This is a genomic window from Lutimonas halocynthiae, from assembly GCF_030409835.1.
Classification (GTDB): Bacteria; Bacteroidota; Bacteroidia; order Flavobacteriales; family Flavobacteriaceae; genus Lutimonas; species Lutimonas halocynthiae.
Map to the genome: position 1 here is coordinate 634386 of NZ_JAUFQO010000016.1, position 83867 is coordinate 718252.

At 35.1% G+C, this 83867-nt stretch carries 82 protein-coding genes, 1 tRNA gene and 1 pseudogene (1 of these 84 only partly in view); 43 read left to right on the forward strand and 41 right to left on the reverse strand.

Annotated elements, in window-relative coordinates; all coding sequences use genetic code 11:
* The 3 genes from QWY87_RS15870 to glyA form a co-directional block, all read right to left on the reverse strand.
* Positions 1-896, reverse strand: partial view of a succinylglutamate desuccinylase/aspartoacylase family protein gene (locus QWY87_RS15870; protein WP_290293054.1) — the 5' portion only. 274 nt of this gene lie to the left of the window's left edge; only the first 896 of its 1170 coding nucleotides appear in the window; its start codon is at positions 894-896; its stop codon lies beyond the left edge, outside the window.
* Positions 897-899: 3 nt separating this feature from the next.
* Positions 900-2774 (reverse strand): glutamate-cysteine ligase family protein, encoded by a 1875-nt coding sequence (locus QWY87_RS15875; protein WP_290293056.1) that lies wholly within the window; start codon positions 2772-2774, stop codon positions 900-902.
* A gap of 76 nt (positions 2775-2850) precedes the next feature.
* Positions 2851-4128: a serine hydroxymethyltransferase gene (gene glyA, locus QWY87_RS15880; RefSeq protein ID WP_290293058.1), complete on the reverse strand. Its 1278-nt coding sequence runs from the start codon at positions 4126-4128 to the stop codon at positions 2851-2853.
* Between the two features lie 141 nt (positions 4129-4269).
* Here glyA and fahA point away from each other — a divergent pair, with 141 nt between their 5' ends.
* Entirely contained in the window at positions 4270-5565 is a 1296-nt protein-coding gene (gene fahA, locus QWY87_RS15885) for a fumarylacetoacetase (protein ID WP_290293059.1), read from the forward strand.
* 5 nt (positions 5566-5570) lie between these two features.
* Here the strand turns inward: fahA and ytxJ are convergent, their stop codons facing one another.
* Genes ytxJ through QWY87_RS15900 form a run of 3 tightly spaced genes read right to left on the reverse strand, consistent with a single transcriptional unit; the run spans position 5571 to position 8371 of the window.
* Complete coding sequence (gene ytxJ / locus QWY87_RS15890; RefSeq protein ID WP_290293060.1) at positions 5571-5936, reverse strand: bacillithiol system redox-active protein YtxJ; 366 nt, start codon at positions 5934-5936, stop codon at positions 5571-5573.
* 5 nt (positions 5937-5941) lie between these two features.
* Entirely contained in the window at positions 5942-7204 is a 1263-nt protein-coding gene (locus QWY87_RS15895) for a metallophosphoesterase (protein ID WP_290293062.1), read from the reverse strand.
* The gene (locus tag QWY87_RS15900) at positions 7205-8371 is read right to left on the reverse strand and encodes a proline dehydrogenase family protein (RefSeq protein WP_290293064.1); all 1167 of its coding nucleotides are present in this window, start codon (positions 8369-8371) and stop codon (positions 7205-7207) included. It abuts the gene before it with no gap.
* An 85-nt stretch (positions 8372-8456) separates the two neighbouring features.
* Here QWY87_RS15900 and aroB point away from each other — a divergent pair, with 85 nt between their 5' ends.
* Positions 8457-9527 carry a 3-dehydroquinate synthase gene (gene aroB / locus QWY87_RS15905; protein ID WP_290293067.1) on the forward strand — a complete coding sequence of 357 codons (1071 nt, stop codon included), beginning with the start codon at positions 8457-8459 and terminating at the stop codon, positions 9525-9527.
* Positions 9528-9540: 13 nt separating this feature from the next.
* On the opposite strand, the gene bshA is transcribed toward aroB, so the two are convergent.
* Complete coding sequence (bshA, locus tag QWY87_RS15910) at positions 9541-10674, reverse strand: N-acetyl-alpha-D-glucosaminyl L-malate synthase BshA (protein WP_290293069.1); 1134 nt, start codon at positions 10672-10674, stop codon at positions 9541-9543.
* Positions 10675-10841: 167 nt separating this feature from the next.
* Here bshA and QWY87_RS15915 point away from each other — a divergent pair, with 167 nt between their 5' ends.
* Positions 10842-11480 carry an NUDIX hydrolase gene (locus QWY87_RS15915; protein WP_290293072.1) on the forward strand — a complete coding sequence of 213 codons (639 nt, stop codon included), beginning with the start codon at positions 10842-10844 and terminating at the stop codon, positions 11478-11480.
* Between the two features lie 32 nt (positions 11481-11512).
* A complete protein-coding gene (locus QWY87_RS15920) occupies positions 11513-12325 on the forward strand; it encodes a lysophospholipid acyltransferase family protein (RefSeq protein ID WP_290293074.1) in 813 nt (270 codons plus the stop codon).
* A gap of 40 nt (positions 12326-12365) precedes the next feature.
* Here QWY87_RS15920 and QWY87_RS15925 read toward each other — a convergent pair whose 3' ends face one another.
* Positions 12366-12836, reverse strand: coding sequence for a Dps family protein (locus QWY87_RS15925; protein ID WP_290293076.1), 471 nt, complete (start codon positions 12834-12836; stop codon positions 12366-12368).
* A 103-nt stretch (positions 12837-12939) separates the two neighbouring features.
* Between QWY87_RS15925 and QWY87_RS15930 the strand changes: the two genes are divergently transcribed.
* Positions 12940-13893: a LysR family transcriptional regulator gene (locus QWY87_RS15930; RefSeq protein WP_290293078.1), complete on the forward strand. Its 954-nt coding sequence runs from the start codon at positions 12940-12942 to the stop codon at positions 13891-13893.
* On the opposite strand, the gene QWY87_RS15935 is transcribed toward QWY87_RS15930, so the two are convergent.
* The 5 genes from QWY87_RS15935 to QWY87_RS15955 form a co-directional block, all read right to left on the reverse strand.
* Positions 13890-14093: a hypothetical protein gene (locus tag QWY87_RS15935; RefSeq protein WP_290293080.1), complete on the reverse strand. Its 204-nt coding sequence runs from the start codon at positions 14091-14093 to the stop codon at positions 13890-13892. The two genes, QWY87_RS15930 and QWY87_RS15935, sit on opposite strands and share 4 nt — an antisense overlap.
* 100 nt (positions 14094-14193) lie before the next feature.
* Positions 14194-14466, reverse strand: coding sequence for a hypothetical protein (locus QWY87_RS15940; RefSeq protein WP_290293082.1), 273 nt, complete (start codon positions 14464-14466; stop codon positions 14194-14196).
* Between the two features lie 54 nt (positions 14467-14520).
* On the reverse strand, positions 14521-15603 hold the full coding sequence (locus tag QWY87_RS15945) for an iron-containing alcohol dehydrogenase family protein (RefSeq protein WP_290293085.1): 1083 nt from the start codon (positions 15601-15603) through the stop codon (positions 14521-14523).
* Positions 15604-15621: 18 nt separating this feature from the next.
* Positions 15622-16353 (reverse strand): 3-deoxy-manno-octulosonate cytidylyltransferase, encoded by a 732-nt coding sequence (kdsB, locus tag QWY87_RS15950; RefSeq protein WP_290293089.1) that lies wholly within the window; start codon positions 16351-16353, stop codon positions 15622-15624.
* 5 nt (positions 16354-16358) lie between these two features.
* The gene (locus QWY87_RS15955; protein ID WP_290293093.1) at positions 16359-17552 is read right to left on the reverse strand and encodes a DegT/DnrJ/EryC1/StrS family aminotransferase; all 1194 of its coding nucleotides are present in this window, start codon (positions 17550-17552) and stop codon (positions 16359-16361) included.
* A 224-nt stretch (positions 17553-17776) separates the two neighbouring features.
* Here QWY87_RS15955 and QWY87_RS15960 point away from each other — a divergent pair, with 224 nt between their 5' ends.
* Complete coding sequence (locus QWY87_RS15960) at positions 17777-18784, forward strand: adenosine deaminase (RefSeq protein ID WP_290293095.1); 1008 nt, start codon at positions 17777-17779, stop codon at positions 18782-18784.
* A gap of 8 nt (positions 18785-18792) precedes the next feature.
* Here QWY87_RS15960 and QWY87_RS15965 read toward each other — a convergent pair whose 3' ends face one another.
* The 3 genes from QWY87_RS15965 to idi are packed head-to-tail and all read right to left on the reverse strand — an operon-like array spanning position 18793 to position 20263.
* Positions 18793-19335 (reverse strand): peroxiredoxin, encoded by a 543-nt coding sequence (locus QWY87_RS15965; RefSeq protein WP_290293096.1) that lies wholly within the window; start codon positions 19333-19335, stop codon positions 18793-18795.
* Positions 19335-19745 carry a 6-pyruvoyl trahydropterin synthase family protein gene (locus QWY87_RS15970; RefSeq protein ID WP_290293097.1) on the reverse strand — a complete coding sequence of 137 codons (411 nt, stop codon included), beginning with the start codon at positions 19743-19745 and terminating at the stop codon, positions 19335-19337. The genes QWY87_RS15965 and QWY87_RS15970 overlap by 1 nt, the downstream gene beginning before the upstream one ends.
* The gene (gene idi, locus QWY87_RS15975; protein WP_290293731.1) at positions 19742-20263 is read right to left on the reverse strand and encodes an isopentenyl-diphosphate Delta-isomerase; all 522 of its coding nucleotides are present in this window, start codon (positions 20261-20263) and stop codon (positions 19742-19744) included. The genes QWY87_RS15970 and idi overlap by 4 nt, the downstream gene beginning before the upstream one ends.
* 203 nt (positions 20264-20466) lie before the next feature.
* Between idi and QWY87_RS15980 the strand changes: the two genes are divergently transcribed.
* From QWY87_RS15980 to fdhF, 7 genes are all read left to right on the forward strand, one after another.
* Positions 20467-21168, forward strand: a complete 702-nt coding sequence (locus QWY87_RS15980) for a peptidylprolyl isomerase (protein WP_290293099.1) — start codon at positions 20467-20469, stop codon at positions 21166-21168.
* 236 nt (positions 21169-21404) lie between these two features.
* Complete coding sequence (locus QWY87_RS15985) at positions 21405-22994, forward strand: peptide chain release factor 3 (protein WP_290293102.1); 1590 nt, start codon at positions 21405-21407, stop codon at positions 22992-22994.
* Positions 22995-23101: 107 nt separating this feature from the next.
* Positions 23102-24295 (forward strand): META domain-containing protein, encoded by a 1194-nt coding sequence (locus tag QWY87_RS15990; protein WP_290293104.1) that lies wholly within the window; start codon positions 23102-23104, stop codon positions 24293-24295.
* Between the two features lie 74 nt (positions 24296-24369).
* Positions 24370-25455 (forward strand): AI-2E family transporter, encoded by a 1086-nt coding sequence (locus QWY87_RS15995; RefSeq protein WP_290293105.1) that lies wholly within the window; start codon positions 24370-24372, stop codon positions 25453-25455.
* Between the two features lies 1 nt (position 25456).
* Complete coding sequence (locus QWY87_RS16000; RefSeq protein ID WP_290293106.1) at positions 25457-26632, forward strand: THUMP-like domain-containing protein; 1176 nt, start codon at positions 25457-25459, stop codon at positions 26630-26632.
* 65 nt (positions 26633-26697) lie between these two features.
* The gene (locus QWY87_RS16005; RefSeq protein ID WP_290293108.1) at positions 26698-28329 is read left to right on the forward strand and encodes an NADH-ubiquinone oxidoreductase-F iron-sulfur binding region domain-containing protein; all 1632 of its coding nucleotides are present in this window, start codon (positions 26698-26700) and stop codon (positions 28327-28329) included.
* Between the two features lie 10 nt (positions 28330-28339).
* Complete coding sequence (gene fdhF / locus QWY87_RS16010) at positions 28340-31051, forward strand: formate dehydrogenase subunit alpha (protein ID WP_290293122.1); 2712 nt, start codon at positions 28340-28342, stop codon at positions 31049-31051.
* A 7-nt stretch (positions 31052-31058) separates the two neighbouring features.
* Here the strand turns inward: fdhF and QWY87_RS16015 are convergent, their stop codons facing one another.
* Positions 31059-31820, reverse strand: a complete 762-nt coding sequence (locus QWY87_RS16015) for an MBL fold metallo-hydrolase (RefSeq protein ID WP_290293123.1) — start codon at positions 31818-31820, stop codon at positions 31059-31061.
* A gap of 225 nt (positions 31821-32045) precedes the next feature.
* Between QWY87_RS16015 and QWY87_RS16020 the strand changes: the two genes are divergently transcribed.
* From QWY87_RS16020 to QWY87_RS16035, 4 genes are all read left to right on the forward strand, one after another.
* The gene (locus tag QWY87_RS16020; protein ID WP_290293126.1) at positions 32046-33146 is read left to right on the forward strand and encodes a Re/Si-specific NAD(P)(+) transhydrogenase subunit alpha; all 1101 of its coding nucleotides are present in this window, start codon (positions 32046-32048) and stop codon (positions 33144-33146) included.
* 14 nt (positions 33147-33160) lie between these two features.
* Positions 33161-33469, forward strand: a complete 309-nt coding sequence (locus QWY87_RS16025) for an NAD(P) transhydrogenase subunit alpha part 2 (RefSeq protein ID WP_290293130.1) — start codon at positions 33161-33163, stop codon at positions 33467-33469.
* On the forward strand, positions 33469-34860 hold the full coding sequence (locus QWY87_RS16030) for an NAD(P)(+) transhydrogenase (Re/Si-specific) subunit beta (RefSeq protein WP_290293132.1): 1392 nt from the start codon (positions 33469-33471) through the stop codon (positions 34858-34860). The genes QWY87_RS16025 and QWY87_RS16030 overlap by 1 nt, the downstream gene beginning before the upstream one ends.
* A gap of 106 nt (positions 34861-34966) precedes the next feature.
* Positions 34967-36427 (forward strand): TonB-dependent receptor, encoded by a 1461-nt coding sequence (locus QWY87_RS16035; RefSeq protein WP_290293133.1) that lies wholly within the window; start codon positions 34967-34969, stop codon positions 36425-36427.
* A gap of 77 nt (positions 36428-36504) precedes the next feature.
* Here QWY87_RS16035 and bcp read toward each other — a convergent pair whose 3' ends face one another.
* On the reverse strand, positions 36505-36954 hold the full coding sequence (gene bcp / locus QWY87_RS16040; protein WP_290293134.1) for a thioredoxin-dependent thiol peroxidase: 450 nt from the start codon (positions 36952-36954) through the stop codon (positions 36505-36507).
* 30 nt (positions 36955-36984) lie between these two features.
* Between bcp and QWY87_RS16045 the strand changes: the two genes are divergently transcribed.
* On the forward strand, positions 36985-37617 hold the full coding sequence (locus QWY87_RS16045) for an endonuclease III domain-containing protein (protein ID WP_290293136.1): 633 nt from the start codon (positions 36985-36987) through the stop codon (positions 37615-37617).
* A gap of 257 nt (positions 37618-37874) precedes the next feature.
* On the opposite strand, the gene QWY87_RS16050 is transcribed toward QWY87_RS16045, so the two are convergent.
* Positions 37875-38459, reverse strand: coding sequence for an RNA polymerase sigma factor (locus tag QWY87_RS16050; RefSeq protein ID WP_290293137.1), 585 nt, complete (start codon positions 38457-38459; stop codon positions 37875-37877).
* Between the two features lie 281 nt (positions 38460-38740).
* On the opposite strand from QWY87_RS16050, the gene uvrA reads away from it, so the two are divergent.
* Positions 38741-41515: an excinuclease ABC subunit UvrA gene (gene uvrA / locus QWY87_RS16055; protein WP_290293139.1), complete on the forward strand. Its 2775-nt coding sequence runs from the start codon at positions 38741-38743 to the stop codon at positions 41513-41515.
* On the opposite strand, the gene QWY87_RS16060 is transcribed toward uvrA, so the two are convergent.
* From QWY87_RS16060 to QWY87_RS16090, 7 genes are all read right to left on the reverse strand, one after another.
* On the reverse strand, positions 41512-42189 hold the full coding sequence (locus QWY87_RS16060; protein ID WP_290293141.1) for a tetratricopeptide repeat protein: 678 nt from the start codon (positions 42187-42189) through the stop codon (positions 41512-41514). The two genes, uvrA and QWY87_RS16060, sit on opposite strands and share 4 nt — an antisense overlap.
* Before the next feature lie 127 nt (positions 42190-42316).
* A tRNA-His gene (locus QWY87_RS16065) sits at positions 42317-42392 on the reverse strand.
* Between the two features lie 186 nt (positions 42393-42578).
* Positions 42579-43295: a bacillithiol biosynthesis deacetylase BshB1 gene (gene bshB1, locus QWY87_RS16070; protein ID WP_290293732.1), complete on the reverse strand. Its 717-nt coding sequence runs from the start codon at positions 43293-43295 to the stop codon at positions 42579-42581.
* 5 nt (positions 43296-43300) lie between these two features.
* Complete coding sequence (locus tag QWY87_RS16075; protein ID WP_290293142.1) at positions 43301-44443, reverse strand: trans-sulfuration enzyme family protein; 1143 nt, start codon at positions 44441-44443, stop codon at positions 43301-43303.
* A 14-nt stretch (positions 44444-44457) separates the two neighbouring features.
* The gene (locus QWY87_RS16080; protein ID WP_290293145.1) at positions 44458-45228 is read right to left on the reverse strand and encodes a hypothetical protein; all 771 of its coding nucleotides are present in this window, start codon (positions 45226-45228) and stop codon (positions 44458-44460) included.
* Between the two features lie 10 nt (positions 45229-45238).
* Positions 45239-46954 carry a gamma-glutamyltransferase gene (gene ggt, locus QWY87_RS16085; protein WP_290293147.1) on the reverse strand — a complete coding sequence of 572 codons (1716 nt, stop codon included), beginning with the start codon at positions 46952-46954 and terminating at the stop codon, positions 45239-45241.
* Positions 46947-47546: an acyl carrier protein phosphodiesterase gene (locus QWY87_RS16090; RefSeq protein WP_290293149.1), complete on the reverse strand. Its 600-nt coding sequence runs from the start codon at positions 47544-47546 to the stop codon at positions 46947-46949. The genes ggt and QWY87_RS16090 overlap by 8 nt, the downstream gene beginning before the upstream one ends.
* A gap of 210 nt (positions 47547-47756) precedes the next feature.
* Here QWY87_RS16090 and rocD point away from each other — a divergent pair, with 210 nt between their 5' ends.
* A complete protein-coding gene (gene rocD, locus QWY87_RS16095; protein ID WP_290293152.1) occupies positions 47757-49031 on the forward strand; it encodes an ornithine--oxo-acid transaminase in 1275 nt (424 codons plus the stop codon).
* Between the two features lie 71 nt (positions 49032-49102).
* Here rocD and QWY87_RS16100 read toward each other — a convergent pair whose 3' ends face one another.
* Complete coding sequence (locus tag QWY87_RS16100; RefSeq protein ID WP_290293153.1) at positions 49103-49792, reverse strand: Crp/Fnr family transcriptional regulator; 690 nt, start codon at positions 49790-49792, stop codon at positions 49103-49105.
* Positions 49793-49893: 101 nt separating this feature from the next.
* Here QWY87_RS16100 and QWY87_RS16105 point away from each other — a divergent pair, with 101 nt between their 5' ends.
* From QWY87_RS16105 to ppk2 (QWY87_RS16150), 9 genes are all read left to right on the forward strand, one after another.
* Entirely contained in the window at positions 49894-52269 is a 2376-nt protein-coding gene (locus tag QWY87_RS16105) for a heavy metal translocating P-type ATPase (protein ID WP_290293155.1), read from the forward strand.
* A gap of 98 nt (positions 52270-52367) precedes the next feature.
* Positions 52368-52556, forward strand: coding sequence for a cbb3-type cytochrome oxidase assembly protein CcoS (gene ccoS / locus QWY87_RS16110; protein WP_290293157.1), 189 nt, complete (start codon positions 52368-52370; stop codon positions 52554-52556).
* Positions 52557-52576: 20 nt separating this feature from the next.
* Positions 52577-54724 carry a cytochrome-c oxidase, cbb3-type subunit I gene (gene ccoN, locus QWY87_RS16115; RefSeq protein WP_290293160.1) on the forward strand — a complete coding sequence of 716 codons (2148 nt, stop codon included), beginning with the start codon at positions 52577-52579 and terminating at the stop codon, positions 54722-54724.
* A 188-nt stretch (positions 54725-54912) separates the two neighbouring features.
* A complete protein-coding gene (locus tag QWY87_RS16125; protein ID WP_290293164.1) occupies positions 54913-55551 on the forward strand; it encodes a cbb3-type cytochrome c oxidase N-terminal domain-containing protein in 639 nt (212 codons plus the stop codon).
* A gap of 118 nt (positions 55552-55669) precedes the next feature.
* A complete protein-coding gene (ccoG, locus tag QWY87_RS16130; RefSeq protein WP_290293165.1) occupies positions 55670-57076 on the forward strand; it encodes a cytochrome c oxidase accessory protein CcoG in 1407 nt (468 codons plus the stop codon).
* 22 nt (positions 57077-57098) lie between these two features.
* Positions 57099-57551, forward strand: coding sequence for a FixH family protein (locus tag QWY87_RS16135; protein ID WP_290293167.1), 453 nt, complete (start codon positions 57099-57101; stop codon positions 57549-57551).
* A gap of 65 nt (positions 57552-57616) precedes the next feature.
* Positions 57617-58273 (forward strand): sulfite exporter TauE/SafE family protein, encoded by a 657-nt coding sequence (locus QWY87_RS16140; RefSeq protein WP_435389571.1) that lies wholly within the window; start codon positions 57617-57619, stop codon positions 58271-58273.
* Positions 58274-58276: 3 nt separating this feature from the next.
* Complete coding sequence (gene ppk2, locus QWY87_RS16145) at positions 58277-59140, forward strand: polyphosphate kinase 2 (protein WP_290293169.1); 864 nt, start codon at positions 58277-58279, stop codon at positions 59138-59140.
* Positions 59141-59146: 6 nt separating this feature from the next.
* The gene (gene ppk2 / locus QWY87_RS16150) at positions 59147-59929 is read left to right on the forward strand and encodes a polyphosphate kinase 2 (protein WP_290293170.1); all 783 of its coding nucleotides are present in this window, start codon (positions 59147-59149) and stop codon (positions 59927-59929) included.
* Here ppk2 (QWY87_RS16150) and lgt read toward each other — a convergent pair.
* From lgt to QWY87_RS16195, 9 genes are all read right to left on the reverse strand, one after another.
* Positions 59926-60744 (reverse strand): prolipoprotein diacylglyceryl transferase, encoded by an 819-nt coding sequence (gene lgt / locus QWY87_RS16155; RefSeq protein ID WP_290293173.1) that lies wholly within the window; start codon positions 60742-60744, stop codon positions 59926-59928. The genes ppk2 (QWY87_RS16150) and lgt overlap by 4 nt on opposite strands.
* A gap of 57 nt (positions 60745-60801) precedes the next feature.
* Entirely contained in the window at positions 60802-61050 is a 249-nt protein-coding gene (gene yidD / locus QWY87_RS16160; protein ID WP_290293175.1) for a membrane protein insertion efficiency factor YidD, read from the reverse strand.
* 12 nt (positions 61051-61062) lie between these two features.
* Entirely contained in the window at positions 61063-62538 is a 1476-nt protein-coding gene (gene cysS, locus QWY87_RS16165; protein ID WP_290293734.1) for a cysteine--tRNA ligase, read from the reverse strand.
* Between the two features lie 111 nt (positions 62539-62649).
* Complete coding sequence (locus QWY87_RS16170; RefSeq protein WP_290293177.1) at positions 62650-63552, reverse strand: cell envelope integrity TolA family protein; 903 nt, start codon at positions 63550-63552, stop codon at positions 62650-62652.
* Complete coding sequence (locus QWY87_RS16175) at positions 63533-64078, reverse strand: hypothetical protein (protein WP_290293178.1); 546 nt, start codon at positions 64076-64078, stop codon at positions 63533-63535. Before QWY87_RS16175 ends, QWY87_RS16170 begins: the two co-directional genes overlap by 20 nt.
* Positions 64068-64613, reverse strand: coding sequence for an RNA polymerase sigma factor (locus QWY87_RS16180; RefSeq protein ID WP_290293180.1), 546 nt, complete (start codon positions 64611-64613; stop codon positions 64068-64070). Before QWY87_RS16180 ends, QWY87_RS16175 begins: the two co-directional genes overlap by 11 nt.
* A gap of 170 nt (positions 64614-64783) precedes the next feature.
* On the reverse strand, positions 64784-65887 hold the full coding sequence (locus tag QWY87_RS16185; RefSeq protein WP_290293182.1) for a peptidylprolyl isomerase: 1104 nt from the start codon (positions 65885-65887) through the stop codon (positions 64784-64786).
* Complete coding sequence (gene gldI / locus QWY87_RS16190) at positions 65874-66425, reverse strand: gliding motility-associated peptidyl-prolyl isomerase GldI (RefSeq protein WP_290293185.1); 552 nt, start codon at positions 66423-66425, stop codon at positions 65874-65876. The genes QWY87_RS16185 and gldI overlap by 14 nt, the downstream gene beginning before the upstream one ends.
* On the reverse strand, positions 66425-67447 hold the full coding sequence (locus QWY87_RS16195) for a DHH family phosphoesterase (protein WP_290293188.1): 1023 nt from the start codon (positions 67445-67447) through the stop codon (positions 66425-66427). The genes gldI and QWY87_RS16195 overlap by 1 nt, the downstream gene beginning before the upstream one ends.
* Before the next feature lie 115 nt (positions 67448-67562).
* On the opposite strand from QWY87_RS16195, the gene QWY87_RS16200 reads away from it, so the two are divergent.
* Both QWY87_RS16200 and QWY87_RS16205 read left to right on the forward strand, forming a co-directional pair.
* Positions 67563-68561: an alkaline phosphatase D family protein gene (locus QWY87_RS16200; RefSeq protein ID WP_290293189.1), complete on the forward strand. Its 999-nt coding sequence runs from the start codon at positions 67563-67565 to the stop codon at positions 68559-68561.
* A 73-nt stretch (positions 68562-68634) separates the two neighbouring features.
* Entirely contained in the window at positions 68635-69054 is a 420-nt protein-coding gene (locus tag QWY87_RS16205; RefSeq protein WP_290293192.1) for a nucleoside-diphosphate kinase, read from the forward strand.
* A gap of 74 nt (positions 69055-69128) precedes the next feature.
* Here the strand turns inward: QWY87_RS16205 and QWY87_RS16210 are convergent, their stop codons facing one another.
* Positions 69129-69425, reverse strand: coding sequence for a DciA family protein (locus QWY87_RS16210; protein WP_290293195.1), 297 nt, complete (start codon positions 69423-69425; stop codon positions 69129-69131).
* A 13-nt stretch (positions 69426-69438) separates the two neighbouring features.
* Positions 69439-70536 carry a DNA replication/repair protein RecF gene (recF, locus tag QWY87_RS16215; RefSeq protein ID WP_290293199.1) on the reverse strand — a complete coding sequence of 366 codons (1098 nt, stop codon included), beginning with the start codon at positions 70534-70536 and terminating at the stop codon, positions 69439-69441.
* Positions 70537-70749: 213 nt separating this feature from the next.
* Between recF and QWY87_RS16220 the strand changes: the two genes are divergently transcribed.
* The 11 genes from QWY87_RS16220 (at position 70750) to QWY87_RS16270 (ending at position 80534) form a co-directional block, all read left to right on the forward strand.
* Positions 70750-71514 carry a tetratricopeptide repeat protein gene (locus QWY87_RS16220; RefSeq protein ID WP_290293201.1) on the forward strand — a complete coding sequence of 255 codons (765 nt, stop codon included), beginning with the start codon at positions 70750-70752 and terminating at the stop codon, positions 71512-71514.
* Positions 71515-71520: 6 nt separating this feature from the next.
* Positions 71521-72003 (forward strand): 6,7-dimethyl-8-ribityllumazine synthase, encoded by a 483-nt coding sequence (gene ribH, locus QWY87_RS16225; protein ID WP_290293204.1) that lies wholly within the window; start codon positions 71521-71523, stop codon positions 72001-72003.
* A 97-nt stretch (positions 72004-72100) separates the two neighbouring features.
* On the forward strand, positions 72101-72391 hold the full coding sequence (locus tag QWY87_RS16230) for a hypothetical protein (protein WP_290293206.1): 291 nt from the start codon (positions 72101-72103) through the stop codon (positions 72389-72391).
* Complete coding sequence (mutL, locus tag QWY87_RS16235) at positions 72391-74247, forward strand: DNA mismatch repair endonuclease MutL (RefSeq protein WP_290293208.1); 1857 nt, start codon at positions 72391-72393, stop codon at positions 74245-74247. The genes QWY87_RS16230 and mutL overlap by 1 nt, the downstream gene beginning before the upstream one ends.
* Before the next feature lie 5 nt (positions 74248-74252).
* The gene (locus QWY87_RS16240; protein ID WP_290293209.1) at positions 74253-74990 is read left to right on the forward strand and encodes a rhomboid family intramembrane serine protease; all 738 of its coding nucleotides are present in this window, start codon (positions 74253-74255) and stop codon (positions 74988-74990) included.
* 13 nt (positions 74991-75003) lie between these two features.
* A complete protein-coding gene (locus QWY87_RS16245) occupies positions 75004-75870 on the forward strand; it encodes a rhomboid family intramembrane serine protease (protein WP_290293210.1) in 867 nt (288 codons plus the stop codon).
* An 18-nt stretch (positions 75871-75888) separates the two neighbouring features.
* The gene (locus QWY87_RS16250; protein ID WP_290293211.1) at positions 75889-76911 is read left to right on the forward strand and encodes an endonuclease/exonuclease/phosphatase family protein; all 1023 of its coding nucleotides are present in this window, start codon (positions 75889-75891) and stop codon (positions 76909-76911) included.
* 92 nt (positions 76912-77003) lie between these two features.
* Complete coding sequence (mtaB, locus tag QWY87_RS16255) at positions 77004-78338, forward strand: tRNA (N(6)-L-threonylcarbamoyladenosine(37)-C(2))-methylthiotransferase MtaB (protein ID WP_290293735.1); 1335 nt, start codon at positions 77004-77006, stop codon at positions 78336-78338.
* 52 nt (positions 78339-78390) lie between these two features.
* Complete coding sequence (locus tag QWY87_RS16260; RefSeq protein WP_290293212.1) at positions 78391-79047, forward strand: alpha/beta hydrolase; 657 nt, start codon at positions 78391-78393, stop codon at positions 79045-79047.
* A gap of 2 nt (positions 79048-79049) precedes the next feature.
* Positions 79050-79589 carry a dTDP-4-dehydrorhamnose 3,5-epimerase gene (gene rfbC, locus QWY87_RS16265; RefSeq protein ID WP_290293213.1) on the forward strand — a complete coding sequence of 180 codons (540 nt, stop codon included), beginning with the start codon at positions 79050-79052 and terminating at the stop codon, positions 79587-79589.
* Positions 79590-79607: 18 nt separating this feature from the next.
* The gene (locus QWY87_RS16270) at positions 79608-80534 is read left to right on the forward strand and encodes a lytic transglycosylase domain-containing protein (RefSeq protein WP_290293214.1); all 927 of its coding nucleotides are present in this window, start codon (positions 79608-79610) and stop codon (positions 80532-80534) included.
* A 45-nt stretch (positions 80535-80579) separates the two neighbouring features.
* On the opposite strand, the gene QWY87_RS16275 is transcribed toward QWY87_RS16270, so the two are convergent.
* Positions 80580-81536: an NAD(P)H-dependent flavin oxidoreductase gene (locus tag QWY87_RS16275; RefSeq protein WP_290293215.1), complete on the reverse strand. Its 957-nt coding sequence runs from the start codon at positions 81534-81536 to the stop codon at positions 80580-80582.
* Positions 81537-81618: 82 nt separating this feature from the next.
* Between QWY87_RS16275 and QWY87_RS16280 the strand changes: the two genes are divergently transcribed.
* Positions 81619-82500, forward strand: coding sequence for a DMT family transporter (locus QWY87_RS16280; RefSeq protein ID WP_290293216.1), 882 nt, complete (start codon positions 81619-81621; stop codon positions 82498-82500).
* Positions 82501-82517: 17 nt separating this feature from the next.
* Here the strand turns inward: QWY87_RS16280 and QWY87_RS16285 are convergent, their stop codons facing one another.
* Together QWY87_RS16285 and QWY87_RS16290 are read right to left on the reverse strand one after the other, a co-directional pair.
* On the reverse strand, positions 82518-83447 hold the full coding sequence (locus QWY87_RS16285) for a hypothetical protein (RefSeq protein ID WP_290293218.1): 930 nt from the start codon (positions 83445-83447) through the stop codon (positions 82518-82520).
* Between the two features lie 3 nt (positions 83448-83450).
* Positions 83451-83867 (reverse strand): annotated as a pseudogene (locus QWY87_RS16290) (MBOAT family O-acyltransferase); the annotation flags it as partial.

Genomic DNA, 83867 nt, shown 5'->3' on the forward strand with positions numbered 1-83867 from the left:
TTTTGATAAAGAGGCATAAATATCCTCCCTCCATCGGGTGCATATATCTCTACTCCGTCCGAAAGGGCAAGGGTTTGATTTTTGCTAATGGGCTCAAAATTTTCAAACCCTTTCAACATTTCAAAATGCTCCTTCTCAGAAACCTGATACCTATATTTAATTTCGAAAAACTGGTATTCACAGCCTAGATTTTTTAATACGTTTTCATAATGAAGGTAACCAGGAATGTTTGACGCCGCTACACATTTAGAATGAACCAAAGCCTTCCAAATAAAAGCTTCGCTACTAACAATCGAACTTTCGTCATGATGAGCCCCACCTTCAAAACCTAAAGCAATATGACCATACTCGTTGATAAATGTTAATAATGGTCCATCCAGATATTCCTCTATCCCCAAAACCACTGGAATAGGGAAATTTGCAGAGAATTTTCTGTTATTCAAAGAATCACTTATGGTAATAAATGGTACCGAAGAAGCAGAAGTAGTATGCAGATCCAAAAAATAAAATGGTCCTGGTTCTTTTAGTATTTCTTGGATTATCAGAAAAATATCTTTTTGTTCTCTTGACTCCAAATTCTTATGAGTCGTTTCATTTCTTAAATTATCTATGTCGCTGTTTCGCCAAACTCTATTAAGATCTTTATCTTCAAATCGAATTCCTTTATTCAAAGCATTGATATTGCCAAGTATGATGTGAAGGTTTCCAATAAACCTTACATTATCTCTTTTAATTTTATCAATTACCAATTGGGCGGCATGTACGCCTGCCTTTTCATTTCCATGAATTCCAGAAAAAATGACAACTGTTGGGCCATTATCTGTACCATAAAAACTTCCCAACACCCTGTTATCATGAGAAAAATGCAATACGTTTTTACTAATCGTTTTACTCATAATTTATGATGGGAGTAATTTAGAAAGATCATTTTTGGTCAAAATACCCACCAGATCTTCAAGTTCTATAATTGGTAAACACCCGATTTTGTTATCAATCATAATTTTGTTCGCCTTTTCAATTGATGTTTCAGAATCAACCGTGATGATGTTCTTCACCATAATGTCTTTGGCAACAATTATATTGGTATCCTGACCTTTTATTTCCAAAATATTTGTTTTGGTGATCAAACCTGTGAGCCTATTATTATCATCCACTACAGGGATATGATGAATGTTTCTCCATTCCATAATTTTAGCAACGAGTTCAACTAAGTCATTTTCTTTAACCACAAATACTTCAGTGGTCATGAATTTTTCCAGTTTGCTTATTCCAACATCTAAATTCAATACATGATTATCTTTGGCTATTTCCCATTCATGAACTGGTTTACCTGATTTTTGATTCTTGTATAGATGAGCTGTCAACGTAGCATTAGCAATGTCTTTGGTCATCTTGGTTTTCAAAATTCGGTTGCTGTATTTAAGCCATTGGGCTCCTGTATGTCTTGAAGAGGCTCTTTTTTCAATTATAGTAAGGTATTTATCAATATCTGCTTTATCTATTTTAGATTTTAACAAGCCATCACGAGCAATAGGAAGTAATTCTTCCAAGATTAGTCTGCGCGCTGAAATCCCTCTCCCAAACCAATTAAAATAAGTATTAATCCCTGTTCTTGCTGCATTTATAAAATTCCCTTTAACCTCATTAAACGGAGTTGACGCATCCAGTTTTTTATATTTATCCGGCATCCCCTGCATAACGCCTATCCAGAACAATGCATTAGCCACTTCATCTTTGACAGTCGGACCAGCCGGAATATACCTGTTTTCTATACGCATATGAGGAACACCATTGTTCTGACCATAACACATTCTATTCCATCTATAAATGGTTCCATTATGAATGCCAATTGCCTCCAGTTTCGGGATTTCCCCTCTATTGAGTTTGGCTACTGCATCTTCTTTTAAATCGGTCGTTAATAAGGGTGTATACCTAACAATATCATCCTGGTAAAGTTCAATTATTGAATTTTTGATCCAGCTACTACCAAAGGAGACTCTTGGTTTTTGTTCGCGAAGCAAGTACGATTTATTCCTTAAATCGACACTTTGCTGAAAAAGGGCAATTCTCGTTTCACTCCATAATTCTCTTCCTAATAATAATGGTGAATTGGCAGATATTGACAACACCGGTCCGGCGATAGCCTGTGCCCAGTTATACTTGTCAACCATTTCATTAACAGGTATTTGAAGATGAACTTGAAAACTTGTATTGCAGGCTTCAAACAATATAGATTTATGATTAAGAATCAGTTCATCTACCCCTTTTATTTTGAGCATAAAATCATCTCCTCTAATATCTTTCAATATTTTGTTCAGCACTTTATACCTTGGATAAGGCGTGATATTCTTGAATACCATATCACGCTTTCTTAGAGTGGGTAGAATTCCAGTAAGAATTATTTTAGTCTCGTCTATTTCATTGGCAATAGTATCTCCATGAGAAATAAGCTTGGTGAGATCTTTATCTATTTGAGAAAAACAATCATTTTTAAGCTCGAGAGGATCAAGGTTGATTTCTAAATTGAAAAGTGCCAGTTCTGTAGTAAAATGCCTGTCATTAATTTGTTCAAGAACCTTAATTGCGTTACAAGAAGGTCTGAAGTTTTTATCAACGAGACATAATTCCTGCTCGGCTCCAACTCTTTGGATGCCTTTTTCAAACATATCCTGCTCAAGCATCATTTCAAGTGCCTTTACATCATTTAACAAATGATATAAAAATTCTTTTCGTTCCCTTAAGCTTTCAATGGCTTTTACTGATTGCGAACCCATTCCTGGCATATTTACCTATAAAAATATGGTAAATCTCTTCAGGATTCAATGATTAATATCATGTATGAATTAGGCGCTAAGCTCTTGAAAAAAGCGGCTTATCTTTCATTAGGTCATTCACTTTTAATGCCACCGCTTCTAAAACAGCTTCATCTTCAAAGTTATTAATCACCTCATCAATGAGATCAACAATTAAGGCCATGTCATTTTCTAAAAGACCTCTGGTCGTAATGGCTGCAGTTCCAATACGTATTCCAGAAGTGATAAAAGGCGATTTATCGTCAAATGGAACCATGTTTTTATTCACAGTAATATCCGCTTTAACCAATGCGTTCTCTGCCTCTTTCCCAGTAATATTTTTATTCCTTAGATCGATAAGCATCATATGGTTATCCGTTCCACCTGAAATGATATGATAATCCTTGGCCACTAGCGCTTCTGCCATGGCAGCAGCATTTTTCTTTACTTGTATCTGATAATTAAGAAATTCATCAGTCAATGCCTCTCCAAAAGCTATGGCTTTTGCAGCAATAATATGCTCCAATGGTCCGCCTTGTGTTCCAGGGAAAACAGCTGAATTCAATAATGTACTCATCATTTTAACCTTTCCCTTAGGAGTCTTTTCACCAAAAGGATTTTCAAAATCTTTACCTAACATAATAATACCACCCCTTGGTCCTCTTAAGGTTTTATGGGTAGTAGTAGTCACAATATGACAATGAGGTATCGGATCGTTCAAAATACCTTTGGCTATCAATCCAGCCGGATGTGATATATCAGCAAGCAAAATTGCTCCAACACTGTCAGCTATTTCTCTAAATCTTTTAAAATCAATATCTCTTGAATAAGCAGATGCCCCTGCAATGATCAATTGCGGTTTAACTTCATTAGCTTTCTCTTGAATCTTATCATAATCCAAAACTCCGGTTTCTCTTTCAACTCCGTAAAAAGAAGGCTTGTATAATTTTCCAGAAAAATTTACTGTAGAACCATGTGTTAAGTGTCCACCATGTGACAGGTCAAAACCGAGTATTCTATCGCCTGGTTTCAAAACGGCCTGAAATGCAGCGGTATTGGCTTGTGAACCTGAATGAGGTTGCACATTAACATATTCAGCATTGAATAAAGTCTTCGCCCTATCAATGGCAATTTGTTCAATTTGATCAACCACTTCACAACCTCCGTAATATCTTTTCCCAGGATATCCTTCAGCATATTTGTTGGTCAAAATGGAGCCTGCAGCTTCCATTACTTGTTCACTAACAAAGTTTTCTGAAGCAATTAATTCCAAACCATTGGTTTGTCTTTCTTTTTCCTCAGATATCAGGTCAAAAATTATTTCATCACGGCTCATGAATACAGTTTTTATTATTTAGTTAAAATCCTTCACAAAAGTAATAAATTCATCCTTCATATATCAAGAAACTTCTATATTTGAAATGAAATAATTGTATTCTTAAATTCTGGATATTTTTTTATTAAATTCTCAAAAATCATGAAGATAACTGCTAACAATCCAAAGAGAAAATCCTGGTTACTTGTTGAAAAAAAATCAGACTTTCCTATTCAAAACTTACCTTTTGGGGTTTTTCTAACTAAAGATGACGTCATCACTATTGGAACAAGAATTGGAGACTATGCCATTGATCTTGCTGCACTGCAGCAGTTGGGATATTTCGAAGGAATTCCTCTAGCTGCTGATATTTTCATGCAAGACACCTTAAATGATTTTATTGCAGATGGTTTAACAACATGGCGCCTGGTCAGAAACAGAATTGCAGACATCTTTGATCTTGAGAATAAAAAATTACAAAACAACAAAAAGCATAGGCAGGTTGTTATTTTTAGTATTGATGAAATTGAAATGATCCTACCTGTTGAAATAGGTGATTATACTGATTTTTATTCGAGTAAGGATCACGCTACAAATGTGGGTACCATGTTTAGAGACCCTGAAAATGCCCTTTTGCCAAACTGGGTTCATATTCCGGTAGGTTATCATGGAAGGTCTTCATCTATAGTAGTTTCGGGTACAAAAATACGCAGACCTTTGGGGCAGACGATTCCTCAAGGGGCTTCAAACCCTGTTTTTGGACCTTCTAAATTATTGGATTTTGAAGTGGAAATGGGCTTCATCACCACTGATGCAAATAAACTTGGAAAGGCTATTGAAGTAGATGATGCCAGAAATCACATTTTTGGAATGGTCTTGCTCAATGATTGGAGCGCCAGAGATATTCAAAAATGGGAGTATGTTCCACTGGGTCCTTTTCTTGCCAAAAATTTTGCTTCTACAATATCACCATGGGTTGTCACCCTTGATGCCCTTGAGCCATTTAAAACAGCTGGTCCGGTTCAAGACCCTAAGCCACTTCCCTATTTAGTGGATGAGGGCCAAACAAGTTTTGACATTGAAATTCAAACTTATATCAAACCTAAAAAACAAAAAGAAACACTGGTCAGTAATACAAATTTCAAAAATTTATATTGGAGTATTGCCCAACAATTGGCCCATCAGACTGTTAATGGTTGTAATGTTAGAGCCGGAGACCTTTATGGAAGTGGCACCATTTCAGGAAAAGAAAAAACAAGTTTTGGGTCTATGCTTGAATTGACATGGAAAGGCACTGAGCCGCTTATCATGTCAGATGGTTCTGAAAGAAAATTTATTAACGACGGTGACACGGTAATAATGAAGGCTTCTTGCAAAAATGAAGACCTCAAAATAGGTTTTGGGGAGTGTATTGGTAAAATCAAAAAAGCAAGAACTTATCCTAAAGAAAAGCCTTAATGCTATTATAATTTGGGGATGATATCGAGTAAGGCGTGATGCGAATCATGAGCGATAACCTCTGCGTCTTTAACTACGATAAGCTGAGGAGATTCATGACGTATGGCCAAAGATTCAGCCAACCAATTTGACAATTCCCGCTCTCCCTGAATGTGTAAAAAGTAGTAGGATTCATCCCGTTCTTTTATTTGTTTTTCAAAACGGCTTAACACCATTGAACTGATTCCGCAGCGACTGCTATGTTTAAATATAAATACCGGCTTTTCAAGGGATAATTCAAGGATTTCTGACCATTGTTCCTTTTGCTCCAATCCAATTCTATTAGGTTGACCTTGGGTATCATCTTTTCCTGACTTAAAAAATTCAAACATAATTTTTAACCATTTTTAGTTAATTCAATAAGGGTAATCTCTGGCCATATCCCTACTCTTCCGGGAAAACCTAAAAAACCAAACCCTCTATTCACATATAAAAGTTGTTTCTTTTTCTTGTAAAGCCCCGCCCATTGAGGGTAAATATATTTGATTGGACTCCACTTAAAACCGGGTATATCAACCCCAAATTGCATCCCATGGGTATGACCAGACAAAGTCAAATCAATATGGACAGGATAATCTATGACTTTCTTATCCCAATGAGTCGGATCATGACTCAAAAGAACCTTAAAACCAACTTCTTCCTTACCTGATAATGCCTTGTCAAGATCACCTTTTTGAGGAAATGGCGGATTGCCCCAATTTTCAACTCCGTAAATACCAATAACATCCTCCCCTTTGGTAAGGATACTGTTCTCGTTATTCAACAATTGAAAACCCATTTCTTTCTGGTACCGATAAAGCAATTCCATATTCTCTTGCTTATCCTGAGCAGAATCCCATTTTTTATAATCTCCATAGTCATGATTTCCCAAAACTGAATACACACCATAAGGCGCTTTCAATGTCTTAAAATCTTCTATAAAAGGTAAAATCTCACGAGAATCATTATTGACCAGATCACCTGTAAAGAGTATAACATCTGCCTTTTGCTGATTGATCAATGCAATGCCATCCATAATAGCTTCTCTGCTATCAAAACTACCCGAATGAATATCTGAAATCTGAACAATTTTAAAACCTTCAAAAGCTTTAGGCAGATTATCAAAGGCTAACTTTACTTTTTTAACCCTGAAATCATACTTTCCTTTGGTAATGCCATATAACATGGATGTAAAAGGGATTCCGGCAAAAATCAACCCTGCCTGCCTTATAAATCCTCTCCTACCTGGTCTGCTGATCGTTTTTTTATCTGCTTTTATAAAGCTTCTGAGTATGTTAAATACATGTTCCAGAAATCTGAAAACATCTTCAAATAAAAAGAAAAGAAGCAATAAAATTTTAACAACTATAAGCGAAAAAAAGAAACCAATGGCTAGATTCGGTGCTAGCTCAACCTGTAAGGGTTTAACCGTAAAATAAAAGTATAAATAATAAAACCCGATATAGCTTAACAAGACAGATACGCCATAAGCAACATTTAAAAAAGTCTTCCATTTACTTTTCTGTATACTTTTACGCAGTGCTGAATAAACATAAGCATCCATCACCAGTAACACTATAAGTGTCCAGATAATGTTAATCGAAATATTCCTTGTCGACATCTATACTTTTCTTCTTTTCTTTTCGATTGAGATCAAATCAAGTTCTCTGTTGGTTTGTCCTGCAACTGAGGTGTTTTCCTCTGCTCTTCTGATCAAATAAGGCATCACATCTTTAACCGGACCAAAAGGAAGGTATTTCGCTACATTAAAACCTTGATCGGCCAAATTATAAGAAATATTATCGCTCATCCCGTATAATTGACCAAACCACAATCGGTTATCAGTTTTTTTATAGTTGGAGTTATTGATAAGATCCATTAATAAATACGAACTGTTTTCATTATGGGTTCCACAAAAAATTGACATGTCATCCAAATTTTCAAACATATAGGTAAGCACTGCATTAAAATTCTCATCAGTTTCAGCCTTTGTGGCACAAATCGGATCTGTGTATTTTTTTTCTTCTGCACGTTCTCTTTCCTTTTCCATATAAGCTCCTCTGACAAGCTTCATGCCAATTTTAAATCCTTTTTCCTTAGCACGTTGATGAAGTCCTTTCAAATATTCAAGTCTATCGTGTCTATACAGTTGTAATGTGCTGAAAATGATCACTTTTTCTTTATTGTATTTCTCCATCAATGATTCCATCAGCTCATCCACTGCATCTTGCATCCAGCTTTCTTCAGCATCTACCAGCAAGCATTCATCTTTATCATAACAAGCTTTGGCAACTTTTTCAAATCTATCAACTACTTTAGACCATTCTATTTTTTCCTCTTCACTTAAGGCAACATTTTCAGTAAGCTTTCTATATAATTCAAATCGGCCGAATCCACTCGGTTTAAAAACCGCGAAAGGCATTGCTTCCTTTTCATTAACAAAATTGATTAAGGAAAGTATTTTTTTCAGTACAAGGTCAAATTGGGCTTCCTCTTCTTTTCCTTCAACAGAGTAGTCCAAAACCGAATATACTTTCTTACTGTACATCCTTTCTATAATTGTCATACAGTCATCTTCACTTACTCCTCCACAGAAATGATCAAAAACAGTAGATCTGATCAATCCTTCAACAGGGAGTGACGATTTTAAGGCAAACTTTGTTACAGCCGTACCTATTTTTACCAAAGGTTCACTTTTAATCAGTTTGAATAAAAAATAAGCTCTTTCAAGTTCAGAATCAGATTTTAAACTAAAAGCAACTTCCGTATTATTAAAAAGTTTCTTCATGCTAATTTGTTTTTCGCAAAGATACCGAGAGTGATTTATTTTTTTCAATTATTTGACCGTTATTTGCATGATAAAATTTATTTTTATGCAGTCAATCTTATCTACGAATTACTATGTGCATTTTGAAGAAAGTGCCTACACTAATTTGGGTCAATATCTCAATGAAAATTTTCATTCAAAAATTTTTATTCTCGTAGATACAAACACTAAAAAGCATTGCCTTCCTTTATTTCTCAAAAAATCTGAACTACAGGCTAAAGCTGAAATTATTGAAGTTTCTGCGGGAGAGATTCATAAGAATATTACGACATGTAACTTGTTGTGGAACAAATTTTCTGAACTTGGTGCTGACCGCAAATCTATAATTATAAATTTGGGTGGAGGCGTTATTACAGACATGGGAGGTTTTGTAGCCTCAACATTTAAGCGTGGTGTGAAATTCATCAACATTCCGACTACCCTATTGAGTATGGTTGATGCATCAGTTGGTGGGAAAACTGGAGTTGACCTAGGGGCCTTAAAAAATCAAATTGGTCTTTTTAGCAATCCCGAAATGGTCCTTATTGATATGGATTTTTTAAATACCGTTTCAACGCGTGAAATGAAATCTGGTCTGGCAGAAATCATTAAATATGGTTTTACTTTTGACCAAGCGCTGTGGCAAACGATCAAAACATTCAAAGACCTTGACATGAGTGTTATTAAAAAATTGGTTCATAGATCAGTTGAAATAAAAAATGATGTTGTTCTTCAGGATCTCTTAGAAAATAGTTTAAGAAAATCATTGAATTTTGGCCATACAATCGGTCATGCCATTGAGTCGTATTTTTTAGAATCTCCGGATAAAAAAAGTTTGACTCATGGAGAGGCTATAGCCGTTGGGATGGTGATCGAATTGTATTATTCTTCAGTTGAGTTCAATTTCCCTTTACAATACACAAATGAACTCAAGTCTTTTGTTAATGAGTTTTATGGCACCGTAGCTATTGAAGTTGATGACATGCCTGACATTATCGATCTGATGAAGTACGATAAAAAGAACGTTAATGGAAAGGTGAATTTTGTGTTGCTCGACACCTTAGAACACTGTCAGTTAGATGTGCAATTAAGCACCGAAACAATACTTGAAGGATTGAATTATTATATGAAAAACTAAGTGGTTATCCTTATTAGAACCCATTCTTAATTACCCTTTCATACATACTAACATATTTGGGCAAAATCGATTCAATTGAAAATTGATGTGCACTTTCAAAGGCCTGCTTTTTGAACTTCTCAAGCCTTTCTGCATCTCTCAAAAGAAAAATAGCATTTTTAGCCATATCATCCACATCGCCAACATCGCTCAAGAACCCGGTTACTCCATGTTCATTAACTTCAGATAAACCACCCGTGTTACTTGAAATTACAGGAGTATGTGCTGCCATAGCTTCCAAGGCAGCCAACCCAAAACTTTCAGTCTCAGATGGCAAAAGAAACAAATCGGTCAAACATAAAATTTTTCTTATTTCATCACTTTTCCCCAGGAATAATACCTTATCCTTTACGCCTAGTTCTTTAGCTAACAAATCTGCTTTTTCTTTATCAGGGCCATCTCCAACCAATATAAGTTTAGATGGAATTTCCTTTTGAACTTTATGAAAAATACGAATAACGTCAAGTACTCTTTTAACAGGTCTTAAATTACTCACATGTGCCAATATTTTTTCATCTGAACTAGCTAAGGTATCTCTCATACACTGTTCATCACTCCATGAAGCCTGCTTTTCAAAATCTATAAAATTATAAATGACTTCAACATTCTTTCTGATATTAAACAAACGCAAAGTATCTTCTTTTAAACTATTTGAAACCGTCGTTACTGCGTCAGAATGATTAATGCTGAATTCAACTGCAGGCTTGTATACAGGATGGCTTCCCACTAATGTGATATCAGTACCGTGTAAGGTTGTTACAATAGGAATATCAATCCCGATATCTTTCAACATTTGTTTGGCCATATAGGCAGCATAGGCATGAGGAATTGCATAATGCACATGCAACACATCCAAATCATACTTTTCAACAGATTCTACTAATTTACTCGACAGCGCCAAATTATAAGGTTGATAATGAAATAGAGGATAATTTTCTACAAAAACTTCATGAAAATGTAGGTTATGAGTCAGAAAATTTAGCTTTACCGGTTGATGAGATGTAATAAAATGCACCTGATGTCCCTTTTGAGCTAGAGCAATTCCCAACTCAGTCGCTACAACACCACTTCCGCCATATGTCGGATAACAAACTATTCCTATATTCATATAATAAATTTTATGCTTCTAACAGACGTAAGAATCCATTTTACTTACGAATAAAAGCAATTTTATGATTTAACTATATCTTATTAACTCTCGCATTCACATCTAAAATCGGCAATTTGGATTGCAAGAATAATTGTAAATTCGTATTTGTAAAAATATGCTTTTATATGGAGTTTGACTATTTTTTATCATTGATTTCTAAGATCGAAGACACGCAATTAGGTGGTTTCTCCTCACATCAGAAAATGATTCCTAAAGAACGAAGACTTTTAAAAAAAATAGAATTAGAATCAGCTAACCCAAGAAAAGCCGCTGTGCTTGCCTTATTTTATCCTGATGAAAATAATTTGACAAATTTTTTACTCATAATAAGAGCATCATATGACGGAACCCATTCTTCTCAAATATCCTTTCCCGGAGGAAAATATGAACTAACTGATCGTCATCTTGAATTTACGGCCCTAAGAGAAACATCAGAAGAGGTTGGAATTAATATGGCAGCTATATCAATAAAAAGACAACTTACAGACACGTATATTCCTCCAAGCAATTTTCTTGTAAGCCCGTTCATTGGTTTCACAGATTCAAGACCTGACTTTGAAACAAACCATGAGGTTGAAGACCTTCTTGAAGTAAAACTGACTGATTTACTAAATGAAGATTCTGTAAATACTGAAAATTTATCGACCAGTTATATGAAAAACATTGATGTTCCTTGCTTCAATTTAAACAAAAAAGTGGTTTGGGGAGCAACTGCCATGATGTTAAGTGAAATTAAAGACCTAATCAAAGCAAATCTTCATTAATTTTTTTAAGTTTGTTGTGCAAAATGTAAAGAATGGCATTATTTAAGAAGGATGTATTTGGAAATAGTCTTTTTCTAAAAAAATCATTGATTCGTATTATGGGATTATTTTCTCATAGAAGGTATCGAGGGTTTAATGAACTGCATATTGAGGGGTCCGAAATAATTCGAGATCTCCCTGATAATAATGTTCTTTTTGTAGCAAATCATCAAACTTATTTTGCTGACGTAGCAGCCATGTTGCATGTTTTTAATGCTGCATTAAGCGGAAGAGTTGATACTATCAAAGATGTTGGTTATTTATGGCAGCCAAAATTGAATATTTATTTTGTGGCCGCTAAAGAGACAATGCGATCTGGAATATTACCAAAAATAATGGCCTATGGAGGGTCTATTTCAATCGAAAGGACCTGGAGAGAAAAGGGCAAAGACGTCAATAAAAAGGTGAAGTTATCAGATGTTTCAAGTATAACTACTGCTTTAAAGGACGGATGGGTCATTACATTTCCGCAAGGAACTACAACACCCTTTAAGCCAATTAGAAGAGGTACTGCTCATATTATTAGACAAAACAAACCGATTGTTATTCCTATCGTCATCGATGGTTTCAGACGGTCTTTTGATAAAAAAGGATTGATGATTAAAAAAAGAGGTATTCTTCAATCAATGGTGATCAAAAAACCAATGGATATCGATTATGAAAATGATTCAGTTGAAGACATAGTGGAAAAATTACAATATGCTATTGAACAACACCCTTCGTTTTTGAAGGTTCATAAAGTTGACGATTACCATAAAAGCGAAAAAGAACTCAATAAGAAGAGAGAGTTCTGGGATATGTATTAAAAAAAAACATCCACCATTGGTGGATGTTTTCTTTTATAATTTATGCCAACCAGGCCTTCAGCATCCATACTGTCTTCTCCTGCTCAGATATAAAATCACTCATCATTGAATTTGTTCCTTCATCATCAGCTTCATCTGACTGATTCAAGATCCCTCGTTCAATTTCTATCAAAGTTGTCAATGCTGTAACAATAAGTTGAAGTGATTCCGAATCATTACTAACATTTTTCCCAACTGGCACTTTAGCCAAACTTGAATAATCTTCAAATGTGTGCAATGGTGTACCTTCAAGCGTCAATATTCGCTCAGCGATCATGTCTATTTTCTCTTGAGAATCGGTATACAATTCCTCAAATTTGACATGTAATTCGAAAAATGATTTACCTTTAATATTCCAATGCAATCCTCTTAAATTCTGGTAGTATACCTGAAAATTAGCCAATAATTCATTCAAGTTTACTGTCAAGTCTTGTACTTTTACTCTATCTAATCCTAATATTGTAGTGCTCATAATATATACATTTAAATTTCTCACAAATTTCGATTAAAATTGATGTCGTTTTTAATCAATTTCATTGATTGTTTATATATATTTATCAAAAAAATTTATACTAATGACCATCACGCAATTAAAATATGTACTAGCGGTAGCAGAATACAAAAATTTTACTTTAGCTGCTGAGCATAGTTTTGTGACCCAACCCACTTTATCAATGCAGATTCAGAAATTGGAAGATGAATTGGATGTCACTATTTTCAACCGAAAAAAGAAACCCATTGAATTGACCTCTATAGGGGAAAAAATTATTCAACAAGCAAAACTCATCGTTGATGAAAGTGGTAGGATAAACGATATTGTAGATCAACAAAAAGGATTTATTGGAGGAGAATTCAAATTAGGAATTATACCAACAATAATGCCGACACTACTCCCTATATTTCTTAAAAATTTCATCAATAAATATCCAAAAGTAAAGTTGATCATTGAAGAATTGACAACTGATGAAATAATCAGGAAATTATCCGATGGATATTTGGATGTAGGTATTGCTGCAACACCTCTGGAAAATGAAGCTATAAAAGAAAGACCCATCTATTATGAACCTTTCGTAGGTTTTGTATCGAATGAGCATCGTTTGTTTAATCAGACGAATATTACTGAAGAAGACCTGGATATAGATGATGTATTATTACTTGAAGATGGGCATTGTTTTAAAAATAGTGTGATCAACATATGCAAAAACAAAAACAATCTGGATCATCATCCTTTCCAACTCGAAAGTGGAAATATCAGTACATTAATCAAACTCAGTAAAGAAGGACTTGGTATGACTTTAATCCCTTACCTGCATACGCTTGAACTTCCTGATCAGGATAAAAAATACCTGAGGGAATTTTCAAATTCAGTACCTGCAAGGGAGGTAAGCATCATCTACCATAAGTCACAGTTGAAAATGCAGCTTATAGAAGCGTTGAAAAACACCATAGATGGTGTAATTAGAGGTGCAATTAGTTTTCACGATGTGAAAATAATCAGCCCTCTTAACAAAAAACCTTTAGAAATTTAGTTTTGATTTTTGATTAGTGCCAAACTTGGATAAAGCTCCGGTCTATCTACGGTAAATTGTAACAACCAGATTCTTAATTCCTCGATTTCAAATGGTAATAATCTTTTCACAGCTTTTTCTAATTCCTTGCTAAACAATTCTACATCAAAACTAACTTTTTTCAAAACTGTTTTGCTGTAATCTAATATTGCTCTTGCCATAAATATCGTTTTATTAAATACAACGCATTCTTAGGAACACTTATTACAAATTAAGTAAAAAAAATCAATAAAATAAAAAAAATTTACTTTATGCTGAATATCAGCTACTTAACTTTTCTATTTTTGCTGATAAAGCAGCCGATTTATCAATTAAAGACACTTTAAGATTTTTTAAATGTGCCTTTTGATCAGCAACATCTTTCTGATGCAATTGAGCGATTAATTCATCAAAAGTAGTGATGGCTTCATCTATCACTTTTTCAGCCTTTAGCGAAACCTTATCATCTCCTTCTAACTGGCATACATAACAATCTTCAATGATTCCAGATAAAACATCATTTATTTCTTTTTTAAACTTTCTAATACTAGCCATGTTTTGTTTTTTTATAAATATAAATTAAATAAATGCATAATTCAAAACTTTGAACTACATCATTTCATACATCGATCTTAATTTTTCACGAGTTATCGTTTTCTGCCAATCTTTACCCAGCGCATTTTCCCAAAGCGGAACCAAACTCAAGGCTACGTCAATCATTGTGTTAAACTGATCATCCGTCAGGTCTTTACAAAGTCCTTTTGGAATATCGATTCCGTGTTTTTGAACCATCTGTTTAAATTCCTTTACCCCTTCAGGATAGAACTCCTCCAATTGATCAAACACAATACAGTTTCCTATTCCGTGTTTTGTACCCAAAAGATATGACAAGCCATAACTCATTGCATGTGCAACACCAACCTGTGAATAAGCGATACTCATCCCACCATGCCATGATGCCATCATCAATTTATCCTGAGAATCTTCATCGATACTATCTTTTTCTAAATATACTTCTCTACAAAGCTCTAAGGATTTTTCACCATAACTCTGACTAAAAGCATTCAAATAAGTTCCTGTTAAAGATTCAATACAATGTATATAACAATCCATACCTGTATAAAACCATTGATTCTTAGGAATTCCATCCAATAAAGAAGGATCAAGAACAACCTGATCAAATGGTGTATAATCAGAATTCATTCCCAGCTTTCTTTCAGGACCGGTTAGAACCGTAGTTCGAGATACTTCTGCCCCTGTACCAGAAATGGTAGGAATACCAACGTGATAAACACCTTGTTCTTTAACAAGATCCCATCCTTGATAGTCTGCTGAAGAACCGGGATTAGTTAACATTAAAGCCACTGCCTTTGCATAATCCAGAAGTGTTCCGCCGCCAATTCCTATAATACCTGAAGGAATTTCTTTAAATTCATTTCTAATATCATCCCTTATACCATCAACATAAATCGTTTTAGGCTCCTCATCGGCACTTATATAAATGATCTTATCATTAGCTTTCAACGGGATTCTTGATACAACACTATCCTGTCCTTTGAATACATCATCTACCAAAAAAATAAATGGTGCATGTTCTCCTTTTCTTATTGGCTCTAAAATTTCACCAAGTTGATTAAAACTGCCTCTTCCAAAAACAACTCTTGGAACCATAGGAAAGTTTCTAAAACTCATAGTATATTATTTTAATGGTTAATCCTTAATAAATTTGGCGGCCTTTATGAGGTCCTCCGGAGTATCAATTTCAATACCCATATAACTTGTTTCTACCATTTTAATCTTTTTCCCATACTCTAAATACCGAATACATTCTACTTTTTCTGTAGCTTCTAAAGCTCTCATCGGCAAATGGTAAAAATCAATGATTGCTTGCTTTCTAAAGGCATATACTCCTATATGTTCAAAATATCTTGCGCCAGCATCCTTATCTCTTGGATACGGAATAGGTGACCTAGAAAAATACAAAGCAAAATCATTATTATCAACGATCACTTTTACATAATTCGGATCTGTAATATCTTTCCAATCTGTAATCTCTTGCATTAAGGAGGCCAAATCAATTTCAGACGCATCCTCCTCTTTAAAGACATCAATAACCGCCTTTAAAGGTTCTTTTTTAACAAAGGGCTCATCGCCTTGAACATTCACAACAATATCAATAGCTAGGTTTTCAACAGCTTCAGCAATTCTATCAGAACCACATTCGTGCTCCTTTATGCTCATAATTGCCTTACCTCCTTCTTTTTCAATTACATCTTTGATTACCTCACTATCAGTAACAACATAAACTTCATCAAAAAGCTCAGTTGCTTTTGTTGCCAAGTAAGTTCTGACGATAACAGGTTTACCGCCCAGGTCTGCCATCAGTTTACCTGGAAATCTTGTAGCTCCGTAACGAGCTGGTATCATTGCGATTACCTTCATTTGAATTAGAGTATTGATTTTATAGCAGTAACCATTCTTTCTGCTCTATCCTTCACCTCATCTTCTGTCCACGACAGCTTGATAAGACAGGATATATTTCTTGACATGAAATCGTCTGATTGAGGAAATTCTTGATTTCTAATATTTTTCAAGCCTTCTTTTAATTGATCAGATAATGGAAATAAACTTTTCATATCTTTCAAATGATCCCATCTTCTGATATAATGCCAGTTATTATTATAATAATTCCAATACGCATCAATACCATGTTCCTTAAAAGCATCAACTACTTTATTCGAAAGTTCTGCGGTGGGCATGAAAAAACTCAAAAAACCACAACTATCGCCTTCCGGATCCGGAACTCTTCTGAAAGTAACTTCTGGAATTGAACTCAAAGCCTGCTTTAAAACACCGTGATTCCTTCTTTGTATCGCTATGAAGTCATCCATTTTGCTAATCTGACCTAAGCCTACAGCGGCGTGTAATTCAGATATTCTGTAGTTATAACCAAGTATTGGATGGGTTTCTGCTCCTCTATCACTTCCTAAATGATCATGCCCATGATCAGAGTATTGATCGGCATGTACGGCATAATCACTATTATTTGTGATTACCACCCCACCTTCACCACATGTAATGGTTTTTACAAAGTCAAAAGAAAAAGTACCAGCATCACCAATTGATCCTAGCATTTCTCCTTTATAGGAACCTCCAAAAGCCTGGCATGCATCTTCAAGTAAAAGCAGGTTATGCTTTTTACAAATCGCTTTTAAAGCATCTAGATCAGCCATAGAACCGCACATATGTACCGGCATAACGACCTTTGTATTTTCTGTTATAGCAGCTTCAACTGCTGCGGGATCCAAAGTTAAAGTATCATCTATTTCAACCAAAACTGGTGTTGCTCCTGAGGCCATAATCGACTCAAAACTTGCCACAAAAGTAAAACTTGGCATAATCACTTCATCTCCTGCTCCAACGCCCATAACGGCCAAAGCCACATTAAGGGCTGCTGTTCCACTACTCGTAAGTTGAGCGTGCTTTACACCAAAGCGTCGTTCCAGTTCTCTTTCTAATTCTTTGGCTTTCCAATGCCCATTTCTCATTCCATCAAATCCGTAGCGCATTAACACTCCATTCTCAAGAACATCATTTAATTCCTTTCTTTCGGCATCGCCAAATAACTCAAATCCAGGCATATTTTAATTATTTAAAATTGATTGTTTTAAAGGAAGCAAAGATAATTATTTCAAATGAATAAAACCGCTTTCCTAAGTATTCAAAAGCGAATTGGGAATTTTATAACATATCTAATAAAGACTTGACTTTTAGCTTTAGTTTTTAATACTCAAATAATAAAATTTTAAGTCGTATTCTCACATAAAAAAAAGATTTCTCCATCATTAATTATTATTTTTGTGGAATGGAAGCATTTATTCAAGGAATACCAAAAGCAGAATTACACTTACATATCGAGGGAACATTTGAACCCCAGCTTATGTTTGATATTGCAAAGAGAAATAGGATTTCAATTCCCTTTAACTCAGTAAAGGAAATCGAATTAGCTTATAACTTTGATTGTCTGCAAGACTTTCTTGACATCTATTATCAAGGAGCTGGCGTTTTAATCCATGAACAAGATTTTTATGACCTCACCTATAGCTATTTAGAAAAGTGTGCCAAGCAAAATATTCGACATGCTGAAATAATGTTTGACCCTCAAACCCATACAGATAGGGGTATTGAATTTAAAACGGTTATCAACGGGATTCATAATGCCTGTGTAGATGCCATGAAAAACCTTCAGGTATCTTCTCTATTGATCATGAGTTATCTAAGACATTTACCACAAGAGGCGGCTTTTAAGACCTTGGAGCAATCACTCCCATTCAAAAAACACATCGCTGCGATTGGATTAGACTCAAGTGAAAAGGGAAATCCTCCTTCAAAATTCAAAGATGTTTTTCAAGCCTCTGTCAAAGCAGGATATATTCCATTAGCACATGCCGGTGAAGAAGGAGATGCCGATTATGTTTGGGAAGCGCTAGACATTCTCGAGATAAAAAGAATAGATCACGGCAACAATTCTTTACAAGACGATGCACTTGTTCAAGAAATAATCAAAAGAAATATAGCCTTGACCGTATGCCCATTGTCAAATAAGGCTTTACAAGTAGTGCCTGAATTGCGAAACCATCCTTTGAAAAAAATGATGGATCTTGGAATGAAAGTAACCGTTAACTCTGATGATCCAGCGTATTTTGGAGGGCAACTAAATCAAAATTTTATTGAAATTCAAAAAGCTTTGAGCCTCACTAAAAAAGATATTTATGAGCTTGCCAAAAATTCTTTTGAATATGCCCTGTTAGATAAAAACACCAAGTTAAAATACCTAAACGAATTAGATGCATTTTATGCTAAAAACAAGTGAATTGAATTTTAGTTCAGTGAATTATTGATAGCATTAATAGATTCTTCAATATGTCTTTCGGCTTTTAGTTGGCTTTCGTACATAAAAACTACCGTTCCCTTTTTATCAATAACATAGGTAACTCTTCCTGGAATTAATCCTAAAACATTGGCTTTAACACCAAATAAGTTTCTGACTTCATTGTTTACATCTGCCAGCAATGTAAAGGGCAAATTGTACTTTTCTGCAAAATTCTTATGACTCTCCACATCATCTGAGCTAATGCCTATGACTTTAATATCTTTATCCGTAAATTCCTGATAAGAATCTCTAAAACTACAGGCTTCTTTTGTGCAACCCGGCGTATCATCTTTAGGATAAAAATAAACCACCATTGCTGTCTTTCCAATATAATCATCCATATTAAAAGAAGCTCCAAATTGATCCTGCAACACAAATGATGGCGCCTGATCCCCTACTTTTACCGGAGATTTAGGGCCAGGTCTGAAAGCAGCGAAAAGGGCAACACATGAAATCAAAACCAGTACCATATAAATAACTTTTTTCTTCATTATTCTCCTTTATAACTTACATAATTCCTAGGCGTTTCGTAAAGAATCACCTCCAATTCAAGCTCTTTATCAATTTTAGGGCGCAATTTATTCCAAATCACAACTGAAATGTTTTCAGCTGTAGGATTTAAGTTTTTGAAAACTTCAACTTCTTCATTTAGATTTTTATGATCAAATTGTTCTTCAATCTCATCCTTTATCAGGTCTTTTAAAACTTTCATGTCCATAACAAATCCGGTTTCAGGATGAATTGGTCCATTTACAGAAACAATTAACTCATAATTATGACCGTGATAATTTGGGTTGGCACATTTCCCAAAAACAGCCGCGTTTCTCGCATCTGACCATTCATTATTATACAAACGATGAGCGGCATTAAAATGGGCTTTCCTACTTACAGTTACTCTCATAATTTTACAAGTCTTTGATCATATTCATTAAAAATAATTTTAAACCACTCCGTATACAACTCAGGCTGTAATTGCATATCTTTTTTTACATCCTCCAAAGTCATCCATTTAAACGCGGCTGCTTCTTCAAGATTAACAATTGGGTCATCTTCATAATGGCCAATCATTACGTGATCTAATTCATGTTCGGTTAAACCATTGTCAAAAGATGCTTTATATACGAACCAAAACAATTCTTTTAATTCACAATTAAATCCCATTTCTTCTTGCAGTCTTCTCTTACCCGCTTGGATATTCGACTCACCATCCCTTTGATGACTACAACAGGTATTGGTCCATAAACCAGGTGAATGATACTTATCTAATGCTCTTTGTTGAAGCAACAATTCACCATTTTTATTAAAAACAAAAACAGAAAACGCCCGATGCAAAATGCCTTTTTCATGAGCCTCCATTTTAGCCATCAAACCTAATTGCTCATCAACTTCACTCACCAGTATTACTTTTTCTTCCAAAATTTTCTTTTTTTACAAAGTTAATTATTTACAACGTTCCATGAAAGTCTTCTTACAGCGATGTTTTATACATACCATTAAATTTTTTAAGAAAGCATTTTTTAATTCATAAACTAGCTAATTCTTAAATAAAATCAAACCCAGAATATTCGAATCATTTGACACATTGCTCTATATTTGTATACTGTGAAAATCGCATAACAAAAATGAAATTCGCCTTACAGTTATTCTTCCTATCCTTTCTCCTTCTTTTTTTAAACTGCAAAAAAGAAGCTTCGTCTGATGACAAATCAACTGTTGAAGAACCGGCTAATAATAATAGTGTTATAGAGCATGAAATTGCTGAGGAGAGACCTAAAGACTCTATAAATAGTAAAAATGTAGTTCAGTTCTTAACTTTATATGGAAATGAGAACAAACAGAATAGAGTTTTGATCAAAACGAGACTTGGCAATATAAAAATTCAATTATACAACGATACGCCGCTTCATCGAGCCAGTTTTATATTCCTAACAAAAATGGGCTACTTTGATACGACTTGTTTCTATAGGGTTGTTCCTGATTTTGTAATCCAGGGTGGTGAATCAGAACGATTGGACACACAAAGATATAAGGCGCGCTATGAGCGCTACAAGATTAAACCTGAATTCAGAGAAAATAGAAAACATAAATACGGAGCAGTAGCATTAGCCAGAGACTGGAAAGATAATCCGGGTAAAAAATCTACCGCATTTGAGTTTTATATAGTTCAAAACCGCAAGGGTGCGCATCACCTTGACGGAGAGCACACCGTTTTCGGAGAAGTTATCACAGGTTTTGAAACCATTGACAAGATCGTAAACCTAGAAGCTGGAAATGACGAATGGCCTTTACATGACGTTTTCATGAAAATAGAAGTAATAAATTAAATTACGCTTTCTGGTTCATTATTCAAGTTATCGAAAATCATTAGCTTGAATGTATTCTATAATTTACCCATTTCAAGTTTACTTCATGGCCTAAAAGCCGTCCTGTTTGGAATTATCCACACAAGACAATTCAAAACGAAAGAAAAAGATACCACTACCATTGAAAAATTCAAAAAATCGAATTCCTAATGGTCAATTTAAGGAGTTGGCTTATATTTGCGCACTAATTTTAATAGATGGATTTACTTCAGGAGATAGAAAAAAGACGCACTTTTGGTATTATTTCTCACCCAGATGCGGGTAAAACTACTTTGACAGAAAAACTTTTGCTGTATGGAGGCGCTATTCAGGAGGCCGGTGCAGTAAAAAGTAATAAAATCAAAAAAGGTGCGACTTCCGATTTCATGGAAATTGAAAGACAAAGAGGAATATCCGTTGCGACATCGGTTCTGGCTTTTGTTTATAAAGACAAGAAAATCAATATTCTTGATACACCTGGTCACAAAGATTTTGCTGAAGACACCTATCGTACACTAACTGCTGTAGATAGTGTTATTGTGGTCATTGACGTTGCAAAAGGTGTTGAAGCCCAGACTGAAAAACTTGTTGAAGTTTGTAGAATGAGAAATATCCCTATGATTGTTTTTATCAACAAACTTGACAGGGAAGGTAAAGATGCTTTTGATCTTTTAGATGAAGTTGAGCAAAAATTAGGTTTAAAAGTGGTGCCGCTGAGTTTCCCAATTGGGATGGGATACGACTTTAAAGGCATCTACAATATTTGGGGCAAAAAATTAAATCTCTTTTCAGGAGACACCAAACAAACGGTGTCAGAAGGAATTGAATTTACTGATTTAGACGATCCTCAACTAGATGAAATTATTGGGGAAACTGCCGCAGATACCCTAAGGGAGGAACTCGAATTGGTACGTGAAGTCTACCCTGATTTTGACAAGAAGGCTTATTTAGACGGCGCATTGCAGCCAGTCTTCTTTGGTTCTGCTTTAAATAATTTTGGAGTGAAGGAATTATTAGATTGTTTTATTGATATTGCTCCTTCTCCTCAGCCAAAAATGTCTAGTACAAGATTAGTCGATTCTAAAGAAAAGAAATTTACGGGCTTTGTATTTAAGATTCATGCAAATATGGATCCAAAACACCGTGATAGGCTGGCCTTTGTTAAAATTGTCTCAGGTGTGTTCAAAAGAAATACAAACTACTTACATGTTAAACTCGGTAAAAAATTAAAATTTTCTAGCCCCAATGCATTTTTTGCAGAGAAAAAGGAAATTGTTGAAGAATCTTTTCCAGGAGACATAGTCGGCTTGCACGACACAGGAAATTTTAAAATTGGTGATACACTTACAGAAGGTGAAATATTGGAATTTAAAGGAGTTCCTAGTTTCTCTCCTGAGCATTTCAGGTATGTCAACAATGCTGACCCGATGAAATCCAAGCAATTAGCTAAAGGATTGGACCAGTTAATGGACGAAGGTGTTGCACAATTATTCACCTTAGATCTAAATGGAAGGAAAGTCATTGGTACCGTTGGAGCGCTTCAATTTGAAGTGATACAGTATAGACTTGAACATGAATATGGAGCAAAATGTTCTTATGAGAATGTTAATGTTCACAAGGCTTGTTGGGTGGAACCTGAAAGTGAGAGTAGTGATGAATTTAAAGAGTTTAAGAGAGTTAAGCAACGCTATTTGGCCAAAGACAAAAAGGGTCAGCTCGTATTTTTAGCAGATTCTGCCTTTACAGTTCAAATGACTCAGGAGAAATATCCAAGCGTTAAATTGCACTTTGTAAGCGAATACAAGTAAAATTTCTGAACGTAATAACTTCTTCAAACTTGTTTGGCACAGGAATTGAATTATGAAATTCAGATTTTTTAGTTTTATACAGTTTACTAATTTTTAAACTTTTTACTATGAGGGCATTCGTTTTATCATCGATCATATTTTCAATGTTCATTAGTTCCTGTGGTTCCTCTTCGAGTAGCTCCACTTATCAAGATCCACATTCGAGGATGCATAGTAAAATGCACAACGAATTGTATCAAGAGGAAATAGAGAAAGAATTCAATAAACAAATCAATAATTTCATTGGCCAGTATGAAGGTACCCTTCCTTGTACGGATTGTGATGGAATCGAAATTCAACTTGAACTGTTCCAGGATTTCACCTTTCAGGGAACTGTAAAACAGGTTGGAAGCGATGCCAGTGAAAAGTTAAATGGAAGTTTCTCCTTAAAGGCAAATGGTATTGTTGAGTTAGACAAGGCTGTTGCAGGAACCACTTTCTTTCAGAAAATCAATGCTGATTTGATTGTCCTTGATCAAAATGCAAAGGAAATTATTTCAGTAGGCAACGATGCATATATCTTGAAACCTATTGAAAAAATAAAAGTAAAACCTTTTGAATCTGCGCATCCAAAAGCAGATTTTTTAAAGAAGAAATGGGATCAGGGTATTGTTTTTTATGCTATTGGCAATGAACCATCATGGTCATTAGACATTAAACGCAATGATTCCTTGATTTTTAAAGACCCTAATGGGATGGAACATAAATTTCCATTCACTAAAGCGCTTCCCAGTATTGATCCAAAAATTATAGATTACAGATCTTCGACCAAGGAGATGGAAATCGTCATTCAAATGGCTCAGAAATCATGTAATGATGGGATGTCTGATGATTGGTTTTCTTATCAAGTCAATATTAGCATTAAAGGTTCCAAGGAGAAAGAAAGCAAAAATCACCAAGGCTGTGGAGACTATGTTCCAGACTACAACTTAAACGGAAATTGGGGCGTTATAGAAGCCGAGGGGCTTCAGATAAATAAAAATAGTTTCTCGAACAAGGAGGCATCTTTATCACTAGATATGTTTAATCAAAAAGTTTCTGGAAATGACGGTTGCAATAACTTTCACGGACAAGTTAATTTTAAAACGGATCAGATTTCTTTTGGACCAACAGCAGGAACACTTATGGCCTGCCCCAACATGGAATTAAGCAGTAAAATATTAGGTTCAATTTCAGGAAGATCATTGAATTATACCCTTGAAAATGATCTTATTTTATATGAAGGGGATAAAAAAATTATGATCTTAAGACGCAAGGATTAATCTAACATCAGCTTGTATAATTCTTAGTTTTATTTCTATATTTACAACAAGTATCTCAAGACCAAATTACAAGCATGCAATCAAAAATCATTGCCAATGGAATTTTAAGAGCCTTATGGGTGATCGTATCGATATTGTTACTACTCTTTTTCCTCTATAAAATTCAAAGTGTTCTCATTTATTTGGTGATTGCCACAGTCCTTTCTCTTGTCGCCAGGCCAATGCTGAGCTTTTTAAAGGACCGGCTAAAATTACCAAACATTCTGGCGGTTGTCATTACCATGTCATTCTTTTTAATGGTTATCATGGGAGTGATTTCAATGTTTATTCCTTTGATTAAGGAACAAGGGCATAATATATCATTACTTAATACAGAAGAATTAAGAAGAAGAATTTTTAATTTGTTTCATGAGATCGATATTTTCTTTTCAGCAAGAAGAATTAATTTGTTTGGAGAATTAAAAAATATTGACCTTACTTCTAATATCTCCTCGATTCCGAGTCTTTTAAACTCTTTAGTTGGTGTAGTAGGAACCTTTAGCATGGGGCTTTTCTCAGTATTATTTATCACGTTTTTCTTCTTAAAAGACAACAAACTTTTACATAATGTTTTTGTATTAGTAACTCCAGACAGAAATGAGGATAAGATTTTAAATTCCTTGAAAAAGATCAATGATTTGTTATCGAGGTATTTTATTGGTCTGATTATCCAAATCTCTATACTTTTTGCTATCTATTCAATTACACTGCTGGTTTTCAATATAAAAAGTGCCGTAGTTATTGCTTTTCTTTGCGCTCTTTTAAATTTAATCCCCTATATCGGACCATTGATTGGAGGAATTTTAATGTTACTTTTAACCATGACAAGCAGTCTTGAATATGATTTTCAAACCCACATTCTGCCCGTTACGAGTTATGTTCTCTTTGGCTATATCATTGCACAGCTTATAGATAATTTTTTCAGTCAACCGATTATTTTTTCGAAAAGTGTGAAATCTCATCCGCTTGAGATCTTTTTAATCATTGTTATTGGTGGCCTTTTATTCGGCATTACCGGAATGATTTTTGCCGTACCGTCATATACCGTGCTTAAAGTGATTTTAAAAGAATTTTTATCAGACAATGAAATTGTCAAATCATTGACTAAAGGCTTAGACTAGTATGAATAATAAGTTGTTACATAAAGATGTGCAGCAATTTATTGACGATCATTTAAAAACTGACTTGCCTCAATTGATATTTAAGGGATCTCCCTTTGCGGATATCACAATACAAGAACTTGCTGAGCAGATCCTTGCAAAATCGAAGAGCCGCAGCAAACTTCCAACATGGTTTGCGACAGACAATATTTATTACCCGAAATCATTGAGTATTGAGCAGACATCCTCTGAACTTACTGCTGAATATAAATCTTCTTTGATCGCTGGAGATACCCTTATTGACCTTACCGGTGGCTTTGGAGTTGACAGCTATTGTTTTTCAAAAAAAATCAAACAGGTCACCCACTGTGAATTAGATGCTGAATTATCTAAAATAGCTGCTGATAATTTCAAAGTACTAGCGCAAAACAATGTTACTTGTCTAAATAAAAATGGTATTGAAGAATTAGCAGAGAATGAAACAGTCTATGATTGGATCTATGCTGATCCATCAAGAAGAAATGAATTAAATTCAAAAGTTTTCAAACTTGAAGATTGCCTGCCTGACATTGGCCAACACCTAGGCCTTTTGTTAAAACGTTCAGATCAGATAATGATCAAATTATCACCTTTACTTGACATTTCTTTAACCATAAAGAGTCTGAATTTTGTAAAAGAAATTCACATTATAGCGGTTAAAAATGAAGTCAAAGAACTTCTTATTTTGATTGAAAATAAGTACATAGGGCCCTCCAAATTAAAAACGATCAACATAGTTAAAAATAGTCTTCAAACCTTTGAAGGTTATTTTCCTTCAAATACCACTGCTACCCTAGCAGCCCCGAAAAAATATCTTTACGAGCCAAATGCCGCCATATTAAAATCCGGATTATTTAATGAAGTATCCAGTGAACTAGCTATTGATAAGTTGAATTTTAACAGTCACTTATACACTTCCGAAAGACTTATCGAATTCCCAGGCAGGAGGTTTCATATTGAATCGATATCGAAATACAATAAAAAACTCCTAAAGAAGAAATACCAGTTTAAAAGCGCCAATATTACAACAAGGAACTTTCATGATTCAGTAGCTCAAATTAGAAAGAAAACAGGATTTAAGGACGGAGGAAATGACTTTTTGTTTTTCACAACTGATCACCAAGACAATGCCATTGTAATTCATTGTAGAAAAGTTTAACAGTCGTCTACTCTAGTTAGAAGATTAATTTCTTATTTTTAATTCAGAATTTTCAAATCAAAACCATGGCCAACAATAATATTCGAGCACTTTCATCAAGAAAGGGGCTAGAAAATAACTTGTTTGAAAAAATAGCTGAATTGTCAAAGAGCGATTCAACAGCTGAATCATTTCAGGAACTTTCAAAACAGTTTATGATAGATGATTCAGTAGTCTTTGGGACTGCCTCATTCTATGACTTCATAAAAGAAGATGAAAGGAATAAAAGTATTCGGGTATGCAATGGTACAGCATGTATGGTTGCCGGAACCCAATCAAAAATTCAATCTTTACTGGAAAGTAATTTTGATCAGGATAAAATCGGTCATGTAGCCTGTATTGGTCACTGTCATTCAAATGGTGCCGTCATGTATAAAGACCATACTTATACGGTAAAATCAGATGCGCATTTTAAGGGAATTATCGCCCTGAACGACGCAGATAGACAGCTTGAAAATGTCTATCATATTGAGTCAAATACAGAGCCTGTTCTTATTGGAAAGATCAATGACATCAGCGCGTTCTTTAAGCTTGCTGATCAATTTAAAGCCGATAAAGAGACGATCATAGCAGAATTAAAAGATTCTAAACTTAGAGGAAGAGGTGGCGCAGGCTTTCCTTTCTGGTTTAAACTTGACGCAGTTGCAAAGGAAGTCAATAATCAAAAATATATCGTTTGTAATGCCGATGAAGGAGATCCGGGTGCTTATAGTGACATGTACCTTATGGAGCATCAACCTTATAAAGTGCTATTTGGAATGCTACTTGCCGGAATTAGTGTAGGAGCTGACACCGGAGTCATTTATATCAGGGGCGAATATCCTAATTCAATTCGGATTATGGAAAAAGCCATCACTTTTTTAAATGATCAAAACCTAATCGAAGGCTTTAAATTTAAAATCATAAAAGGCCAGGGCAGTTATGTATGCGGCGAAGAAACAGCTTTGTTAAACTCTATTGAAGGTCTTAGACCTGAGGTAAGAGTCAGACCTCCTTATCCCGCACAATACGGTCTTTATGGCAAGCCCACTGTATTGAGTAATGTAGAGACTTTTGCAAACATTCATTGGATATTGAACAAAGGCGGTAAAGCATTTGCTTCATTAGGTACAGCACAATCGTCTGGCACAAAACTGGTGTCGCTTGACAGTTTTTTTAAGCGCCCTGGAATTTATGAAGTTGAGATGGGTACACCACTGAAGGTCGTATTTGAGGAATATGGTAAAGGTCTAAAAGATGATATAAAAGCTTTTCAAATTGGTGGCCCGTTGGGAGGCATCGTGCCCTTGACAAAAATAAATGAACTGAACTTAGATTTCGAGTCATTGAATGATGCTGGTTTTTTACTTGGACATGCGAGCGTAGTTTCTATTCCTGAAAGTTTTCCGATGGTAAAATTTATCACACACCTGCTTAAGTTCACTGCAGAAGAAAGTTGTGGAAAATGTTATCCTTGCAGGATAGGATCGTATCGTGGCTTTGAAATGCTCGAAAAAGCACAAAATGAAGACTATAAGATTGATAGACAATTATTTGACGATCTTATTGAAACGCTTGAAATTGGTTCTTTATGCGCACTTGGAGGCGGTGTACCCCTACCGGTAAAGAATGCGCTACAATATTTCCAAACAGAGTTGAAAACTTATTTTCAATCCTAAACTTAAACGTATGAATGTATTTTTGAACGACATATCTCATATAGCAATTGAAAATGAAACCATTCTAGACTTTGTAAGAAGGATAGAAAGTCATAACGCCATCCCTACAATGTGTCAGGATGATAGACTTGATAACTTTGGTTCCTGTCGGGTATGTTCAGTTGAAGTTGCCCGCGAAAAAGGAGGCTTAACCAAAACAATGGCCTCATGTCATACGCCTGTTTTTGAAGGCGCCTATATCTACCATCAAACCGAGAAAATAAAAAGGCTGAGAAAGAACATTCTCGAACTTGTTTTGACAGATTATCCAACAGATAAGGTTTTTCCGGAAAAAGGAAAGAAAGCCACTGAGTTCCAAAAGACAATTGCTGAAATTGGCATACCCAATGTTCGGTACCCAAAAGGGAAGAACTCTTTTGATTTAGGCAAAGACAATTCCCATCCTTATATCAAGTCTGATTTAGCACAATGCATTAATTGCTACCGCTGCGTCAGAGCCTGTGAAGAAATTCAAGGAGAAATGGTCCTAGGAATGAGCGGCCGAGGATTTGCCACGCAGATTATTAAAGGTTTTGACACGAATTTTGATCTTTCAGCCTGCGTCTCTTGTGGCGCTTGTGTTCAAACCTGCCCTACAGAAGCACTTTCTGATAAGTTTTCTACCAAAACGCTTATTCCTGATGAAACCATCAGAACTACTTGCACCTATTGCGGCGTAGGATGTCAGCTTGACGTATCCGTAATTGACGGAGAAATCAGAGGAATACAAGCCCCTGAAACGGCAGAAGTCAACCAAGGGCACACTTGTCTAAAAGGGCGTTTTGCGTTTCAATTTTATAACCATCCTGACCGTTTACGCGAGCCATTGATCAAAAAAAATGGTGAATTTGAGGTAGTCACTTGGGAAGAAGCCTATGATTTTATGGCTGAAAAATTACTCAAAGTCAGAGATACTTATGGAAAGGATGCCATCGGTTGTATTTCATCTTCCAGGGCAACAAACGAAGAGAACTACCTGATGCAAAAAATGACCAGGGTAGCTTTAAATACGAATAATATTGATGGCTGTGCCAGAGTGTGCCATGCTCCGACAGCCTATGGAATGCAAAAAGCTTTTGGAACAGGTGCCGCAACAAATTCGATTGTAGACCTCGATTTAACAGACTGCATCCTTTTATTTGGTGCTAATCCTACTGAAGCGCATCCGGTAACCGGAGCAAAAATAAAACAATTATTCATGCATGGCGTGACCAGTATTGTAGTTGATCCTGTAAAAACAAGTTTAGCTAAACTGGCTATGTACCATCTCCAATTAAGACCTGGAACCAATGTTGCACTGCTTAACATGATGGGGCATTATATCGTTAAGGAAGGAAGGGTTCGAAATGAATTCATTAAAAAGTTCACTGAACAATACCAAGAATTCTACGACCACGTGATGACTTTAGACATGGATGAATTAGAAGAAATAACAAGCGTATCGAAAGAGCTTGTTCGCAAAGCTGCTCTTGCTTATGCGAATGCAGATAATGCGATGGAATTTCATGGACTCGGAGTAACTGAACATTTTCAAGGGAGTAAAACAGTAATGCTGCTATCAAATATTGCCATGATGACTGGTAATATTGGTCGACCTGGAGTAGGCCTTAACCCACTTAGAGGACAGAACAATGTTCAGGGAGCCGCTGACATGGGCGTTCAACCCCATCAGGGCGCAGGATATATGGATGTCAACGATCCGGATGTTAATAAATATTATGCTGAAAAATACGGTGTGGCCAGTATGCCCGAAAAAGAAGGTTTAAAAATTCCGGAAATGCTCGAAGCCGCTATTGCCGGAAAATTCAAGGCCTTATGGATTATGGGTGAAGACACCTTGATGACCGATCCCAATACCATGCATATTAGGAAGGCCATGGAACAACTTGACATCATGATTGTACAAGAATTATTCATGTCTGCAACTGCTGAAATGGCAGATGTAGTACTGCCTGCCAGCTCTTATTTTGAAAAGAACGGGACCTTCACAAACGGTGAAAGAAGGGTGCAACGTGTGAATAAAGTCATAGAACCAATAGGAAATACCAAACCCGACGGTCAGATGATCATTGACATGATGTTTAAATTAGGATATGAACAACCAACCGGAAAAATTTACGATGCTGAATTATTATTAGAAGAAATTTCAGAGGTTATCCCATTTATGAAAGGGATAAGTTGGAACAGATTAGGTACAAACGGGCTTCAATGGCCTGTCTTAGAGAATGGTTCCGACACTAAAATCATCCATAAAAATGGAAACTTTAAAAGAGGTAAAGGTAAATTTCACCATTTTGATTTTGAAGAGACGCCCGAATTGGTTGAACACCGAAGTAAATACCCATTCATATTGACCACAGCCAGACAGTTAGAACACTATAACGCAGGTACTATGACCAGAAGAACTGATAACCAGCAATTATCACCTATGGATTATTTAGAGATCAACCCATTAGATGCGGCTGATAAAGATATCTCTGCAGATGACAAGGTGCGCATATTCTCTGACAGAGGGAGTGTCAATATACCAGTCAAACTAACCTATTTAGTGAAACCGGGGGTTGTAAGAACAACCTTTCACCAACCTGATATTTTTATCAATATGATTACAGGAAATGTTGGAGATGAATACACCATGACGCCAGAATACAAGGTAGTGGCTGTTGATTTTGAAAAAATATAGTGTAAGCTTATAGGTCAATCATAAGGCCATCGTATGCTAAAAATACATTCGGAGGTAATTCATTTGAAACAACTTTATGAAAACCCAAAAGGCTGCTTATATGGGTTAAATACGCTTTTTTTGGCTTTATTTCATTTATAAAACTCAAGGCTTCGTCTACATTAAAATGTGTAGGGTGAGGATGTTTTCTCAGTGCATTCACTACCAGCACATCAAGGCCTCTTAATTTCTCTTTTTCTTGCTGACTAATTGTCTTCGCATCAGTGATATAAGCAAATTTCTCAATTCTAAATCCAAATATTTTTAAATTTCCGTGCATTACTTCTATCGGCTGAATAAATTTGTTTTTTAATTCGAAACCTTGGTTATCAATAATATTTAATGAAACTTTTGGCGCACCTGCATACCTGTTTTCTGTTGCAAAAATATAAGCAAACCGCTCCTTAAGGTTTTCAGCAACGGCAGTGTCACAATGAAAATCAACATGTCCGTTACGTTGTGAAAATGGTCTGACATCATCAAGCCCAGCTGTATGATCAGCGTGATAATGAGTAAATAAAATACCATCTAACTTATCAACTTCAGCTCTTAGCAATTGTTGCCTAAAATCCGGACCACAGTCAATGACATAAGAAGCATTCTCCCACTCTACTAAGATTGACGATCTTAATCTCTTATCTTTTAAATCTGATGACAGACAGACTTCGTGCTTTGATCCAATAATCGGAATACCTTGTGAAGTTCCAGTACCTAAAAAGGTAATTTTCATAAAAATATTATTTCCTGCTAATTTAACATTTAATGACAATAATTCTTAGCTAAAATAACCGAATAACCAAGATTTATTAATCTTTATTTCCTTTCTATGCGACTCTTCAAAATTTTTTAATAGATTCAATAATTATTCGACCGTATTGCAAGTAACAAAGTGATTTATATCAGTATTTAAGCTTATATTATGTTCTAAATTTATTGTGAAATCAAAACTTTAAAGATGAAATTAGGTATTCTAAAAGAAACTGAATCTAGTGAGAAAAGAGTTTCTATATCACCAAAAATAGCCAAGCAGTTAATAGAAAATGGATTTGAAGTTCTGGTTGAAGATGACGCCGGCTCTTCTTCCAAATTCAAAAACGCTTATTATGAAAAAGCCGGAGCTATAATTGAAAAAAGAGGTGCTGTTTACAAGAATAGCGATGTATTGATTAAAATAAATCCTTTTGATCAGGATGGATTAAAACTGGTTGATAAGCATCATATTCTGATTTGCCAGCTTTTTCACAAGTCTCATCCGGGAATCGTAAAACAAATAGCTGAAATAGGAGCCACTGTATTTTCAATGGATGCTTTACCCAGAATATCTCGTGCTCAAGACATGGATGTCTTAAGCTCGCAAAGTAATCTGGCCGGTTATAAAGCCGTTATCAAAGGGGCCTATGAAATGACAAAAATATTTCCATTAATGATGACAGCCGCCGGCACCATTACACCGTCAAGAGTGCTTATATACGGCGTTGGTGTTGCTGGCCTTCAGGCCATTGCAACCGCTAAAAGATTGGGGGCCATCGTTGAAGCCACTGATATCAGAATGGAAACAAAGGAACAAGCAGAATCACTTGGAGCAAAATTTATTTCAGTTGACAGTAATGATGACGCTTCTGAAAATGGTTATGCAAAAGCCGCCTCAGAAGATTATGCCAGACGGCAAAAAGAAGCGGTAAATGAATCTTTGTACAAAGCAGACTTAGTGATAACCACCGCCATGGTCCCTGGGAGAAAATCACCAGTTTTAATAACTGAAGAACAGGTTTTGGAAATGAAAAATGGTGCTGTCATTATTGATCTTGCCGCTGCACAAGGTGGTAATTGCGAGCTGAGTAAAATGAATAAACCAGTCGTTAAAAATGGTGTAAAAATTATTGGAACAACGATCGCTCCTGAAAGTGTATCCACAAATGCCAGTGACCTTTATGCCAAAAACATGTATAACTTTATCATGCTCTTAACTGAAAATAATGAATTTAAATTTGATTTGGAAGATGAAATTACGGATGAAACATTAATCGTTAAAGACGGCGTCATCAGAAAAACATAAATAAATAATTAAATATGAATGAGTTAATAGAATTAATTAGTGATAATCTTCAAATGATCTACATCGTCATTCTTATGATTTTTGTGGGTGTTGAAGTGATAGGACACGTTCCTGCTGTGTTACATACACCGCTTATGTCTGGGGCAAATGCCATTCATGGGGTTGTAATCATCGGAGCAATCTTAGTGATGTTGGGGGCTGAACCAGATAATATTTTGGCTTTATCCCTTGGTTTTGTAGCTGTATTGCTAGGAACTTTAAACGTGGTTGGTGGTTTTGTTGTGACCGATCGCATGTTAGAAATGTTTAAAAAGAAAAAGTAATGGAATATATATTCAGCCTTGAAATTATTTATTTGATCGCTTCGGTGACTTATATTTTTGGACTTAAAATGCTTGGGCACCCTGAGACGGCCCGCAAAGGAAATTTAATTGCTGCTTTTGGTATGACTTTAGCCATATTAGGCACTATTTTCCTGCATCAGGGTGAAGTAGCAAGTATTATTTATGTCCTTATTGTGATTGCCATTCTCATCGGAACTATAGTTGGATGGGGAGTCGCGAAAAAAGTTGGTATGACAAAAATGCCTGAGTTGGTCTCTTTGTTCAACGGGATGGGTGGTGCCAGTGCGGCGCTTATCGGTTTAATTGAATTTCACCATTATGCAGGTGACCAAATATCCATCCTTACAATTATTGCTGGGGTAATTATTGGTAGTATTTCATTTTCAGGAAGTATGATTGCCTGGGCCAAGCTTAATGGGACCTTAAATAAACCTTTACGGTTACCAGCCTATAATATTGTGAACAATACCATGCTAATTGCCATACTTGCGTTCGGCGCCTATATTGTTTACTCAGGTATTGATAGTCAGTTGTATTTATATATTATTTTCTTTGCTGCTTTAGCTTATGGTATTCTATTTGTAATGCCTATTGGAGGTGCAGACATGCCCGTGGTTATTTCATTATTGAATTCATTTACCGGACTTGCCGCTGCATTTGGCGGGTTCCTTTATGGAAATATGGTGATGCTAACCGGTGGTATTTTGGTAGGCTCTGCAGGTACTATTCTTACATTTGCCATGTGTGACGCCATGAACAGGTCACTGGCCAGCGTCATATTTGGCGCCTTTGGGGAAGGAACTGTAAACGCAGACCCATCTCAAAAATCGGCTCAGGGAACTGTTAAGAAAACCACACCTAGTGATGCTGCTATACTTATGAATTATGCGAATCGGGTAATCATAGTTCCTGGCTACGGATTAGCTGTTGCACAGGCACAGCATGTAATACATGAATTGGAGCTACTTCTAGAGAAAAAAGGAGTTGAAGTAAAATACGCCATTCATCCTGTTGCTGGTAGAATGCCAGGGCATATGAATGTATTGCTAGCCGAAACTAATGTAGACTATGATAAACTAATTGAAATGGATGACATCAATCCAGAGTTTCAAAATACCGATGCTGTTTTAGTTGTAGGAGCGAATGATGTGGTGAATCCAGCCGCTTATAATGATCCATCCAGTCCGATATATGGAATGCCAATTTTGGATGTGGAAAAATCAAAAAGTATCATAATCAATAAAAGGAGTATGAATCCAGGCTATGCCGGAATTGAAAACGAGCTATTCTTTAATCAAAAGACGTCTATGCTATTTGGTGATGCTAAGGACGTACTTACTAAACTTGTTCAGGAGTTAAAAAACATGTAACGCTCTTTTGAGGTAAAATACAACATGGTCAACTCCCTATAATTTTTGGAGCAAAATCTTTTTACTCATTAAATCTTGAGTATATTTGTTCAAAAAATAAGTAGGGATGAGATTTATCAAAGGTGATAAAGAACTTGAACATGTTCTTTCGGTTAAACAAAAGTCACTTCGTGTTAACTTGAATGAGCATATTTATGGGACCTTCGCAGAGATTGGTGCAGGCCAGGAAACTGTAAGGCATTTTTTCAGAGCCGGTGGCGCTTCAGGTACAATTGCAAAGGCAATGTCTGCCTATGATAAAGATTTTTCTGATGCCATTTACGGCATTGAAACAGATCGTAGGTATGTTACCGAATCACGTCTGAGAAAAATGCTGCATCATGAGGTTGAGTTGATTGAGGATCGATTAAACCGGGACAAACATCCCAACAAAATATTTTTCTCCTACGCCAATACGGTTACAACCATTGATTTTGCTAAAAATTTCAAAGGACATGGTTGGGTTGGAATACGTTTTCAAATGGATGCCTTAGAGGATTATAATGAAATAGTGCTCCATGTTCGTTTTAAGCAATCAGATTCGAAATTACAACAGGAAACACTTGGTACATTAGGGGCTAACCTAATTTATGGCGCTTTTTATCTCAACGATAGTCCAAAAGATCTTTTAAAGTCTTTTTACGATAATATTGATAGTGATACCATTGAAATCGATATGGTTGACTTTTCAGGACCAAGATTTATGTATGTTGACAATCGATTGATGAGTTTGCATTTACTTAAAAATGGCATGACCAATGCTGTGATGTTCGGCCCCGATGGAAATAACCTATTACCTGCTCAACAACTTTATAAGAAAAATATCTTGGCTTTAAGAGGCAGTTACAGACCGGTAACCAGGGTCAACATGGAAATTTATGAGGAATCGAAAAAAATGTTTTTCTCTGACAAAAGGGTGAATGAAAAGAATACCCATGTAATATTTGAAATCACGCTTGCCAATTTAAGATCAGAAGGAAAAATCAACGAAAGAGACTTTTTGGATAGGGCCGAATTATTGTGCTCCCTGGGTCAAACCGTAATGATCACGAATTTCCAGGAATATTACAAACTAGTGGATTACTTCTCAGAATTCACCAAAGCAAGAATGGGCTTGGCTATGGGTGTTTACAATCTGATTCAGATATTTGATGAAAAATACTACAGAGACTTAAGTGGTGGTGTTCTTGAAGCCTTCGGAAAATTATTTTACAAGGATCTCAAGATATACCTATATCCATTAAAAGACCTCGAATCTGGAGAAATCATTACAAGTAAGAACCTGAAGGTACATCCTAGAATGAAGGAATTATACAAATATTTCAAATTCAATGGAAGGATCGCAGATATTACAAAATTCGACCCTGAATTACTGGAAATATTTTCTCGTAAAGCATTTAAAATGATTGTTGATGGTAAAAGCGGATGGGAAGAAATGTTGCCAGAAGGAGTTGGAAAAATAATAAAGGATAAAAGATTATTTGGTTATAGTCGAAGGAAACACGAAAAAAAAAGTAAAACTAATTAAAAAAAGGGCGGTTATAACCGCCCTTTTTTTATGTTTATAACCTGAGTTCGAATTAAAATTTTAAATCGAACTCAGGTCTACAATATTTGTGACGTATGTTCCTTTGTTTTGACTTTCGTAATAATATCTTCTATGATACCATCTCCGTCAATTACAAAAGTAGTTCTGTGAATACCATCATATTCCTTTCCCATAAACTTTTTAGGTCCCCACACGCCATAAGCCATGATAACCGACTTATCTTCATCCGCTAACAAACTATATGGCAGCTCTTGCTTATTGCTAAAATTTAATTGCCTTTTTTCAGAATCGGCACTTACCCCTAAAATTTCATAGCCCTTACTTTGAAAGCTTTGATAGTTATCTCTCAAATTACAAGCTTCAACAGTACATCCAGGAGTACTTGCTTTCGGATAAAAAAACAGTACAACTTTTTTTCCTTTAAAATCATTTAACTCAATGGTTTTACCGTATTGATCAGTGGCTTTGAACTGAGGTGCCTTGTCCCCTATCTTTAATGTTGTCATTATTTGTATTTTTACCAAAAATACTGAAAAATGACTAAAAAAGAAAAGGTGCAATTTGTTATTGATACACTTGAATCACTTTATCCCCAACCACCTATTCCTTTAAAACATAAAGACCCATATACTTTGCTCATTGCCGTATTGTTATCAGCTCAAAGTACAGATGCTAGAGTCAATATAATCACCCCACTCCTATTCGAACGAGCTGATAATCCATTCGACATGGTAAAACTTAGCGTAGAGGAAATTAGAGACATCATTAAACCCGTAGGACTATCACCAATGAAGTCTAAAGGAATTTATGGACTATCACATATATTGATCGACAAATATGCTGGTGAAGTACCCGATCAAATTGAACTTTTAGAAGAATTACCGGCTGTTGGCCACAAAACAGCTTCTGTTGTAATGAGTCAGGCCTTTGGCGTTCCAAGCTTTCCTGTGGATACGCATATTCACAGATTGATGTATCGTTGGAATTTAAGTACCGGAAAGAATGTGGTTCAAACCGAAAAGGATGCAAGAAGATTGTTTCCAGAAGAACTTTGGAACAAATTACATTTACAAATAATATACTATGGGCGTGAATATTCGCCTGCTAGAGGCTGGGATAAGGATAAGGACCTTATCACGAATACAATTGGAAGGAAACATTTAAAATAAAAAAAGCTCTTAATATCATATTAAGAGCTTTTTCCGATTAATTCAAATGAAACATTAAGCTTTCTTTTTCCGTCTTGACTGACTTAATTGATTTCGAATAATTTAGTAAAAATGAAATCGATTCTGTACTTGGGTCAAGTTTTTCTTTGAAAAATCTTTCAGTGTAAAGTTTTGCCATAAATCTTATAATTTTTTAGGGATTAATAAGATAACGAACAAAAATAAATATTATTGCACAAAGAACAAAAAACTTTAAATTAGTTTGTTAAAATAATATTATTGTTGTCGATCATTTTCCGTAAGTTGATCAAGGCATACCTCATTCTACCTAAAGCTGTATTAATACTTACGTTGGTTTGCTCAGAAATTTCCTTAAAGCTCATGTCTTTGAAAATTCTCATCATAAGCACTTCTCTTTGGTCTTCTGGTAGTTCCTCAACTAGTTTCTTGACATCTTCATGAATCTGATCCTTGATTAATTTTCCTTCAGCACTTAATGAGTTGTCACTCAATACTGAAAAAATATCAAATTCATCTGTGTTTTGAAAAGTAGGCATTCTGTTTCCTTTTCTGAAGAAATCAATGATAAGGTTGTGAGCGATTCTCATCGTCCAAGGTAAAAATTTACCTTCTTCATTGTATTTACCCATTTTTAAAGTGTTGATCACTTTAATAAAAGTATCCTGAAAAATATCGTCAGCGACATCTCTATCTTGTACTTTAGAATAAATAAAACTGAAAATTCTTTGTTTGTGGCGTAGGATTAAGATTTCTAAACATCTTTCATTCCCAGCAATGTAGTTACTAACTAAGACGCTATCGTCTAATTTTTGATTGTGCATAATTCCCCTTTTTTAAGTGAAGCCTTTATACTATTCAGCTTCGTATTATTATTGTTATGAAAAGTAGAACTATACTATATGCAAAAATTTTAAATTAATAAATCGTTAGGGGAGACTAGTCTAAGTTTTCAAAAGTCTCTGGACAAATATAAACACATTTATTTCTTATAAACAAATTTTTTTGCAAAATATTTTATTTATTTTAACATTTAACCTGTTTTTTTTAACAAAAAAACCTCAGTATATTTGTAATCCATTCAATTAAAAACACTCGCAACCCCTTGAAAAATAACGATTTTAAAGATTTTATCACCATCACAGGAGCCTCTTTACATAACTTAAAGAATTTAGATGTAAAAATTCCTCGAAATAAGCTGGTTGTGCTCACAGGATTGTCAGGATCAGGTAAATCTAGCCTTGCTTTTGATACCTTATATGCCGAAGGTCAACGCAGATATGTGGAAAGTTTATCCTCATATGCAAGACAATTTCTCGGTAAATTGAATAAACCAAAGGTTACTTCCATTAAAGGTATCTCCCCTGCCATTGCCATAGAGCAGAAAGTAAATAGTACCAATCCTAGGTCAACTGTAGGGACATCAACAGAGATTTATGACTATTTGAAGCTTTTATATGCCAGGATTGGTAAAACCTATTCACCCATATCTGGAGAAGAAGTTAAGAAAGATTCAGTAAGAGACGTATTGAATTATATCAAGAATTTAGAAATAGGAAGCAAACTTTTACTTTTATCACCCATACATATAGATAAGGATAAAGACATTGACACCATAATTAATATATTGAGACAACAAGGGTTTTCAAGATTGATGGTAAATGATCAAATGATCCGTATTGACGATTTCAAATCAGCTCCTAAGCAAGATATCTGGCTAATCGTAGACAGAATTGTGGTGCAAGACGATGAAGATTTTTTTAATCGTGTAGCTGATTCTATTCAGACGGCTTTTTATGAAGGTAAAGGCGAATGCCTGATTGAAAGTGTTCAAAGTAAGAAAAGAACTCCTTTTAGTAACAAGTTTGAAAGGGATGGTATGACTTTCCTTGAACCGAATGTTCATTTTTTCAGTTTTAATAATCCTTATGGGGCCTGTAAGAAATGCGAAGGCTATGGGAATATAATAGGTATAGATAAGGATCTGGTAATTCCAAATACATCTCTTTCTATATATGATGATGCCATTCTGCCATGGAAAAGTGAATCATTTCAAGCCTGGAAAGATGATCTTGTATTGAATGCATACAAATTCGATTTTCCAATACACAAACCTGTATTTGAATATACGGAGGCACAGCATGAACTCCTTTGGAATGGCAATAAATACTTTAGTGGGCTAAACAACTTTTTTAAACACCTGGAAGAAAAAAGCTATAAAATTCAGTATAGGGTAATGCTTTCAAGATACAGAGGAAAGACTAAATGTTCTAGTTGTGAAGGGAAAAGACTTAGAACCGAGGCTAACTATGTAAAAGTACATGGTAAAGATTTGACGCAACTTGTTGACCTGCCAATTGATGAAGTAATTGAATTTTTTGCATCACTGCAACTTAATGAGTCAGAAAAATCAATAGCAAAACGATTATTAATAGAAATCAGGAATCGCCTGGATTTCCTAAATGAAGTTGGCCTTAATTACCTGACTTTGAACAGAAACTCCAATACACTTTCTGGTGGAGAAAGTCAAAGAATAAACCTTGCCACTTCATTGGGAAGCAGTCTTGTAGGTTCAATGTATATTCTCGACGAACCAAGTATTGGCTTGCATTCGAGGGATACTGAAAAATTGATAAATGTATTATTCAAATTAAGGGACCTTGGCAACACGGTGATCGTTGTAGAGCATGATGAAGATATTATGAAAGTGGCTGATCACATTATTGACATTGGTCCTGAAGCGGGTAGCTTTGGTGGAGAGTTAGTTGCCGAAGGAACGTTTAAGCAAATTATAAAAGCCGACACACTTACTGCGAATTATTTGAACGGTAAGCTAAGTATAGAGATTCCATCGAAGAGAAGGGTGTCAAAAAAGTCTATTCAGATCATTGGTGCAAGAGCTAACAATCTGAAAAACATCGATGTATCCATACCGCTGAATTCGCTAACCATGATCACTGGAGTATCTGGAAGTGGTAAAAGCACCTTGATCAGAAACATTTTATATCCGGCCCTCCAGAAAATTATTCATAAATATGGTGAGAAACCCGGGCAATACTCTGAAGTAAAGGGAGACATAGACTCGTTGCAAAATATTGAATTTATCAACCAAAACCCGATTGGGAGATCTAGCCGCTCTAATCCAGTAACTTACATTAAAGCTTATGACGATATAAGAGGCTTGTTTACAGATCAAAAACTGGCAAAAGCAAGGGGCTATAAAGCGAAATTCTTTTCTTTTAATGTTGATGGAGGAAGATGTGATACGTGCAAAGGAGAGGGCGAGGTGACCATTGAAATGCAATTTATGGCAGATGTGCATTTGGAATGTGAAACCTGTAAAGGGAAGCGCTTTAAAAAAGAAGTCCTTGAGATCATGTATGAAGGGAAGAATATTAATGACATTTTGCAAACAACAGTTGACGAAGCCATACTATTCTTTTCCGAACATGAACAAAATAAAATAGTGAACAAACTAATGCCACTGCAGGATGTCGGTTTAGGCTATGTGCAATTAGGACAGGCCTCCTCTACCCTGTCAGGTGGTGAAGCACAAAGAATTAAGCTTGCTTCATTTTTAGTTAAAGGCAGCAGTAAAGAAAAGACCTTATTCATTTTTGATGAACCTTCTACGGGACTACACTTTCACGATATCAAAAAATTGCTAAAATCTTTTAATGCATTAATAGACAAAGGCCATTCAATTATCGTTATAGAACATAATCTTGACTTGATCAAATGTGCTGACTATATTATCGATCTAGGACTTGAAGGTGGTAAAAACGGAGGAAACCTAATTGCTCAAGGTGTACCTGAGGAACTAATTAAAAACAAACAGTCATATACTGCAAGTTATTTAAAATCAAAATTGAACCTTTAATTTAACAAATCAAGTTTCTCCTTAGCTAAGACAAAATCTGGTTGGATTTTTAAGGCTTTGTTATAACTCAATTTGGCATCTGTAGGCTTCTCAAGTCCTTGTTCAATCAAACCTTTTAAATATGGAATAGCTGCAAGTAATTCTACTTGTTGCGTATGATTCTGATTGATATTAAAAGTCACTTTATAGTTTCCGGAATCATTTAGTCCTTCAACTTTTTTGATTGTAGTGTAGGCTTCAGGATATTGTTTCATTGCCAGTTGAAGTTTCGCTGTAGTATAACCATGGTAATTATTTTCTGACAGCTCAAATAACTCAGCATATGTTTCCAAACTTTTATCAATTGCTCCTAACGATTCTAATGATATTGCTTTTATTTCAAGAATCGGTTCATTTTTTGGATCTCTTTTTAGCACCTCATTAGCCATTAAAAAACATGATCCATATTTTCTGGATGAAAAATAAATGAATGCTAAACTATCTTTATAAGTACTATTGGCTCCTTCAAGAGCAATTAATTTATACATACTATAGGTTGCAACAGATGCATCTCCCATAGCTTTCGCATTACTTATGATTTCCTTTTCAATCTTTATCGTTTCCGCATTACCAGATTGAGCAAGCACAGAAAATCCTATCAAACTCACAAAAATAAAATTATATAACTTCTTCATTTTTCCTTAATTAAGACGGCAAAAATATTCAAAAAATTGGAATAATGATTCCTTATTCAAAAGATTAACAAACCATTAAGTTTAAATCAAAAAAAAACGTCCAATCAAATTGAACGTTTTTCACTCTGGGTGGAAGACCGGGCTCGAACCGGCGACCCTCGGTACCACAAACCGATGCTCTAACCAACTGAGCTACAACCACCGTGATAAATTGAATTTGCTTCACACAAATTCGGGTGCAAATATAATCTATTTCGCCACTTCTTCAAACAAAAAATAAATTTTTATTATTGATTTTATAATGATGAAAAAACGGCTGTATTATTTCTACAAATTGCATCTTAAGATTAAATTGAAAAAACATGATTTAGTCATACTTTTCATCAATTTCAGATAAGTTTATCCAGATGATCAACTGCCACAAATCTTTCTACTGTAAAGCCTTCAGCACTTTCTTTCCCAATAATTCTTCCTAAATCACTAGCGCGATAACCAATACTATCAAGAAAATTCTTACTGGAAATTGGTGAAACTGGCTCCTTGGAATCTGGATCATAAAACTGTGAAGAATAAGCTTTAACTGCTTTTATTTTAATGTCCATAAAACCTGTAACATCTACCACAAAATCAGGTTTCAGGTTTTCCCATTGTATATAATGATAAACCTGTTTTGGTCTCCATGCTTCCTGTGTCTTTTGATCAGAACTGGTTTCAATTTTTCTTAAGCCTGACAAAAAACAAGCATCTGACACTAATCTACTTCCTTTACCATGATCTATATGTCTGTCTTGGATCGCATTACAAAGCACAACCTCCGGTTGGTACTTACGTATTATTTCAATCACAGCTTTCTGGTGAATTTCATCATTTATAAAGAACCCATCCTTAAAGCCCAGATTTTCTCTAATTGTCAAACCCAATATTTGAGCGGCAGATGCCGCTTCTTTATCTCTAATTTCAGCAGAACCTCTGGTACCCAACTCCCCTCTTGTCAAATCTAAAACTCCTACTTTTTTGCCTCTTGAGATTTCCTTTGCAATAGTTGCTGAACAACCCAATTCGACATCGTCAGGATGTGCTCCAATAGCTAATATATCTAACTTTATCATATTCAATTATTTAATGCTTGTAAAATATCCTCAAGGATATCTTCCTTATTCTCTAAACCCACAGACAATCTCAATAAATTATCAGAAATACCTTGTACTAGTCTTTCTTCAGCAGACAATAAGGCGTGTGAAGTTAAACTTGGTTGAATTATTGTTGATTCAACTCCTGCCAAACTCATAGATGGCCTGATCATCTTTAATTTTTTCTGAAACGTTTTAGCTTCAAGACTATCATTGAGATCGAATGACAACATACCTCCAAAACCATGCATTTGTTCTTTTGCCAGTTGATGATTCTTATGTGACGTAAGCCCTGGGTAATATACTTTCTTGATCAAGCTATTTGTTGCTAATTTTTCTGCTATAAATTGGGCATTTTCGTTGTGTTTTTCAATTCTTACACCCAAAGTCTTGATACTTCTTTCCAAAAGAAAACACATAAAATCACTCAAATTACCCCCAAAACTTCTACCCGTATGCATCACTTTATCAACCACTTCTTTATTACCCGCCACAATTCCAGCGCTGATATCACTATGCCCGCTTAAATATTTAGTGGCACTGTGAATAGACAGGTCTATTCCAAAATCAAGAGGAGTTTGATTCAATGGAGATGCAAAAGTATTATCGATCATACTGACTATACCATGCTTCTTTGCAATAGTTGCGATGGCTTTAATGTCAGTAATATTCAGTAACGGATTAGATGGTGTCTCAATATAAATCACCTTGGTATTCTTTTTAATTTCCTTTTCAAAATCATTTACAGACAATCCTTTTGTAAAGGAATATTCTATCCCATATTTTGAGAATTCTTCAACAATCATGTGGTGACTTCCTCCATAGATTTCATTTTGAAAAACCACATGGTCTCCGCTCTCTAAAAAAGCAAACAAACTCGTGGTGATAGCAGCCATACCACTTGAAAACGGTAACGCACTTTCTGCATTTTCAAGCGCCGCAACTTTACTCGCTACAACTTCTTGATTTGGTGTATTAAAATATCTTGGATATCGTTTTTCTTCTACCTCCAAAAAAGGATAAGAAGTGGCCATATAGATCGGTGATATAGCCCCACCAAATTGTGTATCCTCGAGTTGTCCCTCATGAATGCATTGGGTATGCTTTCCTTTTAATTCTTTCATTCGTCAAATTTAATTTATTTTAATCTCCCCGTCAAATACAAATTGACTCCTGGACCTGATTTCATCCTTCCTATGTTCCATTCATAGCGATCTTGTTGAATTAAATCAGCTACCAATTCTTTCATTTCATCGACAGAGTAGGTCCGCAAGGAAGATACAATGCCATCCCATAAAACAAAAATAGGAACTAAAGGAATCAAATATGTAAAAAAGATTCTGCCAAGTTTAAAAGGTCTGATAAAAGGTGTAACCAACAAAACACTTATCGGCGAAAAGACCATAGCCAATATACTCGCTACACTCCTCTCCTGCCCTTCAAAAATTGCAATATTGCTTTCACTGTCAATTGCATTTTGCAAAATTGCTTTGGCCTCTTCAGGCTTAAAATGATGCAGTGAAAGAAATTGAGTCCTAAGTCCTTTCAATTCAGCTGGTACATTCCGGGCATCAATTGACACTGATTTGTATGAAAAAATATCGTTTTGTGTCTTGGTATATTCAAAAGCTGAGATATTTGGATATAAATCAGTCATCAAAATCTTCAAATCAGGATGTCTTTTAACCAATTCCTCACCTATATAGAGAAGGCCACCACCGCCTCCAGAACCAAGATCTACAATATTGTTTTCTTTACCAGCTCGGAGCATTTCATCTAAAATGCCAATTGATGGCTTGAATAATTTCGATTTGTTGGTTAGAAATTGCAAAAAATCAGTCATGTAATTTCTCAAAAAACCAGGAAACCAAGACTGATCTTCAAATTCAATAAGATGAATTCTTTTCATAAATACTAAATTAGAAACCTTCAGCGGCATCATCCCCTCTTTGATCAGCTCCTCCTTCTAACTTGCCATCAGACAAAACTAAAATAGCATCAACCTTGCCAATTATAAGAGATTCTCCTGACCTTGGGTTATAACCTTTAGCCCGAAGGTTTTGAAATGCTAAAGTATCAAAAGTTCTTTCAAATACAATCTCATCAGGCAACCATTGATGATGAAATCTACTAGAAGAAACTGCTTCACTCATTCCCATATCAAATTCAATCACGTTTAAAATCGTTTGAAATACAGTTGTAATGATGGTTGATCCTCCAGGGGAACCTACCACCATTAATAATTCACCGTCTTTTTCAACTATTGTTGGTGTCATTGAACTCAGCATTCTTTTTTCAGGTTCAATTGCATTAGCTTCTGCTCCGATAAGCCCAAACATGTTAGGAATACCAGCCTTAGCACTTAAATCATCCATCTCATTGTTCAGAAAAAAACCACCTTCTTCAACATATACTTTAGATCCGTAAGCCCCATTTAATGTCGTGGTTACGGCTACAGCGTTTCCATAAGAATCAACAATAGAATAATGTGTGGTTTGATCACTTTCTATGATTTCTATGTCTCCATGTGAAACTTCTGAGGAAGGCGTTGCATTATCCCATGAGAAACTACTCATCCTGCGTTCATTATAGGTTTTAGACCTTAAGGTATCTAAAGGAATTGTAACAAAATCAGGATCTCCAAGGAAGAAAGCCCTGTCAGCATAAACCCTTCTTTCTGTCTCTGTTAGCAATTGCACATATTTTTCTGAATTATGGCCTAAGCCTTTGATTTCAAATGGCTCAATACTTTTAAACAATTGTTCCAAACAAATTCCTCCGCTTGAAGGCGGTGGCATGGAAATCATCGTATACGATTTATAGTTGAATTCTATTGGATTTCTCCATACAGCACTGTATTTATTAAGGTCTTGCAAGCTTATGATTCCCCCTAATTTGTTAATGTGATTGACAATCATATTGGCAGTAGTGCCCGAATAAAACTCATCGCGACCATTATCTCTTATTCTTTCAAAGGTACTGGCCAAATTAGGATTTTTCAAGGTATCTCCTTCAAACCATTCTTTATCTAAGTATATTTTATCCCCATTTGCCTTTCTAAAATCATCTCTATAATAATTCAACCTTCTAGCCTGACCTGATGTCAATACAAAGCCGTTTTTTGCAAGCTCAATAGCAGGGTTGATCAAATCAGCGAATGGCAATGAGCCATACTTTTCATGTACTTTAAATAGTCCAGCAACCGTTCCTGGAACACCTATTGCCAATGCACCAAACCTGCTTTTATTCGGAATTATCTCTCCGTTTTCATCTAAATACATATCCCTGTGAGCCTTCAAGGGAGCTTTCTCACGAAAATCTAAAGAACCTGTCTTACCCTTATGATCTCTAAAAACCATAAATCCGCCACCACCAATATTTCCGGCAACAGGATAAGAAACTGTCAAAGAAAGGTCTGTCGCGATCATCGCATCAAAGGCATTACCGCCCTTTTTAAGAATAGATGCACCAATGGCCGATGCTTCTTGGCGAGCACTCACTACCATAGCGCTATCTGCAAGTTTTCCGCGCTTCACAGCATCCTCTATTTTAACATCTTTACATTGCGTAAAAAGCATTAAAAAACAGCTCAAGGCTGTTACTAATAGCAGGCTTCGTTTTGTATTTCTATTCATATTTTTTATCAATTTCCACTAGTTTATTATCGGTAAAAAGCACTAATTCGTCAAAAAACTCCCGAAAATCATTTTCAAAATCTATATAATGATCTTCCAAATCCTTTATAGCCAAATCCATGTGAACCCGATCCAAGGTGCGCCGATTCATTCCCTCCAGTACTTTTTGAATTCCTTCAAGCTTTGCATAACTCAATAACCAGTTATCTCTTATAAGGTATTTAGACATGTATTGTATCTTATCAGGCAATACTTCAAAATTCCGCGTAAGATTCGTATAAAAATTTTGTGTATACGTATCCAAAGGGAGCTCAGAATAATCTTTCCAATTCTTAGCTAAGAAATGATCGTAAAAAATATCAATAATAACACCTCGATAAAGACCATAACTATCATCCAGTCTTCTTTTACTTTTTCTGACAATTTCATGTGCATCCGTATATGAATCTATTTGCCTGTGTAATAATATTCCTTTTTGTAAGTCAGTTGGATACGTTTTATATTTATTACCCTTTATATGGTCAGCCATAAAATTGCCAATCGTAATCAATTCATGATCCCTCGATAAATATATATGCGCCAAATAGTTCATTCAGTAATTTCTGTTAAAAATAACCTTTTAAATATAATCTTTAAAATAAAGCGTGGTTTTGTTGATTGTAAGATTTTAAAATCGCTGATTCTTCAAAATTTTAATTATTTTTGTCAGGTCTAGGATGATTTCTCTCCTGAAGAAGGAATTGTACATGTATAATTCAACCTTATTTAGATCTTCTTAATAAGGTGTTCAATTCTAATTTTTATGTTAATAACAGATAATCAATCTTCAAAAGCTGCGATAGCTTTAGAAGACAAGTACGGAGCCCACAATTACCATCCACTTCCAGTAGTTTTACAAAAAGGGGAAGGCGTATATGTTTGGGATGTTGAAGGAAAAAAATATTACGACTTTCTCTCAGCCTATTCAGCGGTAAACCAAGGGCATTGCCATCCAAGAATTGTAAATCGTTTACAAGAACAAGCGGCAAAATTAACCTTAACTTCCAGGGCTTTTTATAATGACCAACTAGGGATTTATGAAAAATACATGAGTGAGTATTTCGGATTTGATAAAGTCTTGCCTATGAATACAGGTGCAGAGGCAGTAGAAACGGCCATTAAATTATGTCGTAAATACGCCTATGAAAAATGTGGTATTCCTGAGGAAAAAGCAACAATAATTGTTTGTGAAAATAATTTTCATGGTCGAACCACTACTATTATCTCTTTTTCAAATGATGAAACAGCAAGAAAAAACTTTGGCCCATATACACCTGGTTTTATTAAAATACCTTACAACGACGTTGATGCCTTAGAAAAGGCCATTAAAGAAAATGATCATATTGCTGGTTTTCTTGTTGAGCCCATTCAAGGTGAGGCCGGTGTATTTGTTCCTGACGAAGGTTATTTAGAAAAAGCTCATAAAATTTGTAAGGATAACAACGTTCTTTTTATTGCGGATGAAGTGCAAACTGGTATTGCAAGAACCGGAAGGTTGTTAGCTACATGCGGCAATTGTGATTGCGCAGATAAGAATTGCTCTGGAACTCCAGATGTAAAACCTGATATGCTGATTTTAGGAAAAGCCCTAAGTGGAGGAGCTTATCCAGTATCTGCAGTGCTTGCAGATGACCATATCATGGAAGTAATCAAGCCCGGAGTTCACGGTTCAACATTTGGAGGAAATCCTATCGCTGCAGCAGTTGCTATGGAGGCATTAGAAGTTGTGAGAGATGAAAACCTTGCCGAAAATGCGTTTAGATTAGGTGAATTATTCAGAAGTGAATTGAATGATTTTATAGCTGAAAATGAACTTGTCACTTTGGTGCGTGGGAAAGGACTTCTAAATGCAATTGTTATAGATGAAACCGAGGATAGTGATCTTGCCTGGGACATTTGTGTAAAACTAAAAGATAATGGCTTATTAGCGAAACCAACTCATGGTAATATTATTCGATTTGCACCTCCTTTAGTAATTAACGAGGAGCAATTAATGGATTGTGTCCGTATTATTAAGGAAACTATCTCTTCAATGTGATAGACTCATCTCTTTAAATAAAAAAAGCCCTTATCAATTAGATAAGGGCTTTTTTTATATCAAAAGAATATTTAATACCCTTCTGTAAGATGCTGTAATTTGACTTTATTTTCAATGCGAATCCTTTTTCCAGCTAAAGATATATAGCCTTCTTTTTTAAATTCAGATAATAATCTGATAGTAGATTCCGTTGCGGTACCAATTGCATTGGCAATTTCTTCTCTAGTAAGCGTCACAGATATATAACCATCATTATCAACTCCAAAGATTCTTTCAAAAAACAAAAGAGATTCTGCCAATCTCTCTCTTACATTTTTTTGTGCCATATTGGCGATAGAAGAATTTGCCTCATCGAGATCTTCAGCCAATGACTTGGTGATCTCCATGGAGAACTCAGAATTGTTTTTAAACAATTCAATAATCTCGTTTTTTGGAATAAAACATACATCCATCTCCTCAAGAGCGGTAACTGTAAGATGGGCTACAGAGTTACTAATCACTGACCTATGCCCTACCAACTCACCTCTTCTAATGAATCTTACAATCTGTTCCTTACCATTTGGAGCCAGCTTTGTGAGTTTACATTTACCATTTCTAAGGCAATAAACCCCTCTCAATGAAGTACCTTCACTGAATATGACTTCCCCTTTTTGAATGTGTAGTGTCGATTTCTTTTTAGCAATTGCCTGAAGTTCAACTGCAGAAACAGAATTCAATGAATTCAGATCTCTGATAACACATTTTTCGCATTCTTCTCTCATAAAAAAGGATTTATTTGTTGCAAATTTATATAAATTCTGACAGCATTCATTTTTTTATGTAATTTTTTTATAAGAAATTTACACACATTTCCTAAGCATATATGTCTAAAGCGAACTGCTTTCACTGCGGTCTTGATTGTAAAGCAGATAAAATCGAATTTGATCAAAAACCATTCTGTTGTAACGGATGCAAAACGGTTTATGAAATTTTAAACCAACATGAGCTGTCTTGTTATTACGATCTGGAATCTTCGCCAGGCTCAGTACCCATTGACATAAAGGGCAAGTTTGACTATCTAGACAATGATGATATTGCATCAAAATTGGTTGAATTTGATGACCTTGAAACCGCTGTTGCTAATTTCTTTATTCCGACGATTCACTGCAGTTCTTGCATTTGGGTTCTTGAAAATCTTCATAAAATAAATTCTGGAATAAAAGTTGCTCTGGTTAATTTTCCGAAAAAAGAAGTGAGGGTAACCTTTAGAAAGAGTGAAATTTCAATTAAAGAAGTTGTTGAATTGATCTCTTCAATTGGATATGAACCCTATATTAGTTTAGATAATGCAGAAATTAATGAGAAAAAGATAGATAGAAAGTTAATTTATCAGGTAGCGGTGGCCGGTTTTGCTTTTGGGAATATCATGATGCTTTCTTTTCCGGAATATTTTCAGATGGATGAGTATTGGCTCAATAGATTCAAGCCTTTTTTTAGAGGTCTAATGTTTCTATTATCATTGCCAGCCCTTCTGTTTTCTGGGCGAGACTATTTAATTTCAGCCTACAAAGGTCTTAGGCATGGTATTCTAAATATTGATGTGCCCATATCGCTCGGGATGCTTGTATTATTTTTCAGAAGTACCTATGAAATAGTGAGCAATACTGGGCAAGGCTATTTTGACAGCCTCACTGGTTTGATTTTCTTTTTGCTTCTAGGGAAAATTTTTCAACACAAAACCTATAGTTTCTTATCGTTTGAAAGAGACTACAAATCTTATTTCCCTATTGCCGTCACGCGCATTACCAAAGATCAAAAAGAAGAGAATATCAGCGTAAGCGAAATTGATAAAGGAAATAGAATTTTGATTCGAAATGAAGAGATTATTCCTGTTGACAGTATCCTTATTAATGGAGATGCTATGATTGACTATAGTTTCGTCACCGGAGAATCAGTGCCGGTTGCTAAAGTCTCTGGAGAAAAATTATTTGCTGGAGGGAAACAAACCAATGGCGCCATTGAACTCGAAGCCATTCAATCTGTTAAACAAAGTTATTTAACACAACTGTGGAGTAACGATATTTTTAAGAAAAATGACAGTAAAGACATCAAGACACTTACTGATACCATATCAAAACAGTTCACGATCATTATTCTTAGCATATCTGTTATTGCAGGAACGTACTGGTATTTTATAGATAAACACGCTGCCTTTCAGGTAGTTTCAGCCATTTTGATCATTGCATGTCCATGTGCCTTAGCCCTATCAGCTCCTTTTGCTTTAGGAAATATGATTAGAATTTTTGGGAAGCATAAATTTTATTTAAAAAACACTCATGTGATTGAAGCCATGTCAAAAATTGACAGTTTGGTATTTGATAAAACGGGTACTATCACTTCTAACAAACAAGCCCTAATCAATTATGTTGGAGAAGCTCTGACAGCAAATGAAATGGGGATGATCAGACATTTACTCAGATCATCAAATCATCCTCTAAGCAGAATGTTATATGAGCATATCCAAGAAAAAGAAACAGGGACAGTTTCTTTATTCGAAGAAATTGTCTCAAAAGGGCTCCATGGCAAAATTGATGATAAAGATGTGTTTCTAGGTTCTGCTGCGTTTGTAGGTCAGCATGCAGATCAGGGCCTTGACACGGTGATTCACGTGAAAATTGAAGAACAAATCAAAGGAAAATTCATTTTTAAAAATGCTTATCGAACAGGATTGAAAAATACGATTGATTCTTTAGAGAGAAATTTTGAGATTGCCCTGCTTTCTGGTGATAATGAAGGTGAAAAATTAAGCTTGGGCGAAATCTTGCCGCCTGGTAGCCATACACTTTTCAATCAAAAGCCTGAGGATAAATTGGAGTTTATCAAATCAAAACAGTTAGAAGGCCAGCAAATCATGATGTTTGGTGACGGATTAAATGATGCGGGAGCCCTTGCCCAAAGTAATGTTGGGATTGCCATTTCTGAAAATATTAATGTTTTTTCTCCAGCCTGTGATGGTATCCTTGATGCAGAAAACTTTAGACTTTTACCGAAATTTATTGAACTCACGCACAAGACAATGAATATTATCAAAGTGAGCTTTGCTATCTCATTCTTATATAATATTGTAGGACTTCTTTTCGCTGTGAGCGGAAACCTCTCCCCTATAGTTGCTGCTATCTTGATGCCAATTAGTTCAATATCAGTAGTTTTATTTGCAACGATTAGTACCAATTTTTTAGCAAAAAAAATACTATATTAGCGTAGCTTAAACCTGAGGTAAAATTTCAAAAACATGACATTTATCATGTTTCGACTTTTTATCTTTTTGTTAATTTGTTACAACTAAAAAAATCAGTAATGAATATTATATTCATGCTCATCATTGCAAGTCTTTTCATTGCAATCCTATTTTTTATTCTTTTCGTGAAATCGGTGAAAACCGGTCAATACGATGATGTATATACCCCATCAGTTAGAATGTTATTTGATGATGAATTGGTTAAGGACAAATCATCAGATAAAAAAAATAAAAAATCAATCAACTAATTATTAACTAAATTTTTCAAATGGAAAAAGAACAATTTTATTACGACAACAAAATAGTAAAAATGTTTCTTATTGCTACCATACTTTGGGGTGTGGTAGGGATGTTGGTAGGGCTTCTGGTAGCCTTTCTCTTTATTTTCCCTAATTACATGGAAGGTATTTCATGGCTAAGTTTTGGTAGGTTAAGACCTTTACATACAAATGCCGTGATTTTTGCTTTTGTTGGGAATAGCATTTTTATGGGGATTTATTATTCCATGCAGCGCCTTTTAAAAACAAGGATGTTCAGTGACACCTTAAGTAAAATTCACTTTTGGGGTTGGCAGCTCATTATTGTAGCTGCGGCGATTACACTTCCCTTAGGATTAACAAGTTCAAAAGAATATGCTGAATTAGAATGGCCTATTGATATTGCAATTACCGTTATATGGGTTGTGATGGGAATCAATATGATCGGAACAATTCTCAAAAGAAGACAACGACATATCTATGTTGCGATATGGTTTTATCTGGCTACCCTCATAACCGTAGCCGTATTACATATATTTAATAACTTAGAATTACCGGTATCTGCATTTAAAAGTTATTCCATTTATGCTGGTGTACAGGATGCCTTGGTACAATGGTGGTACGGACATAATGCCGTCGCCTTTTTCTTGACCACACCTGTTTTAGGTCTTATGTACTACTTTGTTCCTAAGGTGGCAAACAGACCTGTTTATTCTTATAGGTTATCAATCATTCACTTTTGGTCATTGATCTTCATTTATATCTGGGCAGGACCACACCATTTATTATATACTGCCTTACCAGAATGGGCGCAAAATCTTGGTACTGTATTTTCCATAATGCTTATTTTCCCATCTTGGGGTGGTATGATAAACGGATTATTAACCTTGAGAGGTGCCTGGGATAAGGTTAGAGAAAACCCGGTTCTTAAGTTTTTCGTCGTAGCCATTACTGGTTATGGTATGTCAACTTTTGAAGGACCAATGTTATCCTTCAAATCTTTAAATGCCATAGGGCATTACACTGACTGGATCATTGGGCATGTTCATATTGGTGCATTAGCCTGGAACGGGTTTATGGCAGCTGGTATTATCTATTGGCTTGTAGAGAAACTTTGGAAAACAGAGTTATTTTCGAAAAAGCTGGCCAATGTTCATTTTTGGCTGGGTACACTAGGTATCTTGTTTTATGCCCTACCCTTATATGTGGCTGGATTTACACAAGCTGCCATGTGGAAACAATTTAATCCTGACGGTACGTTAGTATACGGAAACTTCCTTGAAACGGTAACGCAAATCATGCCTATGTACATGATGCGTGCTTTTGGTGGAACCTTATATCTTGCAGGATTCTTATTACTTGCCTATAATGTTATAAGAACTGCTCAAGCCGGGTCAACAGTAGAAGATGAATTGGCAGAAGCAGCTCCATTGAAAAAAATTACTGCCAGACGTGTTGCTGGTGAAGGATTTCATACTTGGCTGGAAAGAAGAACTATCTTATTTAGTTTCTTAGTCGTCTTAGCTGTTGCCATAGGTGGTGCTGTTGAGATCATTCCTTTGCTTACGGTTGACTCAAATATTCCAAAAATCACTTCTGTAAAGCCTTATACTCCTCTTGAATTGGAAGGGCGTGATATCTATATCCGAGAAGGTTGTAACAACTGTCATTCACAAATGATAAGACCTTTCAGATCAGAAGTTGAACGTTACGGTGAATATTCTAAAGCTGGTGAATTTGTTTATGATTTCCCATTCCTATGGGGATCTAAAAGAACAGGTCCTGATGTACATCGTATTGGAGGCAAATACAATGACAACTGGCATTTCAACCATATGCTAGATCCCAGATCTACATCTCCAGGGTCAATCATGCCGCAATACCCTTGGTTAATAACCGATGATCTTGACATTTCAAATACAGCAAATAAGATAAATGCGATGGTGATGCTTGGCGTTCCTTATTCTCAATTTGAATTAGACAAATCAGTGTACTTATTGAAGAATCAGGCACTTGCAATTGAAAAGAATTTAAGACAAGATCCTGAGTATGTCAAAAACTATGGCAATGCTCATATAGAAAATAAAGAAATTGTGGCATTAATTGCTTATTTACAGAGATTAGGAACGGATATTAAAGCTGAAACAGCAGAAAATTAAACTTATGTTAAAGTATATAAAACATCACGTAGATACTATTTCAGGAGTTGAAATATATCCAATAATCTCGCTACTACTATTTTTTATGGTATTTACTACAATGCTAATCATTGTGCTGAACATGCCGAAAAAAAATATTGAAGAATTAAGTAATTTACCTTTAGATAATGATTTAAAAACTAACGATCATGAGTGATAAAAAACAACTAAGCGGTTGGAAAAAATTTCTCCAGTCTATGACCAAAGCCCATGATTTAGGGTCGGAGGAAGAAATTATGACCGACCATGATTATGACGGAATCAAAGAATTAGACAACGTACTGCCACCTTGGTGGAAATATGGATTTTATATTACAATTGCCATAGGTATATTCTATTATATCCAGGTGTTCACAAATGCTGAAGAATACAGCCAGGAAAAAGAATATGCTGCTGAAGTTGAAAAAGGTAAACAAGAGGTTGAAGCCTATAAGGCAGCTAACCCTGATTTATTCAAGCTTGACATTACCTTATTGACAGATGAAGTAAGTCTTGCGGCAGGAAAGGCAAATTTTGACACCTATTGTGTGGCATGCCACATGGCAGATGGTGGTGGTGGAATCGGCCCGAATCTTACTGATGACCATTGGATTCTTGGCGGTGATATGGAAAATATACTTAAAACCCTTAATGAAGGTGGAAGAGCCGGTAAGGGAATGATTTCTTGGAAAAATACATTTGATAATGATCAACTTCAACAACTTGCCAGTTACGTTATTTCGTTAAATGGCACGACAGCTGCAAATCCTAAAGCAGCAGAAGGTGATATCATTTGGAGCAAACAGTAGTCTCACGTTTAGTTCTCGCTTAGGTGAGCTACTGTGTTTTTGATTTTTTTAGTTAGTAGTAGAAAAGGCTACGCTTGTCCTGAACAGACATTGTAGCCTTTTCAAATACCCCCAACCTATGAATAATGACGAAGTAGAAAACTTTAGAGACAGCATTGCGACTATTGATAAGGAGGGTAAGAGAAATTTTATCCACCCAAAAAAGCCAAAAGGCCGGTATACCAATTACAGGAACTATGTGAGTTGGTTTTTGCTCGCCATATTATTCGGTTCGCCATTTGTTAAAATCAATGGTAATCAATTCTTATTATTTAATATTATTGACCGTAAATTCAATATTTTTGGTCAACCATTCTGGCCACAAGACTTCTATTTACTGGTCTTATCGCTTTTGGTCTCAGTAGTTTTCATCATACTTTTTACAGTTATTTTTGGACGTATTTTTTGTGGTTGGATGTGCCCCCAAACTATTTTTATGGAAATGGTTTTTCGTAAAATTGAGTATTGGATTGAAGGGGATCGAACCAAACAAATCAAACTGGATAAACAAGCATGGAATGCTGAAAAAATTGGTAAAAAAATAATAAAATGGACACTTTTTGCCATAGTCTCTTTTATGATTGCCAATGCATTTCTAGCCTACTTTATAGGTGGTGATGTACTTATTCAACATATTCAAGACGGGCCGGTAGCACATGTCGATACATTTGTAAAGCTTTTGGTCTTTACTTCTGTATTCTATTTTGTATTTGCCTGGTTTAGAGAACAGGTATGTATCATAGCTTGTCCTTATGGACGTCTGCAAAGTGTTTTACTGGATAATAAATCAATTGTAGTGGCATATGACCACAAAAGAGGTGAAAGCCGTCAAAAACTAAGAAAAAATGAAGATCGTGAAGAAAAAGAATACGGAGATTGTATCGATTGCAAACAATGTGTTCTAGTTTGCCCTACAGGGATAGACATTCGAAATGGAACTCAATTGGAATGCGTCAACTGCACGGCTTGTATCGACGCATGTGATTCAATAATGGACACCGTTGGTTTTGATAGAGGTTTGATAAGATACGCTTCTGAAAACAATATAGTTAAAGGAGAAAAATTTGAATACAATTCTCGAATTATAAGTTATATTGTTGTGCTCACACTTCTGTTTACGTTCTTTGTGACTTTATTGTTTCTAAGAAACGATGTACAGGCCAATTTTTTACATCTACCTGGTCAGTTATATTCAACTGAAGGAGAACAGGTAAGCAATGTATATACCTTTAAAATCATAAATAAGACGAATAATCCTTATCAGGATGTCAAAATTAAATTATTATCACATGACGGAGCTATGGAAGTTGTGGGTGGTCAAGTAAATATTCCGGAAGGAGGACTATATGAGGGAACTGTTTTTGTCAAAATAGACAAGGATAAATTGTCAGCATCTAAAGAGAAAATTAAAATAGGCATCTATTCAAAGGGTGAGTTAATAGAAGAAACCCATACCAATTTTTCTTCTCCATTACAGATTAAATAAGTTAAACCATTAATTAGAACGCATGAAGTTGAAATTTAGCTGGGGTACTGGAATATTTATTGCAATGCTTTCTTTTATGATTTTTATATTGTCTTTTGTATATAAAGCTGTTGCTGTAGATAAGTACCAACATGAATTGGTTTCAGAAGATTATTACAAAGATGAATTGCATTATCAGGAAGAAATAGATAAATTAAATAATGCAGGCAAACTCAATCAGGATATATTGATCAGAAATTCGAATCAAGGCGTTCATATCAGTTTTCCTAAAGACATAGATGAATCGAGTATAGAGGGTGACATTACATTTCAGCGATTATCAAATGAAAAACTGGACTTTACAGAGACTATTAAATTAGTGGATCATGAGCAACTTATCCCAGCAGAGAAAATGGTTTCTGGAAAATGGATTATCAAAATTGACTGGAAAACTGGTAACAATGAATATCTTTTTAAAGATTCCTGGTTTTATTAATAGCGACAATTATTTTATACACTGCACTCATATTTGGTCTTTTAGGTAGTTTCCACTGCATTGGAATGTGTGGGCCTATTGCATTTGTTTTGCCTATCCCTAAGGGTAACAAGTTCAAATCTATCTTTGGCACCGCTTTATATCATACCGGACGTATATTAAGCTATAGTCTGATTGGCTTGCTATTCGGTTTGCTCGGCAGAGGACTTTATCTCGCTGGGTTTCAACAGCGGCTTTCTATTTTGATCGGTGTTGTGATGATACTAATCATACTGGTTCCAACACGTATTTTGAATAAGTTTCATTTTACCAGACCTTTATACCTGGTTATTGGAAAAGTAAAAACCAAACTAGGACTTTATTTAAATAAAAGTTCCTTCAAATCTCTTTTTTTAATAGGATTCTTCAATGGGTTTTTACCATGTGGACTTGTTTATATGGCGCTGCTTGGTGCGATTTCAACGGGCGAATTACTTGACGGTGCAATTTACATGACCGTATTTGGGCTTGGAACCGTTCCACTTATGACCGCAGCCGTATTCTTAGGGAATTTTTTAAAAGTATCCGTTCGAAATAAAATTCAAAAAGCAATTCCTATATTTGTGGTAATAATCGGCTTGTTGTTTATTTTAAGAGGATTGGGCTTAGGAATTCCATACGTTTCTCCTACCGACAATCAATTACTTATTTCTAACAATCCAAATTCATGCGTAACTGAATAATTTATGAGTAAAAATCCTGACAAAAACATTACTGAAGCAGAGTTTAATACGGTTCATTCACATGCAGATCTATTAAAAATACTGGAAGATAAAGATAGCAATATCAGTTCCGTCTTGTCTAAAATTCAATATGAACAAGAGAAGGAAGACCTTCAGGTAGAATTGGTAAAATTGCAACAATGGATTAAAAAGAATAACAAGCGTGTCGCTATTATTTTTGAAGGCAGAGATGCTGCCGGAAAAGGTGGTAATATCAGAAGGTTTACTGAACATCTTAATCCTAGATCAATGAGACTGGTAGCCCTTAACAAACCTACCAAAGTAGAAAAAGGACAATGGTATTTCAGGCGATATATTCAACAATTACCCAATCCAGGTGAACTCGTTTTTTTTGACAGATCCTGGTACAATAGGGCTGTAGTAGAACCTGTTATGGGGTTTTGTACGCAGCAGCAATATGAACAATTCATGGTGCAATTACCTGAATTTGAGCATATGCTTTATGAGGATGGTGTAATCATCATAAAATTCTGGCTCTCTATCACAAAGGAAGAACAACTCGCCCGTTTTAATGCCAGAGAGGACAATCCACTAAAGCGCTGGAAATTTAGCCCGGTTGATAAAAAAGGGCAGGAATATTGGGATGACTATACCAAGTATAAAGAGCAAATGTTCAGTAAGACACATACTTCGTTCAGCCCTTGGATAATTGTCAAAACTAATGACAAAGAAAAGGCCCGATTAGAATGTATGCGATATGTACTGTCTCAATTTGATTATGACAAAAAGGATGAGGCTGAAGTCTCTTTATTACCCGATCCAAACGTAATTATGCGTTATTTCAGATCTTTACACAAATACGATTAATTTATTATGAATAATTTCTCTGAAAAAGAATTGAAAAAACTCAATTCAAAAAAAGGTCTATTGTCAATTTTAAGTAATGACGTAATCAATCTGCCTAAAACTATCAGGTATATTGATTATGAAAGACAATTAAAGTCACTTCAAACTGAGTTGATCAGGCAGCAAGCATGCATTATCGATAATAACATGCGTGTTATTGTTATATTTGAGGGTAGAGACTCTGCCGGAAAAGGTGGTGCTATCAGAAGAATTACAGAAAGAATTAATCCAAGGCATTTTAGAATTGTAGCCTTACCAAAACCAACTGAAGTTGAGCAAACGCAGTGGTATTTTCAAAGGTATATCCAACAATTTCCTAAGGCCGGTGAAATCGTGTTTTTCGACAGAAGCTGGTATAACCGCGCCGTGGTTGAACCCGTCAATGGTTTTTGTACCGATGAAGAGTATAAAATTTTCATGAAACAAGTCAACGACTTTGAAAGAATGATTACTGAATCTGGTATCTTATTGGTAAAGATCTATATGTCTATATCTAAAAAGGAGCAAGCCAAGCGCTTCGAAGACATTAGAAACAATCCGTTAAAGCAATGGAAAATGAGTAAAGTAGATGAGAAAGCCCAGGAATTATGGGATTCTTACACTTATTATAAAAACAAAATGTTTGAAAACACTAAAAACAATGGCATTCCATTTAAGGTGATTAAAGCAAACAGAAAGACCGATGCCAGAACTGAAGCTGTCGAGCATATTTTAGAAAGCATTCCTTATAATAAGGATAGAGAAATCTAAGATTTCTTCTTCGTTTTTCTGAACATAAAATAAAACCCAACCAAGATCATTGGAATACTCAATAATTGCCCGGTATTAAGGTCCCATTCACCTCTTTGGTCTACTTGCGCTTCTTTGAAGAATTCAACGATGAGCCTAACTGACCATAAAAACACCATAAACATACCAAAAAGATAGCCCAGTTTTTCTCTTTTATCTGTTTTCCAATAAACATACCACAATACAATAAAAGTAATCACGTAACCCAAAGATTCATACAATTGTGTTGGATGTCTAGGGAAATCTTCCCCTAGTTTTTTGAACACAAAACCATAGTCAGTTCCTGTTGGCTTTCCAATAATTTCAGAATTCATCAAATTTCCTATTCTAACAAAAACGGCCCCACTAGCTACAGGTATTACGATGCGGTCTAATATCCACAGCATCGGTTTTTGAATCACTTTTTTTGAATAAAAATACATTGCAATGATAATCCCAATGGCGGCTCCATGACTTGCTAAACCCTGGTATCCGGTAAACTGAAAAGGATTAAACTTAACAGGCAATAGTACTTCTAAAGGATTTGAAATTAGGAAAGCAGTATCATAAAATAAGAAATGTCCAATTCTCGCACCTAACAAAGTGGCTACTACAGTATAAATAAATAACGAATCCAGTTTTTCAACCGAAATTCCTTCTCTTTTATAAATCCTTTTCATGATCTGAAGACCTAGAACAAAGGCAATAACAAACATCAAACTGTAATACCTGATTGCAAATGAACCAATTTTAAACAACTCAATGCTCGGGTCCCAATCAATACTTAAAAACAACATGGAAATCTATTTTATCGGGTAAATATAATTGAAAGTAGTTAATAATAACTCCCCTCTTCACTTTTTATTCTTTGGCTTTTTATCAGGAACCGGATCATATCCATTTCCGCCCCAGGGATGGCATTTAGAGATTCTTTTAATGGCCAACCAGCTTCCTTTAAAAAGACCATGAATCTCCAGTGCTTCAATCGCATAATGCGAACACGTTGGAGAATACCTGCAACTCGCGGGTGTATACGGCGAAATCGCAACTTGATAAAACCTGATCAATAATAGAAAAGGAAATGTCAATATCCGTTTGATCATTTATTAAGCGTCTTAATTAAGGGAATAAGAAGTCCCTTCTTTTCCGTCTTTTAATTGAACTCCAAGAGCCAATAACTCATCTCTGATTTTATCAGATAATGCCCAGTCTCTATCGTCTCTGGCGGTCTTCCTCATCTCGATCAATAATTGGACCAAACCGTCTACTCTATCAGAACTATCGTTACTCTTCTGAGCATTTTCCAATCCCAGTATATCATAAACAAAAATACTTAAAGTGCTTTTCAACAAGTCAAGGTCTTCACTAATTAATGATTCCTTACCATCATTGATTAGATTGATCCATTTTACAGCTTCAAACAATTGGGCAATCAAAATAGGTGAATTGAAATCATCATTCATCGCCTTGTAACAACTATCTCTCCAAACCGAGACATCAAGCGTCGAGCTAGAACCAGCTTGAATTTTATTTGATAAATCAAGGGCTTCCATCAATCTGTAATAGCCCTTTTCAGAAGCTAAAATTGCATCATCAGAAAAATCAAGTATGCTTCTATAATGTGCTTGCATCATAAAGAACCTGGCAACACTTGGAGCATACGCTTTTGAAATATTGCTGTTCTCTCCTGTAAATATCTCCTCAGGAAGTATGTTATTTCCAGTTGATTTAGCCATCTTTTTCCCATTCATAGTCAGCATGTTACCATGTAACCAATACTTAACCGGATTGACATGATTGCATGCCTGCGCCTGTGCAATTTCACATTCGTGATGTGGAAACTTCAGATCCATCCCTCCTCCATGAATATCAAATTCTTCACCAAGGTATTTTGTACTCATAACGGTACATTCTAAATGCCAGCCAGGAAATCCAATTCCCCATGGAGAATTCCATCTTTGAATATGCTCAGGCTCTGCTTTTTTCCAAAGCGCAAAATCCTGAGGGTTCTTTTTATCAGACTGCCCATCCAATACCCTTGTATTTTCAATAGCATCATCAATATTTCTTTTTGACAGGATACCGTAATGTTCCTTTTCATTATACTTCAAAACATCAAAATATACAGATCCGTTTATTTCATAGGCCAAACCATTTTCAAGTATAGTCTCTATGGCTTCAATCTGTTCTACAATATGACCTGTGGCTGTTGGTTCAATACTTGGCGGAAGGAAATTGAATTTTTGCAATATTTCATGAAAATCTGTCGTATATCTTTGTACAATTTCCATAGGTTCCAATTGCTCTAATCGCGCCTTTTTTGATATTTTATCTTCCTGAGAATCGTCAGTTAAATGCCCTGCATCCGTAATATTTCTGACATAGCGTACTTTATATCCTAAATGCAAGAAATAACGGTAAATCATATCAAAAGACATAAAAGTCCTTACATTTCCAAGATGTACATTACTGTAAACAGTAGGGCCACAAACATACATGCCTACATAGCCTTCTTTTACAGGTTCAAACAGCTCTTTCTTATTTGTAAGTGAATTATAGAGGTACACATTTTGCATTGTATGGAATCTTATTTTAATTTGTTTTTTAACACTTCAAATATAAGAACTATTACAACAATGGAGGTCAAAAAAAAACACCTGAGATTTCGTCTCAGATGTTTCATTTTTGCTTGCTGTATCTTCTTATTTAATAGTGCTGATTTTACAATAATCAACATCCATTTCTAACTTGGCATTTCTTGGGACTTTTATCCGTAAAGTCTTTTTGATTTTTACTTTTTGCCTGTTTTCAAGAATTCGCTTCACTTCATACTCTCTTTCTCTTGCACTTTCAGCAACTACCCTAGTCCGTTCTTCTCTTACCTGATTTTGTGCTTCCCTCATCTCCACTTGCGCCTCTCTTGCATGAAGCCTGGCCTCTTCCATTGCTTCTCTCTGTATCTCTTTTATCTCTTTCTGCATTTTTTTCTGCTCTCTTGCAACCTCTGCCTGACTTTCTTTCAATTCCTTTTTAATAATTTTCATCTGCTCCTTATTCTCTTCCTGCCATTCTACAAGGTATTCGGTATTTTTTTGAAATTCGTCATAATCAAATGCTATAGAATCTCCGGTGAATTGGAAATTTTGATCCATTTCAAAATTAATATCAGGAAAGTTTTCAAATTCAGGTAAGACAAAATGAATAGAATCAATCATATCAATCACTCTGGCACTGATTTCAGGCACATCAACTATGACATTTCCTACATACTTATCACTGTTAATAAAAAAGTATTCATTGCCAAAATTACTCGAACTAGATCTTATGCTTATCTTATCTGAATTAGCTTGCGCGCTGATATCCCAATTATCAAATATGTCTTGAGCTTCATCCTCTGAAAGACCTTGAATGCTCATGATTCCTTCAATTTCCACTTTATTCTTGTTCCATTCAATAATTTCTATTTCCGCATAAGACGCCTCTATTGACACCTCTGTGTTACTACCCACTTTAAACTCCTGTAAGGGTTTCGTAAATTGTTGGGCATAAGAACTTAAACTGAACGAGAATAACAGTATTAAAATTTTAAAGTGTTTGCGTTTCATTTTCTTTGGTTTTTAATTTTTTTAATTCGTTTTTTAACTCGATCATCAATTGTAGTCTCATTTGTAAATTATCAATCAAATTATTGATAAGCTCTTCATCAATTTTATCAATTTGTAATTCTTCGCTTTGCAGTTTATATTCATTTGTCAGACTATTCATCTTTCTAAAATATTCCTGCAGGACAAGCTTATTGGCGTCTGTTACTTCGAGGTTTGCCAATTCCATATTTATGGCTGTCAAATAATAATTTTCTATTTTTTTTAACTCTGGTGAAAACTCTTCTAATGTTATGGAAGCACTAGGTTTTTGGAGTTTCTCATGAGGCTGATCTTGAGTCAAAGTTATCATGTATCCCATGGTGAAGAGGAGTATTACTGATGCTGCAATCATTAAATACTGTCTACTCCCAGGTGATTTCTTATGCAATTCTTTTTGCAATTTCTTTTCAAAATCCGATCGATGATTATGTGATAATTCTCTCAACATTTCTTTTTCTTTTAATTTCTCTTTAATATCAACTTTCATAGTTCGCGTGAATTAATAGTTCTTTCAATTTACTCTTTCCTCTTGATAATTGTGACCTTGAAGCCACCTCTGAAATTTCCAATATTTGTGCTACCTCCTGATGGTCATACCCTTCTAACAAATAGAGCTTTACTACGTTTTTGCATTTATGAGGTAACTCTTCGATGCATTTATAAATAACTGCCAGGCTAATCTCGCTATCTACTTCCAAACTTTCTTCATTTGGCAAATAAGCAACTTCTTCATTCAATTCTACTGTTGCAATTTTTTGTTTCTTCAAATAATCAAGACTCTGATTAATCACTATTCTTTTTAACCAGGCTCCGAATGATGCTTCTCCTGTAAAAGAGTCTATTTTTTTAAAAGCTTTTATAAAAGCTTCCTGCATCACATCCTGCGCAATAGCATCGTCTTTGATGAAATTATAAGCTGTATTAAACATTGCCTTACAATATAAATCGTAGAGTTGCATCTGGGCTCTACTATCATTCTGTATACATTTTTCAATTAAATGCTCTTGAAGTTTTCCGGTCATCTGAGTTTTTGTTCTACACTAAATACGAGCAATCACTTGTACTGTTGCAGTTTTAATAAATTAATTTTGATAAAGAATAAAATTACGTAAAATTAGAATGAGAATATCCTGTTATGAAGCGCATAAAAAAAGGGCCCAAAGGGCCCTTCATATTCATCTGTTCTCGATAATTATTTTTTCTCCAGTATCTCTAATTGAAACAAAAGATCAGAATTAGGTGGTATTACGCCTTTGGCACCTTGTTCACCATAAGCTAAATGAGATGGAATAATAAGTAAAACCTTATCTCCATAATTCATGGCTTGAAGCCCTTCCTTAAAGCCAGGGATTAAAGCCGCATCAGGGCTGTAGTCCATAGCGATGGCATTATATCCCTTAGCTTGCTCTCTTCTTGGATCGAATTTCCCGTAAACTTCTGCAATTTCCTTCACATTAGAATCGAATAAATCTCCAGTCATAAAATACCCTGCATAAAAGACATCTACCTTGCTTCCAATTACCGGTTTTTCACCAGTTCCTTCTTTCATTGTAATTACTTTTAAACCAGAAGAGAAAATTTTCGCATCAGGCTCGTTTTTCATCACAAATTGAATCAAATCTTCCTTTTGCTTTTCACGAGCCTCTTGAACTAATTTTTGTCTTTCTTCAATTTTTCCAAAATAAGTTGCAAATTCAGCCGTTGCATCAAATTCTTTGGCTTTCTTACCTATCCTTATAATTTCAATCTTTTTAATTAAATCATCCTGAGCCATAGAATCAACTACTTCCTGCCCTTGTACTACATATCCAAATACAGTATGACGCCCGTCTAAAAACTTAGTTTCCTTATGTGTAATAAAAAATTGACATCCATTTGAGTCAGGACCAGAATTAGCCATAGATAAAATTCCAGGTGCGTCATGTGAAAGCACAAGATTGCCATTATCATCCATTGTGAATTCATCTTCAAATTTATACCCCGGATCACCTGAGCCATTGCCTCTAGGATCACCTCCTTGAACCATAAAGTCATCTACAATTCTATGAAATTTTAACCCATCATAAAAAGGTTTTTCTTTGAATGATTCATCAACATAAGGGTTAGTACCTTCTGCCAAAGACACAAAATTAGCCACCGTTATTGGTGTAACTTCATATTCTAATTTTAATAAAATATCTCCTTTATCAGTTTGAAGATCTGCGTAAACTCCGTCATCAAGGTCAGCATATTTAGCACTCTTACAAGCAACAATACTTATTAATAAAATGATTAGGAACGAATTAATTATTTTCATTTTCACTTAATTTATTGATTTTTAATAATTGTATAGTATAAATTAAAGGTTGGTTTGGTTGCACTCTATCATATCCTGTATAGCCATAAGCCTTATACGAAGGGAATAAAAAGGTAACCGTTTCTCCTTCTTTCATAATTTTCAAAGCATCTTGCAGTCCTGTTATCAATTCTTCCTTATCTATAAGATAACTTTTGGTACCTAATTCTTCTTCTGAATAAATTATGGCATTATTTAATCCGCTAATTTCATGCTTATAAAAAACTTCATCTCCGCTGACAGGTGTATAATTCTCATCTGAAACACTTATATCATAATAATACCAATATCCATTCTCCGAATTGATATAACTATGTAAAGTATCTGATTTTATTCTTTGCAAAAGAATAGCATTCTCTGCTTTATTAAGCATTTTATTTCTTTCAATAGACTCGTTCATAAATGAGCTGGTCTTTCTAACAATAGGCTTTCGAGCCTCAGGATTCGAACAAGAAATTATCAGTGTAAATAGGGCCAGAATGACCAAAGAATACTTCATTAGGATAGGCTTAATTCATTAGTTAAAGAAGGTAAAATTTCCACAAATTTTTTCACGGTTTCGCTTAATGACAGGTCACTTTTTCCACCTGCAGCATTTACATGCCCTCCTCCGCCAAAATGATTTCGGGAAAACTCATTCACCGAAAATTCTCCAACAGATCTAAACGATATTTTTATGATTTTTTGCTTCTTATCTTCTATAAAAATAGCTGCAAACATAACATTCTTCAAAGACAATGCATAATTTACAAAGCCTTCTGTGTCGCCTCGTTGAAAATTATATCGATTCAGTTCACTTTGAGAAAGGGTTATATAGGCCGTATGAAATCTTTCTAATACGACCATATTGTCTAAAGCACGTCCTAGAAGTTGCATACGATTATACGTATTTACGTCATGAATTTTATTATATATAGATGAATTATTGGCTCCCTTTTCCAAAAGATCGGCCACAACTCTATGCGTATGACTCGTCGTAGCAGGAAATCTAAATGACCCGGTATCTGTTAAAATACCTGCGTATAAACAACTTGCAATGTCTTGGTCAATCAAATCTAATTGCCCCATTTTATCGATAAACTGATACACCATTTCAGATGTCGAACTCATTGTGGCGTCAACATACTGGAAATCAGCAAAATCATCGGGTTGCTGATGGTGGTCAATCATTACGAATACCGGACTGATCTCTTTCATTGCTACTTCCATCACTTCTCCTAATCTGTGGAAAGCATTAAAGTCTAGGGTGAAAACAATATCGGCTTCGCCAAGAATCTCTTTTCCTTTATCAGGTGCTGGTTCGAATAATACTATTTGATCTTCTCCCGGTAACCATTTTAAAAATTCCGGGCAATCATTTGGTGAAACAACAGTGACTTGATGTCCTGATTTCTTTAAAAACAAGTAAAGCCCCAGACTAGAACCATATGCATCTCCGTCAGGATTCCTATGGGTGGTAATTACTATTTTTTTTGGATCAGAAAGTACTTGTTGTAATCGTCGAAAATCTGCTTCATTCATAGTCTGCGAATATACAATAAAAATAATATTATCATTCAAATTTCAAATTCTTTAAGATACTTTCCCTTACTTTGTACAGAACCCATTTACCTCCAAATAATCACAGAAAACAGTCATGAAATACTTCTCTTTTTTATTGCTTTGTGCCTTTACCCTACTTGGATGCGCTGAAAAGAACGAATTTGTTCTATCATTTGCTTCCTGCAATAATCAAAATGTCCAAAACAACTTATGGGAGCCTATTTTAAGTCACCATCCCGACCTTTTTATCTGGGGAGGAGACATCATTTATTCTGACACAGAAGACATGAAGTATATGACTAAAAATTACGCTAAAATGAAAAGTGATTCTTCATATATCAATTTTACTAAAAAGGTTCCAATACTCGGCACATGGGATGATCATGACTATGGACTGAATGATGGAGGCGCTAACTATAAACAAAAAGATAGCGTACAGCAGATTTTCCTTGATTTTTTTGATATTCCATTAGATGATCCAAGAAGAATTCAAAAAGGGATCTATTTCGCCAAAGAAATTGAAGTGAAAGACGCATCTATCAAAATAATCATACTCGATACGCGATTTTTCAGAAGTGATTTATCAAAGGATCCTACTGGAATAAAAAGATATATACCAAATGACAGTGATAGTATCACAATGTTGGGCGCATCACAGTGGCAATGGCTTGAAAAAGAACTTTCCGATTCAAAGGCTCAATTTAATGTGATTATGAGCAGCATCCAACTTCTTTCATATGAACATGGTTTTGAGAGCTGGGGAACCATGCCTCAAGAAGTTAAAAAAATGGAAGACATACTTTCAAAAAGCAAAGCAAGAGGAATTATTTTCTTGTCAGGAGACAGACATATTGCAGAAATCTCGAGTAAAAATGTTGAAGGCTTGGATTTCCCGTTGATTGATATGACTTCAAGTGGCATGACGCATAGCTATGATTCATTCAAAGGAGAACCGAATCCATACCGTGTAACCGAAGTAGTTCCTTATAAAAACTTTGGAATCCTCAAATTTGATTTTGATAAGAATCAGGTAACAATGGAAATCAGGGGTGAAGAAAATGTGCTTTATCAATCTATTGAACAAAAATATTAAAAATTCAGCTTGAATACTTGGACGATAAACTGTAAATAAAGTATTTTTGCAAAAAAATTGAAATAAAATTACGATGGTAACAAATAGAACATTTACAATGTTAAAGCCTGATTCTCTTGAAAAAGGTAATACAGGAGCGATTTTGGAAAAAATTAATACAGCAGGATTTAGACTCGTTGCTATGAAGCAAACACAATTGAGCAAGAGAGATGCTGAAGCTTTCTATGCGGTTCACAACGAAAGACCATTTTTCAACGATTTAGTTGAATACATGACCAGAGGTCCTATTGTTGCGGCTATTTTAGAGAAAGACAATGCAGTAGAAGATTTCAGAACGCTTATTGGAGCAACCAACCCTGAAGAGGCCGCTGAAGGCACTATAAGAAAAATATTTGCCACATCGATCAGTGAAAATGCTGTACATGGATCAGATAGTGATGAAAATGCGCAGATTGAAGGTGCTTTTCATTTTTCTGGAAGGGAGATATTCTAGAACATATATAAATCAAAAAAAATACCGCTCTGATGAGCGGTATTTTTTTTTCTTTAATCTTAAAGTTGCTGATTCTACATCAATTTAATCGATTTTATTGACAAATTGGGTAAACTATTGTTTAACATTTTAACAATTTTATCCTTACCATATTCTAATTCTTCACGTAAAGCCGAAGACGCCAATTTCACAAAAATGGTGTGATTTTTTAAGGTAACTGACTCAGTGTAATTCATCACGCCTTTTCCCATAACTTCTCCCCAAGCTTCCTTGACATAAATCTGGTCCATTCCTTTTTGAAGTTTATTCTGCTCCAACATTTGAGGAATCAGGTCCTTTAATTTATTTGTGTTGTTTTCTCTTTTACTCATAAGTTCAACTCCCTTAAAGTCTAAACATTTTATATGATTGACCCGTTTCTTTAATTAGCGCCTCAGTTCGCGCATCATGCGTATCTGTAATGAACAATTGCCCAAAACTATCATCATTTACCAGATGCAGTAATTGCCCTACTCTTTGATCATCTAGTTTGTCAAAAATATCATCTAACAAAAGAATAGGTTTTATATGAGACTTATTCGTGATAAAATCAAATTGCGCTAGTTTCAAAGCGATTAAAAATGATTTTTGTTGTCCTTGAGAGCCTATTTTTTTTATCGGATGTTCATTGATTTGAAACAGGAGATCATCTTTGTGAATTCCCGCGGATGAATATTGTAGCATCCTGTCTTTTTCCAGGCTCTGCTTCAAAATGGACTTAAAATCCGATTGTTCCAACTGTGTTTTATACGAAAACGAAACATGCTCTATCGTTTCATTCGATTTTGATGTTGCTATAATATGATTATACCGCTTATTAAATATGGGCTCGAACTCTGTGATAAACAATTTCCTCTTTGCAAAGATTCTTTCACCAAAGAGTGTTAATTGATCATCATAAATTTCAATATTATCTCGATCAAAAGTAAAATTTGCCGCAAAATATTTCAGTAATGAATTTCGCTGGCTTATGGTTTTATTATATTGTATGAGGTCTTGGAAGTATTCCTTGTCACTCATAGAGATAATCATATCCATGAATTTCCGTCTAAACTCACTTCCTTCACTTATAAGATTGGTATCAGACGGTGAAATAATTACCAATGGAATCAATCCAAAATGATCAGAAAGTTTTTCATATTCCTTGCCATTTCTTTTGATTAACTTTTTATGGCCCTTCTTTAAGCTACAATGAATATGTTCGTCTCGCTGCTCCTTTTTATAAATACCATCTAACACAAAAAAATCATTCCCATGCTTAATATTCTGTGAAGCAACTGAATTAAAATAACCCTTTGTATTGGATAAATAATAGATAGCGTCTAATACATTCGTTTTACCTACGCCGTTATTTCCTACAAGACAATTTATTTTCTCATCAAAAACAAATGATTTTTCTGAGAAATTCTTAAAATTGATAAGTGCAATACTTTCTAAAAACATAGATAAAATACTTGTAAACGCTATAACTAGTGAATGAAGTCATGCTTTTTTAATTGGAATATAAAAAAGATGCTACTAACTTATTAATTTTTAGCCGTTTAAACCCTGTGATTCTTAAAAGAAGGTCACCTTGCAAAAAAACAAAAATTAAGTTTAAATTAAGTCAATAATTTGAATAAAAATTTTAATTTTGCGCAATTAATAAAAATACTGATGGCGACTTATAAAAAAAGAGGAAATAAAGTAAAGAAAGGTAATCAAGTAAGCATTGAGGATCAAAGTACAACTGCAGAAGTGTTTAACACTTTAGACGAAACGGCTTCTAGATCTGAGCAATGGGTTGAAAAAAATCAAAAGATCATTTTCACCGGACTAATTGCAGTTGCTGCGATAATTCTTGCATTTTTAGCCTATAACAAATATGTCATAGAACCAAATGAGAAGGAAGCAGCAGATGAGCTTGCTTTTCCTAAAAGATATTTTGAAGAAGCACAAAATACAACAGCAGCGGTTGATTCATTATACAACTTAAGCTTGAATGGTGCGGATGGAAAATACGGACTTATTGATATCGTTGATAACTACGGAAGTACTAAAGCTGGTAATTTGGCAAAATACATGAGTGGTATTGCTTATTTAAAAACTGGGGATTACGAAAGTGCTATCCAGTATTTAAGTGATTTCTCTTCAGAGGATGAAATGCTTGCGGCTCTTGCCAAAGGTAATATAGCTGATGCATTTATTGAAATCGAACAACCAGAAGATGCGCTTCAATATTATTTAGATGCTGCAAAAGTAAAAGACAATAACTTCACTTCTCCATTATACTTATTCAGAGCAGGTAATGTGGCTATGGATTTAGGTAAATATGCAGAGGCTGAAGGTTACTATACAACTATTAAAGATGACTATTCTAAGTCTGAAGAGGCTAAGAATATCAATATTTTTATCCAGAGAGCTCGTATAGCGCAAAACTAATTATTTATGGCAACTACAAACCTTTCCGTTTACGATAGTGATAGCATACCAAATGCTTCAACAATGCGGTTTGGCTTGGTTGTTTCTGAGTGGAACCCTGACATCACTCAAAATTTACACGACGGAGCTGTTGCTGCGCTGCTAGAACATGGAGCTTTAGTTGAAAACATAACAGCTATAAAAGTGCCTGGTAGTTTTGAACTGATCTATGGCTGTAAACATTTATTAAACAATAATGAGCTTGACGCTGTTATTGCTATAGGAAATGTTATCAGAGGCGAAACGGAACATTTCACTTTTGTTTGCGAAGGGGTTACTCAGGGTATTGTCGAGCTTAATTTAGCCTATAACACACCTACTGTTTTTTGTGTATTAACTGACAACAACAAGCAACAATCTTTAGACAGATCAGGTGGTAAACATGGAAACAAAGGTGTTGAATGTGCTGTTGCTGCCATTAAAATGGCCGCTTTGAAGCAAGGTCTTTAGATTCAGGCACCTAATTTTCGATTGGCTTTTAACACAACTTTATTTGACAAGCTGATCTAATTTCATTAATTTTGTAATAACCGCAAAATGAAGTGCTATGTTCGGGAAAGCTTTTAAACCAAGAGCTCATTACGTATTCAATTACCAGCCTCGTTATTATGACGAGCGCAAAGAGCGATTGGAAATGTTAAAAGAAAAATACAAGAATGGCGATAGTACTTTAACTGATATTCCAAAAATATCACTTTCAAAAGATCAATTAAAATCAAGTTGGCAAAGGCACAAGAAAATGTCATCCAACAGAGCCGTAAACAAACGACTTGCTATTATAATAACTATCTTAGTTGGAATTTTAGCTTATTTATTTGAAATTCATAAACTTTTTTAATGTCTGATTTCATTCGATTACTTCCCGATAATGTGGCGAATCAAATTGCCGCAGGAGAGGTAGTACAACGTCCTGCTTCAGTTGTAAAAGAATTATTAGAAAACGCTGTTGATGCTGATGCTACGGATATTCAGTTAATCGTAAAAGATGCTGGGAGAACTTTAATTCAGGTCATCGATAATGGCAAAGGAATGAGTCCTAAAGATGCAAGAATGGCTTTCGAAAGGCACGCCACGTCTAAGATTGAAACAGCAGATGATTTATTCAATTTACACACCAATGGTTTTAGAGGTGAAGCTTTGGCTTCTATTGCGGCTATTGCGCACGTAGTGTTAAAATCGAAGACAAAAGAAGATGAGCTGGGAACTGAAATCAAGATTAATGGAGGTGAATTCTTAACCCAACAAGAAACGGCAACAGCTGTTGGGTCAAATTTTGTAGTGAAGAACCTTTTTTATAATATTCCTGCCAGAAGAAACTTTTTGAAATCAAATGCCATTGAGACACGGCATATTATCGATGCCTTTCAAAGGGTTGCCTTTACATACCCTGAGATTGCTTTTTCATTAATCCATAACGATAATGAAATATTTAGCCTTCCTGCAGGCACGTCTTCCCAATGGAGTAGCAACACAAGACAAAGAGTTGTGAATATCATGGGGAAAAACACGAATGAAAAATTGGTGCCCATTTCTGAAGAAACTGATATTTTAAAAATTAATGGTTTTATTTCAAAACCTTCATACGCCAAGAAAAAGAAAGGGGAACAATTCTTTTTTGTAAATAACCGATTCATTAAAAGTCATTATTTACATCATGCTGTAATGAATGCCTTTGATGGTTTGTTAAATCATGGATACCATCCCTCCTACTTTTTATACCTTGATGTGCCACCTGAAAGTGTTGATATCAATATACATCCAACCAAAACAGAAATTAAATTTGATAATGAACGTGATCTGTACGCAATTATAAGGTCTACTATTAAACATAGTCTTGGGCAATACAATGTTGCTCCGTCTCTTGACTTTGAACGAGATGCCAGTCTAGACACACCCTATTCATATAAGAATAAAGCATATGTCTCAACGCCTGCTATTGAGATCGATCAGGATTTTAATCCTTTTAAAACGGAAGGTTATTCTAAAACAAGCCAGCAAAGAGCCCCAAAAAGTTCTGAATGGGAAGCACTTTATCTAAGTGATCATCCTGAAAAGGAACTCATAGACAATATTACGGTTGACTTAGATAATGTGAGTCAGGAATTATTTGACGAAACTCAGGAAGATACTGCTCATAAAACATTTCAGGTTCAGCTAAAATATATCGCCAGTTCTATTAAATCTGGTATGGTATTAATAGATCAACATGCTGCTCATCAAAGAATTTTGTATGAAGAATATTTGGCAAAAGTAACCATGGAAGGCCTGGGTCATCAGCAATTACTTTTTCCTTTAAAAATCAATATCAGTAAAAATGATATCGCTGTGGTTAAACAAATTGAACAGGACCTTCAAAGTGCTGGTTTTCATATTTCCGAGGTGCAGGATGAAGCCGTGATTCTCGATGCCATTCCAACTACTATATCAGAAAAAGAAGTTGTAGGTATTCTTGAGTCACTGATCGATAATTTTAAAAATGAAGTTCCTGAATCAAGTTTTAGTCAGATCGACCTCATAACTAAAAGCTTGGCAAAAAGCCTGGCGATTAAACCTGGAACACCATTAAATAACAAGGAGCAAGAGCGTATATTAAATAAATTATTCTCCTGCAAAGAACCTAATTATTCGCCATTTGGCCGCAAAACATATATAACCATGTCATTGGATGACCTGGAAGAAAAATTTAATTCCTAAGAAGTATGGGCAAATTAACAGACGCCATCAAACATTTAATCATATTAAATGTTATATTTTTTGCAGCTACCTCATTTATTGGCCCTAGTCTAAGCAACTGGTTTGCCTTATATTTTCCTGAAAATGAAAATTTTGGATTTTGGCAATTCGTAACGCATATGTTTATGCATGGCGGGTTTATGCATATTTTATTTAACATGTATGCTCTATGGGCCTTTGGCTCACCGTTGGAACAAATGTGGGGACGAAATAAGTTTTTATTCTTTTATTTTTCAGCTGGTATTGGTGCCGGATTAATTTACACTGCTGTAAATTATTTTCAATTCAACAGTGTTTACAATGAATTGATAAGTGCAGGAATGCAGGCGTCTGATATACAGACTTTACTAGAAACAAGGAGTTACAATTCTAGGATTTTAGATGTAATACCTGAAAAGAAACTTGCTGAAATATACCAGATTTATAATACCCCCGCAGTAGGCGCATCAGGAGCCATTTATGGAGTTTTGGTCGCTTTTGGGATGAGTTTCCCCAATGCAAAATTGGCACTGATTTTTTTACCAGTTCCTATTGCAGCAAAATACTTTATTCCTGTCTTGATAGGTTTGGATTTATTTTCAGGGGTAACTGGTTTTTCTATTTTTGGCGGGGGAATCGCTCATTTCGCCCATGTCGGGGGAGCAATCATCGGTTTTATTATGATGAAATATTGGCAAAAAAATCAATTCAGTAGATGGAATTAATACGTTTTTAATTATGAATTGGTTTTCGAATATATACCAGAATTACCTACAAAGATCTATTGTTGAGAAAATAATTATTCTCAACGTGGTTATTTTTGTAATGACTTATTTGTTCAACACATTATCCTTCTTATTCAATGTAGACGGTAATTTTATCATGACTTGGTTTTCTTTAAAACCTGATTTTGAACTATTACTTTACAGACCCTGGACAATAATAACTTATGGATTTCTCCATGCCGGTTTTTTTCATATCCTTTTTAACATGATGGTGCTTTACTATTTTGGAAATCTTTTTCTTGATTTCTTTAACTCAAAGCAGTTTCTGACTTATCTGATTTTGGGAATTATTTCTGGAGGACTTATTTATATTTTATCCTATAATTTCCTTCCCGGACTTCAAACCCAGCAATCGTTATTAGTTGGTGCATCAGCTGGAGTCATGGCAGTTGTAATTGGTATTGCAAGTCATATCCCCCATTACTCACTTCGATTTAGATTTATAGGAAACATCAAATTGTTGTATATTGCTGTTGCGCTGGTTGTATTAGATGTTGTTCAAATCCCGGCAGGTAATGCAGGTGGGCATTTAGCTCATTTAGGAGGTTCACTATTGGGTTTTTTAATGACCAGATATTTTGGTCAGGGTAAAAATTTCGTCGATTGGTTTGAAGGCTTATTCATAAAAAACAAGAAGCAACCGCTTAAAACAGTCTATAAAAATAGTAAGCAAAGTAAACAGACCAAGTATCAAAGTAAAGAAACAAAGTCTGAAGAACAAATGAGAATAGATAGTATCCTTGATAAGATTAGCAAGTCAGGTTATGATACACTCACAAAAGAAGAAAAAGATTATCTGTTTAAGGCAGGTAAAAAATAATTTAAAACGATTCCCCTCTTGAAAAATTTATCGTTTTTAAATAAACTATTGTTTTTTATAAACAACATCCTGGCATTGTTATTCTTTGCCTCATTGACTATTCCATACATTGCTCCAAAATCATTTCCCTTACTTTCAATATTGAGTTTAGCAGTACCTCTTTTACTTTTTGCTCATGTTATCTTTATTGTTTATTGGTTGTTAGCGGGTCTCAAAAAACAATTTCTGCTTTCTTTCTTATGTCTTCTTCTCGCTGTTGGTTTGTCATTCTTTCCTTATAAATTCAAAGAAAAAAAAGTAGTTAGTGGCAGTAGTTTTGCCGTTATGAATTATAATGTTCGGCTATTTAACAAATACCAATGGATTGAATCTGAAGAAATTCCTGTGAATATCTCTAAATTTATTGAGAAGCAGGATCCAGACATTATTACTTTTCAGGAATATTACCCAAACAAAGAGATGCCTTTAGCATATGATTTTTCATTTGAAAAACTAAATGGAGGAAAAAGAGGCAGTGGTTTGGCCATTTTTTCCAAATATCGAATTGTCAATAAAGGCAGTCTTGATTTTGAAAACTCAAATAACAATGCCATTTTTATCGATATCATCAGAAACAATGATACGATCAGAATCTATAATATTCATTTGGAATCGTTTGGTATAAAACCTGATAGTGTTGATTTGAACCTAGACGAAAAAAGATCTAAAAAACTGATATACAGGCTAAAAAAATCATTTACAAAACAACAGGAACAAGTGGAGAAATTTATGGAACACAGAAAGGCGTGCCCACATAAAATTATCATCAGCGGTGATTTTAACAATACTGCTTTTTCCTGGGCATACTTCAAATTAAAATCTGACCTGAATGATACTTTTATAGAAGCTGGAAAAGGGTTTGGTAAAACTTATTCCTTTAATAATTATCCCCTGCGTATCGATTTCATTTTATCCGACTCCTATTTCAAGGTCAACGAACATATCAATTATGAAGTTGAATTATCAGATCATGAACCCGTCATGGCTCGATTTACAAACTGATTAAACACACTTAGTCAAGCTATTATTTAACTTCTGGCAACATTTTGTTTCGGTGAAAAAATTGTACTTTTGTCGGCGCTAAAGACTTGAGCATCATGACTGATAAAAAAGTAGCTTTTTATACCTTAGGCTGTAAATTAAATTTTTCAGAAACCTCTACAATTGCCAGAGATTTTCAAACTGAAGGATTTGAAAGAGTCGAATTTGATCAATTTGCTGACATTTATGTTATCAACACGTGTTCAGTTACCGATAACGCAGATAAACGTTTTAAAACCATCGTTAAATCTGCTCTCAAGCAAAACGAAAATGCTTTCCTTATCGGTATTGGTTGTTATGCACAATTAAAACCTGAAGAATTGGCAAATACAGAAGGTGTTGACCTGGTATTAGGCGCTACAGAAAAATTCAAGGTATTAGATTATATAGAAGATTTGTCAAAAAATGAAATTGGTGAGGTTCACTCATGTGAAATTGATGAAGCTGATTTTTATGTTGGTTCCTATTCAATTGGAGACCGAACTAGGGCCTTTTTAAAAGTACAAGATGGTTGCGATTACAAGTGCACCTATTGTACCATACCCCTTGCAAGAGGTATCTCTCGTAGTGACACTTTACAAAACGTGTTGTCAAACGCAAAGGAAATTTCAGAGAAAGGAATTAAAGAAATTGTGTTAACCGGAGTCAATATTGGTGACTATGGGAAAGGTGAATTTGGCAATAAAAAACATGAACACACTTTCCTTGACCTTGTTCAGGAGTTGGATAAAGTAGAAGGAATTCATCGCATTAGAATATCCTCTATTGAACCAAACCTACTTAAAAATGAAACCATTAAATTTGTGGCGCAATCAAATAGTTTTGTACCCCATTTTCATATTCCGCTGCAAAGCGGCAGCGATACTTTACTCAAGTCAATGAAGCGCAGGTACCAATCCAGCCTTTATGATGACCGGGTTAAAACCATTAAAACGGCAATGCCACATGCCTGCATTGGTGTGGATGTGATTGTTGGCTTTCCGGGAGAATCAGATGAACTGTTTCTTGAAACTTATCAAATGCTATCTGAACTTGACATCTCTTATCTTCACGTTTTCACCTATTCAGAACGCCCAAATACAGAGGCCGTCGACATGCCGGATGTTGTGCCATTAAATGTAAGAAACAAGAGAAGTAAAATGCTAAGGGGTTTGTCTGTTAAAAAGCGTAGGGCTTTTTATGAGTCTCAAATCGGAGCTACTTTTAATGTCTTATTTGAAGGAGAAAACAAAAAAGGGTATATCCATGGATTCACTCAGAATTATGTCAAAGTTAAGACGCCTTGGAATCCAGATCTTGTCAATACCCTGCATCCTGTTAAACTGTCAAGCATTGATGAAGATGGTCTTGTCAGATTTGAGTGGATCAAAGAAAAAGTATTCGATTAAAAACAATTTTTATAGTTCAAAGTTTTACTATTTTTGAGGCCATAGCATCATTATGGAAGATAAAATACATATTTACTTTATGCCTGGCCTGGCAGCCAGTTCAATGATATTTGAACACATTAAGTTGCCTGAAAAAAAATATGTGCTGCATTATCTTGAATGGATCGCTCCCGATTCTGTAAAAGAATCACTAGCTGATTATGCTTCAAAATACGTAGCGCTGATTAAACATAAACAACCCATTTTAGTAGGTGTATCATTTGGAGGAATTTTGGTTCAGGAATTAAGTCGCTTGCTGAAAACAAGGAAAGTGATTATCATTTCAAGTATAAAATCTCGGTCAGAAATGCCTAAAAGACTTCGCTTTTTAAAGAACTCAAAGGCCTATAAATTTTTCCCAAGTAGAAAATTATCTCAGATTGATGACTTTTCAAAATATGATTTTCATCCACATCTTAAAAAAAAGACAGAATTATATAACAAATATATGAGTGTAAGAGATGAAAAATATTTAAATTGGGCCATCCACAATGTTTTACATTGGAACAACACCTTACCTCAAGATAATATAATACATATACACGGCAACAAGGACGAAATATTCCCGATTAAATATATTAAGAACTGTATTCCAGTTGAGGGAGGTACCCACGCCATGATTATTGTCAAAGCCAAAAAAATAAGTGCAATCATAGAGGAGCTATTGTAAATATGATACTTGAAAAAACAAATATTGAAGATATTATCTTGTTAACTCCAAGAGTATATGAAGATGACAGAGGTTATTTTATGGAGTCCTATAACCAGAAAAAAGTTGAAATTCTTATTAAGGATAAATTTGTACAGGATAATGAATCTGAGTCTCATAAAAATGTATTAAGAGGCCTGCATTTCCAGCTTCCCCCCCATGCCCAATCCAAACTAATCAGGGTTATTAAAGGAAGTATTTTAGACATTGCCGTGGATTTGAGAAAAGACTCAAGCACCTATGGCAAACATTTTAAACATATCTTAAGTGGAGAAAACAAAAAGCAACTTTATATTCCTATTGGCTTTGCACATGGGTTTTTAAGTCTTGAAGATAATACCATTTTAAATTACAAATGCTCAGACTATTACAATGCTAATGCTGAGGCATCTATCTTATGGAATGATCCTGATCTTGCTATTGATTGGGGTGTTGAAAATCCAATTTTAGCAGAAAAAGATCAATTAGCTGAAAATTTTGTTACATTTGAAAATCCCTTTTAATTTTATAAAACACAAAGTATGAACAGATCGTATCGCTTCATCGTATTGGCAAGTATTGTTATTCTTGCTGTATTCTTTATCAATGCAGAAAAAAATGAAAACAAATCGGTTACCGAAGCAAAGGTGCGTGTTGATTCATCTGCAAATGGTCAATACAACTATAAAATTAAGGCACTTAAAATTCCAGATGATCTCAGTTTTTGTGGAGAAAAAGTACAACTTGATAAGACGGATATCCGAGAAAGAATTGACAGGGAACTACTAGTTAATACCTATTGGCAATCAAATGCTTTATTGTGGTTTAAAAGAACTCATAAATATTTTCCTGTCATAGAACCTATACTTAAAGAGAAGGGTGTTCCGGATGATTTTAAATATTTAGCAGTAATTGAAAGTGATCTAAGAAATGTTACTTCTCCTGCCGGTGCAAAAGGAATGTGGCAAATGCTGAAAGATGCGGGTAGAGAAAATGGTCTGGAGATTAATGATAATGTAGATGAAAGATATCATTTAGAGAAAGCCACACGAGCTGCCTGTGACTATTTGATAAAAGCTAAAGAAAGACTTGGAAGTTGGACATTAGCTGCAGCGGCCTATCATGCGGGCAATTATGGTATTGAAAAAAGATTGACAGAACAGATGGTGGATAGTTATTATGACGTTTTAGCCGGAGAAAATACAGAGCGTTATATTCCAAGAATAGTTGCGGCTAAAGAAATTCTGAGCAACCCGGAAAAATACGGTTTCGCCTTTGACAATGATGACCTTTATGAAATTGGCCCAAGTCACTCAGTTAAAGTAGATACAGCCATTACTAATATTGCCAATTTTGCCAAAAAATATGAAACGAATTACAAGGAGTTAAAAATGCTAAATCCCTGGTTACGAGAGAATAAACTCAATAACAAATCAGGTAAATTATATGAAATTAAAATCCCTGAATAGGGTTTCCTGCAGCTCTATATCCTTGGCACTAAATAGTGCCAAGACTCAAATTATAATAGTAGAAATAGATTCCTGAGACAATTTGAATTCATTTACAATCTCATTCACGATATCTGCTGCAGGTTTGATCTCGTGAATAAGGCCTGCAATTTGACCAATTTCAAGTTCTCCTTCTTCTAAATCGCCTTCAAACATTCCTTTTTTAGCCCTTCCTCTGCCTAATAATTTCTCCAACTGATCAGCTTCAACCTGCTGACTATAAAGGTCTTGTACCTTTTTATAGAAATCGTTCTTTATCAATCTTACAGGAGTTAGTTCTTTTAAGGTCAAATGTGTACCACCATCTTCAGTTCTTAAAACTTCCTGTTTAAAATTTATGTGTGCTGATGATTCTTCACTCGCAACAAACCGACTGCCAATTTGAACAGCATCAGCTCCTAAAGCCATTGCTGCAAGCATGCCCTTTCCTGTAGCAATGCCACCGGCTGCAATCAAGGGTATCTTAATTTTTTCTTTTACCATTGGAATCAGTGTCAGGGTAGTTGTCTCTTCTCTCCCATTATGCCCACCAGCCTCAAAACCTTCGGCTACTATAGCATCAACTCCAGCCTCTTGAGATTTTAGAGCAAATTTTACACTGCTTACTACATGTACAACGGTAATTCCATGTTCTTTGAAAAACGAAGTATACAATTTTGGGTTTCCGGCAGAAGTAAATACGATCTGTACTTTCTCCTCAATAATAATCTCTAGTATCTTATCCATTTCAGGATAGAACAAAGGAATATTGACGCCAAATGGTTTATCAGTGGCTTTCTTGCATTTCTGGATATGTTCCTTGAGCGTCTCCGGATGCATAGAGCCTGCTCCAATTAAACCTAATCCCCCAGCATTACTAACGGCTGATGCCAGCTTATAACCACTCACCCAAACCATACCAGCCTGAATAATAGGATACTTTATATTTAATAAATCGCAAATTCTATTTGTAACTATTTTCATTTAAACAACCAATTTAATAGTATAAAATTAAGACTTTCATTCAATTTATGATTGTCTATATTCGTAAAATATAATCTCTTATATGCCTTCGAGCAAAAATCAAAACTCGGTTACTACCTTTAAAACTGTCATTTTTACCTTGTTGGCACTTATTGCTTTTGCCGCTAATTCTGTTATTTGCCGTGCTGCCCTCAAAGAAAAACTTATCGATCCAGGTGCATTTACAGTAATTCGTTTGGTATCTGGCGCAGCCGTCTTATTGCTATTAGTCTATTTTAGACATTTTAAGAAGAATACAAAAAGGTCAAAAGGTTCTTGGCTTTCTGCCTTTATGCTTTTTATGTATGCTACAGCCTTCTCTTTTGCATATGTCTCTATAGACACTGCAACAGGCGCATTGATTGTCTTTGGCGCTGTTCAAATTACAATGATCACCTATGCGCTTTTCAAAGGGTACAAAATGCAAGTTTTGGAATGGATAGGCATGTTTCTTGCTTTTCTAGGGTTTGCTTACTTGATGCTACCAGGAGTTCAGGCACCACCGATTTTAGGCGCTATGATCATGACTATTTCAGGAATAGGCTGGGGTATGTACAGTATCTTAGGGAAAAAATCTAAAAATCCTCTCGAAGATACCGCCTATAATTTTTTAAGAAGTATTCCTTTTTTACTGTTCATTTTATATTTTTTGATAAATGAACAAAACTATGCTGCCGAAGGCATATTATTAGCACTTTTATCAGGAATATTCACATCTGGCCTGGGTTATACTATTTGGTATATAGCTTTAAGGGGACTTAATTCGATGCAGGCTTCTGTTGTTCAACTACTTGTTCCAGTGCTCGCAGCAATAGGTGGAATAGTTTTTATAGGAGAAAGCATCTCTTTGGAATTAATCATATCAGGGACCTTAATACTAGGTGGAATCCTTATCATGACTTTAGTGAAAAAGTCTGAAAAATAATAAAATAGGAGGATTTACTAATTTAGTACTTCTTTTTTTGAGACAATATCTAAAACGTCATTATTAAAAATATCTATCCCATTTCTATTCAAATGATGAAAATCAAAAAAATGAATAGAGTCATTTAATTGTAACGATTCATTAAAATTATAATACTCTTCATAGCTTTCCATCAATTTATCAAATTCTGAATTATTATCATATGAATTGTATAAATCGGTCGTAACGGGCGCCTGTATTAAAATGGTCTTGATATTTCTTGCTTTAAGCATACTTAAAACATTTTCAAAAGAAGCAAACTGTTTAGGGTCCTTGACCCAATGTGCATTTTCAAAATGCTCTTTGCTATAATGCATCATCTTAATATCCACAAAGCCTCCTGGAATATAAGTATCATTGTTATTTTTGATTCCTTCTTTTGTATTTTCTAAATCATTGAAAAACAATCTTCTGTAAGTAGCGAAAATCATTGCATTATAAACCTTTAAATGATTCTGTTTTAATGTCATTCCTAAAGAATTATCTTGGATCTCATCGTTGGCAATAATTTCTAAAGAAGATTCTACCCCGTCCAATGAAAAAACAAAAGGACATACTTCATATACTACCAATTTAGGCCTTAAAGAGTCTAGATAGTTTTCAAGCAAATATTCTGTTTGTATAGGTGTTTGAGAATTTGATCCCATATTAAAACTACTGAAACCTGCTTTTTTATAAATTCTATTGTCAAAACCTCGATAGGTATGGGATGATCCTAAAAAAAGAAGGTCAATATCTTGTGTTGAACGAAGTTCTTTTAATCGAGAAAAAGTATGACCATCAGGTTTTATACGGTATCTTAAATTCTTCTTTATTGGTGAAAATTCTCCCCAAAGTATGATCATCAATATATAAAACACACCTGCGAAAAGAACAAACTTAAAAAAGGATATAAAAAAATTTCTCATGTTCTAAAATTGAAAATAGATAAAAGGTGTTTCCTCAGTTTGAGCAAGAATTCCTATTAAAAATATGATAAGCGCATACCATGACCATCTTATTATTTTAGGCCATTTTGAGCCTAAGCGTTCAATAGCATATTCATTAGACCTTCCTAACCATTCTATAAATACAAAAAATACAATGACCATAAGCGTTACCGCTGCACTTTCTCTTCCTTCAAATTCAGGTACACTCAATATAGATTTGGAGAAAACACCTGACAAATAGCCCATCGCGTGAGACATATCTTCGGCTCTAAAAAATACCCAGGCAATTAGTGTTAGAAAAAATGTGCTTCCCATCATCAATAAATCCTTGATTCCAGGGAATAGTTTTCCTTGTGCTACAATGGTTATGTTTTGACGGTTTTTCTTAGCCAGCAATAA

Excerpts from the sequence above, each read along its gene's own strand:
- QWY87_RS15875 (WP_290293056.1), bottom strand. The coding sequence starts at position 2,774 with ATGGGTTCGCAATCAGTAAAAGCCATTGAAAGCTTAAGGGAACGAAAA.
- glyA (WP_290293058.1), bottom strand. The coding sequence starts at position 4,128 with ATGAGCCGTGATGAAATAATTTTTGACCTGATATCTGAGGAAAAAGAA.
- fahA (WP_290293059.1), top strand. The coding sequence starts at position 4,270 with ATGAAGATAACTGCTAACAATCCAAAGAGAAAATCCTGGTTACTTGTT.
- ytxJ (WP_290293060.1), bottom strand. The coding sequence starts at position 5,936 with ATGTTTGAATTTTTTAAGTCAGGAAAAGATGATACCCAAGGTCAACCT.
- QWY87_RS15895 (WP_290293062.1), bottom strand. The coding sequence starts at position 7,204 with ATGTCGACAAGGAATATTTCGATTAACATTATCTGGACACTTATAGTG.
- QWY87_RS15900 (WP_290293064.1), bottom strand. The coding sequence starts at position 8,371 with ATGAAGAAACTTTTTAATAATACGGAAGTTGCTTTTAGTTTAAAATCT.
- aroB (WP_290293067.1), top strand. The coding sequence starts at position 8,457 with ATGCAGTCAATCTTATCTACGAATTACTATGTGCATTTTGAAGAAAGT.
- bshA (WP_290293069.1), bottom strand. The coding sequence starts at position 10,674 with ATGAATATAGGAATAGTTTGTTATCCGACATATGGCGGAAGTGGTGTT.
- QWY87_RS15915 (WP_290293072.1), top strand. The coding sequence starts at position 10,842 with ATGGAGTTTGACTATTTTTTATCATTGATTTCTAAGATCGAAGACACG.
- QWY87_RS15920 (WP_290293074.1), top strand. The coding sequence starts at position 11,513 with ATGGCATTATTTAAGAAGGATGTATTTGGAAATAGTCTTTTTCTAAAA.
- QWY87_RS15925 (WP_290293076.1), bottom strand. The coding sequence starts at position 12,836 with ATGAGCACTACAATATTAGGATTAGATAGAGTAAAAGTACAAGACTTG.
- QWY87_RS15930 (WP_290293078.1), top strand. The coding sequence starts at position 12,940 with ATGACCATCACGCAATTAAAATATGTACTAGCGGTAGCAGAATACAAA.
- QWY87_RS15935 (WP_290293080.1), bottom strand. The coding sequence starts at position 14,093 with ATGGCAAGAGCAATATTAGATTACAGCAAAACAGTTTTGAAAAAAGTT.
- QWY87_RS15940 (WP_290293082.1), bottom strand. The coding sequence starts at position 14,466 with ATGGCTAGTATTAGAAAGTTTAAAAAAGAAATAAATGATGTTTTATCT.
- QWY87_RS15945 (WP_290293085.1), bottom strand. The coding sequence starts at position 15,603 with ATGAGTTTTAGAAACTTTCCTATGGTTCCAAGAGTTGTTTTTGGAAGA.
- kdsB (WP_290293089.1), bottom strand. The coding sequence starts at position 16,353 with ATGAAGGTAATCGCAATGATACCAGCTCGTTACGGAGCTACAAGATTT.
- QWY87_RS15955 (WP_290293093.1), bottom strand. The coding sequence starts at position 17,552 with ATGCCTGGATTTGAGTTATTTGGCGATGCCGAAAGAAAGGAATTAAAT.
- QWY87_RS15960 (WP_290293095.1), top strand. The coding sequence starts at position 17,777 with ATGGAAGCATTTATTCAAGGAATACCAAAAGCAGAATTACACTTACAT.
- QWY87_RS15965 (WP_290293096.1), bottom strand. The coding sequence starts at position 19,335 with ATGAAGAAAAAAGTTATTTATATGGTACTGGTTTTGATTTCATGTGTT.
- QWY87_RS15970 (WP_290293097.1), bottom strand. The coding sequence starts at position 19,745 with ATGAGAGTAACTGTAAGTAGGAAAGCCCATTTTAATGCCGCTCATCGT.
- QWY87_RS15980 (WP_290293099.1), top strand. The coding sequence starts at position 20,467 with ATGAAATTCGCCTTACAGTTATTCTTCCTATCCTTTCTCCTTCTTTTT.
- QWY87_RS15985 (WP_290293102.1), top strand. The coding sequence starts at position 21,405 with ATGGATTTACTTCAGGAGATAGAAAAAAGACGCACTTTTGGTATTATT.
- QWY87_RS15990 (WP_290293104.1), top strand. The coding sequence starts at position 23,102 with ATGAGGGCATTCGTTTTATCATCGATCATATTTTCAATGTTCATTAGT.
- QWY87_RS15995 (WP_290293105.1), top strand. The coding sequence starts at position 24,370 with ATGCAATCAAAAATCATTGCCAATGGAATTTTAAGAGCCTTATGGGTG.
- QWY87_RS16000 (WP_290293106.1), top strand. The coding sequence starts at position 25,457 with ATGAATAATAAGTTGTTACATAAAGATGTGCAGCAATTTATTGACGAT.
- QWY87_RS16005 (WP_290293108.1), top strand. The coding sequence starts at position 26,698 with ATGGCCAACAATAATATTCGAGCACTTTCATCAAGAAAGGGGCTAGAA.
- fdhF (WP_290293122.1), top strand. The coding sequence starts at position 28,340 with ATGAATGTATTTTTGAACGACATATCTCATATAGCAATTGAAAATGAA.
- QWY87_RS16015 (WP_290293123.1), bottom strand. The coding sequence starts at position 31,820 with ATGAAAATTACCTTTTTAGGTACTGGAACTTCACAAGGTATTCCGATT.
- QWY87_RS16020 (WP_290293126.1), top strand. The coding sequence starts at position 32,046 with ATGAAATTAGGTATTCTAAAAGAAACTGAATCTAGTGAGAAAAGAGTT.
- QWY87_RS16025 (WP_290293130.1), top strand. The coding sequence starts at position 33,161 with ATGAATGAGTTAATAGAATTAATTAGTGATAATCTTCAAATGATCTAC.
- QWY87_RS16030 (WP_290293132.1), top strand. The coding sequence starts at position 33,469 with ATGGAATATATATTCAGCCTTGAAATTATTTATTTGATCGCTTCGGTG.
- QWY87_RS16035 (WP_290293133.1), top strand. The coding sequence starts at position 34,967 with ATGAGATTTATCAAAGGTGATAAAGAACTTGAACATGTTCTTTCGGTT.
- bcp (WP_290293134.1), bottom strand. The coding sequence starts at position 36,954 with ATGACAACATTAAAGATAGGGGACAAGGCACCTCAGTTCAAAGCCACT.
- QWY87_RS16045 (WP_290293136.1), top strand. The coding sequence starts at position 36,985 with ATGACTAAAAAAGAAAAGGTGCAATTTGTTATTGATACACTTGAATCA.
- QWY87_RS16050 (WP_290293137.1), bottom strand. The coding sequence starts at position 38,459 with ATGCACAATCAAAAATTAGACGATAGCGTCTTAGTTAGTAACTACATT.
- QWY87_RS16060 (WP_290293141.1), bottom strand. The coding sequence starts at position 42,189 with ATGAAGAAGTTATATAATTTTATTTTTGTGAGTTTGATAGGATTTTCT.
- QWY87_RS16075 (WP_290293142.1), bottom strand. The coding sequence starts at position 44,443 with ATGAAAGAATTAAAAGGAAAGCATACCCAATGCATTCATGAGGGACAA.
- QWY87_RS16080 (WP_290293145.1), bottom strand. The coding sequence starts at position 45,228 with ATGAAAAGAATTCATCTTATTGAATTTGAAGATCAGTCTTGGTTTCCT.
- ggt (WP_290293147.1), bottom strand. The coding sequence starts at position 46,954 with ATGAATAGAAATACAAAACGAAGCCTGCTATTAGTAACAGCCTTGAGC.
- QWY87_RS16090 (WP_290293149.1), bottom strand. The coding sequence starts at position 47,546 with ATGAACTATTTGGCGCATATATATTTATCGAGGGATCATGAATTGATT.
- rocD (WP_290293152.1), top strand. The coding sequence starts at position 47,757 with ATGTTAATAACAGATAATCAATCTTCAAAAGCTGCGATAGCTTTAGAA.
- QWY87_RS16100 (WP_290293153.1), bottom strand. The coding sequence starts at position 49,792 with ATGAGAGAAGAATGCGAAAAATGTGTTATCAGAGATCTGAATTCATTG.
- QWY87_RS16105 (WP_290293155.1), top strand. The coding sequence starts at position 49,894 with ATGTCTAAAGCGAACTGCTTTCACTGCGGTCTTGATTGTAAAGCAGAT.
- ccoS (WP_290293157.1), top strand. The coding sequence starts at position 52,368 with ATGAATATTATATTCATGCTCATCATTGCAAGTCTTTTCATTGCAATC.
- ccoN (WP_290293160.1), top strand. The coding sequence starts at position 52,577 with ATGGAAAAAGAACAATTTTATTACGACAACAAAATAGTAAAAATGTTT.
- QWY87_RS16125 (WP_290293164.1), top strand. The coding sequence starts at position 54,913 with ATGAGTGATAAAAAACAACTAAGCGGTTGGAAAAAATTTCTCCAGTCT.
- ccoG (WP_290293165.1), top strand. The coding sequence starts at position 55,670 with ATGAATAATGACGAAGTAGAAAACTTTAGAGACAGCATTGCGACTATT.
- QWY87_RS16135 (WP_290293167.1), top strand. The coding sequence starts at position 57,099 with ATGAAGTTGAAATTTAGCTGGGGTACTGGAATATTTATTGCAATGCTT.
- QWY87_RS16140 (WP_435389571.1), top strand. The coding sequence starts at position 57,617 with ATGTGTGGGCCTATTGCATTTGTTTTGCCTATCCCTAAGGGTAACAAG.
- ppk2 (WP_290293169.1), top strand. The coding sequence starts at position 58,277 with ATGAGTAAAAATCCTGACAAAAACATTACTGAAGCAGAGTTTAATACG.
- ppk2 (WP_290293170.1), top strand. The coding sequence starts at position 59,147 with ATGAATAATTTCTCTGAAAAAGAATTGAAAAAACTCAATTCAAAAAAA.
- lgt (WP_290293173.1), bottom strand. The coding sequence starts at position 60,744 with ATGTTGTTTTTAAGTATTGATTGGGACCCGAGCATTGAGTTGTTTAAA.
- yidD (WP_290293175.1), bottom strand. The coding sequence starts at position 61,050 with ATGATCAAACGGATATTGACATTTCCTTTTCTATTATTGATCAGGTTT.
- QWY87_RS16170 (WP_290293177.1), bottom strand. The coding sequence starts at position 63,552 with ATGAAACGCAAACACTTTAAAATTTTAATACTGTTATTCTCGTTCAGT.
- QWY87_RS16175 (WP_290293178.1), bottom strand. The coding sequence starts at position 64,078 with ATGAAAGTTGATATTAAAGAGAAATTAAAAGAAAAAGAAATGTTGAGA.
- QWY87_RS16180 (WP_290293180.1), bottom strand. The coding sequence starts at position 64,613 with ATGACCGGAAAACTTCAAGAGCATTTAATTGAAAAATGTATACAGAAT.
- QWY87_RS16185 (WP_290293182.1), bottom strand. The coding sequence starts at position 65,887 with ATGAAAATAATTAATTCGTTCCTAATCATTTTATTAATAAGTATTGTT.
- gldI (WP_290293185.1), bottom strand. The coding sequence starts at position 66,425 with ATGAAGTATTCTTTGGTCATTCTGGCCCTATTTACACTGATAATTTCT.
- QWY87_RS16195 (WP_290293188.1), bottom strand. The coding sequence starts at position 67,447 with ATGAATGAAGCAGATTTTCGACGATTACAACAAGTACTTTCTGATCCA.
- QWY87_RS16200 (WP_290293189.1), top strand. The coding sequence starts at position 67,563 with ATGAAATACTTCTCTTTTTTATTGCTTTGTGCCTTTACCCTACTTGGA.
- QWY87_RS16205 (WP_290293192.1), top strand. The coding sequence starts at position 68,635 with ATGGTAACAAATAGAACATTTACAATGTTAAAGCCTGATTCTCTTGAA.
- QWY87_RS16210 (WP_290293195.1), bottom strand. The coding sequence starts at position 69,425 with ATGAGTAAAAGAGAAAACAACACAAATAAATTAAAGGACCTGATTCCT.
- recF (WP_290293199.1), bottom strand. The coding sequence starts at position 70,536 with ATGTTTTTAGAAAGTATTGCACTTATCAATTTTAAGAATTTCTCAGAA.
- QWY87_RS16220 (WP_290293201.1), top strand. The coding sequence starts at position 70,750 with ATGGCGACTTATAAAAAAAGAGGAAATAAAGTAAAGAAAGGTAATCAA.
- ribH (WP_290293204.1), top strand. The coding sequence starts at position 71,521 with ATGGCAACTACAAACCTTTCCGTTTACGATAGTGATAGCATACCAAAT.
- QWY87_RS16230 (WP_290293206.1), top strand. The coding sequence starts at position 72,101 with ATGTTCGGGAAAGCTTTTAAACCAAGAGCTCATTACGTATTCAATTAC.
- mutL (WP_290293208.1), top strand. The coding sequence starts at position 72,391 with ATGTCTGATTTCATTCGATTACTTCCCGATAATGTGGCGAATCAAATT.
- QWY87_RS16240 (WP_290293209.1), top strand. The coding sequence starts at position 74,253 with ATGGGCAAATTAACAGACGCCATCAAACATTTAATCATATTAAATGTT.
- QWY87_RS16245 (WP_290293210.1), top strand. The coding sequence starts at position 75,004 with ATGAATTGGTTTTCGAATATATACCAGAATTACCTACAAAGATCTATT.
- QWY87_RS16260 (WP_290293212.1), top strand. The coding sequence starts at position 78,391 with ATGGAAGATAAAATACATATTTACTTTATGCCTGGCCTGGCAGCCAGT.
- rfbC (WP_290293213.1), top strand. The coding sequence starts at position 79,050 with ATGATACTTGAAAAAACAAATATTGAAGATATTATCTTGTTAACTCCA.
- QWY87_RS16270 (WP_290293214.1), top strand. The coding sequence starts at position 79,608 with ATGAACAGATCGTATCGCTTCATCGTATTGGCAAGTATTGTTATTCTT.
- QWY87_RS16275 (WP_290293215.1), bottom strand. The coding sequence starts at position 81,536 with ATGAAAATAGTTACAAATAGAATTTGCGATTTATTAAATATAAAGTAT.
- QWY87_RS16280 (WP_290293216.1), top strand. The coding sequence starts at position 81,619 with ATGCCTTCGAGCAAAAATCAAAACTCGGTTACTACCTTTAAAACTGTC.
- QWY87_RS16285 (WP_290293218.1), bottom strand. The coding sequence starts at position 83,447 with ATGAGAAATTTTTTTATATCCTTTTTTAAGTTTGTTCTTTTCGCAGGT.